Raw genomic sequence first — 115,343 nt, forward strand, 5'->3', positions numbered from 1 at the left:
TTGTAGGTTTTGAATTTGCATCTATGCAGGTCAACTTTAACACTATTTCAGTCGAAGATGCCACAACTTCTATGGAACTCTTTGCTAAAGAAGTGATGCCTCATTTTACTGAAAAGCAATTAGTCGGTAATAGTGTTGTTTGACTATTTTTTAGGGGGTTGGCGTTGCAAAGAAGTCATGCAGTAATAACTTAGTTAGTCTAGTAAAGTAGGATTTTATGAAATTATTTGCTGAAAAATTGTCTTGATAAAATTGATAATTTTCACTTCTTTTTCCTACCATTTCATATCGATAAAATTTTGACTATAAAAATTGCTAAATAAGTTTCAAAACTTATGATAACTGATAATTGAAATGACTCTTTACTACTTTTTAGAAAACTATCAAATAATTCGATATTAATTAAACTTATATTTAATTAATTAATATATTTAAAATTTAAACTAATTTTGACAAAAAAAGTTGAAATGAGCTATTGAGGGCCAAATTTTCGGGAAAAATCGCGATTTTGCCCCTGTATTCGCAATCTTTTCATAAACGCTGTAAGTCTTGATATGCAATAAATACAGGATTTTTGCTTCATAGCGAATTTTGATGTATATTGATAACAAGTCTGTCGCTCTGCGTAGGTGCTAATTAAAATGAAAAGACCATTGGTAAGTAGAAGTGCGATCGCGAAGCGGAATGGAATTCTATCGTGTCAGCGGAACGGAGTTCTATGGCAAAATAGCATTGATAAGATTGATGATTTTTCTTACCGAAAAATTCAGGTATAAAGCCTCTCCATTCATGGGGAAAAAAGAAAAAAATTCCTTTAGCTCCATCCTCTTCTTTATAAGAAGAGGTAATTATTAATTGTTAATTGTTGAACATTTCGTATTGACAAAAATTTCCACTACAAAAACGGCTGAATAAGTTTTGATACTTATTCAGCCTTCCTAATATGCAGTTTCATTTCAATTTTTTAAAAGATTTATTGTTATTCCAATAGGATACCTGCTAAAGCATCTAACTCACTTTGAAGGACTTGCATTTCCACAGCAGCTAGGTCAACCTTCAACTTCTTACTAATTAGTTCGAGGACTTTCTTTTCTTGTGGAGTAATAACCTCATCTAACTCAGCAATTTTTTGACACTGAGCTACAACTGAAATCGCAAACTCATCATTGACTTGAGCAAGTAATTTTTCTAGAGATGGAGGAGATTTGATATTCTTCTGAATTATTTCCAAAGAACCAGGACTAAGGTTAGCTTCCTCAAGTTCTGGAAGTATTTGCTCCCAAGTTTTTCCAGGATTTCCAGCTAAAATTACATGAACCAAAATTTGATCCATAATAGCTTGTTGAGCGATCGCCGCTTTTAAATATTTCTGGGTATCAACTTGAGCAGTTTCTAGTGCAGTTTCCATAGTTTCTGGGGCTAATTTTGCTTCATAGAACCGACAAGCTGCATATCCTAGGGAATATAACATGACTGCATTTGTACTACCACCAATTACTGCACCTGCTAAAGGCACATTTCGCATAAAACCTAATCCTGCTTTTAAAGCTTGACCACCTCCAACTGCTAAACCAAAAATTCCTAAAACTTCTCCTTTTCTTGCGGGTTCTCGTAAATCAAATCCATAAGCATAAGCAATCTGATATACCATTTCTGCTTGTATTGCACTTGTAACTGTTAAGTCAACTGCTATGAGTCCTAATCCCATTCCTGGTACAATACTTATAGCAACCCCTGTCCCCCCAACATAAATTGCTTTCTCTAAAATTACACGATGGCTAATTTCAGAGGGGCTTTCATTTGGATATTTTTGTTGTAGGCGTTGAATTTCAGTTTCAGCTTTGACAATATCTATCCGATCAACTATTTCTAACAGCTCTATTTTCAGAGCTTTTGTTAATGGTAACAATAATTGACTATTATTCACCATTTCAGTAACATATCCTAGGCTATGTGTTGTATTTACAGCTACACTACCAATAGCTTCACCAGCACCACAAGCTGCTTGAACTGTGGCGTTTCCGACTACTTGTGCTGCTCCTCTAACTGAACCAAATAATGACCCTAAAAAAGACGAATTTTGATTTGGAGTTTTTGATAAATCTGCGGAAGTTGTAGTCATCTTTAAACTGATCTTTTATGAATTTATATATCTAGAATAAGATGCACATTTGTCTGTTAACAATAGTGTATTTACTGAAGTTTTATAGCGTAATTTCCTATTATTTTCCGAAAAAATACTGACCTATTGATAATCTATAAAATTTTTTTTAAGTTCCCACAGTAGGATTATTTTTGAAAATTATTTATCTATGAAATTGTACTTAATAAAAAAAGACAATTATCCCTGATTTATTATGGCTAATAAAAAAACTTGTCTAATTAGTAAAGTAGGATTTGATGAAATTATTTGCTGAAAAATTGTATTGATAAAATTGAGATTATTATCTCTTTTTCCTGCCATTTCATGTCTATAAAATCTTGACTATAAAAATTGCTGAATAAGTTTCAAAACTTATGATAACTGATAATTGAAATGACTCTTTACTACTTTTTACAAGACTATAAAATAATTTTATATTAATTAAACTTATATTTAATTGATTAAACTATTTGAAATTTAAACTAATTTTCACAAAAAAAGTTGAAAGTAGCTCTTGAAGGCCAAAATTTAGGGAAAAATCGTGATTTTGCGCTTGTTTTAGCAATCTTTTCATAAACGCTACAAGTCTTGATATGCAATAAATACAGGATTTTTGCTTCCCAGGGAATTTTGATGTATATTGATAACAAGTCTGTAGCTCTGCGCAGGTGCTTATTAAAATGAAAAAGAGGATTAATGAGTGGGAGTGCGATCGCCTCAGCGAAACGTAGTTTTATCGCGTAGCAGAACGGAGTTCTATTGCATCAACGGATAAATTTGAGTTATAAAAATTGCTGAATAAGTGCCAAAACCTATTCAGCCATCCTGAAAAGTAATAGAAAAATTAAACCTATAGCTAAGAAAGAATTGATGAGAACATAGACTAATGAAAGACCTTAGACTAGGAAATATTTTTCCAACTATTCCCTATTCCCTATTCCCTGCTATTGTAATTGAGGTAAAGCCTTTCTCGCCCTTTCTGCGCGAGCATCAGCAGACTCCATCACTTCATCAATTTTTTCCAACATTTCCCCTGGATAATTTTCTAACACCTTAGTAGAAAGAGAAATGCGCTTTCGACCCTCATCCAAATCAACAATCATCGCCTTAACCAAATTACCCTGGGCAAAAATTGTTGATAAAGAATCAACCCGTTTTTGACTAACTTGGGTAATATGAAGCAAACCAGTTAAACCCTCTAAATCTACAAAAACACCAAAAGGTTTCACTCCCGCAACCTTTCCTTCCACCAACTGACCAACAATTAACTTACTAAAACCAGCAGACTGAGCAGCCAAACGCTGAGACATTACAATTTTCTTTTTTTCTTGGTCTAATTCCAAAAAATTGACCGTCAATACTTGGTCAATCAATGACTCCAAATTATCCTTTGCCAAAAGATGGGAGCGCGGAATAAAACCCCGCAAAGATTGTACGTCCACCGTCACCCCACCTTTATTAGTACCAATTACTCGAACTTGGAAAGACTGACCACCTTCTTGTAATTCAATCAAATTCTCCCAAATTTGATTAATTTCTAGTTGCTTAATAGAAAGAAGCACTTCTCCTTCTGCATTTTGCTCACGGATAATTAGGAAGTCCCGTTCTAGCTGTAATGGTAGTGCTTCCAATAAATCTTGTGTTACTCCCAAGAAAGCTTCTTGAATGGGTAAAAGAGCTAAAGACTTACCCCCTATATCAATGTATACACCTTCAGATTCATAACTATATACTTTTCCAGTAACTATTTGTCCTTTTTGAAATCCATAATTATATTGAGGTTGTTCGAGAGCTTTAGCAAAATCGTCCATGGAAAAGGACTGTTTACTTTCTTGAGAGCTAGTTGATTCGGGATTCATATACGGTAAAAAAAACACTAGGCTACTTCAATATAGCTAATCTTTGGGGCTTCAGTAGAGAAAAAAATAACTTATTGACCTATAGACAGGGAATAGGGAGTATGGAGTAGGGGGGAAGCAAAAATATTAAACTATTCGCCACAAAAAAATAATCCTGAAATATTGACTAAAATTTAGCTAGTTCTCAAAGAGTTAAGATTTTTGCTATTAGCCATGAGAAGATCAATTCATAGGGATGTTCGAGCTTCAATATTTTGTTGACCAACACTTTCTAAAACTACTTTTTTTTACAATTCTTGACCAAAAAGTTGCTTTGTCTTGACCCAAGCATCAGCAGTAGCTTCAGCATTATAACTACTACGATGGTCACAAAAGAAACCATGATCTGCTTGATAACGAAATACCTGGTGCTTAATTTGATGTTTCTGTAATTCTGCTTCTATTTGGTCTACCTGTTCTATGGGAATTAAAGGATCTTCTGTGCCAAAGAAGCAGTAAATAGTACCACTAATTTTCGGAGTTAGAGTAATAGTAGGTTCACCACCACCGGGAGTACCAGTGGCAATACCAGCTCCATAGAAAGAGGCAGTTGCTTGAATTTCTGGTAAAGTTGCTGCTAAATAGCTCACATGGCCTCCGAAACAGAAACCAATACAACCAAACTTGTCTGCTTTAACAGTAGGTAGGGTTTTGAGATAATTTATAGTAGCTTGAATATCACTTAGTAGTTCTGAGGCTTTGGTTTGTTCTTTATACTTGCGACCCAGTTTGACATTTTCCTCAGTATAGCCCACTTCAAAACCTGGAGCTTGACGTTGGTAGATTGAGGGAGCGATCGCTACATAACCTTCTTTGGCAAATTTTTCTGTTACTTCTCGGATATGGGCATTGACCCCAAATATTTCTTGAATTACTACTACTGCTGGAAATAGATTTTCTTCTACTGGTTGTGCTAGATAAGAAGCTATTTCTAGGTCTCCGTTGGGGACTTGAATATGGGCTGTACGGATTTTTAATTCTGTCATCTTTTCGGCGACGGGAGACCCGCCGTATAATTTACAATTTTTGATCAGGAGGAACCTCCTCCCTCTTTTTTGGGGTGCGATGACCCGTGTCATTATCGCACTGTGGTTAATTCTATCCAAACATTTCTCAATATCTAGTTCGATTACCCTTTTTTTGTGACCTTTTCCTTAGGTGTTGAGGTTGCTGAAGACCTACTTTTGCGCGTCTTGCGTACTCCTACCAGGTCTGAAGCTGTAACTTCGGGCTAGGAAACGAAGGGGTAAGCCTAGGTTGAAAAGTCAATCTAGACCTCGTTAATTGAACTTTCCTCATGGTAATGATTCTTGGTTAAAGTTTTGGTAAATTAATGGTAAATGGTGATATATTTTGATTCCTAAAATAGGTTTAATTAAGGCTATAACCCTTAGAACAATACCTGCTCGAACTCAAATCAAACAAGTTTCACTAACAAAAAAACTGATAGTTGGTGGATAAGTTTAAGTTGAGAATATCAGTCAATCTTGGGAAAAACTCATAGATTGAGATGCTTTTCTAGACAAGAATATTTATTGAGCCAGATCACCAGGAAATAAATTATCTTCTTTGAAACCGTTAAGAACAAATCAAGAGCAACTGACCAAAGTATCCCAAGGTAATAACATAAAAAAGGTAAACATGGCAGTAAAGCCAGAGGAAAGCTAGCAAAACGCGAAAGTAAAATTCATCAAAAAATAGCTAGAAGTCGTAAATATTTTCAGTATAAAACAGCTGACAAATTAAGTCGGACAGGTAAAAAAGTATTTTTTGATGAATTGTGAAATTTAGCAGGATTAACTTGCACAAATCAAGGCAAACAAAATGAAGATGGAAAGTATTTACCTAATGGTCAATCCTCAAAGTCTGGGTTAAATAAGTCTTGGCGCTGATGCTGCGTTTAATCAAATTTTTAACATACTAGCTCAGGTAGTCGCAAAAGCTTTTGATGTTGGCAAGTGAAACTCTAGAGTGATAGAATGGAAACCAAACTATACATCTCAATGACTTTATGATAGAGATGAAATTGTGTTTACAGATTGCAGTATCAGAGAATATTTTGATCGGAAACTACAGTGGAAAATTGATCGAGATACAAACGCAGCAATCAATTTGAAACGAGTCGGACTGGACTTGTTCGGTGACTATAAACCGCCGTAAGAACAAAGTGGTTATTATAAAGTCAAAAACTGCTTTTGTTTCTAAGGAAGTTCTGACCGTTTTTAATAAACATTAGAAGCCTACACAGAAAGCTAATACATCTGTGTAGGTAAGTTACAGCATAAAAATTTATTTCTGAGCAGCAGTTTTTTCTACTATGGTTAATTTTCAGATTAAAGCAGATAGTGATATTCCTGCATCAAACCAATTATTTAATCAAATTCGGTTTGCCATAGCTTCCCGAAAGTTTTCTCCTGGCCATCGACTACCTAGTACCCGACAACTTGCGATGCAAACTGGTTTACATCGCAACACTATAAGTAAGGTATATCGTCAACTTGAAGATATTGGTCTTGTGGAAGCTCAAGCAGGTTCAGGTATTTATGTCAGAGCACAGGGAAATGAGAGGGGGCGAAAATTAAATTCTCCCATATATGAAAAGTATCCCTATGCCAGTCATATAGTCAAGGGTAGCTTGGATGAATTACTGTCCCAAGGTTGTAGTCTGAATGAAGCTAGAGAAATGTTTCTCACTGAGATTGACTGGCGACTGCGTTGTAGTGCCAGGGTATTAGTGACAGCTCCCTCTAATGATATTGGTATTGGACAGTTAATGGCTAAAGAGTTGGAACAAGCTCTTAATATTTCTGTCCAAGTAGTTCCTCTGGAAGAACTAGGTAGAGTTATAGATGAAGTATCTTCTGGAACGGTTGTCACAAGTCGATATTTCATTGGACGAGCTGAAAAAATAGCTGCTCCTCAATCTGTACGAGTGATTCCAATTGATATATATGATTATGCTCAAGAATTTAAGTTGGTTAATAATTTATCTCAGGGAAGTTACTTTGGTATAGTTAGTCTCAGTTCTGGTCTACTAAAAGCTGCAGAAGTAATTATTTACAGCTTGCGTGGAAATGAGATAAATGTAATGACTGCTCAACAAGAAGAAACTCACAAAATTGATGCTATGGTGCGGGTAGCTAAAATAATTATTTGTGACAAATTTAGCGAAGGTAAAGTTAAAGCTGCCGTACAAAAAAACAGAGCAGATATTATTCGTCCACCACAAATTATCTGCTTTGAAAATTACATTGGTATAGAGTCAATTAATTTATTGAAACGAGAGTTGGGTTTGGTATAGTTTATGCTAAATATTATGCAATATGAAGAACAATTAGATAAAATTAATATTAATTTATTCCCTATTTCCGATGTTTATACTGCTATAACTTTATATGGTATTTTTATAGCAGTTTTCATTAACATAGAATACAGAGATTTTGGCTTAAAGGCAGAAGCCAGAGGGCAGAAGGCAGAAGCAATGCAAGTCTACCTTTGTGAAAACCGCTATAAAGATTGTGAGACCTAATAATTGCTGAATATAGGATTACTAAAAAATCTCTATAGCAATCCTTTCTAATTTGTAATATTTGAGTGACAGTCAAGAGCCATAATTTTAGAAGTTTTCAGTTGAAATTAACTACTATAAAAATTGTCACAACTAATTTAGGATTTCTATATCTATAATTTCTTCTTATTCCATTTTTATGTCAATCTTAGTTTCACACCTTAAAATAGAAAAACTATAGTTCAATAACAAAGAAATAAAAAAATTCAACTACAAATTATATTTTTATTTTATGGAACCAAGCATTAATTTAAAGCAAGCTATTGAGAAGCGTCGCTCTGCTCGTGCATTTAGTAAAAATTCAATTCCTAATGTAATCCTAGAAGAAATTTTACGTCTTGGTATGATGGCTCCCTCTGGTTTTAACTTACAACCTTGGCGTTTTATTGTGGTTAAAAAACAAGAGAATAAAGAACGACTTAAGGCTTGTGCTTTTAATCAACGCCAGGTAGGAGAAGCTCCAGTAGTTTTAATTTGTTGTGGCGATCGCCATGTATCTAAACCAGAATATATAGAATCTATAATTGAGTTGCGCAAAGAGCATGAAGCTATCAATGATACTTATGCAGATTATATGAAAAATTCAATCCCTAAAATGTTTGAAAGTCCTTCTTCTTTTGAGTCTATGGAAGCTTGGATAAATAGGCAAGTAATGTTAGCAGTAGCTCAAATTATGCTCGTTTCTAGTAGTTTTGGGGTTGATAGTTGTCCTCTCGAAGGATTTATTGCATCTCAAGTTAAAGAAGCATTTAATATTCCAGAGCAAGTAGATGTTTGCTGTCTATTAGCTATGGGTTATGCTGCTGAACCATTTAAAAAATATGGTGGACGTCTTTCTTTGAGCCAGGTTTGCTTTCAAGAAACCTATGGACAGAATTTTGTATGATCGACCAATTATACTAATTTGACTAAAAAATGTGACAAAACTGTTTTTATATGTAACAAGGATTTATAACAGATATTTATCCAAATGGTATTATTAGTAGTTTTATATTCAGGATTATTGATTTAATTACAAAATTAAAAAGCATAATTCCTAAAATAATTAATACAGCTAGCAAATTAAACAATCAAATTATTAACTAGAAAATGAAAACAGCAATCAGAAATATTAATACTCAGATATTAGAGGATAATTTACAAAAAAGCTGGCAATCTTTGAGAAATTTCAATGATGCTTGTAAAATTCAATGTGATTTAAAAGCTGGAACATTATTAGTGATTTGTGAACATCCAGCAAATTTAGTGATAGATCGAGAGAAAACAATTTCTGAGTTAAAAGGTATAGTTCAAAAACAACCACTAGAATCTATTGAGAAAGTAGGTATTTGTTTAAATGCGATTGGTCATATATATCCTTATGCTTATCATTCATTTTTTACAAAGAGTCGGCAAGAAGAGTCTACATTAACTTTTCTCCCAAGATGGGTAGATGGAGATATGGGCGATCAAGTAAAAATTACACCTGAATTTTTAGATTCTTTAGATAATCCATTTGATTTAAAAAATTTAGAACAGATATCTATTAGGTTAGAGTCTGAGCTAAATACTAATGTTGAGAAAGAGTATATTCCTGGAAAGAAAAGTCAAAACTCAGATATTAAAATTACTTCAAAATTACTGGATGATTTAGATAACCCTTTTGATGTGGAAGGATTAGATATATCTCTTAAAAAATCCAGAAGAACAGCAAAACATTCTCATAATGTAGGACAAACATCAACTGTTAACTTCAGTACTTTCTCTAAAGTAGAATTTCTCAGTGCCAGTTTAAGTTTGACAATTTTAATAGGCTGTTTTTATGCAATAACTCAACCCTGTGTGATTGGAAAATGTATGATTGTACCCACAGCAAAAGACTTAAATCAGCAATCATTAGAAACAATTAAAAATTCAAAAAACTCTTTGGCTCCAAAGCAAGCAAAAGAAAAGTTAGAAAAAGCAGTTCAAGATTTAGAAAAAATTCCATTTTGGTCAATACATTATCTAGAGTCACAACATTTAAAATCTACTTACAAAGCAGAAATTCAACATTTGGAAAATATTCAAAAAGCTTTAGCAAAAGGTCAACAAGCAGCTCAAAATAGTAAAACTTTGCCACTAAAAGTAGAAGATTGGATAGAAACTCAATCACTTTGGCAAAATGCAATTGTCTTACTAGAAAAAGTACCAGGAGATAGTAGTGCTTATCCTTTTGCCAAGAATAAACTACAGCAATATCGTAAATATTTAGTAGCGATTAAAGGTAGATTAACAACAGAAGAAGTGGCAGATCGAAAACTAATTGCTGCTAAAAAATCAGCTCAGTTAGCAAATACTAGAGAAGTAGTAGCTCAGTTTCCTGAAAGCTGGAAAAGTGTATATTCAAGTTGGGAAGATGCCTTGGATAAAATATCTTCTGTTCCACCACAAACAACTGCCTATTTAGAAGCTAAAAATTTACTCCCTCAGTATGAACAAAAACTTCAGTTAGCTGAGGAACGTAGAATTATAGAACAAATTGGTGAAGAGTATTATGATCAAGCTATTAGTTATGCGAAACAAGCTGAAGTTTTTGAGACAAAAGATAATTGGCAAGATGCTGTGAAATATTGGCAAAATGCTCTAAATTCTGCTGAAGAAGTACCTACTACTTCTAGTTATTTTGCTAAAGCAAAACCTCTCATTAAATCTTATGATACTATTCTGAAGATAGCACAAGCTAACCAGAGATTTTTGGATACTATAGCTAAAGCTGGTCAAGATTTAAGTAAAACTTGTAAAGGGACACCGAAAATTTGCGAATATAGTATTACGAAGGATTTAATTACTGTACGTTTAACTTCTGACTATGTGGATAAAATTAAGAAAACAGCTCAGGATTTAAAAAATAATAAAGATCAAAAGAGTTTGACTCAACTAGAAAAACATTTGAAAACTTTACAGATAGCTTTGAAGGCTATTAGTAATAATGCCAAGATTCCTTTAGAGGTTTATAACCCACAAGGTTTAAAAGTTGCTGCTCATATTCCTAATAGTTGAAGTGAGGGAGTGAGGGAGTAGGGGAGTAAGGGAGTAGAGGAGCAGGGGAGCAGGGGAGTGTTGGTAATTAACATCATACTTTTAGAGTGAGAATTTAGTGAAGATAAAAGTCTTAAATATCAGAAAACTGCTACTTTTTGAAAGTCGAAACATGGTGCTGTATTTTAGAAGCGATCGCTCAATTGGATAACTTTTCTAATTTTCTCTTTTCATTATGATAATTTCTCACAAATATAAATTTATTTTCCTGAAAACAATCAAGACTTCTGGTACATCAATTGAAATTTATTTATCTAGATTTTGTGGTGACGATGATGTAATTACTCCTATATCTTTGTAAGATGAAGCTATCAGAAAACTTCTTGGAAAAAGACAACAAAATTATTTAGATTTTGATGCTCAGGGAAATGAATACAAAAAGTATTTCAATCATATTACTGCTAAAGAGATTAAAAATGTAATAGAATCTTCGATTTGGGATAGCTACTACAAGTTTTGTTTTGAAAGAAACCCTTTTGAGAGAGCTATATCTTGGTACTATTTTAGCTGTCGAAACAAATCTATTAAATTTAACGACTGGCTAAAAAATAACTATTCTAATTCATCAAAAAACAATTGGAATATTTACACAATCAACGATAAATTAGCAGTCTATTTTATTGGTAAATATGAAAATATTCGCTCAGATTTAACTTTCGTCTGTCAGAAATTAAATATACCATTCGATGGATATTTACCAAAAGATAAAGGATTTTTCAGAGATGACAACCGCCCTTATTATGAATTTTTGAATGCCGAACAAATGCAAGTAATCGGTGAATGTAATTCAAATGTTATTGGTTTATTAGAAAATTATGGTAGTGAAAATCAAAATAATCACAATGTTTCAATTTCAGATAAAGAAAAAGAACAACCAGAACATTATACTCAAGAGTATGAAAATTAGAGGAAGCTTTGATTGCTTATGCTCAAGGAATTGGAATTAATTCCAAAAAATATTGGGCTTATTATCATACACTAGGTGGTATTTTTCGAGAAAATAATCTTTATGGAGAAGCAATAGAAGCTTACTATCAAGCTATTAAAATTAAACCAGATTTTCCCTGAAATCACTATCATTTAGGAGTAGTGTTCAAGAAACAAGGAAAATTAGATGAAGCTTTCACTTAATTATCAAAATGCTATATATCTTGGACTCACTATTATTGAAGATTAGTCTTAGAGAAATTAAGACCAAAACTCATAAAGTATCGATCTATAGACTCATATACTTTCCTTCTTTCTTCTTTCTTATTCTTTCTTATTCCTTCTTCCCTCTTCCTTCTTACTTCTTCCTTCTTTATAAATTTTGCAATTGCGCATCCTGATTAAAAAATTGTCTACATAAACTATAAGTAACTAATAAACTTGTCACCAAATTTGCAAAAGCCAAAAGAAACATAATTAACATTTGATATGCCACAGCATCCAAAGGATTAACACCACTTAATAACTGACCAGTAACAATTCCAGGAAGTGTAACTATTCCAATTACCATCATCTGGTTTAAATTCGGTATTAATGCAGCACGAATAGCATCTTTTCTATACTTAGCAACTGCTGTTTGTGGAGTTGCCCCTAAACTTAAATAAGTTTCAATTTCCACCGGACTAGAATTAATTATACTGACAAGTCTTTCTCCAGCGATCGCTGCTCCATTTATCGCATTTCCTAATACAATTCCCACCAGTGGAATTAAATATTGAGGTTCGTACCAAGTTTCAGGTTGAATAACTAATAAGTTGGTATAACTGATACTTAAAACGGTACTGGTTAAAATCGAACCCCAAACTAAAGGTAATAATCGAGGTATTTTTTTACTAATTCTATTTTTAGCAACAACAGAAGCAACTGTTAACATAACAGTAATTATAGCGAGCGCCAACCAAGGTTGTTTATAATCGAATACTATTTCTAATACATAGCCAACAAATATTAACTGTACAATAGTACGAATTGTCGCTATTAATAGTTGCCATTCTAATCCTAATTTTTGCCAAGCTGATAGACCAATAGCTATCGCAATAAGTCCTAAAGCCATAGCTATATCTGTAATTGTTAATTGAATCATATTCGTTACTTATACCAAATTTATAAGAAGTTTCATAGAATAATATTTTAATCAGAATTGACAGTAGATTAAGACATACAGGTTAATAAATTTCATAATTCTGTGCAACTTCATATAAAATTGGTATGTTGAATTTTATATTAGTTAGGGCTTGCTGATTAACTCTCAAAACATTGACAGATAAAGCCAAGTTCCTTTTAAGTCGAAAAAACTGTCAGTTTTTCAGTCTAAAAAGCTCAAAAAATCAGTACAAAAAATCAGTATTTTAGGCAGACAAGAGCAGAAAAATCACTTTGACAATTCTTCCTCCTACCTCCTATATAGTTCTCTGTTCCTCCTGAGTCCTACCCTCACCAAAAGACTTTTCAGCAAACCCTAGTTATTAAAAATCATAATGAACCTCACTAGAAGTATTATGCTTTCTAGTGAGGTATGACTAATTTATATTAATGTATATTCTGAAATTCTAATTTTTAGAAGACCTAGCTAGGAATAGTTAATTAGAATTGCAGATATGAGGATTCTTTAAATGTAAGCATTTCCTGCGGAATGCTGCGCAAACAGCTATTAGCGGTCAGCTATTACTAGGTCATGCTGCGCAAACAGCTTTTTAATAGACATCTCCACCAAATGAGGGAGTAGGGAGTAGGGAATAGGGAGAAAGAATTGATAATTGCTGTGCAATAATTGATTTGATTTTTTATTATTGGAGATGTCTAATGAATAAAGCAAGCATTCATTTAATTTCTACTACATTCCCCACCACATATTCGTACTCTGAAGCTTTGATAAAATTGCTTTTTTCTCCTTTAAAGGTAATAAAGCTGATAGCTGTTAAAGTTAGCGTTAGCTCCTCTGCAAGAGGCATTTCCTCCGATAGGAGCCTAGCTGACTGCTGAATGCTTACCTTTGAATTAACTTTAAGGATGCTTGGAATTAACTTTAATATTAGCTAATAGCCTCACTCAAGTCATCATAATCTATAGCTGGTTCAGGAGGATTTTCAAGACCTGACTTATAAGTATCAGGTATGACTTTCCAAACTAAACCACCAAAGCGATCGGCACATCTTTTTTGTATACTCTCTATTAACTTTTCACCATAGTAATATTTTTCTTCTTCCCAATACACATTCTCTTTTTTTCCAGTTTCTTTGTTATCAACTGTTATCACAGAATATTTTGACATTGTATTCTCCTATTATGAGTTAAGTAATAGAAAACTCTAATTACTCTTAGGCCAATTGAAATTTTACTTGTCTTGGCAATAAATTCAACCATTTATTCTAGATGCAAATATATCAAATATAAAAAGAATTATACTACTACCTAAAGTTATAGATTAGGTAAAGTTTTGATTGAGTTAATACTAGAAAATATCTATCCTGAGATTGTAGCTAAAATTGTATTTTAGCAATCTTATTTAAGTTATGAGATATTGTATATTTTAGGAAATAGGGAATAGGGAACAGGTATGGGAGAAACACCGAAGCAATAAAATTATCACAAATGATTTAGGATTGCTATTACAAGACTCACGTTAACAGTAGCTTGATTTTCTAAGTCAGTTATCATATCAAGAAATTTGACTAGCCTTTTATTCTTTAATTTCTAACTCTGAATATGACTAATATTCCTCCCCTAGATTTAACACAACAGTATAAATCAATTGCTGAAGAAATAAACAGCAGAGTCCAAGAAGTACTCAGCTCTGGTCGCTATATTGGTGGCTTTATTGTTGATGAATTTGAACAACAATTTGCTAACTATATAGATGTATTTCATTGTGTATCCTGTAACTCTGGTACTGATGCTCTATTTCTAGCTTTACGAGCTGTAAATATTGGGTCTGGTGATGAAGTAATTACCACTCCTTTCACTTTTTTCGCCACCGCTGAAGCAATAAGTGCTGTCGGAGCAACACCAGTTTTTATTGATATTAACCCCCAGACTTTTAACTTAGATATTGAACAACTCCAATCAGCAATAACTGAAAAAACAAAAGCTATTTTGCCAGTACATTTATTTGGTCAACCAGTAGATATGACTCGGTTAATGGCGATCGCTCGTTCCCATAATTTAATAGTTATAGAAGACTGTGCCCAAGCTACAGGGGCTGAATGGTCAGAAAAAAAAGTAGGAAGTTTTGGTGATATTGGTTGTTTTAGTTTTTTTCCTACTAAAAATTTGGGAGCTTTTGGAGATGGAGGTGCTTTAACTACTAATAACTCGGCGATCGCTAACCAAGTACGGATGCTCAAAAATCATGGACAGTCTGCCAAATATTTTTATGAACATATCGGTATTAATAGTCGCTTGGATACCATACAAGCTGCAATTCTACAAGTTAAGTTGCGTTATCTAGATAGTTGGAATGAGCAACGTCGGGATTTAGCAAATCGTTACTTTGAATTTATGAGTGGAATAACTCCTGTAGTTCCTCCTCAAGAGTTGACTGGTAGTAGATGTGTTTGGAATCAATACACGATTAGGGTCAAAAGTCAAGATTTAGAAGCTACAGTAAAGTCTCGTTTTTCTAATTCTCTACGGGATTTGATTCGCATTCAGTTACAAAAAAAGGGAATAGGTTCAACGGTCTATTATCCTACTCCTTTACATTTACAGCCAGTTTACAAATTTTTGCCATTCCGTCAGTTGCCAGTGGTAGAAAAAGTTTGTCATGAGGTTTTGTCCTTGCCTATATTTCCGGAACTTTCTACTCAACAACAAGAACAAGTTATATTTGCTTTGAAGGATTGTTTACAAGAACTTTTATAGTCAGAAATTACGCCAAGGTACTACATATAGCAGATAAAAACTATAGCACTATGGTATATATAGTGTTTTTGTTGGAAAAATGCTTCAAGAATTTAAAATTTAGAATTTAGAATTACCTCTTCTTGAAAGGAAAGGATTGGGTTACAGCGCTTTTCATTCGAGTAGACCACAAAGTCAGCCATCTATTGTGGAATTTGCAGTCCTTGTTTCGCTTACCACCGCTCCACCTACCACCTAACTTTTTAACTATGGTTTACCCATTTAAAAACTGCTGTACAAGGAATTTTTTTCTTCTCTTGGTCCATTGAATATGGTGAGGTCTCCTCGCCATCCCACCCTACGGGAAGCTACGAAGATCGACCGCTTTTTTCTCCATGAATGGAGAGGCTTTATACCTTAATTTTTCGGTAAGTTTTGATAGTGTTAACTTTAATATTTCTTTAAAATTTATTTTTGAAATTTGTAGTTTTGTATACTATACTTAATAAAAATAAAAAAAATTTAATTTAATACAGCAGGGATAAATTTTTTTATACCTTCTGAATCACTTAAAATTTGCCATTAGTTAAGAAGAAAAAAGGTGCAACAAACAACAAAAAGATGAAGGAAAATTTTCAGCTCTAAGCTCTAGAAATATAGCTAAATACAGAAAGATAACAATTGCCCGTTACTTAGAAACTGCTAATATCTTTGAGTTATTTTTGTTGTGAAATACCACCTTCTTTTTTCAGATGACTTACACAAAAACCCTATATATAGTAAACAAAAACTATAGTGCCACACTGTATATAGCGATTTGCCACAGAAAAGCCAAGGAGAAATACCATCTCCTATTTTTCAAATGACTTACACAAAAACTCTATATATAGTAAACAAAAACTATAGTGCCACACTATATATAGCGATTTGCCAGATAAAAGCCAAGGAGAAATACCATCTCCTATTTTTCAAATGACTTACGCAAAAACTCTATATATAGTAAACAAAAACTATAGTGCCACACTGTATATAGCGATTTGCCACAGAAAAGCCAAGGAGAAATACCACCTCCTATTTTTCAAATGACTTACACAAAAACTCTATATATAGTAAACAAAAACTATAGTGCCACACTATATATAGCGATTTGCCAGATAAAAGCCAAGGAGAAATACCATCTCCTATTTTTCAAATGACTTACGCAAAAACCCTATATATAGTAAACAAAAACTATAGTGCCACACTATATATAGCGATTTGCCAGATAAAAGCCAAACAGACTTAAGTCATGTGTAACTAGCTATCAACTTTTAGCAGCTTTGGTTAAAATTCCCGACAACCACAAGCAATAGTTTAGGAGAAGTAGCGTATCCCCTTCTCCCACGTTAAAAAAAATGAACAAAGCTGAGTGCTGAGTGCTGACCGCTTCTTTAACTCAACTTAATAAATAAAAAATATAAAATTTAAGAGGAAAATATTAAAAGTGGATGACAATCACTTTAATTCAACAAGACGGTACGACCCAGAAGCGATCGCTAAATATTACCGTTACCGTCCCTGGTTAGTAATTTGGAGATTTCTCATTATAGTTTTGTCTTTTGCTAGTTTTCTACTAGGAGTATTATGGGATAAATGGCAATATGACAAAGTTGAAGATACTCCCGAACGAGCTACCCAACTGCGAAAAATCCTAACTCGCTTAGGACCAACATTTATTAAGGTAGGCCAAGCATTATCCACAAGACCAGATTTAATTCGTCAAGACTTTTTAGAAGAACTAACAAAACTACAAGACCAGTTACCACCTTTTGATAATAAGAAAGCAATCTCGATTATAGAGACAGAGTTAGGCCAAAACATCAACAACATATACAGCGAAATTTCTCCCAGACCAGTTGCAGCAGCTAGTCTGGGTCAAGTTTATCAGGCGCGTCTTCGGAGCGGAGAAGTAGTAGCAGTAAAAGTTCAACGACCAAACTTACTGCCTATTATTACTCTCGATTTATTCTTAATGCGTTGGGGAGCAAGTTGGTTAGCTCCCTGGTTACCTCTCAATCTTGGCCACGATTTATCTCTGATTGTAGATGAATTTGGCACAAAGCTATTTGAAGAGATTGACTATATCAATGAAGGGCGAAATGCAGAAAGATTTGCTACTTATTTTGCCGATGACCCAAGTGTGAAGGTACCATCAATATTTTGGCGTTATACTACCATCCATGTTTTGACCTTGGAATGGATTGATGGTCTGAAATTATTAGATACTGAACAAATTAAAGCAGCAGGTCTTGATACTGATACTCTAATTACGGTAGGGGTTACTAGCGGTCTACGTCAATTACTAGAGTTTGGCTTTTTTCATGCAGATCCTCATCCCGGTAACTTATTTGCATTAAAAGATGGTCGGATGGCCTACATTGACTTTGGCATGATGGATCAATTGGAGCAGGATACTAAAGAAACTTTGGTTGATTCAGTCATTCATTTGATTAACAAAGATTATCAAGAGTTGGCTAAAGATTTTGTCAAGCTTGGGTTTTTGGCACCGGATGTAGATATTCAGCCAATTGTACCAGCTTTAGAAATAGTGCTGGGAAATATTATGGGTGAGAAAGTTAAGGATTTTAACTTTAAGACAATTACAGATAAGTTCTCGGAACTAATGTATGAATACCCATTCCGAGTTCCGGCTAAGTTTGCCTTAATTATTCGTTCTTTGGTCACCGAGGAAGGTTTAGCTCTTTCCCTAAATCCAAATTTCAGAATAGTTGATGTTGCTTATCCTTATGTGGCAAGAAGATTATTAAAAGGTGAGTCCCCAGCATTACGTCGTCGGTTAATTGAGGTATTGTTTAAAGATGGAAAGTTTCAGTGGCAAAGGTTAGAAAATTTGATTGGCATAGCTCAGACAGACCAAAATTTTGATATACTACCTACTGCTCAATTAGGTTTACAATATCTTTTGAGTGAAGAGGGTGAATTTCTCCGAAAAAAATTGATACTAGCAATGGTAGAAGATGACCGAATTCACACCGAAGAAGTTACTCGTTTGTGGGGTCTAATTCAAGATGACTTTCAACCAAGTCGTTTGTTTAATATTGCTTTAGGCGCTCTAGCTGAATTTTCTACACAGAGAGCTACTGCAATTTTACCTTCTGTAATGGCAATGACAAATAATCAAAAATTAAATTAATGACTTGATGTCTGAATATTGCTGAATTACAGATAAGAATTTATTTTTTAATTTTAGTAAAGTCAGATAATGAATTGAAAATAAAATGTTTTTTTGACAAATAATTCTGTAATTCAGTAGTATATATTCCTCAATGTATCTAAAGCATAAATCAAGGAAATATTAAGGAAATATTTGTGTATAGTCTTCCTCAACCTCCCTATTTTCTAATCGCAGTTGGTTTATTAATCAGTTTATCTTCAGGAATAGTATTTGCCAAATTAATTAAGCAACTGGTTAAAGATTGGTCAGTAAATCCTTCTACTTGTAATATAGTTAGTATGAGAGGATTAACATTACAGCTTCCCTATTTAGGTATTGCTAGTGGTGCATTAATATTTTTATCCTCAAGTTTACAATTATTTGGATTTACTAACTTAGTTGCCTATTCTATTTGTTTGCCTTTAACTGTAGCAACTGGATTAGTTGTCTGGATTCAGCTTACTAAAATTTTAGATAAGATGGAACGGAGCATAACAGAAGAGAGTTAATTTTTTTCAACATTAGGATAAATTGACTCCCGGTTTCAGCAAAAAATAGCCACTTGAATATAGGAAAAAATGACTAATATTATCGTAACAGGTGTTGGTGGATTTATCGGGTCTCATTTAGCAGAAACTCTTTTAAATCAAGGAGAAAAAGTAATAGGAATCGATCAGTTTAATGATTACTATGACCCTGCTTTGAAGCGTCAGAATATTTCTCAATTTAAAGACCATTCTGCTTTCCAACTAATAGAAAATGATATTCAATCTTTAAATTGGTCAGAGTTATTAGCAGATATAGATATAGTTTATCATCAAGCTGCCCAAGCAGGTGTTCGTGCTAGTTGGGGTGAAGGTTTTCGTTCTTATACAGAGCGTAATATAAATGCTACTCAAATAATTTTAGAAGCTGCTAAAGATGCTCCTAATTTGAAAAGATTGGTTTATGCTTCTACTTCTTCTGTATATGGTAATGCTGAAACTTTTCCCACTCCTGAGACTATTTGTCCTCAACCAGTATCCCCTTATGGAATTACTAAGTTAGCAGCAGAACGATTAGGTAAGTTGTATCATCAGAATTTTGGTGTACCCTGCGTATATTTACGCTACTTTACAGTATACGGCCCCCGGCAAAGACCTGATATGGCCTTTCATAAATTTTTTAAGTGGATTTTGCAAGATGAGCCAATTTCTATTTATGGAGATGGCCAGCAAACTAGGGACTTTACTTTTATTAGTGATGCAATAGCAGCTAACTTAGCAGCAGGTAAAGTACCTGAAGCAGTGGGTGAGGTATTTAATGTTGGTGGAGGTAGTCGGGTTGTATTGGCAGAAGTTATTAACACGATGGAGGAAATAGTGGGGCGTCCAATTAAGAAAAATTTTGTGGAAAAAGCGAGGGGAGATGCTCGTCATACCAGTGCAGATGTTTCTAAGGCACAGAAAATTTTAGGTTATCAACCTCAAGTTTCTTTGAAAGAGGGATTGCAAAGAGAATGGGAATGGGTTCAGTCTCTCTATAGTTTTTGAAGAAGGAAGAAGGAAGGAAGAAGGAATGTAGATGAGTCTATAGATTGTACCTTATTAGTTTTGGTCTTATCTGTTTGCGCAGCATTCCGTAGGAAACCGTATTGCTCTATAATCCACATTTTTCCTGACTCCTGTACAGGCGATTCGCGATCTGAGCAGCATTCCGCAGGAAATCGCCTCTACCAGGAAAATATTACAACATAAATAGGATTTATATAATAAAGTGAATAATTTATCCATTGTCTTAACGTTAACCTTTAAAGTAACTAATGAAAGCTGTTGTATTAACCTGCGACAAGTATATGCCATTTGCCGATCATACCATCCAAACTTATGAGAAGCTCTGGAGAAATAACTATTTCACATATCGGGTTCCTTACAGTGATAACTATCCCCAATCGATCAAGAAAAAATACGGAGATAAAATAGAATTCATTAAAACAGAATCTCCCATTAAAGCAACTGTCTTAACTTTGCTTCAAGACTTAGATGATAATGAATGGATATACTGGTGCATGGACGATCGCTATCTTGCCAGAATTAGAGATAGAGAGGCACAAGAAATATACAACCTGGTTAAGACAATTGAAGATCCTCAGATTTGCTCATTTTTAGTCATTGCAACCAAACCCTATTTTCATACTGATAAATTTCTTAAAAAAGATAGTAAGCTTTTGACAAACAGTGGTTTGGTATTATACGAAACTGTTTTTTCAAATGGTAGGGTGATGAAGTCTGCTTGGAGACCTCAATTTGTTAGGGTTAAAGTTATCAGAAGAATGTTTGAATCTTTTCCAGATTATAATTTTAAGGCAGCAGAAATGAATGATTTCCCAAAAGAAAAACTAGAAGGAGAAAAATTTTATGTCCCTGAAAAAAATTTAGTTATAGTTGGAGAAAGCACTCATCGAGGAGAGTTAACAGAAAATTGTGCTTCTAGCTTTAAAAAAATGGGTTTAGAAATTCCGGCTAACTTTACAGTTACTAAAAAGTATATGTTGCAAGGAGAGTTACCCTACAAAGTTGCTGGATTAGAATTTACTCTTCCGGTGAAAATGCAAAAGTTTATTACCAGTGTAAACCGTTGGTACTGGCGACAAAAATAAATCAAATCAGGAGCATAATTATTATGAAAAAAAAAGTCCTGTTTATTTTAGGAACAGCTTATTGTGGTTCTACTCTACTGTCATTAATTTTAGATAGCCATCCTCAGTGTTTTACAGTGGGAGAATTAAGTAATTTGCCAGACTTCAATAAGAAAGGTAAACTTGATGATTTTTGGAGTCATCAGTTTAGTGAAAAAGAATTACACAATCTTTCTCTAGGGTTATCAAATGCCAGAATATCTCCTGCTATTCCTTTAAAAGTAGAGAAATTTTTCAGGGAAATTGTTAATGATCATATATTTCGTCCTTACTCAATTATTGCTTCTAAAACCCCTGCTGATATTATTGTAGATTCTACTAAGACAATATACTGGATTTCAAGTATGTTGCGGCTAAAAGAGTTAAAGAAAGAATTTGATATTTATTTATTACATTTAGTCCGTGATGGTAGAGCAGTGCTAAATTCTTATCTCAAAAAAAGACGTAATATGACTGTTAAAGAAATTAGTTACCTTTGGCTAGAAAGAGTTACTAATAATGAAGTTTTTTTTGACAACTTTTATAAAAACAAAATCTTAGTTAGGTATGAGATGTTAGTAACTCAACTTCCAGCAACTGTTCAACAAGTTTGCGATTTTTTAGGTATAGAATTTAGGCCAGAAATGCTTGACTATTGGAAATATGAACACAATATAATTTCAGGAAATACAGGAACTCGTACCTCAATGAATAAGTATAAAAATTCTCTAGAAGAAAAACAAAACTCAACCAATTCATTGATTAAATTAGATACTAGCTGGCTAACAGAAATGACAGAAGATACTATCAGAGAATTTTATGCCATTGTTGGTAATAAAAACTCACCTTATGAGTGGGATTATGAATAATACAGTTCAGTTAAGGATTTTTTGCAGAAAGTAGAAGGAAGAAAGTAGATGAGTCTATAGATCGATACAGTCCCGTTAAAGATTTTTTTTAGCAGTTCTGTAATCCCAATATAGTATCCGCCCATTAGTTTTGACAATTTTTTTTATAATAGTTAATCTGAGCTGAAAACATGAGCAAATTATGACTCCTGGTTCCTGAGTCCTGAATACTAATCGCCACCAAAATATTACAACTTGAATAAGATTGCTATATAGCAATCCTTGCATAGGTTGTAACAATTCAAAAACTAGAAATAAACTCCGAAACTCTTGCCTATTGCCCATTGCCTATTCCCAATTCCCGAAAAGCAGTAAGATTTTTATACACAAATAAAATAGGATTGCTATAGCTACTAATCATGGTTTCATACCTTATCACTTTTAGTCTTATCTAAACCCTATTGGATTATGAATAATTATCTAGAATTATTATTCTAGAAAAATTATAGATAAATCATACAAATAAACATATTATTAAAGGTGGAGAAAAATTTTGAATAACCAACCCAAGATAAATTCATTGTTTAGCAAAATTAGTAAGGGGAAGCAAAAAATTATTCAAAAAATTCAACATTCTATTAATCATAATAAGATTCTGAGTCATCGACTAATTTTCTGTATTAATTCAGGGCGTTCTGGTTCTAATTATTTATCAGAACTTTTAGGAACTGCGGAGGAAGTTATTAGTTATCATGAACCTAGTCCGAGTATGACTGGTGATTACTTAACGATGGTTAATAAATCTGAGTACGCAACATCTTTTTCCAAAAGAAGGTTTAAAAGCTCTGCTATTAAAGACATACTTTTAAAAATTCCTGATGACAAGATATACTGTGAAACAAACCATATGTTTATTAAAACTTTTTTTGATGTTGTTGCTCAGGATTTTCCCAAAATAGAGGTGATTATTTTACGTCGCTACTTACCAAAAGTTTTAAAAAGTTTTATTGAATTAGGGTATTTTTCTGATAAAAATCAGGCTTGGAAGTTTTGGATGTCTAGTCCTAATGCTGTTACTGCTGCTATTCCCTGTATTGACGTGGATGTAAACTTAGACCAGTGGGATTTATCTATAGCTTATTTAATTGATATAGAAGCTAGGGCGAAGAGATTTCAGCAAGAATATCCAGGGATAAATACTTATGAAGTCTGCTTAGAAGAGTTAAATAATTTTGCTAAGGTTGAATCACTGTTTGAGCAACTAAAAATTAGTCTAACTGATTCCACTAAGAAAATGTATACTCAAAAAATTAATCAGAGAAAAGAGACTAAGAAAAAATATAGTGGCAAACAAGATATTAGTTTATCACATTGTCAAGAACGAATTGAGGAGTATATTCAAAGAGCCAATGATTTGAATATTTCTATACCTACTACTTTAGCATTAGAGAGTTATTAGTATAATTTTGAATATATTTAGTTAGTTAAATATTTAGTATTCAGTAAAAAAAACAAAACATAAAAATGATTTCTGTTGAAAAAAACTTTCTCTTTGTTCATGTTCCCAAAACTGGCGGAAATAGCATTCAAACTATTTTGAAAAATTATTCTGAAGATATAATTATTAATCTTGCCAAACACCATGATGGAGTAGAGAGATTTGAAGTTAGGAACAACAAATATAATATTAAAAAGCATTCTACTCTCAATGAGTATAAATCAGTTTTGTCTCCAAAGCAACTTAAAAAAATGTTTAAGTTTGCTACAACTAGAAATCCATGGGATAGGTGTATTTCTTTTTATTTTTCACCTAGTAGGGGAGTTAAGGAATGGAATAGGAATGATTTTATATTATTTGTTAACAAGGTAAAGCCGTTGCACCACTATATAAAAGTTGAACCCTTCATAAATAAAGTGGCTAGGAAACTAAAAATGCCAATTAATATAAATACAGGTAGGCTGGATCGAGATATTGATTTTTTGATCCGTTTTGAGAACTTAGAGGAAGATTTTCAGAGAGTTTGTAAGAATATAGATATACCTCATATAACTCTTCCCAAATATAATAAATCAGAACGTAAACATTATTCAAAATACTACGATCAAGAGTTGAAGGAGATTGTTGGAAAAAAGTTTAAAGAGGAAATTGAGCTAGTTGGCTATGAATTTGAATCTATATCAGTATTATTATAAACTAGCCTACTATTCTGCTAGTCTTTTATGACCTAGTTTTACCTTTATTTGGGATAAGATAATTAACTTCATAACTTTATTTTAAATAGTTTTAGGGTTTTTCTTCCTCTTCCTCATTCGTATACCCGTGTTTAAAATTATTATTGAACCTTTCTTCTTCAACTTTTTTTGATTTGCCTAGCTATATTTTTAACTTTATCAATAAATTTTCGCCCTAGACTTTTTTCTGTTTTTTGAGGATAGTGGGTTGGTTTAGATTCCCCCAAATGAGGTAGTCGGGTTGTATTAGCAGAAATTATTAATATAAATTATCTGAGCTTTGACTCCAGTGAGTTAAGTCACGTTCCAGTAAAATACTCAATTTTTCTATTTCTGGAGCGAACTTTTTTTGGAGACTTCGCCTGTACTCTGGATCTAATGGAGGACGCTTAACTTTTTGAGTGTTAAAACTCTTCAGACTACTCTTTACCCTTTCTAATATACTTTGTCTCATTGAACGGGGAAGAGGCAATAAGAACTTGCCAAATTCTAGTATTTTAGCTGGAGGATATTTCAGAAGTTGTTGTAAGGCAACATTCCGGACTTTTTTATTAGAATTGATACGATTAAACTCAGTCTGAAATGTGGAATCAACTTCAAGAAATTTCAGAGTTTTTTCGTAAACTTTAGGTAAATCAGCTATAAAATCATCATATATAATTATATGAACCCTTTCCCTACCAAATTTGTCAAAATATCTTTGAATATTTTCTGTAAACTTGACTACATCAGTATAAAAAAGTTGGTTGGCAGATTTACACTTTTTAGGTATTCTTTTTCCTAACCTACGCTCTGGCTCAGCTTCTAAAGCTTCTCTGAAATCTTGAATATCTTCACTAGAACCATTAAATAATTTTTGACTATGATAAGAATATAATAAAGAAACTGGTTCCCTTAACATGATAATAATTTTAGCATCTGGGTTGAAATTATAAATTTCTGTTGCTGCTTGCTTTGAATAAAAATAACTAGGACTTCCTTCTCCACAAATTTTTCCCAACCCATCATCAAAGAAAGCTAGATATTCTTCCAAATTTTTTGCCTTAATTTTCCATTTGAAGTCAGTGTCAAAATACTTAATTTCCTTAATGGGAGGAATATATATCTCTGGATGTCTATTAAGATATTTGCACATTGCTGTGGTTCCACATTTAGGAGCACCTACAATAAAAAAACTAGGTTTAGGCATTTTCAATACTCCACATAATATTACTAATTAATTAATTAATTGATTTTTTTTCCGTATACTTTGATTCAACTAATTTAAGCATATAGTTTTGTTCCTCAAAAAAAAAGTTTCTTTTTGAGGAAAATATAAATTTTAAGCGAAATTACAATCATAGAAAAAATTTATTCAATGCTGAGGACAATTATAATTATATTCAAACCAAAGTGAACTTAATAATTAACAATTCTCCTAATGCTTGGCTTAAACTATATATAGGATTTTCCAATTAGTAAACTTTCTGTACCAGGAATATAACCAAATATCTTCTCTGAATAGTCTATTAATTCTTGATTGTTCAACAAACTGCAATATAATGGGTCGTTAACAAATTTGCCACCTCCCTAAAACATTCATTTCAGAACCTTTACCTTGAAAACTAAGCTTATCAAAAGATCTTCCACCACCATACCCTTTTACTTCATTAATACCTGCATCAGAAAACTCGAAATTCAACTGTGAAGATAGTTGCTGACGATAATTTACATCTGCAAACCACTTATTGTAATCAATTACAACTTTATTGTTCTTCAAATACTGTGTTTCACCCAAGTATTCTTGAGCATAAGAAATCCATAAATCAACAACAGTTTTATTTTTATTCCTGACTGTCATATAGTCTTTCTTGAGCCTACTTGCAATCAAATTATAAGGCTCTCTGAGGATTAATACATGATACCTGACTGCACTTTTTCCTAGATAAATATTATGTTTATTCTCAAAAATTTGAGAAGCTATTTGTTCAAGTTCAAAATCCTCGTAACTATAAATCAAACAATCTTTTTTAAGAAAATCACCATTAGCTTCTCTTCTGAATTTTTCCTGAGGATAATGTTGGTATAAAAAACGGTAAGGGTTTATTTTAACCGGAACTTTATTAAGATCCTATACTTCTTCATGATGCTGTTTTCTGATCCAATTAATAATAGCATGATTACCTGTACGTCTCAAGCCAACAACTCTAATCTAATTTCTTTGTGATTAACTATCTCATTGTTTTGCCAGAATATCGTTCTAAATATGTCATCAATACTATAAACCTAACTGTCCCTTCCACACTGGTAATTTGTTAAGTACATCTGTATTTTTTTTGACTAAAATTTTTCATAATTCAATCCTACCATTTCGCACAACCACCATATAATACAATACGGTTCAGTTAAGGATTTTTTTGACAGTTTTGTCGTCTGAAAAGCCTATATAATGGTTCCATATCATAGAATTTTTCGTCTTAACTGAACCGTATTGCCATATAATAACTATTCAATGATTTGATATTATCCTCGATCTCTATAGCAACCCAATTTTATACTGATTATCGATAATAAAATTCAAAATCTCTTAAAGCCATTATCCTAGTTTTATTTAAACGATAATGATAACCCACTCTCTTCTGTAAATTATCCCAATAAGTTGCTTTTGGTCTACTATGAGAAGCATCCCAGTGCTGAGTCACTTTACTAATTTTTAGCCACGCTTCACTATTAATAACCCACCCCACTTTTGCTGCTGCTAACCCCATTAAATTACCTACCCCAGCGTACATTCCTCTTAATTCTGCATACTTAGAAATCTTTTCCCAAGCTTCCAAAAATTCTATTTCTTTACCATTATCTCTAACTATCATAAATAAAGATTCCCCTATCCAACTAGAATTATTAAATGAATCATCAGAAATATTTAGCTTATCTGCCAACTTTTTCAATATTGGTAAACTAAAAGGACGATATTTTGAAACGTGTTCTACTAAATTTTCATGCCGTCCAGTAATTCCTGGTTTCAATTCAATATCTTCTGGTAGTGATTCTAAAATCTTAGTATCGGCATCTATGAATATAGCTGCAGGGAATAATGATATTGCTTTCTGAAAAACAAAAATTTTATCATTATAACAATGTAGAATACCTTGTTGATGATGTTCAAAAGCCATAACATTTTTATAGCTACTAAAATCATCAGGTTTCTCTGTATAAATTACCAGAGAAATTCCTGGAGCATTTGTTTCTAAATCTTTAACTAACTCCTTTGTTATATCGCGGTACCTTTGTCCTAGTGCTAAAGTACAAAAACAAAATTTTTTTGGTTCCTGAGTCATATTTTTACCTAGAAATTTTCAAATAAGATTAGGGAGTAGGGAGTAGGGCAGTAGAAAAGAAGAAAAAAAACTGTACTGTAGTAACTTGAGATGAGAAAGGTTATATATACCAATTATGATCAGAAGTAAGGTACAAAATTATAGTAGTCGCCACCACTTATGCAGACATTTTCGCTCTTCTCAAATTATAGTCACAGCAAAAATTTAACTCCTGTACGGTGGAATGGCCATTCGCCCCTACGACTCCTGACTCCTGAATTAATAACTTTAACTTTTCTTGATTTGCCGAGCTATATTTTTAACTTTATCAATAAATCTTTGCCCTAAACTTTTTTTAGTCTCAATTTTCTGAGGATAGTAAGTAGGTTTAGCTTCCCCCAAATATCGATAATGCTCCCAAATATCCCAATAAGGGCATCCTGGTTCAATCCGAAAACCTGCCCAATGTAAATATTGTACAGGTTTACCTACTTTAGGGTCAATCAAGCGATCGCCTTCTCGTTGAAAATGGGGACTACCTGCCCAACTTCCTGGACCTTTGCCTTCGGGTCGGCGGACTAGATTTAATCGCCGAGAAATATGTTTTAATACTATATAGTTAAAAATAGGCTGGTCTGTGGTTTTTTCAGAAAAGTCAAAATATTCGGTATGGGCAGCACATTCGGCAAAGGTTTCATATAATTCATTTTCTGTAAACAGGTTTTTCTTTGATGCCCACCACCCACTATTAAACACATTTTTAAGTTGTTCTTCAGTAAAGATTTTTTTTTCTATAACTTTGGATGTGAAGACGTTTTTTATTCCACTTAAATATTGATAGTCGCAACACAAAAAGTCATAATCTTCTAAATATTTGAGATTATCGGCTATTTTTTCAAATACAACAATATCAACATCAATATAGAGAAATTCATCGAATGGTCCAAACCAACAAGCTTGTTTTTTTTGTTTGTTAGGAGTATTAAAAAAGCCTTGACCAAAAATGTTATACAAATTGTTGCAAAGATTATTTACAAATTCTAAATCTGGATAAATTTCTACTCCATATTTACTTGTGACTATTTCTGCTACCTGCTGATAATTTTCATCAAAAGGAATCATCATAATTGGAGTATCATAATCATATAATCTGATACTTTTCAGCAGAGCAATTGTGTTATCAAGTACCTTATCATTAGCAACAATATAAATTCCTTTCATTGTAATTTATCCTCAACTTGATAATCCTATTTTCTTGAATATTTTATCGATTAAACTTGGTGGAGGATTATAAGGTTTTGGTTTCCCTATAAACTTAGGTTTTTTCTCCGGTTCATGTAGATAGCGATAGTGTAAAAATATCTCTCTATAGGGAAAATCTAAATTTTCTCCTTCACAAACTCTAGTAAATGCTTTAGATGAAACTCCAATGTAGTGAAGATATGTTAACCGCTTACCACGATCGTAAACAATATGGTCTTGCTCTTCAAAATGTTTCGAGGTAACACTGTTACCTGTTTTTTCATTAGGAGACAGACTAATAGCCAAATTATCTACTTTCAAATTTAACCGCATTACCATGTAGTTGAGGATTGGTTGATCTGCTGCCCATATATAAAGTATTTCTGATTCTCCTTCTCGTAACTTCCCCAAAAACCAATCTATATTTTCCTGCTTAAATATACCTTTTTTAGAAGCATAGAAACCAGAACAAAAAATCCTAGACTTGAGATATTCTTGAGGAAACAATTCTTCTAACCTAGGAGATGAAATATCATATACATGACCAGGGTCTTTATACTGAAAATCATACACTACCCAGTCACTTTGATTAAGTCGATCAAAAACCCCATCTACAGGTCCCATGAGTAAAGCATCTGCATCTATATATAGAAAGCGATCAAAAGGACCATCAAAAGCACAGAACGGACGATGATGCCCAAATCTATAGTAGGGAGTAAATCCCTTCTCTAACCTCCGTTGGTGAGCGTTGGGGTGAGCATCCCAGACATCACGAAAAAATTTATCCCACTTCTCTATTGATTGCAAATCGTTGTAGATTTGGACGTTAGGTCGTGTAGAAATCTCAGCAGTAATTCTTTCTATGTTGTTGTTATAAGGATAAATACAAACTGGTATTTCATTGCTGTGATTAACTTCTATACTATTTAGTAGAGCTACAAGTTGATCAAAGACATTATCATTGGCAAGGGTGCATATTCCATCCATAAATAAATCTTAAATTTCTAGTTAGGAAAATTTCGTGACAAATTTCAGATAACCAATTGAGTAGATTAAGTTTGCAAAGGTCAAAGATATATCTAGTCCCAGAAATTGCATTTTTAGCCTCATGCCAACCATCAGGAGTAGAAGTAACTTTTATGTATGACATTCCTTTTTCATCCATAGTTGGTAGGCTCAAAAAACTAGCAGGGGGCAATATTATCTGTTGCTGGACTATCATAATAAATTGGCAAATACTAACATAGTAGAGTATCCTATAATTTATTACTGATATGCAGATTATTATCACCATAACTTTCTATTGAAAGGTTGTAATAATAAGGTCTTATATGCGTCACTTATTTTGAACTTATCATAAAGTTTTATGCCGAGTTAGTAAGTTACGGTGATACAAATCAAACTCAAACCCACTTTCCTGCACAGATTTCAGAAACAGCTATAAGTTGATAATATTTAATAGTTTAACATAACTTCTGCAAGAAGCAACAATACATTATGATGATTAGAAATGTCAAAAAGTGGCTCAAATCTAAAATCCCCTTCACCAAGGATTTAACTAAAAAACTAACTGCTAAAAAATGGCCAAAAAAGTCAATTGTATATTATCTAGAAAAGCGTTTTTTGGTACTAGAATCAGATATTAAAACTAAGGGTGCTAGTGGTTCAGATAGTGCAGTATTCTTTTTGACTAGAGAATGGGTAAAGCAAGGCTATGATGTTACTGTTTTCACTAATTGTGGAGGTCAAGAGGGTGTTTATGGAGGAGTTAAGTATGTTAACCATGAAAAAATTAACTGGTACGATACTTTTGATACTTTCATTATGTGGCGACATCCTAAAATGTTACCTTCCTATGTTAAAGCCAAAAGAATCTGGTTTGATTGGCACGATGTAATTACATTTGATCTTGTATATTTAGCTCCGTATAATAAAATTTTTGTCAAAAGTTATTATCAGCGTAACCTATTACCAGAACTACCCGATAATAAGTTTGCAATAATTAATAACGGTGCAGATTCTGCTGTTTTAGAGCTTACTAAGAACCAAAAACAACCCTATAAATTAGTATACGCTTCCAGGTACTATCGAGGTTTAGAATTTATGCTGACCTGGGGGTGGCATATTATTAAAAGAGAAATTCCAGAGGCGGAACTTAATATTTACTATGGATGGACTAAGCGTGATAATAGTGAAAAATTAATTCCTTGGAAGCAGAAAATGACGGAATTAATGCAACAGCAAGGAGTAATAGAACATGGCAGTATCGGACACAACCAATTAATGTATGAAAAGTCTACTTCAGTGATTCATTATTATGGGTGTTCCTATGGAGAAATAGATTGTATTTCATTGCGAGAGTCAGCAATGGTAGGGTGCGTTCCTGTGACTACTAATTATGCCGCGATTAAGGAAAAAGATTATTGTATAAAAGTAGATGGTGATCCCGAGACAAAAGAAACTCAAGAGGCTTTAGCTTATAGAATTGTAGAGCTTTTAAACAATCCTCAAGAGTTAGAAACTATCAGGGAAGAAATTCAAGAAAAAGTCAAAAATGAAACTTGGGAACAGGTAGCACCATTATGGTTAAAAAACATTGATTCAGTATGATTAGATATCTCCATAAATTATATAATGCTTTTGTCTAACCATTCTGTGAAACCTTATATGCAATATGCTGGGATTAGCTATGGTTATTAAAGTAACTATGACAATATTTTTAATCCTAAATCTGTTGAAAATCTCTTCTTTTTTGCCTCTTGTCTTTTGCCTGGTTCTGTAATAAATTTTATCCTTTTTCGGAGATATTTATTGAAATAAAATCAGATTATATAATGAAATGAAATGTGAGATAATTATTCTGTCTGGCAGTTTTAATAAGGAGGTATAATTAATGTTATCTAACACCTGTTCACTCTCAATTCTAGTAGCAAGAACAGACATACCTTTTATGATGCATACGATTCCTCATCTAGTTAGAATGAGTAATTTTAATTTTATTCAAAAAGTGTTGTGTATGGATACAGCACCTCTATCTGGAGATAAAGTTATGCGTCCTGGTGTTGGTACTCTAAGTGAACTCAGAGATTGCTGTAACAAACTGATAAGTGAAGGTATTGTAGATAAAGTTGTGGATATTAACTATGACAAAACTTATCAACAACAAATGTACCAAAAACATTTTGGTAGTCCGATTAAACCCACCCATAACTATAGAGGTTATCCGATCTTAGGGTCAATTTTTCACATAGAATCTGTACCAGGAGATTATATGTTGCATTATGACAGTGATATGCTTCTACATCAAGAACCAGATTATAGTTGGATAGATGAAGGTATCAAGTTAATGGAGCAACATCCGGAGATAATGGCAATTAGACCATTGACAGGGCCACCAACTGAGGATGGTATTATGTACCAAAAAAATCAGTCCCTAAAACCAGAAGCAGGGGGGTTCTATAAATTTCAATTTTTCAGCAGTAGGGTATATCTGATTAACCATAAACGCTTTGACAAGTTACTGCCATTGCCCATTTTGTGGCGTTCTTACAAAAACAAGTTTCTTAATCAAATGCCACTAAGTCTAAAAACCCTCTTAAACTACTATACTGGCAAAGGCAAGCTGGATTCTTGGGAGGTTATGGTATCTATGCAGTTAGAGAAAACTGACTATGTACGAGCAACTATGAGTTCCCCCAAGGCGTGGACAATTCATCCTAAAGATCGAAGTCCAGAATTTATCGGAGCTTTGCCAAATATTATCGAAAAAATAGAGCAAGGATGGTATCCACCTGAGCAAGCTGGACACTATGATTTTATTTCAAAATATTGGCTTTGAGCGAACAAAGTTAACGGAAAAATTGAGTTTTTGTCCTATCTTTCTCAGGGAGCTTTATGTTATGTAACTTAAACCATCATAGAAATTTAGCTCCCCTTCAAACTCTATAGTCAAAAATTTGCTATTTTAAAGATATTTTGGCAAAACTTCATAATAATTAGTTGAGTTGGTAATCAATTTGGGGTAAAACAAATATTAAATGTTGGAGCAACCATGAAATTGATAATTCCTATCGAGTTTTATCGTAAAGGTGGAGTTGAAAGAGTAATTTGTGGAACCATTGAAGAGCTAATTGAACAAGTAGAAGAAATAATATTAATTTTGCCAAAAAAGGAGATTGCTTATTTTCAAGAAAAGTTACCGAAGTCTCCAATAATCAAATATGAATCATTTACATTACCTCCTAAATCTTTACAGTCTCGAATACTTTCTGTAATTAATAAGTTTTCGTCTTTATCAGGTAATGTTAAAGCAAAAAAAATCCAAAGATTTTTTAAGAGTATCCGCCGTAAATATAAGAAGAAGTTGAGTATTAGATATTTAGCTAATCGTTATCAAGCTACTCATTGTTTGTACTTTTTAACTAATCAATTAACTCCACCCGGTCTTGATATTCCTTTAGCAATGGTAAGCCATGATGTATTCTGGAGATTTGCACCTCTAAGTTATCCAGAATCTTATGTTAGAAAATACGATTTAAGTTTATTGGAATGGCTGAGGAAGGTTGATATTGTTTTTACTGTTTCTGAAAAAACTCGCAAAGATATTATCTCGGTTTTTCCGGAGTTTACTAGCAAGATTACACCTATACCTAACTCTGGTTTTCCTACTAAGTCAAATACTTCACAGAAGTTGTTGACCATAGCAGAAAATTCCCATGAATCTAATGAAGGATTACCAATATTTTATTTGCCTTCTTCTTTTGGTATTTACAAAGACCACTTAACTCTGTTAAAAGCAGGTATTAAGCTTGCTCAAAAAAATCTGAAGTTTAAAATAGTTTTGATTGGTAAAGAAACTGATAACTTGATTTCTGGAAATATTAGTTTATCTCAGCAAGCTAATAGTCAAGAGTATATTGATTATTTGAATCAATGTCAGGAAATATCTCTGAATAATCAGAATATAATGCAGGAATATTTTGAGGGGTTAGGATATTGTTCCGATGAAGAGGTAGAAAAATGGTATCGGAAATCTTCCTGTGTAGTTTTTCCTTCTAAATATGAAGGTTTTGGTTTGGCTTTATCTGAGGCAGTTGTTCGAGGTTTGCCTGCTATTGTGTCAGATTTAGAAGTTTTTCAGGAGCAAGTAGAACTTTATAAATGTGAGGATATGGTAGATTTTTTCTCTGTGGGTGATGTGGATGCTTTAGCAGATTGTATGGAGAAATTTATTCTACATCCTAAGAGTAAGTTGTCTGCTGAAGAAGTAGATAAACGTTTTTCTCATTGGACTTGGAGAGAGACTGCTAAAGAGTATGTTCGTCTATTAGAAAATTTGTGAAAAGTTGGCAGTAAGTTGAATTTTAAACAGCAACAAGGTTGAGTGATGAATCTCAACTATAAATTTCAGTGGTATTTGACCACCTGAGTCAGAAGTTCTAGTCAAAATTTAACTCAGACGTTTGGGTTCAACCTATCCCACTAATAAGATTTTTGCTAAAAACCCTAAATGTTTTGAGAGTTAAAAACCAAAAATTCAGTTTTTTAAACACATTTTACTTAAAGAAATAAGTTTGTTAAAAATAGTGGGATAGGTTCTTTGGGTTGAAGCAATAGTCTGCTCAGGAGGCGATCGCTCAGAGTTTTATCTAAAATCTGATAACTAAGACGTTATAGTTAAGTCTAAATATATAGTCTGCTCAGGAGGCGATCGCTCAGAGTTTTATCTAAAATCTGATAACTAAGACGTTGCAGTTAAGTCAAAGTAAATCATCAGTCAAAGGATGTTCTATCCAGACCTGTATCTAAAATCTGATAACTAAGACGTTGCAGTTAAGTCAAAGTAAATCATCAGTCAAAGGATGTTCTATCCAGACCTGTATCTAAAATCTCATAACTAAGACGTTATAGTTAAGTCCAAATATATAGTTAGTGATAGAGGCCTACGCTCAGAGTTTTATCTAAAATCTGATAACTAAGACGTTGCAGTTAAGTCAAAGTAAATCATCAGTCAAAGGAAGTTCTATCCAGACCTATATCTAAAATCTCATAACTAAGACGTTGCAGTTAAGTCAAAGTAAATCATTAGTCAAAGGAAGTTCTATCCAGACCTATATCTAAAATCTCATAACTAAGACGTTATAGTTAAGTCCAAATATATAGTTAGTGATAGAGGCCTACGCTCAGAGTTTTATCTAAAATCTCATAACTAAGACGTTGGAGTTAAATCAAAATATATATTCAATAACTGAGACGTTTGAGTTGAATGAATAGTCAATTTAGGAGGCAATACCTAAAGCTCGATCTAAAATCTGATAACTCAATCGTGAAAACTATTTTCAGGTTTGCTTCTCTACCAGAATACACAGGATAAGCTAAAAGGCATTTAATTTTTATGTTCCCTATTATCTTTTTTCTGTCAGCTTTCCCAGAATTAGGGGTAAATCGTTTCAATGGGAAATAGTTTAACCACTACTTAAATCAATTCCTGTGATTAATTTTCTTAAAGTTCAGCCAATGCCTCATCTACCTTTTCCATCTTCCTTGTTACTTATTTCTGAGTTCAACAAATATCTGATACATCTGTTTTGCCAATTTTTTAGGATTCCACAAAGGCGCTAAATTATCTGGATTTTTTGACCTCTGCAAATGCTCCCGCACTGAATTTCTTAAACCTAAATCTTTACCTAATTTAATTCCCCATTCTGTATATTCTTCCCAACTGCAAGCTACTCCTATATCCAAATTTACATTTTGCAAAAATGAGTAACCCATTCTAGACAAATATTGTTCTCCAGCTCTAGTTATTATTGGTAAATTTGCCCATAAAGCTTCCAAATTATGAGTACCTCCATTGTAGGGATAAGAATCTAATAAAACATCTGCTATCTGATAAATTGCTCGATGTTCTTCTTCTGTTTGAGTTTGACCTAAAAAGATAATTCGATTAAAGTCTACCCCTAAATTTTCAGATTCTTGAAGATAGGTTTGATAAATTACATCTACATCTCCTTGACCTTTACGAATTAATATACTTTCTGGTGTATGTTGCAAAATTTTTAATTGAGCGCGTACCATTTCTGGATTAGTTTTTCGCCCCGGAGCTATACACAAATAAACCATTTTATCTGAATCAATTCCGAGAGTATTTCTAGTCGCATTTCTATCAACCGAACGACTATCAAACCCATCCACAGCTACAGATGTTTCTGGCAATCTAACTAATTTTTCTAGATAATGTTTTTCTCTTCCTTGAGGATGGGTATACCAGTCACATAAAAAGTAATTACTTTCAGAAATATAGGGCGCATCAAAACCTAACCAGGAAACACAAACTTGTGCTGGTTGTTCATGAATAATATGTACATTTACTGGCAATGTCATTGAATCTAAATCTACTATTACATCTAACTTGTCTTCTAATGTTTGTTCGACAATTTCTTCATAGGATGGGAACCCATTAGGATACTTTTTCGGCCAATAGGTTTTGACAGACATTTGTTCAAATTTTTGAGTAATATCATCTCGCTTCAACGAACCTGTAATATATAGATGAACGTGAGGTGTAATTTGAGATAGTTCTCGAATTAAGGCTTCGCTACACCAACCTACAGAATGACGACGAAAATGTTTGGAAAGGAATCCTATTTTCAGGGGTTGGGAATTAGAAATATGAGTTTTTGGAGTTGGATAGTTTTTGATTATATTTTGATAATATTGTTTGGCTATTAATTTGTAAAATTTAGCGTTTCCTTCTAAGTTATCCCGGAGGTGAGGTACGGCAAATAAGAAAATTTCATAGAGTAGTTTTATTTCTACTTCGCTGAAGGTTTCACAGTTTTGATAAGAAAATTTTTCTACTTGTGAAAGTTTGGAGTTTGCCATGTCACTTACTCCAGATTGAAAATAGGCGAATAAAAAGGCAGTACCTGAAAGAATAGGAGCTATTTCTCCACAAGAATTACAAAAATTATCGGCTGCTTTTCTAGCTTGGGCAAGTTTAGTTGTATGGCTGAGTAAATCGCATAATTGTTGATGTGCTTCAACAAATTGTGGTTTAAGTTCGATAGCTTTTTCAAACAAAGCGATCGCTTCTTCCATTTTTTCTTGTTTAATAATATGTCCGATGCGAGAATATACTTCTGCCCAGTTTGGTTTAAGTTCTAATGCTTGATGATATTTTTCTAGTGCTGATTTTAATAATCCTTTATTGGAAAGTGCTGTTCCTAAGTTGGCATAAGCATCATAGGAATTAGGATTATATTTAATGGCTATTTGATAATGATAAATTGCCCGATCGTAGTCTCCTTTTAACAAGAAATTATTAGCTAGTTTTTCATGTAAGTGTTTGAGTTCTGGATTAATATTTAATGCTTTCTGATAATATTTTGCTGCTGCTTCTCTATCTCCTTGTTTACCTAAAATATTAGCTAGATTACTATAAGCTTCGGTATAATCTGGTTTGAGATTAATAGCTCTTTGATAACTTCTAACTGCGTCGTTAATTCTACTCAGTTTAACTAGGGTATTGCCTAATTTAAAGTGAAAATCTGCCTCTACTATATCTGGTTGAATTTCTAATGCTTTTTCCCAAGATTCCAGAGCTTCATCAACTTTTCCTAAATATTGAAATAGTTTACCAATATTCCAATAAATACCAGGCAAATCTGGTTTTAAATAAACAGCCTTTTGATAATAAAACAGTGCTTGTTTATGTTGACCTAACTGCAAATAGACACTACCCAAATTTCCATAAACTTCTGCAACTTCCGGTTCAATTTCTAATGCCAGATTATAAGCAGACAAAGCTGCTGCTAAATTATTTTGTCTGTAAAAAGCATTTCCTAAAGTTACATAACATGGAGCATAATCTGGTTGAATTTTTAAAGCTTCTTTACAGTGAGCGATTGCTACTGTTAAATCTCCTTGTCCGAGAGCAATATCGGCTTGATTTCTATAAGTTTCTGCTGCGGGATATTTTAAGAGTTTTTTGACAAATTCTGTTTCTGATTCTTGGTCTTTAAAGGTTTGACTTTGACTGAGTTTTTCCTGATTTTTTTTGACTTGGTTTAAACCGGGCAAATTATCGTTATTATTCTCAAAAGCTTCAAATTTTTGCTCTGGAATTAGATTTAAAGTAGTAGCTTGAATTTCATGGTCTTCATCAGATTCAATAATTTCTCGATTTGGATATACTGTGAATTTTTCCTGTTCTAGATATTGACTTGATTGATGCTGAATTACTGAATCAAGATATTTTTCTGTTTCTAATTCTTGGTGTTTAAAGGTTTTACCTTGAATGAATTTATCCTGATTTTTCTTGACTTGGTTTAAACCGGGGAAATTATCGGTATTATTCTCAAAAGCTTCAAATTTTTGCTCTATTGATTTATCTTTTTCTTTTGGGTTTAATACCCCACCGTCTACAGGGTATTTACAATTGGTTGAGGTTTGAGTCCCCATCCACTTTTTCCTTCTTCCTTTTTCCTTCTTCCTCTCTTGGTGCCCATTCCCTCCCTTGGTCAGCATTCCCTTACGACTGTTGTCGTCGCCGGATATGACCCCTTGCATCTGTCGCCGATGCGGGGTCGCACCGCTTCTTCCTTCTTCAACCTCAATTACTGAATCAATATATCTCTCTATATTATGATTATTTGCCAATGCAAAATCTTGCCATTCTGTGAATAAAATACCCAATTCTTGCTCAGTAATCTCAGGCTTTAGCAATCTATATAATTCAGCAAAAGCCTCTTGATAATTTGGTTTAATAGATAAAGATTTTTGATAATAATCAAGAGCAGCTTCAAAATCATTCTGGAGAGTAAAAACACCACCCAATTTAAAATAAACTTGAGGGTTTTCCGGTTCTAGTTGCTGAAAAATTTGATAACAAAAAATCGCCCGCTCAAATTCCCTTCTTTCAATAAATATATTTCCCAATATCAATCGAACAGATGGAATATTTGGATTAATCTCCAGCGCCCTTTCATAATTAAAAATTGCTAAATCCAACTGTCCCCGTCGATTATAAATACTGCCAAGATAAACATAAACTTCTGCCAAATTAGGTTGTAACTTTAACGCCTGAAAATAAGCATTAATTGCCTGTTCAAATTGATTTTTCTCTTGAAAAATATTTCCCAAAATTAAATACACAGAAGTCAACTGAGGTTGAACTTTAAGTACTTCTTTGCAACAAGCGATCGCTGCATCAAAATTACCTTGTAGCAAATATACCTCAGCTAACTTCTTGTAAGCTTCAACATAGTCTGGTTTAATAGTTAAAACTTTTTGATAAGCAACCATTGCTGTATAAAGTTGTCCAGAATCTTTAAGTTTATTGGCTGTCTTGAAATAATTTTCAGGTAACATTTTCATGGTAAACCCTTACAGGGGTAATACTTGAGACTGCACTTAATTTTTTGTTAATTCTTGGCAATAACTAGAATAAGTTCATCTAGTGCAGGATGGCGGAAATAACTGACCAGTTACAAAATCCTAAAACAATACAAATCAAAAATGATTGACTGTCAGATGTGCGTCTTAAATTCTTGAGGCGATGTGTGCGGAACCATTTCCGCACTTTAAAAGCGCCATAGGAAACCTCGCCAATTAGCACTCGCTTTCAAATGCATGACTTTTAACCTCCCCATAGCGACACTAGGCATTCCCTACTGTAATTAGTGCTTTTTTAGGATGTTTTTGCCTAAGTTTTGTAATTCTACAAATATTAAAACTCTACACTGAAAACGAATGTGGGCCTTGTGGGTAAGTTGCGTCAACTTCATATTCTCTACAGTCTAACAAGGAGTAATTCTCCATCCCAAGTCCTTCCCTAAACTTAGATTCAGTTTCCTCTAATAAAACTTGTGAAATAGACTTCCATTGCTCTCGACTCTCCCAGTAAACTACGATAATAACTTCATTTCCTCTGTAGCTATCAAGCCAGACTTCTTTTTTTAAAAAACCCATTTGTAAAGCTAGGAAAGATGTCCAAATTTCTCGATCCTTTTGGAGAAATTCTTCTTTTAAACTATCTTCGATCTTGAATTGTAGCCATTCAATTATCATGGTATTTATAGCAATAGAGAAAAAAGCATACTTGACTTTAACCTGCCAATTAGTTTAGGTAAGTTAGACAGTGCTGATAATTTGATCTGGAGTATTAAGGTATGATAACAGAACAAGACCCCACAAAATTAATGAAACAGCAAGTCGGTAAAGCTGCTGCTGACCGCATTAAATCTGGAATGATAGTGGGGTTAGGCACAGGATCGACCGCTGCCTATATGATCCAGTTTTTGGGGGAACGCCTACAAAGTGGCCAACTAAAGGATATTAAAGGTATCCCTACCTCCTTTCAGTCAAATGTATTGGCTAAAAAGTATGGTGTACCATTAACCACCCTTGATGAAGTTGACCACATGGATATTGCAATTGATGGTGCTGATGAAGTTGACCCACAGAAAAATCTCATCAAGGGTGGTGGAGCAGCTCATACCCGTGAAAAAATTGTGGACTGTCTGGCAGAACAGTTTATTGTAGTGGTAGATAGTTCTAAATTAGTAGATAGGTTGGGTTCTACTTTTTTGCTCCCGGTAGAAGTTATACCGATGGCAATGACTCCTGTAATTCGGGGGATTGAAAAACTTGGTGGTCAACCAGAAGTTCGGATGGGTGTTAAGAAAGCTGGACCTGTAGTTACGGATGAGGGTAATCTGGTTATTGATGTTAAGTTTAATTCTATTGATAACCCTGCTGAATTAGAAAAGAGTTTAAATAATATTCCTGGTGTTTTGGAAAATGGTTTATTTGTAGGGGTTGCTGATGTAATTTTAGTAGGAGAAATTCAGAATGGGCAACCAATAGTTCGAGAAATTTCTTGAAGAAGATCGCCAATGAAATATACTTACCAATATCTTATATATCCAGCAAACGTGCCAGAAGTTAATACTAAACAACTGGCTCAGGATTTGTCTATATTGGTACAACAGAATCCTAGGAGAAGGCTTTGAATGATCGGAGCAAAACAGATGTCCAGTCAATGTCTGCCCTCTAATTTGTAATTTACTAAAGTTAAAAGATCAACCAAATTACTACAACCAGAAGAAGCAATTACCAAAGTTGAATATCTTGATTTTTCCCAAATTTATTCAACAGTTTTGCCATAGATCTGTCAAAGAGTAGAAACAACATTTTCTAGATTTTTAGCAGGAGGTGATAGTAATAGGAAACGAAGGGGTAAGCCTAGGTTGAAAAGTCAATCTAGACCTCGTTAATTGAACTTTCCTCATGGTAATGATTCTTGGTTAAAGTTTTGATAAATTAATGGTAAATGGTGATATATTTTAATTCCTAAAATAGGTTTAATTAAGGCTATAACCCTTAGAACAATACCTGCTCGAACTCAAATCAAACAAGTTTCACTAACAAAAAAACTGATAGTTGGTGGATAAATTTAAGTTGAGAATATCAGTCAATCTTGGGAAAAACCCATAGATTGAGATGCTTTTCTAGACAAAAATAGTTATTGAGCCAGATCACCAGGAAATAAATTATCTTCTTTGAAACCGTTAAGAAAAAATCAAGATCAACTGACCAAAGTATCCCAAGGTAATAACATAACAAAGGTAAACATGGCAGTAAAGCCAGAGGAAAGCTAGCAAAACGCGAAAGTAAAATGATCAAAAAATAGCTAGAAGTCGTAAATATTTTCAGTATAAAACAGCTGACAAATTAAGTCGGACAGGTAAAAAAGTATTTTTTGATGAATTGTGAAATTTAGCAGGATTAACTTGCACAAATCAAGGCAAACAAAATGAAGATGGAAAGTATTTACCTAATGGTCAATCCTCAAAGTCTGGGTTAAATAAGTCTTGGCGCTGATGCTGCATTTAATCAAATTTTTAACATACTAGGGCGTGTCATCAATTAAGGAGGTTGACAAAATGGGTATTGTATGTTCCAGGTAGATGGCGATCGCTATGCCAATAAAATGACTGAGGCTACCTGTAGGAATTCCTCCCAGAAAGTTTACGGAACCCTTGTCATACCTTGTGGCGATATAGCTGCCGCTAGGCTCCGCCAACGCTCGATACTGTTTGAGTTTGGCAAAGAAATTTTCGATTCATAGACGTGCTTTGTACAATATCTCATCGTAGTTACGGAGTTCTTTTCTGTTTTTTTTCGGGGGAATAACTACCTCTATTCCTCTATTGGTTAAAGGCATAATCACCCGCTCCTGAGCATCGTAAGCTTTATCCCCTAATACTGCTTGTGCTTCTACCATCGGTAATCAAACATCTGCTCCGTCCAAGTCAGATGCTTGACCTGGAGTTAAAAAAAATGGGTGGGATTACCCAGGGCATCTACTACTCCATGTATTTTGGTGGTTAATCCTCCCTTACTACGGCCAATATCTTCCTGTTCAGGGCTGCTATTTTTCGCTCCTGCACTACGAGTATGAGCACGAATAATAGTTGCGTCGATCATGGCATATTCATTATCTGCATCCTCAGCTAAAGTTTGAAATACTATGCACCCATATCCCTGAAATGGACCAACGACTAAAACGAGTATGGACAACACGAAAATCTCCAAATCGTTCTGGTAAGTCTCTCCAGGGAATTCCAGCTCAAGAGCGATATAAAACTGCTTCCACAAATAGGCGATTGTCTCTTGCTGTCCTTCCTACAGTTCCTTCACGTCCTGGTAGTAGGTTTTTGATTCTTTCCCATTGATAATCTCGTAAACCATAGCGTTTAGTCATGTTAGAGAAGCTCTGATTTTTTTTGATTCTGGACGCTTAACCATAAGCATACTATACTCTCAATGTCAAATTTTTATTGATGACACGCCCTAGCTCAGGTAGTCGCAAAAGCTTTTGATGTTGGCAAGTGAAACTCTAGAGTGATAGAATGGAAACCAAACTATACATCTCAATGACTTTATGATAGAGATGAAATTGTGTTTACAGATTGCAGTATCAGAGAATATTTTGATCGGGAACTACAGTGGAAAATTGATCGAGATATAAACGCAGCAATCAATTTGAAACGAGCCGGGATGGACTTGTTCGGTGACTATAAACCTCAAAGCACCCTAAAAACAAAGTGGTTATCACTAAATCTAAAACCGCTTCTGTTTCTAAGGAAGTTCTGACCGTCTTTAAAAGAGATAAGAAGCATACACAGAAAGCTAATACATCTGTGTAGGTAAGTCACTCCAGTAATTGTCTTTCAGATTCCAGAGCTTTAACTAAATCTTGATTTCCTTTAGCTCTTGCTGCTTCCAGGCGATGAGCTAATCTTTTTTCTATATTGACTTTATGAACCTCATTTAATTTAACTAGACTTTTTGGTGAGTTTTTGTTCATCATGGACATTTTTTTTCCAATTTTATTATATAATTTACATTTTTAATTTAGCACAGCTAGAAAAAATCAACCAGTCAGGTTACTGAAAACAGTCAGTTACTATTAGCTATAGACACAAAACAAAGTTTGTTTTAGTAAACTATATCTTGTAGAGTCATTCACAAATATTCTGAGTAAATCTTTTTAATAAAATGCCTGAAAGTCTTGATTAGTAATGAATGTATAAATATTCAGCAATAAATTATATAGTTAACTAAGGACTTTGAAAATCATCTTTTTTTATCCCTTAATGAGAGTTTCTCCTAGTTCATTAAATTTTATTAAGTAGACTTTGCAGTCTCATACTAAATATTAGTTAAGCCTTAGAAGTTAAATTTTATCTTTTTATTTTGGGTTTAATACCCCGCCGTCTACACCTATCCATTACCCACATCTTTCTTAACATAAAGCTTGACTGTTAAGACGAGTTATGAGTAAGTCTTGGCTCGGCTTTTTCGGGAGAAAAAATGTATTTTTCCATACTTTTTTTTTGACAACTTCAGTAGTTTTACTTAGCTAAATTGATTTTTTCTCCTTTCTCCCCTGCTCCCTGCTCCCCTGCTCCCCACAAGGGTTTCAAGACTTATGGGTAAGGTATACCGTCTACACCAGGGTCAATTTATTGTCACTAGTGCCGCTACGCGGAAGTTAAAAATCAAAAGTCAAAACTTTTTTTTTGACAACTTCAGTAGTTTTACTTAGCTAAATTGATTTTTTCTCCTTTCTCCCCTGCTCCCTGCTCCCCTGCTCCCCACAAGGGTTTCAAGACTTATGGGTAAGGTATACCGTCTACACCAGGGTCAATTTATTGTCACTAGTGCCGCTACGCGGAAGTTAAAAATCAAAAGTCAAAAGTCAATCATTTTTGATTTGTAATTGTTTTCGGATTTTGTAACTGGTCAGTTATTTCCGCCATCCTGCACTAGAGAAAAAGGGAGTGGGGAACCCACCCCTAACCCCTAGGGTCAATTTATTGTCACTAGAGAAAAATTGTATACTTTGAAATTTCGTACATCTTGCTAGGATTAGTTAACCAAAAATATAGAGTTAAGGACTTACGGAAAGACACTACATATAGTATATAAAAACTATAGCACTATGGTATATATAGTGTTTTTACCATGATAATGCGTAATTCCTGGAGTTGTAAATATTCTCTGACGACAAAGAATTAGCTCTGGCCGTCTACACCTTGTTTACAATTGGTTGGGGTTTGAGTCCCCATCCGTTTTTTCTTCCTTCCTCTCTTGGTGCGCATTCCCTTGCGTCTATCGCCGACGTGGGGTCGCACCGCTTCTTCCTTCTTCAATAATTTAGAAAACATTTGGTTTTTTCTTCCTCACCTAATAAAAAACCAAAAAATCTCTGGATACACGCTACAATCCTCTACTGTAAAGGATTATTAATCAGTCAAAATTCTTAGTTACTTACACAAAAAATTTCAAATTATCTAACATGATAGATTTCTCTAACATTGCGGCGCAACTTAACGCAGGCACTATCCTTCCAGAAGCAATAGTTATAATTACCCTACTTGTAGTTCTCGTTGGAGACCTCATAGTAGGACGTACTTCTGCTAAATGGACTCCCTACGCAGCCATAGTAGGTCTATTGATCGCTATTGTGGCCTTATATACTCAATGGGACAGTACAAATACCATCGGTTTTTTGGGAGGCTTTAATGCTGATGCCCTCAGTGTAGTATTTAGAGGTATCATTGCTCTGTGTGCAATTACCACCATATTGATGTCGGTGGCATACATAGAACAAACTGGGACTCCACTAGGAGAATTTATTTGTATTCTGCTCACTGCTACTTTGGGGGCAATGTTCCTTTCTGGAGCAGATGAGTTGGTGATGATTTTTGTTTCTCTGGAAACCCTGAGTATCTCCTCTTATTTATTAACTGGTTATACAAAACGTGACCCTCGCTCCAATGAAGCAGCATTAAAATATTTACTCATTGGCGCTGCAAGTTCGGCCGTTTTTCTCTATGGCATCTCCCTTCTCTATGGTTTGTCTGGTGGAGAAACTCGGTTAACAGCGATCGCCTCTAGTCTTGCTGATGGATCGAGTGGCGGTGTTTCACTAGCTTTAGTTATTGCCTTAGTATTCGCGATCGCTGGTATTTCTTTCAAAATTTCTGCTGTCCCTTTTCATCAATGGACTCCGGACGTATATGAAGGTTCTCCTACTCCAGTTGTGGCCTTTCTCTCAGTGGGTTCTAAAGCGGCTGGTTTTGCTCTAGCTATTCGTCTTTTGGTGACTGCTTTTCCTTTAGTTTTGGAACAGTGGCATTTTGTATTTACTGCCCTTGCTGTATTGAGTATGGTATTGGGTAATGTGGTTGCTCTGGCCCAAACCAGTATGAAACGTCTACTTGCTTACTCATCTATTGGACAAGCAGGTTTTATTATGATTGGCCTTTTGGCGAATACTGAAGCTGGTTACGCTAGTATGATATTTTATCTGCTAATTTACTTGTTTATGAATTTGGGTGGTTTTACCTGTGTGATTCTATTTTCTCTCCGTACAGGTACAGACCAAATTAGTGAATATGCAGGGTTATATCAAAAAGACCCGTTATTAACTTTAGGGTTAAGTCTTTGTTTGCTTTCTTTAGGTGGTATTCCTCCACTAGCGGGTTTCTTTGGCAAGATTTATTTATTTTGGGCAGGTTGGCAAGCTGGATTGTATTGGTTAGTTTTGTTAGGATTAATTACCAGTGTTGCTTCTATTTACTACTACATTCGTGTGGTGAAAATGATGGTGGTAAAAGAACCGCAAGAAATGTCGGATGTGATTAAAAATTATCCTCCTATTCGTTGGGATATTTCGGGTATGCGTCCTTTACAAGTAGGGTTGATTTTGTCTGTTTTAGCAACGTCTTTAGCTGGAATTTTATCTAATCCTTTGTTTACTTTGGCTAACGATACTATTGTTAAAACTCCTATGTTGAACTCGGTTTTAGTTCACACTGTTGAAACTAATTCGGTAGCTAGTCAACCAAGTTTTTCTTTGTCGCAAAATAATTAGTTCTGATTCTGTTGATTTACTAAAAGTAAGAAATGTTCGACTGGTTGTCGAGCATTTTTTCTGTTCAATAGATAGGTCGAATTGTTTTTATTTAAGTAGAATACCAAACTGGAGAGTACAAAGTTCTGCTAAAAAACAGTTGGCTCTCAAGATTGAAAGTGTTACTGGGAAAGGTTTACAGTACCTACTGTTGTGAATGGAGAATTTTTAACCTTGAGTCCGTGAAACCCTTGACTAGCAATAGTTATTCCCAGAACTTTGCACTGTCTAGTACCAAAGATTTTTATTTAAAGGCAGAAGTTATATCCCCATTCCAAATTCCAAAGTAGAAAAAATTATACATGGGAAAGATTAGTGATATCATGTCCGTTTAATTAGTGATAAAAAACTTTCTTCTTCTGTTCTTCTTTTTTCCTCCTATATGGGCGTTTGCTTGCCCATAACTATCGTTAACGCCACTACTCCTGACTCCTGATTCCTCGGTCGTTATTTATAAGTGTTCAAACGGACATTATATGAGAGGAAAGCAGCAAAAAAAACTATTTATTTCACTTAGCTTATAGCAGAAGAAAGAAGAAGTAAGAAGGAAAAATCTTGCGTTGTTTGGGTTTTAAGCTTTTGATATGTCCGCGATCTTTCCTTTGACTGCTATAACAACCTATTTCTTGGCCTTATAAGGGTTCTCATATTAATGGGGTAGAGTATTTTTTTCTCTTCACTTATTCTCTGTTCCCTTTCCAAAAATCGGCATACATAGCCTAAATTATTAACAGCTTACTAAATTTTTTGTATCTAAAATATTACCTAATTTTCAGGAAATTCAATAGGTAATATCAAGTTCAGTTATCTATTTATCAAGATATTTAGAGTAGAGGATAGTTATATTAGACATAAGTATTTTAGCGGGTTGAATTTATGCCTTTATTTCAACCTACCTCTACATAAAAGTATTCTAGAAATTTTTAACCATTTCAGAATTTTATTAAGAAAACTGAGTAACGGAAAACTATGCTAGAACTTTTAGAGCTTCTGGTTTCAGAATAACTTGAACTCCTGATTCAACTTTAACGTGCCACATACCGTTTGGTAATTGATTTAGCAACTCTACAGCTTTACCTCGGTCTTCTTCTAGTTCTGGACTTGGTGAATCAACTAAAATAACTGTTGTTTTGGTTGACTCTTTTGATGGTATTAAATTAGCAGATAAAGAGGAGTTTAGAGAGGGAGAGTCTTCTGAGAGAGTTGCTAACTGCATTCTCAGTTTGGTTAGTTTATTTTGCAGTTCTTGATTTTCTTTTTGATATTGTTGTGATTGTTCTGTTAGTTCTTGATTTTCCTCGGTTAATCTTTGAACTTCTAGTTTTAATCTCTGAACTTCTACACATTCATCGATACTAATATTACAAGCTTTAGCTATAACTTTTTTTATTAGGGGGCTGTACATAACTTTTCAGTAAATAAATTAGAGTAAATTGTTTTTATGGAGAGAGAAGTTATTCTTTTTCCTAGCTTCTCTTAACCTTCTATTATCATCTTCTATTTTTCCCATAGAGTATGTGACCCCTTATCTGGTTTTAATGTGATTAAAATCACTATAAAAATTATGAGTTAATTATGGGATAAATTTCCAGGATAATAAACTTGATAGTTGATAGTAATTAATACTTACATAAATTTGTTTTTTGAGTTAAATTGAAGTATAACTACTCAAATTTTTTATTGTTTTACTTAATTCAGGAGGGTGAGTTAAGTAGATACGCATAATGTATTAAAAAAGCCTATCTCATCAATAATTTATTGATCCCCTCTACTCTAGAAGTTGAAAAGATTCTCACATATACTATCTGCTTTGTCAATATAATTTTGGAAATAGGGTTTTTATTCTCAATGTCAAATCAACTATATTAAATATTACTACTTCCTCTTTTTATATATGGTCAGTTGATATATTTTATTTATAATTTTGTGAACGCTTACTTTTAGATGTATGATTGAGAAAATCTAGCATTTACGGTAAGAGTAAGATAGGTCAAATTTTTATATTTTCTCCCAAAAGCAATAAATTTTAATTTTTTTTGATAAAAGTTAATCAGGAAAGAAAGAAAACTTTTAATGTATATCTAATTGTAGGAATTATAAATATTTATCCAGAATTTATGTGAGGGGGGAATTGCTATAGTGAAACTATATTAAATATGACTACTTCCTCTATTTATATATGGTCAATTGATCTGTTTTATTTATAATTTTGTGAACGCTTACTTTTAGATGTATGATTGAGAAAATCTAGCATTTACGGTAAGAGTAAGATAGGTCAAATTTTTATATTTTCTCCCAAAAGCAATAAATTTTAATTTTTTTTGATAAAAGTTAATCAGGAAAGAAAGAAAACTTTTAATGTATATCTAATTGTAGGAATTATAAATATTTATCCAGAATTTATGTGAGGGGGGAATTGCTATAGTGAAACTATATTAAATATGACTACTTCCTCTATTTATATATGGTCAATTGATCTGTTTTATTTATAATTTTGTGAACGCTTACTTTTAGATGTATGATTGAGAAAATCTAGCATTTACGGTAAGAGTAAGATAGGTCAAATTTTTATATTTTCTCCCAAAAGCAATAAATTTTAATTTTTTTTGATAAAAGTTAATCAGGAAAGAAAGAAAACTTTTAATGTATATCTAATTGTAGGAATTATAAATATTTATCCAAAATTTATGTGAGAGGCGAATTGCTATAGTGAAACTATATTAAATATGACTACTTCCTATATTTATATCTGGATATCTGGTCAATTGATCTGTATTTATTTATAATTTTGTGAACGCTTACCTTAAGATATATGATTAAGAAAATCTAGCATTTACTTATAAGAGAAAGATAGGTCATTTCAGTTATCAGTTATCAGTTATCAGTAAAATTTTTATATTTTCTCGCAAAAGCAATAAATTTTAATTTTTTTTGATAAAAGTTAATCAGGGAAGAGGGAAAACTTTTAATCTACATCTAAATTGCAGGAATTATAAATATTTATCCAGAATTTATGTGAGGCGCTAATTATAGCAGTCTCAGGAAAGGTTAGGACAGATAAAAAGCTTAAAAATCAGACAATGTCAGATTTTTCCTTCTTTCTTCTTCCTTCTTTCTTCTTCCTTCTTCCTTCTGTGATACTATAGTGAAACTCTGTTTTGATGCTTTAAAATTTATCTGAAACTATCAGGAAACTCAGCCTTTAAAACAGGTAAAACTGGGCAAGGTTTTTGCTCCTGTAAATTGTCTGGTTTATTCCAAGTAAAAGGAGCTAACTTAGCAGCAGACATCCACAACAAACGTTTTGCTCTAGTCATAGCCACATATAGTAACCGAAATTCCTCTGCGGTCTTCAAATATTCTGCCTGTTTCCAAGCAGTAGAAATATCTGGTAAATCTTGTCCTTGTAAACTGGCGCGAATTTGTGCCCTTGCCACTTCAGCTAAGTCAAATTCTCCCAAAAAACTTACCTGGGGCAAAACTCGTAAATTACCAGGAATTATATTTTCATGTAAAAAAGGTAAAAAGACATAATCCCAATCTAAACCTTTAGCTTTATGCATAGTAATAATAGTAAGTTGCTGAGGGCGAGTATAATTTTTCTCTGCATCTTCATCCACTTCAACAGGTTCAAATCTCTCGGAACCTACAATTTCACTTAAAACTTCTAAAATAGAATTCATCGAACTATTATCAAAAGTTTGTTTAGCAACTCTTTCTGCTAACTTATCCGCAGTTGCTAAATCTGATTGTTGATAATTTAAAGCTAAAGCAAGAAAAGAAATTAATTGATACAAAGGTAATTCTGATTTTGCCCTGAGTAAAGTACGACAAAAATCACGACATTTACGCACCTTTTCTGATTGATAAGGATCGAGAGGTCCTGGGTAAAGAAACTGTTCTGGTTGAGAGGCAAAAACATTATAATCTTGCTTAGGAATTAAACGTCGATCGCCCAAAACTTTCAAAGCAGATTTTAAATAATCTGGAGAATGAGGGCGGTCAATAAATTGCATTAATGCCAATATTTCTGCTGGAATTTGAGAGTGACGCGCTCCTTGAGAAACATCATGTATTGAAATATTTTGTTTGCCTAAATCAATATCTATTCCATATTTTCCCGGATTAGAAAAAGTATCTGTAATAAATTTACCTTGTTTATTTTCTCGTACTAATACAGCAAAATTACCTTTTGGATTTTCTTGAAATAAATTAATTATCCGTTTACCCATCAACTCAAGTGTTTGGTAAATATCTCGGGGTTCATATATTTCTAAACCACCACCAGTAGCTGAAGGATTATCATTTGCCAGATGAATATTTTGGTCTCGAAAAGGTTTTTCTATTCCTGTTAATTCTGAATTATTTACCCATTTCAATACAAAATTAGCTGCATCTATAATTTTTTGACAACTACGACCTGCTTGTTCCATAGTCGCCAACTTATTTAATTGTTCGCAGTCTTCACAAAATTGCCGAAAATCTATTGGGTCTGCTGGAGTAAATGTGGAATTAATTGCTTGATTTGGGTCTCCAACACGCATGAGGTTGAGATTATTTAATTTTGATAATTTATGTTCTTGATAAATCCCATTATTTTCTGAATTACTATCATCATTTTCACTTGAATGAGCCAGTTTTTTTAAAAGTTTAGTTTGCAAGGGGGTAGAATCTTGAGCTTCATCTTCAAACACTGCAAAAACTTGATTTTGCCACATTTTTCTAGCACCTTCATTTTCTAATACCCGCAACGCTGCTAAAATCATTTCATCATAGTCAATTAATTGATTTTCCCTTAATGTTTCCTGATAGATTTGATATAAATTAGCAGCAATAGTCACAACTTGATAATGGTCATTAATTTTGTCTCGTAATTGCCATAAATCTTCTGGTTTAAGACCAGAACTTTTTGCTTGTTGAATTGCTTTCCAAGCTAATTGAGGTAAAACTTCAGTGCGTAAAACTGATTGCCTTCTTAAACGTTCAGTTTCTTCTCCATCAAATTGAACTCCTTCAATTAAAAGTTGATAATGTCTAGGATTTTTGGCAATCCAATTTTCTACACAAGTACGAGTTATTCTGTTGCTTGGAGTGGGAAGAATTAAAGTACTATTTTCTAAATCTAACTCAGATAATTCAGGATGACGTAGGGCAATACTCAAAGCCAAACCATGTAAAGTATGAACAATAAAACTGCCTTGAGGTAAAGATAATTCCTTTAAATGTTTGCGGATTTTAGTTTTAATATTACTAGCTGCAGAACGGGTAAAAGTAACAACAATTAACTGATGATTACTATGTAACTGATAACGAGCGATCGCTAAAGCTGCTGCTGCTGCCATACCATAAGATTTTCCTGCCCCAGGAACTGCTGAAACTGCTAAAGGTCCTCCTTGCCAGTCAGCCATTTGTTGTTGCCCAGGTCGTAAATTGTCACGAATTTGTTGAATTGTTTTTTCTCTTAAACTTGCTAATGATAAGTCAATTTCTGTATTTTCAGTATTCGTTTTAATATCAGTATATGGAGGCAAATTATTATTGAAATCGTCAGTCACCTTGTTTTAAATCAAAAGTTAAAAATTAAAATATAGGGTTTCTCAAGTTACTGAGGAACAGTTGTTTTTCTTATTTTCTATTCCCTACCCCCTACTCCGTTTTAAATCAAAAGTTAAAAATTAAAATATAGGGTTTCTCAGGTTACTGAGGAACAGTTGTTTTTCTTATTTTCTATTCCCTACTCCCTACTCCCTACTCCGTTTTAAATCAAAAGTTAAAAATTAAAATATTACCGAAAAATTGTGGGTATGTGCCTCCCCTTTTAAGGGGATAAAAAAAGAGCATATTCGCCAAGGTCAAGCTTCCTTATTGCAGAGGTACTGATAACTGATAACTGATAACTGAAATGACCAGTAAATATTTAAGTTTATTTTTGCCGAATTCAATCTATTTTAGCTAGGGGAAAATGAAGATAAAAAGTTGTACCAGTAGAAGGACTTGATTCAAAGAAAATCTTCCCATTATGGGCATCAATAATTGTCTTAACAATAGCAGTTCCCAATCCAATACCACCCTGTTTTCCATAACTTACAAAAGCTTCAAATAATTTATCCTGAATTTCTTGAGGAATACCAGGACCATTATCTGAAAAAGTAATTTCAACTAATCGATCTTTTCTTCTAGCTCTGATTTCTATTTTGCCTTCAGATTTATCCAGAGCTTCTACAGCATTAGATAATAAATTTTGTAAGACACGGTTAATCTTATTTTCATCAGCATTTATGATTAAACCCTCTTCCACAGAAACTATCAATTCTACAGAAGAAAAATCAATATAGACCTGGTTTAACTTAGCAAAATTTTGTAAGAGTTTAGCAATATCAATTAACTGACAATATAATTTTGTATTCCCCTGAGAAAAAGCAAGCACTTCTTCTGCCATATTTAACATTCTCTGAACTTGCATTGAAATTAGATCGCACCATTCTTGACTCTCTTGATCGGGATGGAGTTCTTTTAACATTGAACTTGATAATTGAATACCAGTAAAAGGACTTCTAAAATCATGAATAATAGTATTTACCATCTCTCCAATCAAAGTCATTTTCTCTTTATAAGCTAATTGATTGACATAATCAGTCGTCACGGTTCGCAATCTTTGAGATAAAAAACTTAAGATTTGTAAGACTATATCTCCTTTTGTATTAGCTAATATCTCTGTTATGGATTCATAGTAAATTTTCGCCAAAACTGTTTCCTTAGATGTAACTACCCTAGCACTTCTTGGCTTTCTATCTATAATCCCTAACTCTCCCAAATAACCATTAGATTTAACAGATGTAATCACAACATAATTATTCCCTTCACCACTCCTTTTACTAACTTCTACTTCACCTTCTAGAACTAAAAATAAAGAATCTGAATCATCACCTTCTTCAAAAATAATCTCTCGGGGATTAAATTTTTTAATAATAGCAATCTGGGAAATTTGTGCAGCTTGCTCAGGTTCAAAATAGCGAATAAACTGATGTGATTCTAGTTTCATTTTGTAGGGGGATATAGTATGTCTTTCGGTTAGGTAGTCTTGGTGATAATGGATGAATTTATCATAAAAAATATTCAGTATCAAAAGTTGTCAATCCTATGACACAACAAAATTTTGAGGCAAAAGAGATAGATAAATCAACATTCATAACTTTATTGATATTGAGCTACAGCACAAAAGCTATACCCTATATTTTTACTGATATCTTTTTATTACTAATCAACTAGATAGGAAAAAAAGCTATCGCTTTAGCTATAGCTAAAAACTCCTAAATTTTATAATAGTAAATATTTTGATTCAGCTAGTTTGCCATCGCTTTTATTAGTTGTCGCTTCATCAAATTTATTTGACTTGACAATCAATATAGGATATGTACTAAATTGATTACTAAGTTTATTTTCAAATAGTACTATTTTTTATGTGAAGTCCGGAATAATAATTGTCCCCAGATGAGGTAAAATAGAGTTTAATATCAAATCTATTAAACAAGCCTAAACTTACCTCCTAATTTTTCCCTCTATCCAAGACTCTATTATAAATTACATATTGATTAGTCCTGTTAGAGATGAAGAGTTAACAACTGTTGACTAAAATCTGTAAAAAGTTATGGACATCATCTTGAGAATTGCCCTGGAGAAACGACTTGAGCTCCAACGGCCTCAATTACACTAAAATGAATAATGCCACTAATCTTAATATAGTGGCATTACAGACCTAATTATAGAGTTTTTTATGGGCTAAAATTACCACAGTCCTCTTACAGGAGGAGGTTGTGGGACAGGTCTTGTAATAGGAGGGGGTGGCTGAAGTGGTGGAAACTCTAAGGAAGGAGGACCCTGGAAATTGTATGTTGGTAACTGAACTTCTACCCGTTCATAGTTATAATCTGGGATGACTTTAAAAAAGTCTATACAACCACAAGGGTCTTCAGGATCGTCATTCTTTTTGCCCACAATTGCATAAACCCGCATTCCAGGTACTAGACCTGCTATTTCCATCGTATGTCTAGGAGAAAAAAATAGAGTTCGTAGTTGACCACGTTCCTCTTCAGGAATTGTGACATAAGTGGGTTCACCATCATTAGGTGCAATGCCAGGAATGCCTAATTCTGCTTCTTCATCTACTAGAATTGTGACTACATTACCGATAATACCTTTAACATAACCGACAATCTCCATTTGATTTGCTCCCCCTGCTCTAGTTCTTTCCCTTTGGGCAACTTTCTCATTTTCAGGAGCAGCGATCGCCGGATAAATTGTTCCAAATGTAATTAATATTGACAAGCAACCACTTGCCAAATTTGTATATTTTGGAAGACGCATGACTACCTCACCAAATTTTGTCTAAGTGTCTAAGTTAAAATCTGTTTTCACGGGTTTAACTGGACAGTGATTAATTGATTGCTTATTTTTATAACAACCTCGTCAAGAGGATACCACCAACGCTTATTTTTGGCAAGTAAGCTTACTTTATATGTAGTGTAGAATTTTTTCTGTTATTGCAATTGAGATTAACAGGCAAACTATTTGTATTACTTTCATTGAAAATATCTAGATATAGCCTCTGTTTCATTTACCAGAAAATAGGTTTATTAATTTGCAAATTAATCTTAATCTTGCCTTGAAGCAATATAACAACCCTAGATTTTGGTTCTAATATTTTAGTATGGGTAATATAGTCATCAAGTTCTTAATTATAAAAGACTTAGAGATAAATTTTTTATTGATCAGGATTTCAGATTTCCTTTTTCTATAAACTATGAATCTATATATTATATCTTTATATCTAGAATATCTATAAAAAAATTACTAACAATATAGCAACCATATTGTGATTTTCATATTTTAGTTCGACTCAGCCAATATATTTTTGGGGAACTACTATCGATAGTACTTCTATTCATAATTAATTTGCAGTATTTTTGTGATTAATTGTCATACAACTTTACTCCAAAATATTAGTAATTACTGATTAGCATTTTCTCCTGATTTAATTTTTTTTTCTTCAGGCATATATTCTTCAATATTAATAGATGCTATTCCCTTAGATTCGACCAACTCAAACATTGACCCTAATTGTACCCAGATCAACAAGGCAGTTGGAAACACGACTATTGCACCTATGACAATAGATAACCATTCAACAATATTAAAGATAGAAAGACTAGCTGATACAGATAAAAAGATAAATAAAGTCATGCTCAAATAAGCAGTAATAAGATTAGGTGTTTGATAACCTATTTGCTTTTGAGAGACTTTGTTTTTCAGCCATAGTGTTAATTTATACTCCAACATATCTTTAAAAATAATTCCCAAGACAATAGAGAAAAATAATGTTAACTGAATGACTGTGTAGACAGGAAAATCAAAAAAAGTATTACTGTACATTTTGTTTAACCACAAATATTAACATTTGTAAATCATATCATATTTGTAGTGAGAAAGAAGACACAAAAAAATTTTTAGCAAAGAATTAAAGATATAGCAGAAGCAAGAAGCAAGAAGCAAGAAGGAAAAATATTGCTTTGTCTGAGTTTTAAGATGTCTATCTGTCCTAACCTTTCTTTCTACTGGGATAATCAGAGTAAAAAAAATTATGATGAATTTTGTACCTCACGCTTCTTGGAAATTATAGCAATTCCTTAAAATAATGCTTTTTTTATTTAAAAATTCAGCTATTAAGTAATAAATCAGATTCAGTGATTTTTTTAGCAATTATTTATATGAAGTAAACATATATTATTCATTTATTATTCGTTATTCACCTAATCCGTACTCCCTGCTCTCAATAAAATTAGTAAAAATGCGTGTGATTTCGTATTATAAATAAATTAATTTCTCATTTGGCAATCCTGCAACTGTAATGGTATTAATTGAACTTAGGACAAATCACCTAATGATGTCAGTTCTAATTACCTCAGCTCCAATTAAAAGAAGGAAAATGTATTTCGGTTTCTTTCCTACTCAAAGTTTTTTCCACTTCCCCACTCCCCCACTCCCTTACTGCACTACTTATAATTTCAGTCAAATAATACTTTCTCCAAATTTTGCAAAGCAATTTCCAAATTATCATTCATTAGTTGTACATCAAACTCTCCTGCAGCTTCCATCTCTTTAATTGCCCTTTCTAGACGCTTGACGATCGCTTCTTCCGAATCATGTCCTCTATCCCGCAATCTTTTTTCCAATTCAGTCATAGAAGGAGGTAAAATAAAAATAAGCAATGCTTCTGAAAAAGTCTGTTTAATTTGTCTTGCCCCTTGTACCTCAATCTCCAATAATACTAATTTACCCTGTTTAATATTTTCAATAACTGGCAGACGTGGCGTACCATAAAAATTACCTGCAAACTCAGCCCATTCTAATAAATCTTGAGTTTCAATCATTTGTTGAAATTTATTGCGGTCTACAAAGTAATAACTTTCTCCTTCTACTTCTCCAGGTCGAGGACAACGGGTAGTCATAGAAATAGATAAAACTAATTCTGGATGACGTTCTAAGAGAGATTTTACCAAAGTCCCCTTACCTACACCACTAGGTCCTGTTAAAACAATTAATTTACCAGTTTGCATAAATTTTTATCGCAGTACAAGCGAGCATAACTAAACTTTTAGTTATTAATAACAAATTTTGGAAAATCAAACATCAATTACTACAATTAACTATCTTTATTGTTAAATATAAATCGATGTGCCACTGTCTCAGGTTGAATTGCCGAAAGAATAATATGATTAGAATCTGTAATAATCACTGCTCTGGTACGCCGACCATAAGTAGCATCAATTAATTTGCCTCTTTCCTTGCCATCGCTAATCATTCGCTTGATCGGGGCTGATTCTGGACTAACAATTGCAACGACTCTATTCGCAGAAACTATATTACCAAAACCAATATTAATTAACTGGATATCCATGACAGATTATGCAACTTATATATACAAAGTTTTTCAGTTATAGCAGCAGGAAAAAGGAAGAAGGAAGAAGGAAGAAGGAAGGTAAGCATTCAGGTCTTGGGGTTGCATTATTCTTGATTTTTTGCATACTCAGTGTTTCAAAGCTGAAAACTGTATCTAAGAATACTAAATAGTCTATAAATGAGGCTAAAAGGTTTCTGGAAAGTGATAAACACATAGATATGATTATTTGTCAACCCCAGCACCTGAATAGTTACGAAGGAAGAAGGACAAATTTTCGTTGTCTGAGTTTAAGCTTTTGATATGTCAGTGCTCTTTCCTTAGACTACTATGTACAGAAGATTTCACCAAGGGTGAGATATACCCCGAAGCGGGAAAAATGCCAGCACTGGGAACATTTAATTATTCATATCTGTACTTCTTATGGGAGGAATCTGCTATAAGAAGAAAACACCTAAAAATCTTTATTCATTAAATCAGGCTTTTACATCAAGTCTAAATCTGTCATTATATAAGTAATAAATATTTATAGTTCTGAATAATTTTCAAACCTGCTCAATCAAATAATTGGGTTTATACTAAAGACTTTTATTGATAGCAGAGAAGAAGGAAAAATGGCATTGGTGAATGCGTAATGCTTTTGTCTCAAATATCTATGAACAAACTATAATTGTACCGTTCATAAATATTTAATGCCATTACCTAATCACCAACCCCGGAAAAATAATTAATCTTTATTTGTCAACTAAACTTGATATTATAATTCTCTAAATTTACATGAAAAAAGCAAAAAAAATTATTTAAAGATTGTCGCCTGAAAAATAAAAAATACTATTTTTAGACACTAAATTTATATCATAGTTTTTTCACTTTTAATTTTTAACTTAAAGCTAACTGTGCAACCTGTTGACTATACAACTCTCATAGCTTCATGTTCTGAACTCCGTGTTAAATGGCTACCAGCACGTTTAGAGCAGGTATATCAGCGCGATCGCTTTACCATTACCATTGCTCTGCGAACTCTCAAAAAACGTGGTTGGCTGGACATTTCCTGGCATCCCCAAGGGGCCCGTATTTGTATCAGTGACCCTCCACCTCGCGCCCCTGATACTTTTACTTTTAGTCAACAATTACGACATCAGCTAGGTGGACTAGCTTTAATAGCTATTGTTGAAGTTTCTCCTTGGGAGAGGGTGCTGGACTTCCAATTTGCGAAACGTCCTGGGGAAGCACCCCTATGGCATCTTTATGTGGAAGTTATGACCAAGTACAGCAATGTTATTCTGACTACTGCGGATAATTTTGTTGTTACCTGTGCCCATCAAGTGAATAGTCAACAGTCTAGTCTTCGTCAAATTCAAACTGGTCAACCTTATGAACTTCCCCCTTCTCTGACTAACCCTATTCCTAATTTGCAAGAAACGCAACAGCAATGGCAAGAAAGGATTAGTTTAATACCTGGTGTATTGTGGCGAAATTTAATTAAAAATTACCGTGGCCTCAGTAAGGCTTTAGTACAGCCAATGATTGAAGCTTCAGGACTAGACTCTCAAGAGTCTACTAATGACCTTAGTGCTTCGGACTGGCAAAAATTATTTAAAAGTTGGCAAGAATGGTTAAAAAATCTGGAGCATTCCAAATTTTATCCTGGTTGGACAGAAAATGGATACACTGTAACAGGTTGGCTAAGTGTAGAATCTGTTGATACTGTTCAGGAATTACTGAATGATTATTATACTGGACAGCTGAATCAGCAAGAGTTTAGTCAACTATATCATCAAATTAGCCAAAAACTTAAAAATATTACGGCTAAGTTACAGCTCAAGGCTGATACTTTTACCGAACGTTTACACCAGTCGGATGGGGCAGAATTGTTGCGATCGCAAGCCGATTTACTTATGGCCAATCTCCACGAATGGCGACCGGGGATGAAAGCTATTACTCTATGTGACTTTGAAACGGGGGAACCGATGGTCATCAAGTTAGACCCAGAGAAAAATGCGGTGCAAAATGCCCAAAGTCTTTATAAAAAGCACCAAAAGTTGAAACGGGCCCGTGTAGCAGTTGAACCCCTTTTAGCGACAGTCCAAGCAGAAATTGATTATTTGGAGCAAGTGGAAGCTTTTTTGTCTCAGTTAGATACTTACCAAACTCCAGAAGATTTACGCACTCTTGAAGAAATTCGGGATGAGTTAATTCAGCAAGCTTACCTTAAAGCTCCAGAACATCATCACCAAGATAATAAAAAGGATACAGAATTTTACCGTTACGAAACTCCTGGTGGATTTGAATTATTGGTTGGCCGTAATAATCGTCAAAATGATTTGTTAACTTTTCGAGTGGCGGGAGATTATGATTTGTGGTTTCATACTCAAGAAATTCCTGGTAGTCATGTTTTGTTGCGACTAGATGCTGGTGCCACACCTGATGAAGTTGATTTACAGTTTGTTGCAGATATAAGTGCTTTTTATAGTCGTGCCCGTCAGAGTGAAATAGTCCCAGTTATTTATACTAAACCTAAGTTTGTTTATAAGCCCAAGGGTGCTAAACCTGGTATGGTTGTATATAAGCAAGAACAGGTTTTTTGGGGGAAACCACAAAGGGCTGAAACCCATATTGCACAACTAATTGGGATACAAAATTAAAAATTTTTCCAAAAATTGCTCAATAGTTTGTTACAATCAGCAATATAGACATTGTGAGATATATAACCCGCAAATCGCTGCGAACTTGGGAATGCGTAGCTACTTGCTTGTTAATCTCGCAGAAATAACAACGGAAAATAATTTTTACTTAGACCTGCTTGACAAAGTTGGTCTTTTTCTTTGTCGTCGATCAAAAAAGTTATACCAAATTGATAAATGTTTGCTACAAATAGATAGGATATTCCTTAGGAATCAGGAGTCAGGAGTCAGGAGTCAGAATGAATGGCTTCAATACCATTTTTGAGGGCGTTGGTAAATAGAAAGATGAATTGAACGTGCCAAATTCTCAGCAAATGCTACAGAACTGGATCGATACACATTACTCGTTTCTTCTTAACTTTGAGCCAGAGATGTATCTGGGTAGGAATAGTCAAAACTCTCCTGGATACTAACTTATATTGATATCTATGTCATAAATAAGTTTTAGCGTTACGCTAAGTTAAGAAGATATATTATAACATCAAAAAAGCTTTTTGTAACACGAGGTAATCTGGATATATAAAACAGTATAAACAATCTCTCATTGAGGATTGCTGACAACGTATGATAAACCTTTAAAGTCTTAGTACTAATTTAGATTGGTAATAACTATGTCACAACAGAGTCTAATCACAGTCAACCAAAATGGACAATACGGTCGGCAAAATTTTACATATCCATCAAAATTGGATCTTGAGGTTGTCAATCAGGAACTTGCCCAAGCAGATGCTCATACTCTAGTTAAGTGGGGATATGCAACCTTTGGAGAAGGTTTAGTTATGAGTACCAGTTTTGGTATCCAGGCTGCTGTTATGTTACATCTAGTTACAACCGTTGTACCTGATATTCCTGTTATTTGGGTTGATACAGGATATTTACCCGCCGAAACTTATAGATTTGCTGAAGAGTTGACCGAGCGACTGAGACTGAATCTTAAAGTATATCAATCTTCAATTAGTCCAGCTAGAATGGAAGCTCTACATGGCCGACTTTGGGCTGAGAAGAATGCTGATGCTCTGAACCGCTATGACCAAATTCGGAAAGTAGAACCTATGCAAAGAGCGTTAAAAGAGTTAGGTGCTAAAGCTTGGCTAGCTGGCCTGCGGAAGGACCAAACTGACCACCGCAAGGGTCTTAACCGCATTAGTCAGCAATCGGGAATATATAAGATTTTACCTATATTAACTTGGAATGCCAGGGATATATACCAATATTTGACTGCTTACAATTTGCCTTATCATCCATTTTTCGATTTAGGTTATACCAGTGTGGGAGATTGGCATTCTAGTCGCCCCTTGACTATGGAAGATGAGAATGAACGGGATACTCGTTTTCATGGTCTTAAGCAGGAGTGCGGACTACATTTGCCTCAGACAGATGGACAAGCTCAAAGTTTAGATTCTAGTTCTTTATAATTAGGGTTTGCGTATGGAAAGTCTTTTTTCTGGGGTAGGAGACAGGAGACAGGAGACAGGAGACAGGAGGAACGGGTATGGGAGCGAGGAGGTAGGAATAAGAATTGTGAGAGTGATTTTTCTACCATAGTCAGCCGAAAATACTAGCTTTTTGAGCTTTTTGCACCTCGGAGGAACTGCGTTAACAGCTATTGCTTTTAGTTTAGGATAAAAGCTTTATTAATTGTCTTACTACAAAAGTTGCTTCCCTTGCCTTTTGGTTGGGGTTTGAGTCCCCATCCACTTCTTCCTTCTTCAATTCAAAGCTTCAGCATGATATCTTATATGGTCTTCTATAAAAGATGCAATAAAATAATAGCTATGATCGTAATCTTTTTGCATTCTTAAAGTTAGATTTACTCCTTTTTTTTGACAAGCTTTTTCCAATACTTCTGGTAATAATTGTTTTTGGGATAAAAAGGGATCAGCAGTTCCTATATCAATTAAAATCGGATGACTATAACCATAATTTAAAATTAATTCACTAGCATCATAATCACGCCAGTTTTCTTGATTTGAACCTAAATAATTGCTAAAAGCTTTTTCACCCCAAGGACAACACATTGGTGCTGCAATTGGCGCAAAAGCGGAAATAGATTGATATTTTGCCGGATTTTTTATAGCACAAATTAATGCTCCGTGACCTCCCATGGAATGACCGAAAATACTTTGTTTATCTGGCTGAATTGGAAAATTTTTAGCTATGAGTTCTGGTAATTCTTTAACAACGTAACTATACATTTGATAATGCTTTTTCCAAGGTTCTAATGTGGCATCAAGATAAAATCCTGCACCTGTACCAAAATCCCAACTATCGTTCTCATTTTTAATGCCAGTATTGCGCGGACTTGTATCTGGTACGACTAAAATTAATCCATATTTGGCAGCAAATTGTTGTGCCCCTGCTTTAGCCATAAAGTTTTCTTCAGTACAGGTTAAACCAGAAAGAAAATACAATACTGGTAATGGTTTTGATTTAGCTTCGGGAGGTAAATAAATTGAAAAACGCATCTGAATATTACAGATGTAAGATGAGTGGAAATAGTAGATAACTTTGCCGCCGAAGCATTGATGTTCTTTAACCAGTTTGAGTTCTGTAGACATAATTTAATAAGTAAGAAGAATAGATTAATTTTAATTTGTAACAGGTAGTAAATGTGGTTGACTCATAGAATTTTTTGTGAGTATTGACTATTAAGTAAATCAGTCAAGTTAATGATAAAATGTAGGTGAGAAAGGAATAGATAAAAGTACATTTTCAAAACTTAAGTTTTTCTCACTAATATTGTTAATTTATTAACAAAAAAATCAGGTATTCAGCCTACTCTTAGCAAGTCAGAAGTTAGTATCAGTTATCAGTTATCAGTTATCAGTAACTTTTTATTCTTTCTCAATTTCAAAGGTTGCTTTTACCTTCTCTAAAATTAATAGCTGAAGTCCGTAGTTCCGACCCTGGAGGATAGCTAATAACTGACAGCTATTTGCGTAGTATTCCGCAGGAAATGCTTACTTCAAAAGTTAAATAGTTACCCAGGTTTTTTGTCTGTTTTTGACAATTATTAATCGGTCAGTATTGATTAGTCCTACTTTTACTTCTTCCTTCTTCCTTATTACTTATTTAAAAAGTTACAACATACGAATAGACTTACCTTCATGCATCAAATTAAAAGCATCATTAATTTTTTCCACTGGCATAAAATGAGTAATCAAATCATCAATATTAATCTTTCCTTCCATATACCAATCAACAATTTTCGGTACATCCGTACGACCCCTCGCACCTCCAAAAGCTGTACCTTTCCATACCCTTCCTGTTACTAACTGAAACGGACGAGTACTAATTTCTTGTCCCGCACCAGCTACACCAATAATTACACTCATACCCCAACCTTTATGACAACATTCTAAAGCTTGACGCATCACATTAACATTACCAATACATTCAAAAGTATAGTCAGCACCACCTTTTGTTAAATCAACTAAATAAGGAACTAAATCACCTTCTACTTCTCTAGAATTAACAAAATGTGTCATGCCAAATTTTTCCGCTAATTCACGTTTACTAGGATTAATATCAACCCCAACAATCATATCAGCACCCACCATTTTTGCCCCTTGAATTACATTTAAACCAATGCCACCTAAACCAAATACAATTACTTTTCACCAGCTTCAACTTTTGCCGTATTAATAACAGCTCCAATGCCAGTTGTTACTCCACAACCGATATAGCAAACCTTATCAAAAGGAGCATCTTTACGAATTTTTGCTACGGAAATTTCTGGTAATACTGTATAGTTTGCAAAGGTTGAAGTACCCATATAATGATGAATCATTTCACCATTTAATGAAAATCTACTGGTACCATTTGGCATTACACCACGACCTTGAGTAGTGCGAATTGCTTGACATAAATTAGTTTTCATGCTGAGACAATACTCACACTGACGACATTCTGGGGTGTAGAGAGGGATAACATGGTCTCCTGGTTTGACGCTAGTGACATTTTGTCCAACTTCAACAACGACCCCAGCTCCTTCATGTCCTAAAATGCTAGGAAATAAACCTTCAGGGTCTGCACCAGAAAGAGTATAAGCATCGGTATGACAAATTCCGGTTGCTTTAATTTCTATCATTACTTCGCCAGCTTTTGGATTTTCTAAATTAACGGTTTCTATACTTAATGGTTTACGAGCTTCAAAAGCTACTGCTGCTTTTACTTCCATGTTGATATCCTGATAAAAATGACAGGATTAATCATAGTTTATGTAAGGAGAAATAAGCAAGAATCAGGAGGATAAAAATAATGCAATAAATAGACAAATTTAAAATTTTGCCAGACAAAGATATGTGGCAATTCAAAAAGTTAGTAATGTCTATCATTGCTTCTGTTAGTTTCTTCTATAAACAGAAAAACTTGAAATTTTCGCTGAGAAGGATCTGTGGCAATTCGAGAAGTCAGTAACGCCTATAATTGGTGCTGTTAATTTCTTCTTTTTTCTTGCTGATTATCTCTTCCTTTATAAACAGAAAAGCTTGGGATTTTGAGGTGTTCAAGAGTTGCTTTTATTCTCAAAGCCAGGGTATATCTATCATGGCTGTGATAGATTGATTATTCTTTCTTTCTGATTTTCTTTTCCTGGTTCCTTTCTAGTTAGTATGAGATAAATTCTAGAAAATAATAGAGCAAATAGAAAAATTTAAAATTTTGGCTGAGAAGGAGTTGTGGCAATTAGAAAAATTAGTAATGTTTATGATTACTTCTGTTAGTTTATTCTAGAAACAGAAAAGCTGGAAATTTTGAGATAGTCAAGAGTTGCTTTTATTCTCAAAGCCAGGAAATATCTATCATGGCTGTGATAGATTGATTATTCTTTCTTGCTGATTTTCTTTTCCTGGTTATTTTCTAGTTAGTATGAGATAAATTCTAGAAAATAATGCAGCAAATAGAAAAATTTAAAATTTTACCTGAGAAAGAGCTGTGGCAATTTGAGAAGCCATAAGAAGTTCTATAGAGTAAAATTATCATCAGAGTTGACTGTAGGTAAAAACAGAAATACTTACTTATTTACTCCTATTGACCATCATGATTTTCTCCTCTACGTCGTCCTACCGATGGCTCCCCTACCTGACTCCTTATTCTGTACAGCCTCACATAAAATTGGTATTACCTCTTCCTTGCTTCCTTTATAATTAGTATGAGATAAATTCTAGAAAATAATGCAACAAACAGAAAAATTTAAAATTTTACATGAGAAAAAGCTGTGGCAATTCGAGAAGTTAGTAATTTTTATGATTGCTGATGTTAATTTATTCTTCCTTCTTCCTTTCTAATTAGAATTAGACAAGTTATTCAAAATAATACAACAATTAGAAAAATCTGTTCAAATTGGAGAAGTTAGCAATGTCTATCATTCCTTCTTTCTTCTTCCTTCTTCCTTCTTCCTTCTTCCTTTTTCCTTTTTTAATTATAATGAAAATCGCGATCGCACAACTCAATCCCACTATTGGTGATATTACAGGCAATGCAAAATTAATTTTAGAAGCTGCAAAAAAAGCTGAAAATTTAGATGCCAAATTGATGATTACTTCAGAATTATCTCTCATAGGCTATCCACCACGAGATTTATTAATTTATCCTAGTTTAATTGAAGCTGCTGCGACAGAGTTAGAAAAGTTAGCTAAAAATTTACCATCAGAAATAGCAGTTTTAGTAGGAACTGTAACTTTTAATTCTCAAGCTAATGAAATAGGAGAAAAATCATTATTTAATAGTGCGGTTTTATTAGGCAATGGAAAAGTCAAACAAATATTTCATAAAAGACTCTTACCTACTTATGATGTATTTGATGAACAACGATATTTTGAGCCTGGTAAAACTAGCGATTTTTTCACGTTAGAAATTCCTGGAAAAACCTCAGAATCTTTAGCTAAAATTGGCGTGACTATTTGCGAAGATTTATGGAATGATGCCGAATTTTGGGGAAGGCGAAATTATACTTGTGACCCAATGAAAGAATTAGCAGAAAATCAAGTTGATTTTGTCGTAAATATGTCTGCTTCTCCATATCGAGTAGGAAAGCAAAAATTGCGAGAGGCAATTTTAGAACATGGCACGAATCGTTATCAAATACCAATTATTTATGTTAATCAGATAGGCGGTAATGACGATTTAATTTTTGATGGTTGTAGTGTGGTTTTTAATAAGACTGGTAATGCGGTCTATCGAGCTAGTGCTTTTGCAGAAAATTTGGCAGTTGTTGAATTTAATCCAGCAAAAAAAGATTTGATTGTGACTAATTTTGAAAGTCTATATTTAGCAGAAAGTGAGGATGAAGAAATTTGGTCTGCTTTGGTCTTAGGGGTAAAAGATTATCTGCGTAAGTGTGGTTTTTCTAAAGTTGTTCTTGGTTTAAGTGGGGGAATAGATTCGGCTTTAGTTGCAGCGATCGCTACTGCTGCTTTAGGTAAAGAAAATGTTTTTACTATTTTGATGCCTTCTCCTTACAGTTCCGATCATTCTGTTAAAGATGCTTTGGAATTAGCGGAAAATTTGGGTATTACTAAACAAGTTATTCCTATTGGGAATTTAATGAAAAGTTATGACAATAGTTTGCAAGATTTATTTACAGGTACAAATTTTGGCATTGCTGAGGAGAATATTCAATCTCGGATTCGTGGGAATTTATTAATGGCAATTTCTAATAAGTTTGGTCATTTGCTTTTATCCACGGGTAATAAGTCAGAAATGGCGGTCGGTTATTGCACTCTTTATGGTGATATGAATGGTGGATTAGCAGTAATTTCTGATGTTCCGAAAACTCGTGTTTATTCTCTGTGTCGGTGGTTGAATCAACAGGCATTTAATAATAATCAAAATTTCTATGGAGCTGAAAATTTACTAATTACTGAACAGCAAAATATTATTCCAGAAAATATTCTGACTAAAGCTCCTAGTGCTGAGTTGAAAGAAGGTCAAAAAGATGAGGACTCTTTACCATCTTATGAAGTTTTGGATGATATTTTATACCGCTTAGTAGAAAAGTGTGAGTCTTTGGCAGAAATTATTGCAGCAGGACATGATTCAGAAGTAGTAAATAAGGTTATAAAGTTAGTGATGCGGGCAGAATTTAAACGTAGACAAGCACCCCCTGGATTGAAAATTAGTGATCGAGCTTTTGGTACTGGTTGGCGGATGCCTATTGCTAAGAAAAGTCATTTGTAGATTTGAGGTTGTCAGTTTTCAGTTTTGGCTAAAAGTTAATCTCTACTCTGATAAATAGCTGGTAAAATGCAATTAAAAAGTTATAGTCATTTTGATTGAGGTAAAAATTCATTCTGAACGCCACCAGAAAATCAAGACTCAACAGATGGCTATCCATCTCAACCTTCAAATATTGGAAAATTCATGTGGCTAATAGTTCATCTCTACTCTGAGTAAATAGCTGGTAAAATGCAATTAAAAAGTTATAGTCATCTTGATTGAGGTAAAAATTCATTCTGAACGTTACCAGAAAATCAAGACTCAACAGATGGCTATCCATCTCAACCTTCAAATATTGGAAAATTCATGTGGCTAATAGTTCATCTCTACTCTGAGTAAATAGCTGGTAAAATGCAATTAAAAAGTTATAGTCATCTTGATTGAGGTAAAAATTCATTCTGAACGTTACCAGAAAATCAAGACTCAACAGATGGCTATCCATCTCAACCTTCAAATATTGGAAAATTCATGTGGCTAATAGTTCATCTCTACTCTGATAAATAGCTGGTAAAATGCAATTAAAAAGTTATAGTCATCTTGATTGAGGTAAAAATTCATTCTGAACGCCACCAGAAAATCAAGACTCAACAGATGGCTATCCATCTCAACCTTCAAATATTGGAAAATTCATGTGGCTAAAAGTTCATCTCTAGTCTGATAAATAGCTGGTAAAATGCAATTAAAAAGTTACAGTCATCTTGATTGCAATAAAGATTCATTGTGAAAGCCACCAGAAAACAAGACTCAGGGAATGGCAATCAATCTTAACCCTCAAATATTAGGAAAGCTCATTTGGCTAAAAGTTAATTTCTAGTCTCATAGATAGCTGGTAAAATGCAATTAAAAAGTTATAGTCATTTTTATTGACCAATCAACTCATTCTGAACGCCACTAGAAAACAAGACTCCGGGGATGGCTATCAATTTCAACCCTCAAATATAAGGTTAGTTTGTTACCTTTTTCTTTCGGTGCGGAATGTCGCATAAACATAATTTTGAATTCTCCTTCTAAGATAATAAGTCAATAGCTGACTGCTGACTGCTGACTGCTGAAAGCTTACTAACTAAGACCAAACTCGTGGAGAACAACTAGGTCTTTTTAAATAAAAAATACGGAGATAATGCCAAACCGAATTAAACCAATCTTTCACATTAATTATTGACTGCCCACAATAGCGACAAATCATCCCTTTAGGAATACGAGTAACACCTACTTCACCAGACATATCAATACCTAAACTTTGCCACAAATCACGAACTTTTTTAACTACCTCTGCTGTAACAGGTTGCCCAACAAAAATGAAAGTTCCAACTACAGAATTATCAGCTAAACCCAAGAGACTATTAACCATTTCCGACCCTCCTTTTAAACATTGTCTGTCTACCCAGATAGGATAATTTTCTTGCCAAACCTCAGTATACGAACGCCAATTTCCTGCTAAAAATTTTTCCCCTCTAGCACTTCTGCCAAATCTAATAATTTCCCAACTCATCCAACTCGCTTCTACTCCTAAATGTACTTTTAAATCTTGCCGATACTCAGCACCATTAAAAAGTATTGTTGGTTGAGGGAACCATTCTAAACAAGACTGACTATGAAGGTTAATACTAATATTTTGTTGAGCAAGTTGACCATTACTACGATAAATTTTACTAGCAGCAGCAGTAGTAATTAAAGCATGGGTAGTCGGTTGTAATTCTATATTAATAGAAAGGCGATCGCCTCCTACAACACCACCAGCAGTATGTAAAATTACACTATGACAAACTTCATTTCCTTCTGGATAAAAAGGTCTTTGTATTTTTAATGGTGCTTGATTTTTGCTTGCCAGAATTTGAGTAGTATTGTGTTGCTTGCCATAAATTAAATCGAGACTACCGTGCCATTGTTTAGTCATAATTAGGATTTTTTTAGAGACTTTTTATATAGGAGAAGAAAGAAGGAAGAAGAAAGAACCGAAGTTAGAAAAATCTTACATTGTCTGAGTTTTAAGCTGTCGAGTTGCCCTAATCTTTCCTTCGACCTCTATATCCATAAATATAGAGAAAATCTTCTCATCACTTACTGTGGGATAGTCAATTTTAGTTATCACGGAAAAATGTGGCTTAGTTTGATACCCGGGTCGAAATAATTCCAGCAAAATTTTGACTTGAAAAACTTACTTCAGTCAAAGGTCTTTGTATTTTTAATGGTGCTTGATTTTTACTTGCCATAATTTGAGTATGATTGTTTTGCTTGCCATAAATTAAATTGAGACTACCGTGCCACTCTTTAGTCATGATCGAGATTTTTTTAGAGACTTTTTATATAGGAGAAGAAAGAACCGAAGTTGGAAAAATCTTACATTGTCTAAGTTTTAAGCTGTCGAGTTGCCCTAATCTTTCCTTCGACGACTATATCCATAAATATAGAGAAAATCTTCTCATCACTTACTGTGGGATAGTCAATTTTAGTTATCACGGAAAAATGTGGCTTAGTTTGATACCCGGGTCGAAATAATTCCAGCAAAATTTTGACTTGAAAAACTTACTTCAGTCAAAGGTCTTTGTATTTTTAATGGTGCTTGATTTTTACTTGCCATAATTTGAGTATGATTGTTTTACTTGCCATAAATTAAATTGAGACTACCGTGCCACTCTTTAGTCATGATCGAGATTTTTTTAGAGACTGTTCATATCTATAATATAGAGAGAATATTCTCATCACTTACTGTGGGATAGTCAGTTTTAGTTATCGTGGAAAAAAGCGGCTTAGTCTCATACCCAGGTCGAAATAATTCAAGCAAAATTTTGACTTGAAAACTTACCCCAATAAATTGATATTGTAATTTTAAATAAGAATGAAACACTTTTTCGGCTGAAAGTATTCCAAGGCAATAAATGCTTGTCTAAATCTAAACTGAAATGACTGTAACTCCAAAATTACTGTTAAGTTTTCTAGTTAGCTTTTCTTACCCTATTACCAATTATTTAGGGTTTGCTGAAAAAGTATTTTTGTAGGAGTCAGGAGGTAAGCATTTCCTGCGGAATGCTGCGCAAACAGCTATGAGCTATGAGCTATCAGCTATGAGCTATCAGCTATTAATTCATTGCCTTTATAGCAGGAGTTAGTATTGAGAGATTTAAAGAGAATTCAAAGTATTGGAAAAAACTAACCTTGACCTGAGCAGTGTATATTCATTATTTATGAAACAGCTAAAAGCTGACTGCGTTCTAGCTGTTTGCGCAGCATTCCGTAGGAAATGCTTACGTCAGGAGTTAGGGGGAATGTGGATTTAAACGAAGAAGTAGAAAAAATAATTTTCAGATATTTTTTAGCCCTTATTTACTCAAAGTCCTCACATTTTACAGAACTTTTTAAGATAGTGAAGTACAGTTAACATTTATCTCTCTTTCCTACTGCCTACTGCCTACTCCCTTCTCCCTTCTCCCTTCTCCACTAACTTGTACTAATATATTTCGTTTTCTAGGTCCGTCTAATTCAAAAAATAATACTGACTGCCAAGTTCCTAAAGCTAATTTTCCATCCACAATAGGAATAACTTCATTATTATTTAAAGTCATTGCCATCAGATGAGAATGAGCATTAATAGGTTCATCGGGAGGAACATCTCGCAGGTGCAAATCATTATGGAGATATTTGTCAGACTCCGGCGCTAACTTTCTCAAATATACTTTTAGGTCTGTGATTAATCTTTCCTCATTTTCGTTAATAGCTAAAGCTGTAGTCGTGTGTCGAGAAAAGACAATTACTTGCCCATTTTTTATACCAGTCGCATTTAAGATATCAATAATTTGAGGAGTAAGATTGTATATTTCTATTCCGGGGGCAGTTTCTATTTCTAGAAATTCATTTTTTATCGACATAGCAATTTCTTACCTAATAATTAAGGTTTAAAGCCTCTCCTTTAAAGGAGAAAAGCGGTCGTTAGCGCAGCTTCCCGAAGGGTGGGATGGCGAGAAAACCTCGCTATATCCAACCTATCAAGAGAAGAAAAATTTTCCTTTTAGTCAATCCTATTCTTGAAAATAAGAGGTAATAATTAATAATTAATTATTAATTATTAATTATTAATTGTTGAACTTATCTATAGTAATTTTAGAAAAAAATTAGTCAACTAAACTCGTTTCTTCAGTTGTAATAGCAATTTTTCCTACAGCATGACCCATTTCACTATAAGCATGAGCTTCTGCTATTTCTTCTAGTTTATATGTACGACCAATAATTGATTTAACTAATCCATCTTCGATTAATTCTCGCAGAGCATTTAAGTCCCGGGGGTTTGATTGGGCAAGAATTAATTTAGATTTTTTACCAGGCACAAATAAGCTGAAGAAAGTAGGAGGTAAATTATCTACAGTTGGCAGAGTAGATATATAAATCCCCTGTGGTTTCAAGATATTTTCACAACTAGAAAAAGTTTCTTTACCCACAGCGTCAAAAATAATATCATACTGCTCTAATTCTTGAGTAAAATCAATTTGATTATAGTCAATAACCCGATTTGCTCCTAAACTTTCTACTAGGGTAATATTGTTACTACTACAAACACCTATTACTTCAGCTTTCATTGCTTTGGCAATTTGTACTGCAAAGATACCAACTCCACCAGAAGCACCATTAATTAATACTTTTTGTCCTGGTCTAATTTGACCTAAATCAAGTAATCCTTGAAAAGCAGTTAAACCTGCAACTGGAACTGTTGCTGCTTGAGAATGAGTCATATTTTTTGGTTTTAATGCCGCAGTATTTGCAGGTATAGCAATATATTCAGCATAAGCACCTCCTGTTAATGGATTAATAAATGTATAAATTTCATCTCCTGGTTCAAAACTTTCTACTTCTTCCCCTACTTCTAATACAACTCCAGATAAGTCAGAACCTAAAATAATAGGAAAGTTAAAACCTGATAATAATTGTAGTTGTCCTTGTCGAATTTTCCAATCGACAGGGTTAACACTTGTAGCGTGAATTTTTACTAATAATTGATTGGGTGTAATTTGAGGTTTGTCAATATCTGAATATTCCAAGACATCAATAGAACCATACTGATTAATAGTGACTGCTTTCATAGAATTTTTGTGTAAAATTAGGACTTGAATTAGAATACCAAGAATTTCCTTGTTTATCAAGGTATAAAATTGGAAATGAGGATGTACTGAAATTTCAGATGGAAGAATGAATCAAAGGAAATAATGGTAGAGATAGGTAGAAAATAGGATTTGATAGCAGCTAATTATATCCATCAGTTGATAATTCGTTTTTTGCAGCAAGAAGAAATCAAAAAAAGGGAAAAATAAATCAAGAGGAATAATTTAGATATGCAGATAGAAAATTTGCTGTTTGTAGAATTATAGTCATTTCAGTTGAGATTGACACCAGGTCTTCTTACCTTGAATTCCTTCCAGGCGAAACAGTATTTCATTGTTATCTAAAATTACTATATTTGTGAAAATTGCCATGATTTACTTCAGATAAAAAATCTGATATTTTTGATTTCTCTTTTTTTTCTTATAGCAGGGAACAGTGGGAAAAACATTTACCCTTATTCAGATCATCATCTACATAAGTCCTCAACAAATATGGTTTCCTACGGAATGCTGTGCAAATAGATAAGACCAAAACTCATAAATTATCGAACCATTAGAGTACCTCTTCAGATGACAGAACTGCCAAAAAAATTCTTAACTGAACAGAATTGCGTCCTAACCTACCTGTCTATTGCTATATTTCATAAATTGACATCTCCGATCATAAAAAATCCAATTAATTATCCTACAGAAATTATTAATTCTTTCCACCTACTCCCTACTACCTACTTCCTCTTTTATGGAGATGTCTAATATAAGATTGGAAATAAAATTTTAATTGATATTATTGCTTGTTTAATCATCAAAACATCATTCGACTAGAGTAGCTCTTTAGATGATATAACTGCCAAAAAAAATCCTTAACTGAACCGAATTGAGTCGTAACCTAGCTGTGTATTACTATATTTCATAAATAGACTATCTTCGATTATAAAAAATCCAATTAATTATCGTACAGAAATTATTAATTATTTTCACCTACTCCCTACTACCTACTTCCTCTTTTATGGAGATGTCTAATATAAGATTAGAAATAAAATTTCAATTGAAATTATCATTTTATTTTGGGTTTAATAACCCGCCGTCTACACGGTGTTGACAATTGGTTAGGGTTTGAGTCCCCATCCATTTTTTCTTCCTTCTTCCTTCTTCAATGCTTGTTTAATCATCAAAACATCATCCGACAAACGACAAGAGAAGCTAAAATTCCTGCGACATCAGCACATAAAGCAGTAGGTAAAGCATATCTAGTTTTTTTAATTCCAACACTACCAAAATAAACAGCCAATACATAAAAAGTAGTCTCAGTAGAACCCTGCATAGTTGATACTAAATAAGAAAGAAAACTATGGGGTTCATTTGTCACTATTTCCGACATAATACCAAAAGCACCACTGCCAGATAAAGGTCTAATCAACGCCATAGGTAGTGCTTCAGTCGGCATTCCAATTAAATTAGTGATAGGCGATAAAATTACAGCAAAAATATCTAGAGCGCCACTTACTCTAAACATTCCAATAGCCACAAAAATTGCTACCATAAAAGGAATTATTCTGACGGCAACTTCAAATCCTGCTTTTGCTCCTTCCGTCATTTTTTCATAAACTTTAACTCCTCGAAAATAGCCAAAAAGTAGAAATGAACAAATTAATATTGGTAATAACCAATTAGACACACTCTCCAGAAAAGCAAAACTAAAAATATAGGTGATGCCTTTGAGATTTAAGCGATAAATTACTGCACCTAAAAAAGCACCGATTAAACTAGCAAAAATTAATTTTCCAATTTTGTTAGGTGGAGTTAATTCAGATATCTTTGTCTCGCCTTCTAATAAATCATTGCAATCTAAATCTGCTGACGAAATAGATTGATTTAAACTATAAATAGATTGCCGACGTGCGAAAAACTTTGCTGCGAAAATAGCCGTAATTGTAGAACAAAAAGTAGCAAAAATTGCAGGTAAAATAATATCTCCAGGGTTAGTAACACCAGCACTAGCTCGAACAGTTATTACACTAATAGGAATAATCGTAACTGAAGAAGTATTAATAGCTAAAAATAAACACATAGCATCTGTAGCAGTTCCCTTTTCCGGATTTAATTTATCCATTTCTACCATTGCTTTTAAACCCATTGGTGTCGCAGCATTTCCTAACCCTAAAGCATTAGCAGCTATATTCAAAATAATGGCAGACATTGCAGAGTGAGATGCAGGTATATCAGGAAAAAGTTTCACCATTACAGGACGAATTAAACGAGCAATTACAATCATTCCTCCTGCTGTTTCAACTACTTGAATTATGCCTAGCCATAATGCCATACTACCAATTAATCCAATGGCTAAAGTAACAGCATTTTTTACAGATTCAAACGATGCTTCAGTTATTTCTGTCATCCTACCGTTATATGCTGCTATAACTGTAGCTGAAACTATCATAAATAGCCAAAGACTATTAATTGGTGATACTTGTGATTTATTCATTTAACTTTTAGGGAGTAGGAAGTAGGGAGTAGGGAGTAGAATAGAAATAAAGATAGGTGTATTTCATTAGTCTGAGAAACGCTATAACTTCTAACTTTACCTAATAATTAAGGTTTAAAGCTTCTCCTTTAAAGGAGGAAAAATAAAAAAATTTTCTTAAGCGTCAATCCTCTTTTTTTCAAGGAGAGGTAATTGTTAATTATTAATTATTGAATACTAGCTTTTATCCCCAATAATTAAAGAGAAGAAGGAAGAAGTAAGAAGCAAGAAGGTTTTGGTTATCTAGGAGATAAGGAAAAATCTTCGTTGTCTGAGTTTTAAACTTATATGTCCACGCCCTTTGCTTCAACTACTATAAAAGATATTAGCTAAATCGAAGTATTACTTAGTAAATAATTATTTTTATAGCAGAAGAAAGAAGTCCTTTAGTTATCTAGGAGAAAAGAAAAAATCTTCGTTGTCTGAGTTTTAAGCTTATATATCCACGCCCTTTGCTTCGACTGCTATAAGATAAATTATCAATCTAATTAAATCAAAAATGAATCGAAAAAATATGTAGAAAATTAGGTAGTATTTGTCAGCATATTTTTTATCAAAATCATTTTCGTATGACCAAAAAATTAGGCTTATACCCTCACATTTTAAGGATATCAAAAATAAAATCCTGCATTCTCAAAGCTTATCTATTGCAGGAAGTATTGATAATTAATAGCTGAATTGACCGACAAATCACTACTTAGGATAAATGCACTTTTTTTCTTAGCTAATAAATAATTATAGTAGTTGAAGGAAAAGACGCAGATAGAGTAAAACCTGAGAACTCAGACAACATAAAATTTTTCCTTCTCTACTAGATAACTAAACATCTTTTATCCTAGATAACTAAACACCTTCTTCCTTCTTACTTCTTCCTTCTTCCTTCTTCAATGCTTCCGTCAAAATAAATTCTGCTACTCTTAAATCCACAGGAGTTGTCACCTTAAGATTAGTCTCCTCCCCCGCAACAACCTTTACAGGCAAACCACACTTTTCAAACAAAGCAGCATCATCAGTAACTTCCCAACCCAACTGACGCCCCTTTTCGTGACATTCTTTCAACAACTTCACCTCAAAACCTTGAGGTGTCTGAGCAGCCCATAAATTGCGACGATCTGGTGTATCCTGAATTAGACCCGACGAATCAACAACCTTAATCGTGTCCTTAACTGGCACAGCAGCAATTAAACCAGGACACTTAACAACCTCCTCCGCACACCGATCCAATAGTTCCGGAGTAGCCAAACACCTGGCCCCATCGTGAATTAACACCTGTTCCGCCTCCGGGGGCAAAGCCTGTAAACCCTTATAAACAGACTCCTGACGAGTCGATCCTCCCTCAATCAACTCTATAGACTTATTAGTAGACAAACCAGAAATCATCTTTTGAAAATCTGGAAAATCAACAGGCTGGCCAATAATACCAATCCAATTAATATAATGAGACTTGAAAGCAGCCTCAAGAGTCCAACTTAGCAAAGATTTACCCAATAGAGTCAGCAAAAGCTTGTTCCGTTGGCTTCCCATGCGTCGCCCCATACCAGCAGCAGGAATCAATAAATACATTTCATTTTGTGTTTTAGGTTTCTATTGAATAATTCAATATAGTGGATAGTGGTAAAAATTGAATGTCTACTAAAGAAATAATTCCCAATCAGAATCGTAAGATATGGTTGGTATTGTGTTCAACTAATAATTAAGCTAAATTCCTTAAATATGAGAATACTAGCCCTTGTCCCTGGTGGAATTGGCGACCAAATCTTATTCTTTCCTACTCTGGATGACCTAAAAAAATCTTATCCAGAATCTCAAATTGATGTAATTGTAGAACCTCGCTCAAAGGGTGCATACCGAGTCTGTAAGTCTGTACAGGATGTCTTGGCCTATGACTTCAAAGATGCCAATAGTCTCGCTGACTGGGGAAATTTGTTAGGTATTATGCGCGATCGCGAATACGAAGCAGTAATTTCTCTCGGACAACGTTGGACAGTTGGCCTATTGCTGTGGTTAACAGGAATTCCTAAACGGGTAGGTTATGCAGGTAATGGGGCAATCTTTCTCACGAACCCTATACCCCTGAAAACTGAACAATATGCAGCTCAGATGTACCATGATTTATTGCCAGGAATGGATGTTGTAACACCTTTCCCTGGACTATCTATTAATGTACCTAAAGCAGATATTGATTGGGCAGAAGCTGAACAAAAACTTTTAGGAGTGTCGGAAAGTGGGTATGTTCTGATTCATGGCGGTTCTAGTGAACTAGCTCAGATTAAAGGTATTGATAAAATTTACCCTACCAATTATTGGCAGGAGATTATTACAGAACTACAGCAGAAGCAACCTAATTTACCAGTGGTGGTAGTCAAAGGTCCTGAAGATGGAACTTGGGTCAATGAAATTACTCAATTGTGTCCAGATGTCAAAGTAGTGATGCCTGGGGATATAGGTAAATTGGCAGCTATGATTGCTGCTGCTAATTTAATGCTATGTACTGATAGTGCTCCAATGCATTTAGCAGTTGCAGTTGGGACATATACTATTGCTCTGTTTGGTCCAACTAAACCAGAAAAATTGTTGCCCAAGAGCGATCGGGTAATTGCGGTCAAATCTCCTACTGGTAAAATGAGCGATATTTCACCCCAAGATGTTTTAAATAAAATTTGGGGTGGAGAAGGGTGAAGTACCCGAGGCTAACCCTGAACGGGTATAGCACAAGCTTCTGACCTCACAGGGGAGTGCCTTAACCTCCGACTTGCGTCCTCGCATTGGTCTTACCTCCTTTCCATGAGTAGCAGTCCCAGTCCCTGAGACCAATAGCATTCTCATACCTTCTGCTCTGATATTGATTGCAGCATTGCCATCTCGATCGTGACGAGTTCCGCAGCTAGAACAAGTCCATTCACGGACATCTAGCGGCATCTCGTCAACTTGATCGTGACAATTACAACAGAGTTTAGAAGTGGGAAAGCATCTGTCAATCTCGACAAGCACTTTGCCTTCTTTTTCTAGGTTGTATGCCACAAAATTAACAAACATTCCCAACCCTACATCAGATATTGCTTTAGCTAGTTTGTGGTTCTTAACCATGTCCAGAAGGTGTAAACTTTCGACTACCATGACTTGGTTATTGTCAACCAGCTTTCTTGAAAGCTTATGTAAGTAGTCTTGACGGACATTACTAACTCACTCGTGAACTCTAGCTACCAGTTTCCTGGCTTTATTCCTGGAGTTACTCCCCTTCTGTTTCCTGGCTAATTTGCCTTGCTTTCTTGCCAAATTTAGTTCATGTCTTGCTAAATGCTTGGGGTTGTGGTGCTTGGATGTTTTGAACCCATCATGGACAATAGCAAAATTCTTGAGACCCAAGTCAATACCTGCTACTTTCCCCTCAGTACTTGGTGATGGCTTGTCAGCTTGTTGCTTACTCAACACTGAAGCAAAATACCTTCCTGATGGAGTCATGGTGATGGTCACTGTTTTGATTGTCCTGACGATCGGGCGATGTAATTTGGCTTTGACAATACCTACAGGTCCCGGAAATCTTAGGCCATCATCAATAATTTCCACCTTCTGAGGATATTGAATTGATCAGATCAGGGAAAAAGGTGGAAATTTGTCCCCATCTCCCCATCTCCCCATCTCCCCACACTCCTAGATCCCATAAGATATTAATCTTCTTCTGGAATTGAGCTAAAAAATTCTTCTGCTAAGTCGTAACCCAACATTTGAGACATGGACATTAATCTAGATTTGCTAGAAATACCTTGTTGGTGTAGCCATTTTCTTAAGACAAAAATTTTTTGCATCAGAAATATTTCTAATGCTTCTGGGTTATATTGCACACCTTCAGTGCGATGAAATTGGTGAGGTACAAGCATAGCAGTATAACGAGCTAATTCACCCTCTTTCCAGTTAAGCAAAAATGGCAACCAAGGATAAATACTGTCCAAACGAATAAACCATAAACGTACTTCTGGAATTTCTGAAAGTTCTCGTGGGTCTTGGGGGTCGCGATTATAGTTAATAGTAAAATTTAGCTGCTGTTCAGAAGAGGCGATCGCTCCTTCAGTCAGCAGTTGAGATATGACACTTTTAACTGGAGATACATCCAAGTTATGGAAGTGTTCGGTATTAAGGGCGATCGTAATTGCCATCTTTTAAGGTATAAATAATTGTCAATGTATTTTTATATAGCAGAAGGAAGAGGGAAGAAGGAAGAGGGAAGAAGGAAGAAGGCGTTTAGTTATCTAGGAGAGAAGGAAAAATTTTGCGTTGTCTAAGTTTTCAGCTTTTTATCTGTCAAATACAGTAATAGCGACTGCTATAGCAATAGACAGGTAGGGCGTGAACTTAGCACGGGATCAAGATGCTCCCACTGTTCCTGTCACAAACATTGCCGGACAATGTACGACCACCACCAAAACGGGACAGTTAGGACTTACGCTGATGATGAACCGAAGTTTTTCCCACTACTCCCTACTCCCTACTGGCTATTCTCTGATATAATAACTACCCTATAATTTAGCCCGATAGCAAAACTGATGGTTGATACGTTTCAGTGCGAATTGCTATAGAATAATTTGCAATTGATTTGGAGAAAGGTTGGCGCTGTGAAACAAATTTACTCATTAGAAGATGCTCTAAATTATTGTAAAGCTAAGGGAATGCGCCTGAGTCGTCAGCGTCGATATATACTAGAAATTTTGTGGCAAGAGAAAAAACATCTATCAGCTAGAGAAATTTACCATCGATTAAATCTCCAAGGTAAGGAAATTGGTCACACTTCTGTATATCAAAATCTTGAATTTCTATCAAAAGAGGGAATTATTGAATGTATTGAACGTGCTGATGCTTGCTTATATGGCCATAAAAGCGAATCTCACTCTCATATTAACTGCTTGGATACGGGACAAATTATGGATATTTATGTAGAATTGCCTCAAGAGTTGCTTGAGCAAATTGAAACACAGATAGGAGTTAAAATTACTGACTATCGTATAGACTTTTATGGTCACTACAGTCATAATTTTGGCAGTAGAACGATAAAAGATTAGAAAATAAAAGGCTATTTGACTCAGAAGTATCAGTAAATTAATTAGAATAGACCTAATTCTCATCAGCCATAAAGTTAAGCATCATTTATAATAAACATCTACTGCCTCTGAACCAGTCCAAAAAATTAAAAATTCAGTTTAAAGCTACTCACCTAAATTATTTTCAGGTTATCCAATAGTTAAGAAAATGCCCAGATAAAAGATTAAATAAATTTACTAAAATCAAGACTTTTGGCTGAGGTTAGGTTAAATGAAAAATTTAGTCAATGTGCTGAAATATATAAGATATATATACAATAAAATTTTCGATACTATATGTTAGCTTGAGCTAAGAAACCTTTAATATTTAATATTTCTAGGTCAAGCTCAAGCCTAAAGTTAAAATTTTCCTTCGGAGGGATGAAAAACATTCTAGGTAATGAAAAAACCTAAATATAATATTAGTTGAAAAAATAATCTTAACCTACTTAACAGTTAGTACAATTAGCACAGTAAACTTTACTATGTCATCAGAAAATATTTCCCAACAAAAAAAATTGGCGGTTTCCCATAACTATTCTAAAAATGGAGAAAATGGCTATAGTAGTAGTTCCCTAATCAAAAAAGAATTAGCAGATCCTATTACTTATACCTCACAAACTTTAGATCGAGAGCTAAACAATACCTCAGAAGTTAAACCAGAAAAAAATTCCCAAATATCAACAGCTCCAAAACCAAATAGAAAACCAAAAACTTATTGGGGATGGCAGCTAATATGGTGGAGTGTTGCAGCAGGCTTTGGAATAACAGGTGGTGCAGCACTTCTATGGTTACTGGTTAACCCACCCCAACCAAACTGCCAACAAATTTCTCCATTATCAGCAGATGGAGAACGACTATATTGTGCCCACAAAGCTGCTGAGTCACGGAACCTAGAACAGTTGGAAACAGCTCTGGCGTTAGTAGAAAATTGGCCAGAAGAACATCCTCTCTATCAACTAGGTCAGCAAATGACAGGAGAATGGACAAAATTAATTATTTCTGTTGCTAATCAAAAAATTAGAGAGGGTAACTTACAAGCAGCTCTAGATACAGTAGCGAAAATTCCTAAAAGCAGTCCAGCTTATTCTAGGGTAGAAGAGGCAGTAGCAGGTTGGAAAAAACAATGGGCAGAAGGTCAATCTCTTTATGAGGAGGCTGAAAAAGCCATCAAAGCTATAGACTGGAAAAAAGCCTCCGCTTACTCCCTAGCAATGTCAAAACTAGATAATGTTCACTGGCAAAGTATTAAATTTAGAGAAATATTAGAGCGCATAGCCTTGGAAAAAAAAGGTTGGCAAATCTTAAAAGATGCTCGCTATCTAATTTATGAGGAAACAGCAAATGAGTATGGAGAAGCGATCGCTCTGGCCAGAAAAATAGACCAAAACCTCTACATTCGAGACAGAGCGGAAGAAGATATTCAAAAGTGGAGTCGTAGTTTAATCGAAATAGCAACTAAACGTATAGAAGAAAAAGATCTCAAAGGAGCAATTGCGGCCATTGAATACATTCCTTCAGACTATAAACTGAAAAAAGAGGGCAAAGAGTTAATTTTACTCGGCCATGCTAAAGCAGCAACATGGAATCAATCTATAGAAGGCTCTCAAGTGGGTAATATAGTAGTCCTAGTAGAAGGAAAAGCCGCAGCAGCTCAAATTACTTCCAATAGTCCCTATTATCAACAAGCCCAAACTCAAATTCAACGGCTGCAAAAACAGTTAGATGACCTAGCTCATATTCAGCTAGCTAAAGCGATCGCCAGTGTGGGTCAACCTGCAACATTAAAGTTAGCTATAGACCAAGCTAAAATGGTGGGCCTAGAACAACCAAAGCGAATTCAGGCCCAAACTTTAATTGCTAAATGGCGCAAAGACCTTCTGAAGATAGAAGACCAACCTTATGTCCTCTTAGCGAAACAGTTAGCGAAACAAGAAACTGTCGATAGTTATAATTCAGCGATTAAACAAGCTAGTTATGTTGCTTTGGAGCGTCCCTTGAGAATACAAGCTCAGACTCTAATAGCTGAGTGGAATAAACGAGTACAAATTATTGAAGATTCACCATTATTAGCAGAAGCTAGAGTCTTAGCAAAAGAAGGAAAGCTTGGACAAGCTATTGATGTGGCGTATGAAATAGAAAGTGGTCGTGCTTTGTACGAAGAAGCTCAGGATGAAATTTATAAGTGGAGTACAGAGCTACAAATTGCCCAAGACAGGCCAATTCTCAATCAAGCTTATGGTCTAGCCGAGCAAGGCCGTCTTACTGCTGCGATTAATACAGCTTATCAAATTGGCTATGGTCGCGCTCTCTATTATGAAGCTCAAGGTGCTATCTCTAAATGGGCATCTGAACGAGATGCTATATGGGCAGAACAACAGGCGGAAGAAGCTCGCAGACGGCGACAGTACCAACCAGCTCCAGCGCCTAGTCCGCAATATTATTCACCAGCACCTAGTCCGCAATATTATTCACCAGCACCTAGTCCGCAATATTATTCACCAGCACCTAGTCCGCAATATTATTCACCAGCACCTAGTCCACAATATTATTCACCAGCTCCACAGAGGGCTTATTCACCAGCACCAGCTCCAGCACCAGCTCCAGCACCAGCTTCAAGTTCAGATGCATATTTACTGCAAGAATAATCAGCCAATCAATATTTATCAGTTAGACATTTAAACTCAAAAAAAGAGTTTCCGCTAGAGGGGAAGCAGAAGCAGAGAAAATTTTATCTAGCCTAAATGTGTAAGTTCTGGTATGTGTAGAAATATCTTTTTAAGTCGGCTTTGCTGAACAAAGTATGAACTCTGGAGTAGAAAGTTAATCAAGATTCATTTAAATCAACAAAAATAGAGATAATTTTATCTCTAAAGATTATATCTAGTATCAGGCAAGGGGGCTTTTAGTAGAGTTGTCGCTAAATAAAGGGAAAAAATCACTCTAACCTAGACAGAGCAATAATTCCCAGCATTTTTGCCATCCAATAACTACAATCCTTACAGAACAAGGTTTTTGGGGAATTTTTAAGTTATAAAGCGACAAGTCTAGTATTTATATTTATACTGACTACTAAAAGTCATAATTTTACTTAGTAGTGCAGGATGGCGGAAATAACTGACCAGTTACAAAATCCTCAAACAATTCCAAATCAAAAATGATTGACTTTTAAATGCATGACTTTTAACTTCCGCATAGCGGCAGTAGTGCCCTTAAATATCTCAATTCCAAATCAATTTATGAATGGAGAATCAGCATTACAATTGCTGCTCATTGATAACGATCCTATCTTTCGGATGGGGTTAAAATTTTCCTGCGAGCAGTTTTCAGACATAGAAATATTAGGTGAAGCAGAGGTAGGAGCAGAAGCGATAAAAGTTATTGAAAATTTGATAACACAAGAAAAGAAATTTGTAATAATTTTAGACATAGATACCCAGAATTTGTCTGCTAAAACTACACAAGATTTAAACATCTCTGGAATTGAATTTTGTCAACAGCTAAAAACTTCATATCCTCAATTACCAATCTTATTATTAACATCCTTACAAGAAAGTGCATTATTAATTTTAATGCAAGAATTAGGTGTTAATGGATACTGCCCTAAAGGAATCAGTATTTCTGAGTTAGTAACTATTATTCAAAAAGTTGCAAATGGTGAGTATTATTGGGAAAATAGTTCTCTAGATGTGCCAGAAAATTATGGCAAAGTGACAACTTCAAATCTAAAAGTTCAAGCAGCAAACTTTTTCAAAACTCTTCGTTACAATGTTTGCAAGTCGGGACTAAAACAGATAGATTTGTCTCTTGCAAAAATTAATTCTCAACTAGATGAAAGTGTAAAAAAATTAGACCGAAAGAATTTAACTTCTGTACTTTTTAATGTAGCAATTAACTCTGGGCAACGTCGAGAATTGCTAACAGCTAGGTGGATTATTAATCAACTATTACCTAGTTCTTTTAATCCTCTTGTACCAATAAAAAATTCAGAAGTTATTTCTCCGACTCCTACTGAAGAAATAAATATAAAAACAGCATTATTTGAAGTAACAATCGCTAAATTAAATTCTAATTTAATTAATCTTAGTAGATTACCAATGGAAACTGATATCTTGCGAACTACTAAGAAGCAAGAACTAATATGTATAGCTTTATGTAAATTTGAAGATATTCTTGATGAACTGCGTATTACTCCTATTTTGCGGGAAGAAATACCACAAAAAAGAAATGAGATTGTCAGCAAATTGTGGGAAGTTACAACCCAAGTTTTTTTTAGTAAATACTATCAAGTAGAAATAAGTAGTAGAACAATGACACTCAATTCTTTTGCAGAAAAAATTAGAGTAGAAGTGATACCAGTCTTATTAAATGATGTAGAGAATGTGCATAATTTTATTCTGAATAAGATTCCTTTAGTTGAAGAATTAATAGCGTATTTATTATTTGAAGTTCCTTTAGTAGTCGATAATAAATCTTGTGCTGTAGGTACTCCTGAAGCTATGCAATTTTCTGAAGCTCTATTGCAAAATTTATTAATTTCAATTGCTAATGCTGTGATGTACCCTTTACTAAATAATTTTGCCGATGTTGAAGAAATTAAAGAAGATTTTTATAGTCGGCAGTTATTATCAACACGAGATATTGAAAAATTCCGTAATAGTTTATCTTGGAGATATCGTATAGAAGAATATGTAGGGGAACCAAAAGCGATTTTTGAGAGTAATTTTTCTTTGTTTGTTTTGAATGAAACTGGCATTAAAAAAATGGCTATTTATTCACCCCGCAGACATGAATTAGCAAAACTTTCAGGTATTCCACTTACCGTAACATTACTTCTAGAAACTCGTGATGCAATAGCTCCTGGTGTTCGTGCAACTGTTTCTTTTATTGGTAGTGGAATTGTGTATTTACTCACTCAAGTAGTTGGACGTGGTATTGGTTTAATTGGGAGAGGTATTTTTCAGGGTCTTGGTAATTCTTTTCAAGATGCTAAACTCGGCAGAAACAATAATAGAGAAGAAACAGGAAGAAATAACTAAGAAATGTAGAAAGGTAAGGAAGAGGGAAGAGGGAAGAGGGAAGAGGGAAGAAGGCTTAAGAGCAAGAAAAAAACTTAAATTTCCTGTAGATATTCACCCTTGAGTTGACAAAAATTATACTAAGGGATTACAAGGTAAGGAAGAAGGAAGAGGGAAGAGGGAAGAAGGCTTAAGAGCAAGAAAAAACTTAAATTTCCTGTAGATATTCACCCTTGAGTTGACAAAAATTATACTAAGGGATTACTTCGTGCTTTCTGAGTCCTGATATCAAATACGGTAGCATCAGGGTTATTCAATATTATTAAGATAAGAGTCTATATTGTAGGGGCGTTTTGCTCCGCAACATATAAAGCAGAGAGCTTGTACGTTAGCAAGTGGCCATTCGCCCCTACGCATTGTATGATGATCGACAGAATTATATTAGGGTTTGCTGAAAAAGTCTTTTGGTAGGGGTAGTAGTCAGGAGGACCGAGTCAGAAGTCAGGAGGAATGGGAAATTTAGAGGAGGTAGTCGGATATATTTATCCCTTGATTTTTTTGCAATTATTCTGCCTTTTATCCTAACTTTTTGGTTGCTCAAGCTGAAAAAGTTGCACTTTTTTTCCTTCTAAAAAGGCTAAAACCTTTATTTGTCAATGCTTTGATATTTGATCGGTAAGACCTATATTACTCCGAAGCCAACGGATTTAATATGAGTTGTGAGTCGCGCGTAGAGCTATAGTAATTGGGAGAAAGGAGAAAGGAAGGATGAGAGTAGGAAAAAATCTTGGAATATTCCAGCATTTTATCTCTGCATTAAATCGAAGTAGATCGACAAAACAGAAATCATATTGCAATCAAATCATTTTATTTAGCTTCTAGGCAGAGCCAAATTCTTAATTCCAAAATACACTAAATTTTACTTTTGAGCAATCAAGGCTGTATTGTTTATCTATCAAGATTTTCAGCTTTTTCTAGAGGGGTAGGAAATAGAGGTGCGATAACTACGTTTAGCTGCGCTATCGCTTCTTTTTTTGCCCTAAATTACACCCTAAAAAGGGATGTTGAACTAATTTTTCTAATTTGATTTTAAATAACTAATGTTTAATTTAATTTTTGATAAATTTTAATTATTTGAGTATTTGTAGCTACTTATCCAAGACATAGACAAGTTTAAATAAGTCAAAATAATAGTAATTATAAATAATGCTCATACTTGTATCTGGATTTTTTTCCTGATTGACAAAGAAGTTAGTGGGACTTATTCCATTTCTCAAAAACTTTTCAACCCATATCTTGAGCAGGGGAGTGGGGGAGTGGGGTAGAAGTAAACATAATAATAATTAAAAAAGCGATCAGCACTCAGCACTCAGCAAGATCATTTTTGTAAAGTTTATCAGGGGATTTCAACCCCTCCTAAACAATCCTGGGCAACAGTTGCAGGGGACTTTGACCCAGAGTTCTAAAAGCTGATAGCTAGTGCCACTACGCGGAAGTTAAAAGTCTAGTATTTAAAAGTCAATCATTTTTGATTTGTAATTGTTTTAGGATTTTGTAACTGGTCAGTTATTTCCGCTATCCTGCACTAGTTGATATAGCAATTACCAAGAAGCGTGAGGTACAAAATTCGTTTGTTTTAGACATCTCCAGAAAATAGGGAATAGGGAGTAGGGAGTAGGGGGAAATAATTGATGATTTATGTATGATAATTGATTTGATTTTTGATTATTGGAGATGTCTTTTAGGCAACAGCTCATCTGGCAATAGGCAACAGGCAATAGTTAAGTAAAGATAAGAGTGTACCTCACTCTTACTGAGAAACCCTATATCATTTCCAGATAATTAATAGATATAGTCATTCCAGTTAAGATTGAGACAAGGGTTTCTTACCTTGAAAGAGTTTCAGCTAAAAAAGTGTTCCAGTCTTATTCAGAATGACTATATCTCCAGAAAATAAACTTGCCCTTTTTTTAACATCAGCTAGAGTTGTAAAATTCACTTCCCTAAATCATTTTTCGTACCTTTTTCCTAAAAATCTCTTCCCTGTTGCCTTTCGGAGCTGTTGCCTACTATGCGCAAAAAGTCTATATCTTTTTCACCAGATGTCTAATGACAAAAAAACTTTCTCCTCTTTATACCTGAAAACTTTCTATTCTTTCTTCCTAATTCCTAATTTCTAACTCCTGACTTCTGACTCCTTCCTATAACTATTCAACCGGACATAATATTACTAATGGCAAAATATAGACTCTCTCAACAACACCTGAATCTACTTACAACTTGCCCCCGTAAATTTCAACATCTCTATCTTGATAATCTGAGCGTACCAACAACACCAGCACAACAAGAAAGACTAAATTGGGGTAGTCAGTTTCACTTATTAATGCAGCAAAGAGAACTAGGATTACCAATAGAATCTTTAATGTTAGAAAATCAAGAAATGCAGTACTGTTTTGAAATTTTTTTTCAAGCAGCACCAGAAATATTAAATCCTGAAACTCAAGATAATATAATTTTACGTCAAGCTGAACATAGTCTTAGTATTAATTTTAATGATTATATATTGACGGTTATTTATGATTTATTGATTGCCGATATTCAACAAGCACAAATTTTTGATTGGAAAACTTATAGCTTTCCTCAAAATCAAACAAAGTTAGCTCAAAATTGGCAAACACGCTTATATCTTTACACTCTAGTTGAAACTAGCAAATATTTGCCAGATGCAGTTTCGATGACCTATTGGTTTATCGAACCAAAAAGTCAAAAGTTACCTGCTAAACTAAAATTTTCTTATAATCAACAGGCACACAAAAAAACTGAGCGAGATTTAAAGCAAATATTATATCGATTAAATGATTGGTTAAAAAATTATCAGGAAAAGGGTGAAGAATTTCCTCAAGTTCAGAAGATTGAACATTGTCATTCTTGTCAATTTACTACTCGCTGTCAGAATTTTTTAGAAGTTCAGGACAAAGAAGTAGATGTTCAGTCTACATTTGCTTCTGCTGACTTAATATTAAGTATAGATAGTATTCCAGAAATATCAATTTAGCTGAAAATTATTGAATTAAATTCTAGGTACAATTCCATAGAAATAATACCAAATCCGGTTATTAAAAACATTTTATAGGATGTAAGATTCAAACCTCTCCTCATCTCCCCTACAACTTGTCTCTCCATCTACATCAAAGGATGCTTTATAAACAGGATTTAGTATGAGCTTAAAAATTGCTCCAGTCACTATAGAAATTATTTTTTGGTAAAATATAATAGTTATTACTATATTTAGTCAGACACTCCCTGTATAGCTCTAATTTTGAATTTGGTATAAAATAAGTAAAAAAGAAAGCAATGCTTCTGGAGAAGTTTAACATTTAATAGAAAAAAAAGACTTTATTATTATCTCAAAATCAAAAAGTTTGTGTGTAAGTGATACCTAAGTCATACTCATTGTAACTTATTGCAGCTTTTGTCAATTGAATGAGAGATTGGGTGAAAATTTGGGACTTTAGGAAAAAGGGCTTGAACAGAGAGTAATAGTTAAAGTTTACTCCTTTGTAGTTCACCTTAAGTCAACACAAAAAGTATCATTCGATGTATAAGATACTTCACTCCACCTGCATAAGAAGCTTGATAATATTTATGATTATTTATTATCAGTAATTTATAAATTTAAAAGTAATCGGCTTATTAGTTAAAATATTATGTCATCAAAAATACTTGTTGTAGATGATGAGCCTGATTTTGAATCGCTGATCGTCCGTAACTTTAGAAAAAAAATCAAACAAAAAGAACTAGAGTTTATTTTTGCTAGAAATGGTGTAGAAGCATTAGAAATATTGTCAGAAGAATTGAAGATAGATATCGTATTAACTGATATTAATATGCCTTTAATGGATGGATTAACTTTATTAGATAATATTCAAGATAAATATCCTGATATTAAAGCAGTAATTATTTCTGCTTATGACGATATGGAAAAAATTAGGTCGGCAATGAATAGAGGTGCTTTTGATTTCTTGACTAAACCTATAGATTTTGAAGATTTAGAAATTACGATAAAAAAAACATTAGAAAATGTTAGACAACTCAAAGAAAATAAACGTTTAAAACAAGAAAAAGATGAAGCACAAGCAGCAAACCGAGCAAAAAGTGTGTTTCTAGCAAATATGAGTCATGAATTACGAACACCATTAAACGCGATTATTGGCTATAGTGAAATTTTATTAGAAGATGCTCGGGATTTAGGTTATGAAGACTTTGTTCACGACCTTGATAATATTCATACTGCGGGAAGACATTTATTAACAATAATAAATGATATTCTCGACCTTTCAAAAATTGAAGCAGGTAAAATGGATGTCCACTTGGAAAGTTTCAAGATAATGGCATTAATTGAAAATGTCGTAGCTACTATTCAACCATTAATTGAGCAAAATAGTAATACATTAGAAATTATCTGCGAAGATCATCAGGAATTAATAGTAGCTGACCCTAATAAAATGCGCCAAGTGATTTTAAATCTTCTGAGCAATGCAGCGAAGTTTACAGAAAATGGCAACATTAGTTTGAAGGTTAAAATTATTAGCAATGATGAATATTGTACTGTTCAAAGTGAGGAATTGACCCCTAAGAAAATGTTGATTTTAAGTGTTGCTGATACTGGTATAGGTATATCAGAAAATCAAATGAATGTTTTATTTAAACCATTTACTCAAGCTGATAATTCAACTACACGGAAATATGGAGGTACTGGTTTGGGTTTAGTTATTAGTCGTCACTTTTGTAAAATGATGGGTGGGGATATTGGTGTAGTGAGTGAAGTTAATAAAGGTTCAATATTTACTGTAAAAGTTCCTTTTATCAAAGAACAATTTATCGACGAAGAATTATTTTATTGAAGAAGGTATTCAACAATTAATAATTAATAATTAATAATTAATAATTATTAATTATTATCTCTCCTTGAAAAGAAGAGGATTGACCCGAAGTATTTTTTTTATTCTCTTTCTCGATTGGAGATGGCGACGATAATCCGTCATCCCACCCTTCGGGAAGCTGCGCTAACGACCGCTTTTTATCTCCTTAAAATAGAGGCTTTAGACCACAATTTTCATGTAAAAATAGTGTTTTTTTACCCAGATTTTTCAGTACTAAGATGAAATACGAAAAATAAAATAACGCTAAAGTTACTTCACAAAAAATTAAAGTTGAGCAAGATAATAAAAGAGCAATTTTATATTAAATACAAGTAATTATGCCATCTTCCCATCAACCAATATCTGTAACAAATATCAGGGCTATTTCTAGAGTTGTTTCATTCTAAACTGTGCCATTTTATGTATTGACTAAACAACATTATTTCAATATTTAGGGAATTTATCTTTCCCTGTCTGAAAAGCAATAAATTAATTGCCAAAATCTAGAATGAAATGACCCTGGATCTATTTCATACAAGTATTTATATCATGTCTATTTAAATAACCCCAATAAAAAATTTAGGGAGTAGGGAGTAGAGAGTAGGGAAGAAGGAGAAATTTGTTTACCCAGCATTCGGACTGAAAAAATATTCCCTCTTAAGAGAAGAACATTTTTATTATGGCTAATTAATGAGACTTGATATTAGATGAATTTTTTTCATCTACTACCTAAAACCTACCACCTAATATTAAATCTGGTTGAATACTTATTATATAGTTGGCAGAGGTGGGGAGATGGGGAGATGGTCTGATTTAATATTGAATATTGAAGTGTGGATAGAATTATAAACATATACTTTATAACCAGATTCTATATAAAATCTAACACCTAAAACCTACCACCTAATACCTGACAAAGAACGGCAGTATAGTGACGATAAATTAAATTTATTAAAGATGTCTGAAACCAGAAATTATTGGCAAATTTATGCCTCCGATAATCCGCCAAATTCATTTGTTGAGATTATCAAAAATTATGCACCAAAATTATCAATAAAATATCTACCACAATTATTATGGCACCGTGGAATTAAAGATACTCAAAAATTAGCAGGTTTTTTAGACCCAAAACAATATCAACCCACTAATCCCTTTGAATTTGGCATCGAAATTAACAAAGCTATAGAAAGAATTATTGATGCTAAAAACAATCAAGAAAAAATTGCTATCTGGGGAGACTTTGATGCTGATGGTATTACCTCAACATCTGTACTTTGGGATGGATTAGGAGATTTTTTTCAGAAAAATCATCAATTAACTTATTACATTCCTAACAGATTTACAGAATCTCATGGTTTAAATATTCCTGGAATTGAACAGTTAGCAAAAAAAAATTATAGCTTAATAATTACCTGCGATACAGGTAGTACAAATATTGCCGAAATAGAATATGCAAATAACCAGGGAATAGACATAATTGTCACCGACCATCACACTCTACCCCCTCAACGTCCGCCCTTATTAGCTATTATTAATCCTCGTTATTTATCCCCCTCTCATCCCCTATATAATCTCTCCGGAGTTGGAGTAGCTTATAAATTAATAGAAGCACTTTATTTAACTCATCCAGAAATACCTAAACTACCCTTAAAAGAATTATTAGATTTAGTAGCCATTGGTTTAATTGCCGATCTAGTTCAACTAACAGAAGAAAGTCGATATTTAGCACAAATAGGAATTGAAAAATTAAGTACACAACTCCACAAAACCACCAGACCAGGAGTCGCCAAACTATTAGAATTATGTAAAAAAACAGGCGATCGCCCCACAGATATTTCCTTTGGTATTGGACCTCGAATTAACGCTGTAAGTAGAATCATCGGAGATGCCAGCTTTTGTGTAGAATTACTCACCAGTCGTGACCCCCAAAATTGTCAAAAACTCGCCATAGAAACCGAACTGGCCAACTCTAGGCGCAAATCCCTACAAAAAGAAGTAGTTCGAGACGTTACCCAAAAATTGACCAAACTAGACCTTTCTACCACTAACGTCATAGTTCTCACAGACCCTCAATGGCCTGTAGGTGTGTTAGGATTAGTAGCAGGTCAAATAGCTCAAGAATACAACCGTCCCACTATTTTGTTGACCGAGGAAACTGAGGCGGTCAAAAACTCTGAGGAACCATTATTAGCTCGTGGTTCCGCTCGTTCCTTTGGTCAAATAGACCTATACCAGTTAGTTAAAAATCAAGAACATTTATTACATAGGTTTGGAGGCCATCCTTTTGCTGCTGGCCTAAGCTTGCCAGTAGAAAATATCCCCATATTTACAGATGCTATTAATCAATTATTAGGACAAACATTAGGAACGACCGTTAACCAGACTTCAACAATAGAAGTAGATTTAATTGTGACTGTCTCTGAGTTGGGTAGAGATTTATTTCAAGAACTTAAACTTTTAGAACCCTGTGGAATGGGCAACCCTGTTCCTAAACTTTTAGTCCAAAATTGTAGGTTTAGTAATGTTTGGCACAGAAATCAAAAAGATTTAAACGGAAAAAAAGTTCAATATATCAAAACAGATTTTGAAATTTGGGATGAGTCTGGGGAGGAAGGGTTCCCTGGTGTTTGGTGGGGTCATTATAAAGATGAAATTCCTGAAGAAAAATGTGATGCTTTGGTAGAGTTAGACTTCAATGCCTATAAAAAACGTTATGAAGTTAGACTTATTGCCGTACAACCATCGCTCCAAAATACCCAGTTAAAAACATCAAATCTTGTAGATTGGATTTGGGACTGGCGTAATAGTCAGAGAATCGGTAATCTAGAAGAAATAAGAATTAATAGCCAAAAAGATTTTATTCTTCTCAAAGAATGTCCCACTAGCTGGAACGATTTACGAGTCTGGTTTCGGCGAGCAATAAATCAACAAAAGAAATTAGCGATCGCCTACTCACAACCTCCTATTGTCCCTCCGACAGATATCTGGCAACAACTTTTGGGTATTTCTAAATATCTCAGTCGTACAGCTAAACCTGTCACCCGTTATCAACTCCTAAAAAAATTAGGTATTGGTGATACTACTCTCAAATTAGGTTTTCAAGTATTACAATATTTATGTTTTAATGTCAAGTATAAAGACCAAGCATTTTACATAACTCAAAATCAAATCAAAAACCAAAAATCAGAAACTCAATCCCAAATAATCGGAAAATTCCTAGCAGCAATATCAGAAGAACAATTTCGGCAAAAATACTTCTGTGAAGTACCATTAAAAACAATAGAAGCGATCGCAGCTCAGACAATCTTAGAAGATACTACGATCTCTATTCCCTTTTAGTGCCGCTACGCGGAAGTCAAAAGTCAGCGGAAGTCAAAACTCAAAAGTCAAAAGCGAGTGTGTAATTCTGAGGGGACCTCAGAATGTAAGACACACTCAAGACAGTCAAAAGTATTGATTGGTAAAGCTCTTAGGATTTTGTAACTGGTTAGTTATTTCTGCCATCCTGCAATAGTGGACTGACACACATTAGATGTGGAGATGGGGAGATGGGGAGATGGGGAGATGGGGAGATGGGGAGATGGGGGGAGTGTGGGGGCAAAAAATTTATCTACAGTTCTCAAAAAAATGTATTTTTCAATACACTTTTCTCCTAAAAAAGTCGCCCCAATACCAATACATAACTCGTATATTTTGTCAATTTTTATGTTAAGAAAGATGTTTATAAAGCATAGCCTCTTAAGGGGATAATAAAGAAAATTTTCATTATTAGTCAATCCTCTTTTTTTCAAGGAGAGGTAATTATTAATTATTAATTAGGGCTTGCTGATTAAATCTAAAAGCATTGACATATAAAGATTTTAGCCTTTTTGGGTTTGAAAAAAGTGCCTGGTTTTCAGCTCTTGATGCTCATGCATGGAGCGTATTTTAGGCACATAGTTGGGCAGAACAATCTTGGGACAATTTTCCGACTACCTCCTCGCTCATTCCCATTTCTCCCCTCCTGGGAGGGGGAGGGGCGAGGGGTGGGTTGTCTCCTGTCTCCTGTCTCCTCCCCCTACTAAAAGACTTTTTCAGCAAACCCTAATTATTCATTATTCATTATTAATTGTTGAATTAACCCCCTATTATGCTCATCTGTCCCGAATGTGAGTTTGAAAACCCGAACCAGAATAAATTCTGTGAAAAATGTGGTACATCCCTAACCCACAAAAATTGTCATCAATGTGGAACACAAGTGTACTTGAGCGTTCGACAATGTCACAACTGTGGTGCTGATATAGCTCAAGTCTGGAAGGCAATTATAATTACTCAAGCAGAAGCTCTCCTCCCCAACTCACCTGAAATTAATCTCAAGGAAATGGGACAAGAAGAAGTAATCAGCGGAGCAAGTCCCCTGGCCAAAGATTCGGCGGAGTCAGCAGCAGATGTCATTACAGAAGAACCCGAAGAGATTTTAGAATCCTCCGAACCTTTGGAGCCAAAAATAGAAATCGATCTACAACCTGCTGCCGAAGTAGAATCAGAAGATACTTTACCAGAAACAATAACTGAAGTTGACGATCGATGCCAAAAATTAGAGGAGTTAGATAATTCTGAATCAATTACCGCAGACATTCTCAGTCCAATGTCTGAAGCAGCAAACACAGAGAATAAATTATCCTCAAATCCAAATGACGATCTAGAAAATTCCTCCACTGCATCAGAAAAATATTTAGATCCCCAACAGCGCTACCAACTATTGGAAACTATAACACCAACAAACCAAGGTGAAACAGTAGTAGTGCAAGTACTAGACTGTAACCCACTAGAACAAACCCCCCTCAAAGCTTGGTTGCGAAATAACTCCGGTAATTTTAGACCGCCCACTTCTAGCTCTCAAGAGAATGAATTATCGGGTTACCAAAATCAAGAAAGTCAATTCCCTACCTCAAACCAACAGGGAGAAGCAACGGAGATAGAAGCTTTGATTTTTCCCGCAATTGCTCAACCATATTTAACATTATATACCCAACTACCTCAACACTTTCCTACTGTTCAAGATAGTTGGCAGTCGCAAAACGAAGAAATATTACTTGTGGCAGACTACAGTAGTTTGCCATTATTAGTAAACCTTTGGGGAAGCGAAAACCTTTCCCAACTACAAATTCTATCCTGGTTGCAACAAATGACCGAACTTTGGGTAGCTCTAGCACCATGGCATTGTTGCCAAAGTATACTGGAATATGAAAATTTGCGGGTAAGTCAAACAGACAATAATTATATCAAATTGCAACGTCTGTACTCAAAACCTGGCGAGAGTGAAAATCTCCAAGATTTAATGAAATTCTGGCAATCGTTATTTGAGCAATCTCAACGGACACAGTTTGGTTGGGTAACAGCTTTAATGCAAGATTGGCGGGATGGTAAAATACAAACTATTGAAAAATTGCGATCATATCTAATGACTACTGAAGATAATTTACAACCCCAACCACCTCCTACATCAGGAACTACAATTTTGCAAACTGATGATGCTTCCCCGCAGAAAGTAGAAGATATAGAAACTCAAAACACTGAACTTTTGCCGATACAGTTGGTAAATTTGGAAAGTTCCGGAAAAAGTGATGTAGGTAGTCAAAGAGACCATAATGAAGACTCTTTTGGAATTCAAACTCAGATAGAAAACCAAGAAACACCTACAGAAAGAATTATTCAAGCTAAAGGACTTTATGTGCTCTGCGATGGTATGGGAGGGCACGCTAGCGGAGAAATAGCGAGTCAAGTAGCAGTAGACACTATTAAACAATACTTTAAAGTGGAAAGTAGTTGGTCTGTAGGTTTGCCCTCTGAAGAAATAATTCGCGAAGCAATTATACAGGCAAATAAGGTAATCTACGATATTAATCAACAAGAAGTCCGCTCTGGCAGTAGTCGGATGGGTACTACTTTAGTAATGGCAATGGTTTACGATACAAAAGTAGCTGTAGCTCATGTGGGTGATAGTCGTTTGTATCGCCTCTCTCGTCAGGGAGGGTTAGAGCAGATCACTCTAGACCATGAAGTAGGGCAAAGAGAAATTAATCGTGGAGTTGAACCAGAAATAGCTTATGGTCGCCCAGATGCTTATCAACTAACTCAAGCTTTAGGACCGCGAGATGAAAATTTTGTCAGACCTGATGTGCAATTTTTCGAGCTTGATGAGGATAGTCTAATAATCCTGGCATCTGATGGTTTAACAGATAATGATTTTCTGGAAAATAATTGGAAAAATCTCCTGGAACCTCTTTTAAACAAACAAGCTAATTTAGAGTTGGGTGTAAACCAGTTAATTGATTTGGCAAATCAGTATAATGGTCATGATAATATTACAGCAATTGTGATTCGTGCTTTAGTGAAGCCACAAAAAAATTAGCAATACCGTTTCACGCTTAGTCAAAAGTCAGAAGTCAAAAGTGATATTTTAATTAATTAAAACCTTTATTATACAGTAATTTCAGCTTATTAGTTTACTTCATCAGTTACCGAAAAATTCGGTCTAAAGCCTCCCCTTATTAAAGGGATAAAAAAAGATAATATTCCTTATGTCAAGCCTTGTGCTTTCCTACGGAATGCTGCGCAAACAGCTAGAGGTACTGATAACTGATAACTGAAATAACCAACTATTTGTGACATTTTTTAAGTGAATTGGTATAGCAGTCGAAACAAAGGGGGCGGACATTTATAAAGGCTCAAACTAAGTTAGGGATTACTTTTAACTTTTAACTTTTAACTTTTAACTTTTAACTTTTGATTTTTGACTTTCGACTTTTATCTTGCGCGGATCGCTATATAAGTTATGCTTTTATAGTGCTACGCATTAAGGTTAAGACATTTCTAAACCCTGTTTCCTGACGGATTCCGCACCGAAAACCCTTTAACAGTTTACTATTCCCTATTCCCTATTTCCTATTCCCTAGCACGTAGCGCTATACAAAAAACTTGAAGTTCAAACATAGATTGTGATTAGGTTAACCCTCCTAGACCCTCAAAAAAATACTCCTTTAAAAAATTGGGACTTTCAGAGTGAATCAATAATTAAGATTGGTCGCTCTCCTGATAATCAGGTTGTTTTATCTGATAGTTTAGTTTCACGATATCATCTGGAGCTACACAAAATACCAAAGTCCCAATCTGGAAATATTTGGCGATTAGTCAGTCAAGGTACAAATGGAACTTTTGTGAATGGAGTGTTGATGTCTCAGGGAATTATTTCTGATGGTTTCCTGATTCAGTTAGCCAGAGGTGGCCCTATTTTAAAGTTTCAGATTCAAGTTCCATCTGTTGCTAATGCTCCTCAACAATGTTGTTCTCGATCTAGTGATAACCCACCAGGAAACTTATTTTGTATTTATTGTGGAAAACCTATTACAGTTGAACGCAGCATCCGTCAGTATCAGGTGTTACGAATATTGGGTCAAGGTGGCATGGGTACTACCTATTTAGCTTGGGATCGTGATCGCAATAACTTACAGGTAGGCGCTTCTCCTGCTGCTGCTTTGGTGGTCTTAAAAGAAATGAATGCTGATATGGCTCAGATCCGCAAAGCTCAAGAATTATTTGAACGAGAAGCTAGAGCTTTGAAATCATTAAATCATTCAGGAATTCCTAAGTTTTTTGACTTTTTTGTTGAAGAAGACAAAAAATATTTGGCTATGGAGATGATTCACGGTCAGGATTTGGAAAAACGTATTTCTTTACAAGGACCGGTGTTACCAAAACAGGCAACTGAGTGGATGATTCAGACTTGCGAGGTTCTAGAATATATTCACTCACAAGATCCTCCACTGATTCACCGGGATATTAAACCTGCTAATCTTCTAGTGCGTCGTCGCGATAATCAGATAATAGTTCTAGATTTTGGGGCAGTCAAAGAGATTGGCACGCCTTTGGGTACGCGGATCGGCGCAGAAGGTTACAGTGCCCCCGAACAAGACCGCGGGCAACCTTTGACTCAATCCGATCTATATGCAGTGGGTGCAACTTCGATCTTTTTGTTGACTGCTCAAAGTCCGATGCACTTCTATGATAATCGTGGTAATGGTTATCGGTTTTATGTGGAAAATGTTCCCACTATTACACCACAACTAAGAAAGGTAATTGAAAAAGTTACCCAACCATTGCCTGGCGATCGCTATCAAACTGCTCTAGAGCTAGCAGATGCTTTAAAAGATTGCCTTTGAAGCACATCATCAATATTGGAATATCTCAATCTCACTATGTATAAGGGTTTTTGAGTTATTGGTAGAGATATAGCGCTACGTACAAGTCAGAAGCAATCCCTGACGCTCGTTTGAGTATTTATAATTGCCCTAATCTATTTGTGTAGTGCTATATTACAAAAAAACTTCTGAAAAAAAACAAATGTATTTAGATGTTTACTCAATGAACCGACTCAGAGTTAAGCTCAAAGAATTGACTGAGTTTGTTTGGTAAGTTGACAAGCTAAAGTTGTACTCAACCACATGGTACGCGCTTAAAAGTGAGCAATTATGTTCATGGGATTGAAACTCCGCGGGATCTATCCGCGTGGATTTTTAAGAGTCACAAACTTGCCATACTAAAGTCACTTCAAATGTAACCCTTAATGACATAAGTAAGGATTCCTCTAGTTTGTCCGGGGTAAACCCATTCAGGTTGCTTTTTATTCCTCACATTATAGCAAAAATATTCAAAATTTGCAATGTGCATGATTAATGGTTAAAATCATTACCCTAGTTTCCATCCAGCCGTTGATAGCGTAGCTCAGACCTAGGAAGCAACTTACTAGTTTCCCACTTACCGAAAGTTTATGATGAACTTAACTTGAGATGAGTCGTTCTGACATTAAACAACTAGCAGATTTTTTTTCTAATAAATCCTAATAAACCTGTATTCAGTTATTTAGTTATTAGTTTTAAAATTGCTTTGGTATCAATTTAGTTTCCTGATTACAGCCTTAGAAACCAAAAAGTTTTGTTTTATTTTTGTTTGATTTTGTAGTGCGATCGCCTAATTATTCTATACTTTCAGTCTTATTGCCTAGATGTTGGGGCTAATCGACTACATTCTACCAATTTCTATCGCTTAAACTCCAGAATTATTCACCCTCATCAGTCTTATTTGATTAGGAAATTAGACTAATCTTCTTCCCACACCTCTACAACCAAAATTTCACCTATTGGATCTTGCATAGAAAAATCAAAGTCTTGAAGTTGCTTTTTCCAATAAGGCCACTTATCCCCAAAAAGTAGGGCTATTTTCCAGATACTATCTGTTGGCTTGATTATATTAGATTCTACGAGGGAATTCACCTGACGCTGAAATTTTTCCATCTGGTGTATAACCTTTTGGCTCATAATACCTCTTAATTTTTTTAAATTCTTCTAGAAATTAACTCCCCGATTCTCACTTTTACCGATTCGTGGATTTTTTGTGCTTTTGGGTAAGTTACTTTCTAGATTTATAGTTTAACATACCTACTTTTGACAAGGTATTATAAGTAAAACTAAATAATTAAAAATCAATAGTGAGATTTTTTTATTAGAGTCAGTTATTACAAGTTTTTATACTTGAAAAAAAGTAAGTAATATGATATTAACTATAACTTTTATTATTAGATTTTTTTATAAAATGTAACATAAAATTATATATATATTCAGATAAATTTAGCCATATATGCTATCTCCTTATCTCCCTATCAATCACCAAACATTAAAGAAGCAGTCAGCGGTCAGTAATCAGCAATCAAGCAGATTTTTTTTGAGACACCCTCGTTTGCGGATGATTGCGGAACGGAAAGGAGATTTCAATTCCTCTGAAGGCCATTAGACTTATCGGAAGCCGGGGATTTTTACCCAGAGCTACTAAAAGCTGAAGCGTTTCAGCGCTAAAAGCTGATAGTTAGTTCAGTATTTTCAAGCATCAGGCTTCAACGATCGGCACTGAAGTCCGCAATTCCTCTGATAAGAGGCTAGCGTAGTTCTGACCTTAGAAGGCTAACTGTTAGCGTAGCTCCAAGCACAGGAGGCTAACTGAAATGACGTCATTGCATCTGTATACAATGAGACAAATTAGCTTACTTATAGCGGTTTTCACAAAGGTAGACTACAGAAAAATATAAGTATGTTTGAAGTTTGATAAGTTACAAACTTGATAGCTGTATTCTCTGTTAATGAAAACCGCTATAAATTAGACATCTCCAATAATAAAAACAGGACTTATATCATGTCCGGTAGCATCGGTCTTGTATAGCAAAGGTAAGGAAGAAGGAAGAAGGAAGAAGGAAGAAGGAAGAGGGAAGAAGGCTACCCTCGCAAGAAAAAACCATCATTTCCTGTAGATATTCACCCTTGGGTTTACACAAACGATATAAACGGACATGATATTACGCACGCATACAAAAATATACACCATTTGTAGGGGTCAACGGCCGTTAACCCCTACTATCTGTAGTGGTTATGGGTAAGTCCGGAAAAAATAAAATCAATCATTCCACTGTTATTCATCAATTCTTTCTGCCTGCTCCCTGCTCCCTGCTACCTACTCCCTACTCCCTCTTTTGCTGGAGATGTCTATTGTCCATTCAATGCCATCATGCGATCGTAAACATGACGAGACAGTTTGGGGAATATTTCCTCATCTCTGGCATAAGCAATATCTTCTGCAAAGATCGCCAGAATATAAATAGCCTTATCATCCAAAGTTCTCACAAATGCTACATCCATACGATGTTTGCTAGTGAAACCAACTTTAGAACCGAAATAAATTTTGCTAGGTAAAGATTCTCCGAGAAAACCTTTGATTCCATTGTAGGGGTCATTTTGCCATGCTTCGGGTCTTAAATCTCTGGTTAACAAATAAGCCATTCTTGTACTATATTGCCGTGAAACTGCCTGCCTGGTATATATTTCATAGATTAGTCTTGCTGCATGATCGGTTGAAATCAAATTTCTGAGAAACTTACCATCTTTCTTCCTGAGTTGGCGATCGCGACCGACTGGACCTTCTTGACTAGGAGAATATCGAGGATAATTTTTTGTACTAACTATTAAATTTTTATAACCTGCTTTATGAAAAAAATTGTTAACGGATTTTCTTTTGTCTAACCACTTTTCTAAATCTTTCCCTTCTAATTTACTCCCCGATTTAGTATCAGTAATTGCATCTAAAATTTTACTAGCAGAATCGTTATGAGATTTCTGCATCATTGCTCTCAAGTCTTCATGAAACTTAGATTCATCTTCAATTAAACCTTTTTTTACTGCCCCATAAAATGCAGCCATCCAAAATAATTTAGATACACTAGCAGGATACCTCACTTCTTGGCTTTGATATCCAGCAAATGTATGAACATCTTGGCTTCTAACATCTATTAAACTAATAGATAAAGGTTCTGTTGGTAGCCCTTTTTCTTCAGAAATTTTAACCAATTCATCAACTATTTCCTGTAGTTGAGGATTATAACGTAGAGGGGGTTGTCTACGAACATTGTAGGCAAATCCTAAGTCTTCTGGAGTTTGTTGAGGAACTGGGCGTACATAGGGTGGTACGAGAGTAGGTGATACTGAAGTTTGAGGAGTAGGTTGAGGGGTCTGTGAAGCTGTGCGACCTCTGAAAGGTAGGGTAATAACCCAGCTCGCGGTCATTAATATGGCGACTAATATGAGGATATTTTTATATTTTAACTGGGGTAATATTAGTTTTGTATTTTTAGTTTTAACTAGCCGACGTATTTTTACTGGACGTCGCTTGGCTACCCGATATGGTGGACGGACTCGATGAAATGTTTGGGGTGGTAACTTTTCTGCGTGCATTTGAATAATAAGAAATATAAGTAGTGGACTGAGACAGCTAAAATGGTGCCTGGCGACGGATTGTTAAATACTTTTCACAGCTTAATATTTTAGCCGTAATGGCGGACTCTATAATAATGAACTATTTTAGCTGTGTCATGGCAGTAGTAATAATTTTATTGGTTTTCAGGACTTTACTATAAATAGTGCTAAATTTTCAACTATGGCTGGGAAATTAATTTCAAGGCCATTAGTTATGATGGGAAAACAAGACAGTAAATTAGATTAATTTAATACCTGTTTTCGCAGGATTATTGACCAATCTGGCATTAATTTGATACTTGAAATTCAGGATGATTAAGGATACTGAAAAATTTTAAAATTTAGATTTTTTAGCATTAGCAAATGCCGCTGTTGCTGAAGATAATTTTATGAACCGCCAATGTCAAGGTTTGTAACTTATCCCTTGGGAATTATTTACAGAAAATGACATTTCAAATCCATCTACCCATTCTTGTCCTAGATAAAATTTTCCGTTTTCTGTAAAGTATGCGTATAATCGAGTAATCTGATGATTTTTTTCCCTAGTTATTCTAAAATTGCTGCTTCTCTTTGAAATCTGTCTTGTACGATTTGATAAATTTGAGGATTATTTACTATGGGTTTAAGTTGTTTAATCACGCATAGACGACCGGAGGGTATTTGAGTATCTTGGGCAATAAATGTTTCGCCAAATCCTCCACTTGCTAATGTTTTGATGATGCGATAACGGTTATTTAAAATCGTTTTGTCCATATACCCGTAATATTTTGGTCGTGAATAAAATCTTTTGGAATTAGGGAGCAGGAATAATAATTTCAGAGTTTTTATGTATTTTTAAATATCTCAAATTCATAACTTACAGATGAGGTACGAAAAACTAGAATTTCAGATAGCTTTCCGTTCCGGAATACTCCGCAAATCCTGTCAGTCGCAATGACGAAAATAGGTTGTACTGCGTAATCCCTAAAATTAAAAAAATCTGAAACTATGGCCATTCATTGATTGATACCTTCTTTGCCTAAAAAATCTTTCCTGTCTAAATTTGAGGCTATTCAATCGCACTATTTTGTATAGTAAAATTTATCAAAAATCATGCTACCCTGGGAAGGTCATCATTTCAATTATCAGTTATCAGTTATACAAATTCCCATGCATTAATGCTTAACTGAGGTAACACTTCAGTTATTAAGTAATTAAAAAGGGCGCATGGAACCTTTTTGGTAATTAGCAGCCAAGTTAATATTAATTATTATTATACTTACTTCTCCCTCACTCCTCTACTCCCCTACTCAATAAAATGGGGTGCATCTCATATTTGCAAAATACTTTTTTCCTATATATTCCCTATTCCCTATTGCCTGTTGCCTAAAAGCAATAAAATTTTGGCTTTATTCAAAATTGAGATTTACCCATAAAATGTAGAGTAGAAAGGTTTTTGAGAAATGGTATTATCAGTACCGACCGCTGAAACCAGAGCCTTGAAATGAGGTTTAAGACCTTATTTTTTGTCAAAATAACAGAGATTAGTAAACAATCAAATTAAGTAAATAAATAGTATTTATAAATATGAAATTTAAGTATAGCAAAATTTTTAATAATTGACATAAGTCCTACTACCAAAACTATTCAGAAAATGGAAAGATTTTGCCAGGTTTTTATGAGTAGTTGACAATTATATATTAAATTTGTTTTAATAAAAAAAGTATACATTTAATTATTAAGAATTCTTTATATGCCTCAAGCAAATTACTCCATAAATCTAAGATAACCTGGTTGGTCTAGATGCTGGTGTCAAATACCAAGAGACAAACTCTAGACCAACCTTTGGAGGTTATAATGGATTCCATCATGTCGAAATCTGGGTCTGTAACGCTTATCAAGCAGCATTTTATTACTAAACACACATGGGTTTCCAACCAATTGCCTATAAGGGTTTGGAAACTGGCGATCGTGAATACACTTCCCACGTTTTGCATGCAGGTCAAGTCACCCTTGTTCTTACATCTCCGTTAAACCCAGGAGAGACAAAAATCAATCAGTTTTTAACCCAATATGGCGATGCAGTTTATGATGTAGCTTTTAGTGTAGAAAATGCTCAAGCAACTTATGAATATGCAATTTCACAAGGAGCAAAGAGTGTTTCTCTGCCTAGAGCTTTCAAAGATGAGGAAGCTATCGGTTTCTGTAGATGTTATGCAGGAGTTAGATATAGTCATTGATTTCGATGAAAAAGGTTACATTCTGCAAATTTCTACTCGCCCGTTGCAAGCTCGTCCTACTTTATTTTTTGAGTTTATGCAACGCAACAATTATAATGGCTTTGGTGCAGGTAACTTTAAGTCTTTGTTTGGGGCAATTGAAGCACAACACAAATTACGTGGAACACTATTTATGATTTGATTTAGTATTAGTTAAAGGCAACAGCTCATCTGGCAATAGGGAAGGCATATGATGGAGACGGACAGTCTGAAAACACTTAAGGTGTTTTTAGTAGTCAGGAGCAATCAAATCTATTCTTTTAGTCAAATAGATCTTATAGATATTAAAATAATTTAATAGCATAGCTTTGCTGTATTTATAACATTCTTTTTTCAAGCTGGTATTAGTTAAAGAAATATTATGTGTAAAATTTTTCAATCACTCTTAATTATTAATAAAATTCTTAATTTCACCCTTGGTATCAGAACTAATTCTAATCAGAAGAGGAAAGTTATGGCCAACAAGTAAACTCAGGTTTTTTCTCAATGCGTCAAGTTGTAGAAGCTAGCTGAGAAAATTTCTAATTTATCATTTTCTTTGTGGGTTTAATACCCCACCGTCTACACGGTGTTCAAAATTACTTGGGGTGAGAATCCCCATGTAATTTTCCTCCTGTCTCCTGTCTCCTGTCTCCTGTCTCCTTCTTCAATGAATTGATTAATACTAATATGGCCACTTTTAACCAAGGACAACAAAAATAATAGTTTTTTTTCTTAAGCACCCCAAGCATAATTAATGCTTCATCCAACCAGCAATCAGAACTCATATTCAACGTCTCTTCTCTTCTGACCCAATTTCATGTTTAATAATGTATAGCATATTGGTAGCTAATTTAGTACAGCTTAATCTTAATCCTAGTTAAGCAATTCGCTGAACATCTAAGAACTATGTACTTCATTAAGTCCAAACTGCTATGAATTTTAGATCATTTGAAAATAAAATATAGTAGCTAGCCAGGGAAATAGAAATGAATTTATGTATTGACCAAAGAAGAGGCGACTTTAACCTGAGGTTTTCTCATCTATTTTGGGCAATTGTAAAATATGCTCATGTTAAGTCAATTTAGTCAGTTGATTTAAACTGGCGTAAGTCTTTGATTATTGGCAAAATTCATTCTTATACTACCTTAATTTATGGATATTTATCCTTAATTTTTTGTGATTTAAAAATGAATTTTCTGCAAAAAAATAACAATTAATTAGTTAATTTTCATGTTAGAAGCTTGTATATTTTCAACCATATTATGTGGATTTTTCGGCATCATTTTTAAGAAAAATCTGGTGATGAAAATCATATCAATGGATATTATGAGTACGGGAGTTATTGCCTATTATGTGCTAATAGCATCCCTAGATGGTTTGTTTACACCAATTGCCGACGAAACCAAAAATGTTGCTTATTCCGACCCCGTTCCCCAGGCAGTTATCTTAACAGCAATTGTAATTGGTTTTTCAATTCAAGCTTTGATGTTGGTGGGTGTGATGAAGTTGGCAAAAGATAATCCCACTTTGGAAACTAGCGCAATCGAAGAAAATAACACACCATCATGACCAAAAAATTAGGTCTCAAGTCTCCCCTTTTCAAGGATGAAAAGCGGTCGATCTTCGGAGCTTCCCGGAGGGTGGGATGGCGAGGAGACCTCGCCATATCCATAAGACTAAGAGCAAAGTAAACTTCAGTATTTTGGTGCCTCATACTTTATACCAATTCACTCAAAAAATGTCACAAATAGTTGCTAACTGATGAAGTCAAATAATAAACTGAAATTACTGTAGAGTAGAGTTTTTAAGTTCCATTAATATCACTTCTGACTTCTGATTTTTAACTTCTGACTTTAGTGAAACGGTATTAGCGGTCGGTACTGATAACTGATAACTGATAACTGAAATGACCAATATTACGATCGCCTGGATGGCATTACCATTTTTTCTTGGGTTTGTGATTTATTTACTACCCAAACTAGACCGCTTTCTCGCACTGGGAGTAGCATTACTTTCGCTTAACTATGCCTTAGCGATATTTTCAACCCAATCACTTTTAAATATACAGTTACTAGATAATTTTGGTGTAACTTTAACCATCGACCAACTAAGTGCCTTTTTTATCGTCACTAATGCGATAGTTACAACCGCAGTTATTATTTACACTTGGAGTAGCGAAAAAACTGCTTTTTTCTATATGCAAGTAGTGATTCTGCATGGTAGTGTCAACTCTGCCTTTATATGTGCAGATTTTATTAGTTTGTATGTAGCATTAGAGGTAATTAGTATTGCTGCCTTTCTTCTCATTACCTATCCGCGTACAGATAGATCGATTTGGGTAGGATTGCGCTATCTGTTTATCAGTAATACGGCAATGCTGTTTTATCTGGTAGGAGCAGTACTGGTATATAAGGCACATAATTCCTTTAGTTTTGCTGGTTTGCGCGGTTCGCCTCCTGAAGCAGTTGCTCTAATATTTCTAGGATTATTAGTTAAGGGGGGTATCTTTGTCTCAGGATTTTGGTTGCCTTTAACCCACTCCGAATCACAGAGTCAAGTATCAGCAATGTTATCAGGAGTTGTGGTCAAATCTGGTGTGTTTCCCTTAGTGCGTTGTGCCCTACTGTTAGAGGAGATCGATCCAATAGTGAGAATTTTTGGTGTGACGACAGCTTTGTTAGGAGTAGGTTATGCCATTGTGGAAAAAGATACCAAGCGTACCCTAGCATTTAGTACCATTTCTCAATTGGGTTTTATCATGGCGGCACCAGAAGTAGGAGGATTTTATGCCTTGACTCACGGATTGGTGAAATCAGCACTTTTTCTCATCTCAGGTATTTTACCCAGTCGTAATTTTCAGGAGTTGCGAGACAAACCGCTCAATAACTCAATGTGGATAGCTTTAGCGATCGCCAGTTTTTCAATTTCTGGTTTTCCCCTATTGTCTGGTTTTGGAGCTAAGATATTGACCTCCAAAAATTTATTACCTTGGCAGGTTGTGGCAATGAATGTTGCTACAGTAGGAACGACAATTGTATTTGCCAAATTTATCTTTCTCCCCCATCAAAAGAGCGAAGAAAAAGGAAAAGCAACATCTGGGTTTTGGTGGGCGATGGTAATTTTACTCGGCGGATTGATTGTAGCAAATGCTGTTTATTACCAAGCTTATAGCTTAAATAATATACTGAAACCCCTAATAACTATTAGTATTGGCTGGTTGGCATATCTTTTGATTTTTAGGAAATTAATTCTGAAATTCCCTCGTGGAGTTGAGAAATTCGATCATTTGATTGGGGTAATGAGTCTAATGTTGATTATAATTTTCTGGATGGTACAGATATGACCAATATTACTATCCTCTGGATGGCATTACCCTTTTTTACTGGTTTCGTTATCTATCTATTACCCAAACTAGACCGCTTTCTCGCTCTAGGGATAGCATTGGTTTCGACTAACTATGCCTTGGCGATATTTGTAAATTCGTCTCCTTTGAAGATACAGTTACTAGATAGTTTCGGTGTAACTTTAATCATCGATCAACTGAGTGGCTTTTTTATCGTTACTAATGCTCTAGTAACACTCGCAGTTATTTTTTACTGTTGGAGTAGCGAAAGAACTGCTTTTTTCTATATGCAAATAGTGATTCTGCATGGTAGCGTTAATGCTACTTTTATCTGTGCAGACTTCATGAGCGTATATGTAGCACTAGAGGTAATCGGTATTGCTGCGTTCCTCCTGGTAGCTTATCCGCGTACGGATAGAGCGATTTGGGTAGGATTGCGCTATCTGTTTGTCAGTAATACGGCAATGCTGTTTTATCTGGTGGGAGCAGTAATCGTGTATAAGGCACATCATTCCTTTTATTTTGCTGGTTTGCGTGGTTCGCCTCCCGAAGCGATCGCCCTCATATTTTTGGGATTATTGTCCAAGGGTGGTATCTTTGTCTCAGGGTTATGGTTGCCTTTAACCCACTCCGAATCACAGAGTCCTGTATCAGCAATGTTGTCAGGAGTTGTGGTCAAAGCTGGAGTCTTTCCTCTAGTACGTTGTGCGCTAATGTTAGAGGAAATCGATCCGATCGTGAGATTTTTTGGTGTTAGTACAGCACTTTTAGGTGTGGGTTATGCTGTATTTGAAAAAGATACTAAACGGATGCTGGCATTTCATACCATTTCTCAGTTAGGTTTTGTACTTGCTGCGCCAGTAGTAGCTGGTTTCTATGCTTTGACCCATGGTTTAGTTAAATCTGCTCTGTTTTTAATTGCAGGGATTTTACCAAGCCGTAATTTTAAAGAATTGCATTATAAACCCATTGATAATCAGATTTGGGTGGCTTTAGTTATCGCTAGTTTTTCGATCTCTGGTTTCCCACTATTGTCTGGTTTTGGGGCAAAAGTGTTAACCTCTAAAAATCTATTACCCTGGCAGGTTGTTGGGATGAACATTGCCGCAGTGGGAACAGCCATTTCTTTTGCGAAATTCATTTTTCTTCCTCACCAGAAAAACGAGGAAAAAATCAAAGTAAAATTTGGTTTTTGGTGGGCAATGATAGTCTTACTCGGCGGATTAATTGTGGCAAATGCTGTTTATTATGAAGCTTACACCCTCAAGAATATAATCAAACCACTGGTAAGTATAGCTATTGGTTGGCTAGCATATCTATTGATTTTTAAGAAGTTGGCGATTAAATTCCCCCGTGTGGTCGAAGAATTCGACCATCTGATTGGATTTATGAGCTTCATGTTAATTTTACTTTTCTGGATAGTATGGACGCAATCGGGTTTTTCAATATAGTATTACGACTGACAATATGGTTTTTACTAACCGCCGACTTAAGTCCGGCAAATATTATTATTGGTGTCAGTATCGCCTTTTTATTACCTCGTAGTCGTAAATCATTAGGCGCTCTAAAAGATTGGTTAGACGTGTTATGGGAAATTGTGGTCGCAATTCCCCAGGCCTATATAGAAGCAATACAAATTATGCTTCGCCCCCATAATGATGAAGTATTGGTTTGCGAAAAAGTTAAACCAAAACGAACACCAGGATTGATATTTCTGGATATATTTTTGATTACTTTTACCCCTAAAAGCATTGTTTTGAAATACCATGAACAAGGGTGGTATGAAGTACACGTAGTGCGACGGATGAAAAACAAATGAACTATATTTTGATTGCTATGATTTTAGCTTTGCTCATACCCATTTATGAAGCTTGGCAGGATAATAATATTTGGCAGAAAATACTAGCCTTTGCTAGTATTGCCACCAAAACTTCGATTATGATGTTGGTGGTATCCGTTTTGCGAGATGATTGGTCAATTGGAGTAGTTGCAGTTATTATTCTGAGTGTGGGTAATGCGGGATTAATGCTACTGGCAAATTTAATCAAAAGGTTAAACGAAATATGATTGACATTTTAATTGACATTTTAAGCTATAGCTTGATAGTTATTGGAATTATTTTGTGGTTTTGGGGAACACTCCCCCTACTCGGACATAGATCGGTTTTATTTAAACTCCATAGTCTTTCGGTAGCTGATACCCTTGGATCGATGAGTATTGTTGTCGGTTTACTACTGAAAATTCCTTTTGAATGGCCGTTATTGCTCCTAGCACTGATTACTTTGGCAATTTGGAATACGGTTTTGGGGTATGTTTTAGCATATTGCTCTAGTAGTGGAGAAAAAAATGATTGATAGTTATATTTATGTGATCATTGCCCTGCTACCCTTAGCAGCTTTTATACTGTTATTTCAAGTTAATCCTTATGATGCTTTGATTATCCGAGCTATTTTAGGAGCAGTAGCAGCTTTGGTATATGCAGTTTTAGGAGCTGCGGATGTAGCTTTAACTGAAGCTTTAGTAGGTACAATGTTAGCTATTACTCTTTATGTTGTAGCAGTTCGTTCCTCTTTAGTCATGCGTCTGGGAATAGTTAAAGGGGTAGAGGTAGAAGCAGACAGTGATTTTACCAAATTAATATCTAAGATCAGACAAACCATTAATAAATATCATTTGCGTCTTGAATTAGTTGAATATCCTAACAAACAAGCTTTAGAATGGGCATTGATAGGTAAAGAGGTTCACGCTATCTGTAGTAAATCAGAAACATCAAAACCAGGCAGCGAACCCACTTATCAAACTAGCATTAGAGTGCATCGTCTTTTTGAGATTATGGAAACCGAACTAACTTCAGCAAAAACAATTGTGACATACATTACTGTACCAAACTTGGAGGGCAAACATTAATGAAATGGATTTATATTATAGCTGGAATAGCATTGTTAGTCAAAGTGCTAATTATGCCCAACCCACAAGCAGAATGGGAGGAAATTTCTATTGTGAGAGCGATCGTAGATGATAGTGGAGTACCAAATGCAGTTTCTGGCATCATTTTTAGAAATCGACTCTACGACACAATTTTTGAAGTGGTGGTATTTACGATCGCTATTTTGGGCGTGAATTTTCTCCTCGCAAATGAAAAACCCACCGAAAAAGTTTATCAATTTAGCGATCAACCTTCAATTGTGCTAGCGCGTTTGGGAGCTACTATTACGGCGTTGGTGAGTATTGAGCTAGCAATTAGGGGACATCTAAGTCCAGGTGGTGGGTTTGCGGCAGGGGTTGCTGGAGGAACTGCTATTGGTTTGATTGCCATTACTTCATCATCTGAGAAGATGGAGAAAATCTATAAAACATGGAATGCTGCTACTTGGGAAAAGGTTTCGGTTTTAATATTCATTGTATTGGCAGCTATAACTCTGATGGGATTGGAATTACCTAAAGGAGAGTTAGGTACTCTTGTTAGTGGGGGAATTTTGCCGATACTTAATATTTTAGTGGCAATAAAAGTGGCATTGGGTTCCTGGGCAGTTATTTTACTGTTTATTCGTTATCGAGGGTTGTTGTGAGAGTAGGGAGATGGGGAGATGGGGAGATGGGGAGATGGCGGGATTGGATATTGTTGTTGTAGTGGGAAAAATATATGACTGAAAGTCGCGAAAATTTAATTAATAATCATGAAGATTTAGAGGTGTATCAAATTGCTTTTAATACTGCTATGAAAATTTTTGAAATTTCTAAAACTTTTCCCCAAGAAGAAACATATTCTTTAACTGACCAAATTAGGCGTTCCTCCCGTTCTGTATGTGCTAATTTAGCAGAAGCATGGAGGAGAAGACGTTATAGAGGTTTATTTTTATCTATTGGGATGAGAGCTTGAAAACCACGTCGCTTTAGTGCGTGGACGTTTAGCTCACGCGCGACTTTAGTCGCCTGTAAAAATATCTAATTTCCCCTTGACATTTTCTCCGCTAATTAGGGTTTTTATGATAGCATAAAAATCAAAAGGTAGGTCGAGCAAAAATGATAATTTACGAGTTCAAAGTCAAAGCTAAACCAGAGCAATACAAAGCAATAGATGAAGCCATTAAAACATCTCAATTCATCCAAAATAAGTGTTTAAGATATTAGATGTATAACAAAGGTGTCAGCAAATATGACCTAAATAAATATTGCAAAGTATTAGCTCAAGAATTTAGTTTTGCCTCGGAACTAAATTCAATATTAGCAGGGAGTGTCAATAAGATTAAATGATGCTGAAGCGGAAGCAGCAGAAAGTCAAGTTTGGCTAAAATTTGCAGTTAAATGTCAATATTTGGATATAGAAACAGCAAGACAACTTTATAGTCAATATAACCAAATTTTGGGGATGATTGTGAAAATGACCAAAAACGTTGATAAATGGTTGTTGAAAAAAACTTAAGTTGATGTGTTATATAGAATCCAGTTATATATATAATATTATGTTTATTATGTTTATAACTCTATATATACTTCAACATTAAATCCCCCCACCTCCCCATCCCCCCATCTCCCCATCTCCCCATCTTATTCCACAGCATATTCTGTAAACTTTCTCATAAAAGGCGTATGAAATCCTAGAACAATATCTTTTTTTGCGACTCCATTTGTCACTAATTCTTCTGCAATATCCAACTCAGTTCCATTCCACTGAATCCAAATTTTTTCGCCTTTAATATCAATATGAATCGGACAACTATGAATCAAATGTTCTTTTTCCCAACCAAGATAAACAATCTGCTAATAGTCTCGTACAGTATCAAAAATTGGCTGTACTTCGATTTCTCCATAAGCAGGTTTATTTTGACTATACTCTAACAAAAATTCCTGGACTAAATGACGATATTTTTCTAGTTTTTCCATTCTATAATTACCTCTTTATCTGGGTTATAAATAATTAATTTTACTTGATTTTCATTAAGTATTAACTGAGGAAATTAAAGTTTAAAAAAGTTGTTATAAGTAATCAGAGGTACGGCTAAATAAAGTGTTCGGTCAAGTTCCTTCTGTTTTAGTGCTGCCCGATAATTAATAAACTGTCGCAAGGCAATATGAAATTCATAAATAGCTGATGATTTTGGTAAGAAACTTTTAATTTCAACTGCTATCTTTTAATTATCTTTTTCTGCTCCAATAAGTTGTTCTGCACCAAGGTCAATAGACATATCTACATGACCGAAACTAATAGATAATGGGTCATGAGTGATTGACCATCCATCTTTATATTAGAGCATTTTTAACTTCCTGATGGAAAAAATCCCTGGCTGACATTGGTTTTTCTTTTTATAATAACCCTTAATAGTCGATCCAGTCAGTCCATTAGTCGGTAGTAGGGTGCGTTATATCATGTTCGGTTGAATACTTATAATATCTGTGGACCAAAGGCAGAAGGCAACCCACCCCTAACCCCTCCCAGGAGGGGAAGGCAGAAGGGAAAGAGCAAGGTTAGAAGGCAGAAGGTTTATTATAACTGATTATCCGAACATGATATTAGACAGCCTAAATTCAGATGATGAAAGGGATTGAGCAATCCGTCGTAGGGCACCATTTTAGGGGATAAGCCCACTACTGGACTACAAACTACTACTCAACGGTGCGTTACGGCACAATGGAATGCTTGACAGTTCAATGGCAGTTTGTGATGAGCGCCTAACGCACCCTACTAGACTCGGGCAACTCGCTGGGAGCGAAGACTATCACGTCATCGTTATCGCTACCGCCATCTTCCATGTAGGTAATTTCGACAAAATCCCAGTTCACTTCCATAGGATGCTGCACACCTTTGTCGCGATACTCGCGCACCTTCGGGAGATGTTCGTTTGGCTAAGATTTAAGAGTTGAAAATTGCCACCATATCTCACAAGTTAACAAGTATAGTTTCATAAAAAAACTAATGGGTGTTTGCCAGGTAACAATTTTCAATAAGTGAAATAAATTGAAACACTTTTACTCCTGTTACACTGGTGCATATGATCGCATACGTTCAAATCTCTTTGGTCTGTGTCACTAAGCGTTTGCCATTTGGCTGTTCAGGTTTCTCTCCAGCACTCTGTAAGGCTACCGCTCTTGATTTTTCCGCTTTGTGCCCCTCCCAACGCTTCAGAATTCCTAAATCAATGTCAAAGAGTTCAAGGACTCGGCCGACACTATGGTTGATAATCTCATCAATTGTCTCAGGTCGGTTGTAAAATGCTGGCATTGGCGGTGCGATGATTGCACCAAGCTGGGCTGCCTCATACATAAGTTTGCAGTGACCTAGATGAAGTGGTGCTTCTCGCGGCATTAAAACTAATCTCCTACGGTCTTTGAGTACCACGTCAGCAGCTCGAGTCAAAAGATTATCCGACATAGAGTGCGTGATTGCCGAGAGTGTTCGCATTGAGCATGGAGCAACAATCATACCTTCAGTTTTAAATGACCCGCTTGAAATTGTCGCAGCTTGATTCTTGTCACTGTGTACTTCGTCAGCTAGGCTCTCAACATATTTGGGTGAGAGGTCAGTTTCGATTTCAATGTTTATGCGTGCAAAGCGAGTCATAACAAGATGAAGCTCGAACTCCCTCGTTTCGCGCAGCAGCTCAAGGATCCGGATACCATAGATGACACCACTAGCACCAGAAATACCAACTATTAGCCTTTTCATAAGTTTTGTCTCCACAAACTATCTATGCTTGATCTCATATAACCAGGGATTATTCTTCTGGGCTGCTGATCCACTCTAGAAAGGTCACAGGCACCCCGTCAGGGTCCCGAAGCTGGAAGAGCCGCGCACCCCAAGAGGTAGACTGTGGGTCGGGGGTATCAATGGCGAGTTGACGCTGAGTAGCCTCAATGTCATCGACCTCGATCACGATATGGAAGCGATCGCCTGGTTGGCCTAGAGATAGTGGTGATCGTTCCCGTTGATTATCAAGAATTTCGAGCCGCATACCACCCAAGTCAAAACGTATTCCACGGCCATTTGGACGGTCCCACTGTTCCACAACTGGGAAACCAAGCTGATCGCCATAGAAGGCCACAACAGTATCGAACTGCTCAGTAGCGATCGCAACATAACTCATTGTCCAGCCATAGAGGCAGCAACAGCCTCTACTCCTAAATTTGTTCGGACAAGAGGTCCTACCTCTTCAATCAAAAGGCGAAGGCTACGCTCCCATGGGTCAATCTCATTGGTAGCATTGTAAGAGATGATCACGAGATATCCGAAACCACCTGTTTTTTCCTGAAGCCTTTTGATTCGCTCTGCTACAGTGTCTGGCGAGCCCACTAGCCAAAGATTGTCGGCAAGATAATTAACATCAATTGCCGTATCTGGCATATCTGGATCGGTTTTAAGGATTGGTCCGAGGCCAAGGCCAAGGTAAATTGGCAGCAAAAATTCGCGCCAGCACCGACCCATTGCACCATTGATAGCGAGTTCACGGGCTTCTGCATCACTCGGTGCCACATACACATCGCGGATAATGCGCCAATCACTGCGGTCGGGTTGCCGATTGACGTGCTTTGCCCCCTCCATAACCGCGTCCCAATGTTGAGCAGTTATCGATGCATCGGGATCGACACTCAGACTGACTGGTAAATATCCTTTCTCACCAGCCAGCTTGTGATTGGCAGAACCGGCAGTGAGGCCAGCAATGGCAATTGGCGGATGCGGGGTTTGATAGGGGGCGAGGTGATACCCAAGTTCTGGCAACGTACTTTCGGCCTTGCCCATCGACCAGAACTCCCCTGTGAAATCGCTAGGACCTTCAGTCCAGAGTTTGGTCATCATTTCCAGAGATTCAAAGGTCATGCGACGATTTTGCCCACCGCCAGACGGAACATTGAAAAGTGCCCGATCTGAAGGAAGAGCGCTAATGCCTACACCAAGCTGGTAGCGACCTGCAGCCATATGGTCAAGGTAGGAAACTCGGTGAGCAAGTTCAACTGGGTTGTGATAAGGCAGCAGATG

General features: G+C 34.8%; 85 protein-coding genes and 6 pseudogenes (1 of these 91 running past the window's edge). 45 read left to right on the forward strand and 46 right to left on the reverse strand.

The features are described from left to right. Positions 1-979 precede the first annotated feature (979 nt). From F6K06_RS12435 to F6K06_RS12445, 3 genes are all read right to left on the reverse strand, one after another. Positions 980-2,122, reverse strand: a complete 1,143-nt coding sequence (locus tag F6K06_RS12435; RefSeq protein WP_124143482.1) for an EcsC family protein — start codon at positions 2,120-2,122, stop codon at positions 980-982. A gap of 965 nt (positions 2,123-3,087) precedes the next feature. Further along, complete coding sequence (locus tag F6K06_RS12440) at positions 3,088-4,002, reverse strand: S1 RNA-binding domain-containing protein (protein ID WP_124143483.1); 915 nt, start codon at positions 4,000-4,002, stop codon at positions 3,088-3,090. A gap of 287 nt (positions 4,003-4,289) precedes the next feature. After that, entirely contained in the window at positions 4,290-5,027 is a 738-nt protein-coding gene (locus F6K06_RS12445; RefSeq protein WP_124143484.1) for a dienelactone hydrolase family protein, read from the reverse strand. Positions 5,028-6,358: 1,331 nt separating this feature from the next. On the opposite strand from F6K06_RS12445, the gene F6K06_RS12455 reads away from it, so the two are divergent. The 7 genes and pseudogenes from F6K06_RS12455 to F6K06_RS12480 all read left to right on the forward strand — a co-directional run bounded on the left by F6K06_RS12455 (position 6,359) and on the right by F6K06_RS12480 (position 11,737). Further along, a complete protein-coding gene (locus F6K06_RS12455; protein WP_124143485.1) occupies positions 6,359-7,342 on the forward strand; it encodes a GntR family transcriptional regulator in 984 nt (327 codons plus the stop codon). Positions 7,343-7,357: 15 nt separating this feature from the next. Then, positions 7,358-7,570 (forward strand): hypothetical protein, encoded by a 213-nt coding sequence (locus tag F6K06_RS12460; RefSeq protein WP_287243690.1) that lies wholly within the window; start codon positions 7,358-7,360, stop codon positions 7,568-7,570. A gap of 271 nt (positions 7,571-7,841) precedes the next feature. After that, positions 7,842-8,495 (forward strand): nitroreductase family protein, encoded by a 654-nt coding sequence (locus F6K06_RS12465; protein ID WP_124143487.1) that lies wholly within the window; start codon positions 7,842-7,844, stop codon positions 8,493-8,495. 203 nt (positions 8,496-8,698) lie between these two features. Continuing rightward, positions 8,699-10,630 (forward strand): hypothetical protein, encoded by a 1,932-nt coding sequence (locus F6K06_RS12470; RefSeq protein WP_124154887.1) that lies wholly within the window; start codon positions 8,699-8,701, stop codon positions 10,628-10,630. Positions 10,631-10,979: 349 nt separating this feature from the next. Then, positions 10,980-11,345 (forward strand): annotated as a pseudogene (locus F6K06_RS33920) (sulfotransferase family 2 domain-containing protein); the annotation flags it as partial. An 87-nt stretch (positions 11,346-11,432) separates the two neighbouring features. Further along, a complete protein-coding gene (locus F6K06_RS12475) occupies positions 11,433-11,576 on the forward strand; it encodes a hypothetical protein (protein WP_240038788.1) in 144 nt (47 codons plus the stop codon). Between the two features lie 8 nt (positions 11,577-11,584). After that, complete coding sequence (locus F6K06_RS12480) at positions 11,585-11,737, forward strand: hypothetical protein (protein ID WP_124143489.1); 153 nt, start codon at positions 11,585-11,587, stop codon at positions 11,735-11,737. A 232-nt stretch (positions 11,738-11,969) separates the two neighbouring features. Here the strand turns inward: F6K06_RS12480 and fetB are convergent, their stop codons facing one another. From fetB to F6K06_RS12495, 3 genes are all read right to left on the reverse strand, one after another. Continuing rightward, positions 11,970-12,740, reverse strand: a complete 771-nt coding sequence (fetB, locus tag F6K06_RS12485; protein ID WP_124154888.1) for an ABC transporter permease — start codon at positions 12,738-12,740, stop codon at positions 11,970-11,972. Between the two features lie 736 nt (positions 12,741-13,476). Next, positions 13,477-13,608, reverse strand: coding sequence for a hypothetical protein (locus F6K06_RS12490; RefSeq protein ID WP_282433634.1), 132 nt, complete (start codon positions 13,606-13,608; stop codon positions 13,477-13,479). Positions 13,609-13,688: 80 nt separating this feature from the next. Further along, complete coding sequence (locus F6K06_RS12495) at positions 13,689-13,928, reverse strand: hypothetical protein (RefSeq protein ID WP_124154889.1); 240 nt, start codon at positions 13,926-13,928, stop codon at positions 13,689-13,691. A 434-nt stretch (positions 13,929-14,362) separates the two neighbouring features. Between F6K06_RS12495 and F6K06_RS12500 the strand changes: the two genes are divergently transcribed. From F6K06_RS12500 to F6K06_RS12535, 8 genes are all read left to right on the forward strand, one after another. Then, positions 14,363-15,517: a DegT/DnrJ/EryC1/StrS aminotransferase family protein gene (locus F6K06_RS12500; RefSeq protein WP_287243694.1), complete on the forward strand. Its 1,155-nt coding sequence runs from the start codon at positions 14,363-14,365 to the stop codon at positions 15,515-15,517. 1,462 nt (positions 15,518-16,979) lie between these two features. After that, a complete protein-coding gene (locus tag F6K06_RS12505; RefSeq protein ID WP_287243696.1) occupies positions 16,980-18,689 on the forward strand; it encodes an AarF/ABC1/UbiB kinase family protein in 1,710 nt (569 codons plus the stop codon). Positions 18,690-18,865: 176 nt separating this feature from the next. Beyond that, positions 18,866-19,219 carry a hypothetical protein gene (locus F6K06_RS12510; protein WP_287243697.1) on the forward strand — a complete coding sequence of 118 codons (354 nt, stop codon included), beginning with the start codon at positions 18,866-18,868 and terminating at the stop codon, positions 19,217-19,219. A gap of 69 nt (positions 19,220-19,288) precedes the next feature. Further along, positions 19,289-20,242, forward strand: a complete 954-nt coding sequence (locus F6K06_RS12515; RefSeq protein WP_287243698.1) for an NAD-dependent epimerase/dehydratase family protein — start codon at positions 19,289-19,291, stop codon at positions 20,240-20,242. A 269-nt stretch (positions 20,243-20,511) separates the two neighbouring features. Beyond that, positions 20,512-21,348, forward strand: coding sequence for a hypothetical protein (locus F6K06_RS12520; RefSeq protein WP_287243700.1), 837 nt, complete (start codon positions 20,512-20,514; stop codon positions 21,346-21,348). Positions 21,349-21,371: 23 nt separating this feature from the next. Beyond that, on the forward strand, positions 21,372-22,235 hold the full coding sequence (locus tag F6K06_RS12525) for a sulfotransferase (protein WP_287243702.1): 864 nt from the start codon (positions 21,372-21,374) through the stop codon (positions 22,233-22,235). A gap of 532 nt (positions 22,236-22,767) precedes the next feature. Then, positions 22,768-23,673 carry a hypothetical protein gene (locus F6K06_RS12530; protein WP_287243704.1) on the forward strand — a complete coding sequence of 302 codons (906 nt, stop codon included), beginning with the start codon at positions 22,768-22,770 and terminating at the stop codon, positions 23,671-23,673. A 65-nt stretch (positions 23,674-23,738) separates the two neighbouring features. Next, on the forward strand, positions 23,739-24,407 hold the full coding sequence (locus F6K06_RS12535) for a sulfotransferase family 2 domain-containing protein (protein ID WP_287243706.1): 669 nt from the start codon (positions 23,739-23,741) through the stop codon (positions 24,405-24,407). Between the two features lie 298 nt (positions 24,408-24,705). Here F6K06_RS12535 and F6K06_RS12540 read toward each other — a convergent pair whose 3' ends face one another. From F6K06_RS12540 to F6K06_RS12565, 6 genes are all read right to left on the reverse strand, one after another. Beyond that, positions 24,706-25,635, reverse strand: coding sequence for a sulfotransferase (locus F6K06_RS12540; protein ID WP_287243709.1), 930 nt, complete (start codon positions 25,633-25,635; stop codon positions 24,706-24,708). A gap of 360 nt (positions 25,636-25,995) precedes the next feature. After that, positions 25,996-26,445 (reverse strand): hypothetical protein, encoded by a 450-nt coding sequence (locus F6K06_RS12545; RefSeq protein ID WP_287243711.1) that lies wholly within the window; start codon positions 26,443-26,445, stop codon positions 25,996-25,998. A 541-nt stretch (positions 26,446-26,986) separates the two neighbouring features. Beyond that, positions 26,987-27,766: a hypothetical protein gene (locus F6K06_RS12550; RefSeq protein ID WP_287243712.1), complete on the reverse strand. Its 780-nt coding sequence runs from the start codon at positions 27,764-27,766 to the stop codon at positions 26,987-26,989. 267 nt (positions 27,767-28,033) lie between these two features. Next, positions 28,034-28,966 (reverse strand): Npun_R2821/Npun_R2822 family protein, encoded by a 933-nt coding sequence (locus tag F6K06_RS12555; protein WP_287243714.1) that lies wholly within the window; start codon positions 28,964-28,966, stop codon positions 28,034-28,036. Positions 28,967-28,978: 12 nt separating this feature from the next. Beyond that, positions 28,979-29,974 (reverse strand): Npun_R2821/Npun_R2822 family protein, encoded by a 996-nt coding sequence (locus tag F6K06_RS12560; RefSeq protein WP_124144474.1) that lies wholly within the window; start codon positions 29,972-29,974, stop codon positions 28,979-28,981. Continuing rightward, complete coding sequence (locus F6K06_RS12565; RefSeq protein WP_124144475.1) at positions 29,946-30,209, reverse strand: hypothetical protein; 264 nt, start codon at positions 30,207-30,209, stop codon at positions 29,946-29,948. Before F6K06_RS12565 ends, F6K06_RS12560 begins: the two co-directional genes overlap by 29 nt. A gap of 275 nt (positions 30,210-30,484) precedes the next feature. On the opposite strand from F6K06_RS12565, the gene F6K06_RS12570 reads away from it, so the two are divergent. The 3 genes from F6K06_RS12570 (at position 30,485) to F6K06_RS12580 (ending at position 34,328) form a co-directional block, all read left to right on the forward strand. After that, on the forward strand, positions 30,485-31,597 hold the full coding sequence (locus F6K06_RS12570) for a glycosyltransferase family 1 protein (RefSeq protein WP_205127332.1): 1,113 nt from the start codon (positions 30,485-30,487) through the stop codon (positions 31,595-31,597). A 283-nt stretch (positions 31,598-31,880) separates the two neighbouring features. Then, positions 31,881-32,825: a hypothetical protein gene (locus F6K06_RS12575; RefSeq protein WP_124144476.1), complete on the forward strand. Its 945-nt coding sequence runs from the start codon at positions 31,881-31,883 to the stop codon at positions 32,823-32,825. Positions 32,826-33,038: 213 nt separating this feature from the next. Further along, the gene (locus F6K06_RS12580; protein ID WP_124144477.1) at positions 33,039-34,328 is read left to right on the forward strand and encodes a glycosyltransferase; all 1,290 of its coding nucleotides are present in this window, start codon (positions 33,039-33,041) and stop codon (positions 34,326-34,328) included. A gap of 1,205 nt (positions 34,329-35,533) precedes the next feature. Here the strand turns inward: F6K06_RS12580 and F6K06_RS12585 are convergent. Both F6K06_RS12585 and F6K06_RS12590 read right to left on the reverse strand, forming a co-directional pair. Continuing rightward, a complete protein-coding gene (locus tag F6K06_RS12585; RefSeq protein ID WP_287241671.1) occupies positions 35,534-39,364 on the reverse strand; it encodes a tetratricopeptide repeat protein in 3,831 nt (1,276 codons plus the stop codon). Between the two features lie 360 nt (positions 39,365-39,724). Continuing rightward, positions 39,725-40,057, reverse strand: a complete 333-nt coding sequence (locus tag F6K06_RS12590) for a TIGR03792 family protein (RefSeq protein WP_124144478.1) — start codon at positions 40,055-40,057, stop codon at positions 39,725-39,727. A 101-nt stretch (positions 40,058-40,158) separates the two neighbouring features. Between F6K06_RS12590 and rpiA the strand changes: the two genes are divergently transcribed. After that, positions 40,159-40,872: a ribose-5-phosphate isomerase RpiA gene (rpiA, locus tag F6K06_RS12595; RefSeq protein WP_124144479.1), complete on the forward strand. Its 714-nt coding sequence runs from the start codon at positions 40,159-40,161 to the stop codon at positions 40,870-40,872. Between the two features lie 1,130 nt (positions 40,873-42,002). Here the strand turns inward: rpiA and F6K06_RS12600 are convergent. The 3 genes and pseudogenes from F6K06_RS12600 to F6K06_RS12610 form a co-directional block, all read right to left on the reverse strand. Continuing rightward, positions 42,003-42,755: pseudogene (locus tag F6K06_RS12600) on the reverse strand (IS5 family transposase); the annotation flags it as partial. Positions 42,756-43,205: 450 nt separating this feature from the next. Then, a complete protein-coding gene (locus F6K06_RS12605; RefSeq protein WP_161564460.1) occupies positions 43,206-43,364 on the reverse strand; it encodes a hypothetical protein in 159 nt (52 codons plus the stop codon). A 1,207-nt stretch (positions 43,365-44,571) separates the two neighbouring features. Further along, positions 44,572-44,724 carry a hypothetical protein gene (locus tag F6K06_RS12610; protein ID WP_287288050.1) on the reverse strand — a complete coding sequence of 51 codons (153 nt, stop codon included), beginning with the start codon at positions 44,722-44,724 and terminating at the stop codon, positions 44,572-44,574. A gap of 131 nt (positions 44,725-44,855) precedes the next feature. On the opposite strand from F6K06_RS12610, the gene F6K06_RS12615 reads away from it, so the two are divergent. Then, positions 44,856-46,436 (forward strand): NAD(P)H-quinone oxidoreductase subunit N, encoded by a 1,581-nt coding sequence (locus F6K06_RS12615; protein ID WP_375339359.1) that lies wholly within the window; start codon positions 44,856-44,858, stop codon positions 46,434-46,436. Between the two features lie 1,006 nt (positions 46,437-47,442). Here F6K06_RS12615 and F6K06_RS12620 read toward each other — a convergent pair. The 7 genes from F6K06_RS12620 to remA all read right to left on the reverse strand — a co-directional run bounded on the left by F6K06_RS12620 (position 47,443) and on the right by remA (position 57,429). Continuing rightward, complete coding sequence (locus F6K06_RS12620) at positions 47,443-47,880, reverse strand: hypothetical protein (RefSeq protein WP_124144480.1); 438 nt, start codon at positions 47,878-47,880, stop codon at positions 47,443-47,445. A 1,768-nt stretch (positions 47,881-49,648) separates the two neighbouring features. Next, the gene (locus F6K06_RS12625) at positions 49,649-52,030 is read right to left on the reverse strand and encodes an ATP-dependent helicase (RefSeq protein ID WP_375340273.1); all 2,382 of its coding nucleotides are present in this window, start codon (positions 52,028-52,030) and stop codon (positions 49,649-49,651) included. 383 nt (positions 52,031-52,413) lie between these two features. Continuing rightward, positions 52,414-53,517 carry an ATP-binding protein gene (locus F6K06_RS12630; protein WP_124144482.1) on the reverse strand — a complete coding sequence of 368 codons (1,104 nt, stop codon included), beginning with the start codon at positions 53,515-53,517 and terminating at the stop codon, positions 52,414-52,416. A gap of 743 nt (positions 53,518-54,260) precedes the next feature. After that, the gene (locus F6K06_RS12635; protein ID WP_124144483.1) at positions 54,261-54,839 is read right to left on the reverse strand and encodes a hypothetical protein; all 579 of its coding nucleotides are present in this window, start codon (positions 54,837-54,839) and stop codon (positions 54,261-54,263) included. A gap of 642 nt (positions 54,840-55,481) precedes the next feature. Next, on the reverse strand, positions 55,482-55,904 hold the full coding sequence (locus F6K06_RS12640; RefSeq protein ID WP_124144484.1) for a hypothetical protein: 423 nt from the start codon (positions 55,902-55,904) through the stop codon (positions 55,482-55,484). A 632-nt stretch (positions 55,905-56,536) separates the two neighbouring features. Continuing rightward, a complete protein-coding gene (gene gmk / locus F6K06_RS12645) occupies positions 56,537-57,088 on the reverse strand; it encodes a guanylate kinase (protein WP_124144485.1) in 552 nt (183 codons plus the stop codon). A gap of 86 nt (positions 57,089-57,174) precedes the next feature. Beyond that, complete coding sequence (gene remA / locus F6K06_RS12650; RefSeq protein ID WP_124144486.1) at positions 57,175-57,429, reverse strand: extracellular matrix/biofilm regulator RemA; 255 nt, start codon at positions 57,427-57,429, stop codon at positions 57,175-57,177. Positions 57,430-58,325: 896 nt separating this feature from the next. On the opposite strand from remA, the gene F6K06_RS12655 reads away from it, so the two are divergent. Both F6K06_RS12655 and F6K06_RS12660 read left to right on the forward strand, forming a co-directional pair. Further along, the gene (locus F6K06_RS12655; protein WP_124144487.1) at positions 58,326-60,074 is read left to right on the forward strand and encodes an NFACT family protein; all 1,749 of its coding nucleotides are present in this window, start codon (positions 58,326-58,328) and stop codon (positions 60,072-60,074) included. Positions 60,075-60,724: 650 nt separating this feature from the next. Continuing rightward, positions 60,725-61,528 (forward strand): phosphoadenylyl-sulfate reductase, encoded by an 804-nt coding sequence (locus F6K06_RS12660; RefSeq protein WP_124144488.1) that lies wholly within the window; start codon positions 60,725-60,727, stop codon positions 61,526-61,528. Between the two features lie 294 nt (positions 61,529-61,822). Here F6K06_RS12660 and fghA read toward each other — a convergent pair whose 3' ends face one another. Then, entirely contained in the window at positions 61,823-62,671 is an 849-nt protein-coding gene (gene fghA / locus F6K06_RS12665; RefSeq protein WP_287241678.1) for an S-formylglutathione hydrolase, read from the reverse strand. A gap of 522 nt (positions 62,672-63,193) precedes the next feature. Further along, positions 63,194-64,293, reverse strand: a pseudogene (locus F6K06_RS12670) (S-(hydroxymethyl)glutathione dehydrogenase/class III alcohol dehydrogenase). A gap of 1,247 nt (positions 64,294-65,540) precedes the next feature. Between F6K06_RS12670 and F6K06_RS12675 the strand changes: the two are divergent. After that, positions 65,541-67,292, forward strand: coding sequence for an NAD+ synthase (locus F6K06_RS12675; RefSeq protein WP_287241753.1), 1,752 nt, complete (start codon positions 65,541-65,543; stop codon positions 67,290-67,292). 1,102 nt (positions 67,293-68,394) lie between these two features. Here F6K06_RS12675 and F6K06_RS12680 read toward each other — a convergent pair. From F6K06_RS12680 to ispD, 6 genes are all read right to left on the reverse strand, one after another. Further along, a complete protein-coding gene (locus F6K06_RS12680; protein WP_124144491.1) occupies positions 68,395-69,228 on the reverse strand; it encodes an urease accessory protein UreD in 834 nt (277 codons plus the stop codon). 208 nt (positions 69,229-69,436) lie between these two features. Then, complete coding sequence (locus F6K06_RS12685; protein ID WP_161564907.1) at positions 69,437-69,610, reverse strand: hypothetical protein; 174 nt, start codon at positions 69,608-69,610, stop codon at positions 69,437-69,439. Between the two features lie 1,116 nt (positions 69,611-70,726). Continuing rightward, positions 70,727-71,197 carry a secondary thiamine-phosphate synthase enzyme YjbQ gene (locus F6K06_RS12690; protein ID WP_287241683.1) on the reverse strand — a complete coding sequence of 157 codons (471 nt, stop codon included), beginning with the start codon at positions 71,195-71,197 and terminating at the stop codon, positions 70,727-70,729. A gap of 243 nt (positions 71,198-71,440) precedes the next feature. After that, the gene (locus F6K06_RS12695) at positions 71,441-72,403 is read right to left on the reverse strand and encodes an NAD(P)-dependent alcohol dehydrogenase (protein ID WP_124144493.1); all 963 of its coding nucleotides are present in this window, start codon (positions 72,401-72,403) and stop codon (positions 71,441-71,443) included. 1,186 nt (positions 72,404-73,589) lie between these two features. Continuing rightward, complete coding sequence (locus F6K06_RS12700) at positions 73,590-74,903, reverse strand: nucleoside recognition domain-containing protein (protein WP_124144494.1); 1,314 nt, start codon at positions 74,901-74,903, stop codon at positions 73,590-73,592. 882 nt (positions 74,904-75,785) lie between these two features. Further along, the gene (gene ispD / locus F6K06_RS12705; RefSeq protein ID WP_124144495.1) at positions 75,786-76,505 is read right to left on the reverse strand and encodes a 2-C-methyl-D-erythritol 4-phosphate cytidylyltransferase; all 720 of its coding nucleotides are present in this window, start codon (positions 76,503-76,505) and stop codon (positions 75,786-75,788) included. Positions 76,506-76,655: 150 nt separating this feature from the next. Between ispD and F6K06_RS12710 the strand changes: the two genes are divergently transcribed. Further along, positions 76,656-77,621, forward strand: coding sequence for a glycosyltransferase family 9 protein (locus tag F6K06_RS12710; protein ID WP_287241687.1), 966 nt, complete (start codon positions 76,656-76,658; stop codon positions 77,619-77,621). Here F6K06_RS12710 and F6K06_RS33925 read toward each other — a convergent pair. The 3 genes from F6K06_RS33925 to F6K06_RS12720 form a co-directional block, all read right to left on the reverse strand. Continuing rightward, complete coding sequence (locus F6K06_RS33925) at positions 77,592-78,080, reverse strand: RNA-guided endonuclease TnpB family protein (protein ID WP_338043165.1); 489 nt, start codon at positions 78,078-78,080, stop codon at positions 77,592-77,594. The genes F6K06_RS12710 and F6K06_RS33925 overlap by 30 nt on opposite strands. Positions 78,081-78,125: 45 nt before the next feature. Beyond that, complete coding sequence (locus F6K06_RS33930; protein ID WP_338043163.1) at positions 78,126-78,509, reverse strand: transposase; 384 nt, start codon at positions 78,507-78,509, stop codon at positions 78,126-78,128. Between the two features lie 101 nt (positions 78,510-78,610). Then, positions 78,611-79,096, reverse strand: a complete 486-nt coding sequence (locus F6K06_RS12720; protein WP_124144497.1) for a CRR6 family NdhI maturation factor — start codon at positions 79,094-79,096, stop codon at positions 78,611-78,613. Positions 79,097-79,286: 190 nt separating this feature from the next. On the opposite strand from F6K06_RS12720, the gene F6K06_RS12725 reads away from it, so the two are divergent. The 7 genes from F6K06_RS12725 (at position 79,287) to recJ (ending at position 93,293) form a co-directional block, all read left to right on the forward strand. After that, the gene (locus F6K06_RS12725) at positions 79,287-79,448 is read left to right on the forward strand and encodes a hypothetical protein (RefSeq protein WP_161564461.1); all 162 of its coding nucleotides are present in this window, start codon (positions 79,287-79,289) and stop codon (positions 79,446-79,448) included. A gap of 104 nt (positions 79,449-79,552) precedes the next feature. After that, positions 79,553-79,996, forward strand: a complete 444-nt coding sequence (locus tag F6K06_RS12730; protein ID WP_124144498.1) for a Fur family transcriptional regulator — start codon at positions 79,553-79,555, stop codon at positions 79,994-79,996. Between the two features lie 503 nt (positions 79,997-80,499). Continuing rightward, positions 80,500-82,662 carry a hypothetical protein gene (locus F6K06_RS12735; protein ID WP_287241693.1) on the forward strand — a complete coding sequence of 721 codons (2,163 nt, stop codon included), beginning with the start codon at positions 80,500-80,502 and terminating at the stop codon, positions 82,660-82,662. Between the two features lie 591 nt (positions 82,663-83,253). Next, a complete protein-coding gene (locus F6K06_RS12740; protein ID WP_161564906.1) occupies positions 83,254-85,053 on the forward strand; it encodes a DUF3685 domain-containing protein in 1,800 nt (599 codons plus the stop codon). Positions 85,054-87,265: 2,212 nt separating this feature from the next. Beyond that, entirely contained in the window at positions 87,266-88,087 is an 822-nt protein-coding gene (locus tag F6K06_RS12745; protein ID WP_124154163.1) for a PD-(D/E)XK nuclease family protein, read from the forward strand. Positions 88,088-88,739: 652 nt separating this feature from the next. Beyond that, on the forward strand, positions 88,740-89,936 hold the full coding sequence (locus tag F6K06_RS12750) for a response regulator (protein ID WP_240041528.1): 1,197 nt from the start codon (positions 88,740-88,742) through the stop codon (positions 89,934-89,936). A 975-nt stretch (positions 89,937-90,911) separates the two neighbouring features. After that, positions 90,912-93,293 (forward strand): single-stranded-DNA-specific exonuclease RecJ, encoded by a 2,382-nt coding sequence (recJ, locus tag F6K06_RS12755; protein ID WP_124144503.1) that lies wholly within the window; start codon positions 90,912-90,914, stop codon positions 93,291-93,293. Between the two features lie 588 nt (positions 93,294-93,881). Here the strand turns inward: recJ and F6K06_RS12760 are convergent. After that, entirely contained in the window at positions 93,882-94,034 is a 153-nt protein-coding gene (locus tag F6K06_RS12760) for a hypothetical protein (protein WP_161564905.1), read from the reverse strand. 49 nt (positions 94,035-94,083) lie between these two features. Here F6K06_RS12760 and F6K06_RS12765 point away from each other — a divergent pair, with 49 nt between their 5' ends. Together F6K06_RS12765 and F6K06_RS12770 are read left to right on the forward strand one after the other, a co-directional pair. After that, entirely contained in the window at positions 94,084-96,348 is a 2,265-nt protein-coding gene (locus F6K06_RS12765; protein ID WP_124144504.1) for a serine/threonine phosphatase, read from the forward strand. 586 nt (positions 96,349-96,934) lie between these two features. Continuing rightward, the gene (locus tag F6K06_RS12770) at positions 96,935-98,155 is read left to right on the forward strand and encodes an FHA domain-containing serine/threonine-protein kinase (RefSeq protein WP_124144505.1); all 1,221 of its coding nucleotides are present in this window, start codon (positions 96,935-96,937) and stop codon (positions 98,153-98,155) included. 936 nt (positions 98,156-99,091) lie between these two features. On the opposite strand, the gene F6K06_RS12775 is transcribed toward F6K06_RS12770, so the two are convergent. From F6K06_RS12775 to F6K06_RS33935, 3 genes are all read right to left on the reverse strand, one after another. Further along, the gene (locus F6K06_RS12775) at positions 99,092-99,310 is read right to left on the reverse strand and encodes a DUF4327 family protein (protein WP_124144506.1); all 219 of its coding nucleotides are present in this window, start codon (positions 99,308-99,310) and stop codon (positions 99,092-99,094) included. Between the two features lie 1,215 nt (positions 99,311-100,525). Then, a complete protein-coding gene (locus tag F6K06_RS12780; RefSeq protein ID WP_124143296.1) occupies positions 100,526-101,767 on the reverse strand; it encodes a serine hydrolase in 1,242 nt (413 codons plus the stop codon). A gap of 567 nt (positions 101,768-102,334) precedes the next feature. Further along, positions 102,335-102,541 carry a hypothetical protein gene (locus tag F6K06_RS33935; protein ID WP_353734875.1) on the reverse strand — a complete coding sequence of 69 codons (207 nt, stop codon included), beginning with the start codon at positions 102,539-102,541 and terminating at the stop codon, positions 102,335-102,337. 1,151 nt (positions 102,542-103,692) lie between these two features. Here F6K06_RS33935 and F6K06_RS12790 point away from each other — a divergent pair. Together F6K06_RS12790 and F6K06_RS12795 are read left to right on the forward strand one after the other, a co-directional pair. Then, positions 103,693-104,007 (forward strand): VOC family protein, encoded by a 315-nt coding sequence (locus F6K06_RS12790; RefSeq protein ID WP_124143295.1) that lies wholly within the window; start codon positions 103,693-103,695, stop codon positions 104,005-104,007. Further along, a complete protein-coding gene (locus tag F6K06_RS12795) occupies positions 103,982-104,188 on the forward strand; it encodes a hypothetical protein (RefSeq protein WP_161564332.1) in 207 nt (68 codons plus the stop codon). Before F6K06_RS12790 ends, F6K06_RS12795 begins: the two co-directional genes overlap by 26 nt. Before the next feature lie 436 nt (positions 104,189-104,624). On the opposite strand, the gene F6K06_RS12800 is transcribed toward F6K06_RS12795, so the two are convergent. Continuing rightward, positions 104,625-104,813, reverse strand: coding sequence for a hypothetical protein (locus F6K06_RS12800; protein ID WP_287241704.1), 189 nt, complete (start codon positions 104,811-104,813; stop codon positions 104,625-104,627). Between the two features lie 445 nt (positions 104,814-105,258). Between F6K06_RS12800 and F6K06_RS12805 the strand changes: the two genes are divergently transcribed. The 10 genes from F6K06_RS12805 (at position 105,259) to F6K06_RS12850 (ending at position 111,794) form a co-directional block, all read left to right on the forward strand. Then, the gene (locus F6K06_RS12805) at positions 105,259-105,597 is read left to right on the forward strand and encodes a cation:proton antiporter subunit C (protein ID WP_124143293.1); all 339 of its coding nucleotides are present in this window, start codon (positions 105,259-105,261) and stop codon (positions 105,595-105,597) included. Between the two features lie 337 nt (positions 105,598-105,934). Then, entirely contained in the window at positions 105,935-107,371 is a 1,437-nt protein-coding gene (locus tag F6K06_RS12810; protein ID WP_287241706.1) for a cation:proton antiporter, read from the forward strand. Continuing rightward, on the forward strand, positions 107,368-108,822 hold the full coding sequence (locus F6K06_RS12815) for a cation:proton antiporter (protein ID WP_124143291.1): 1,455 nt from the start codon (positions 107,368-107,370) through the stop codon (positions 108,820-108,822). Before F6K06_RS12810 ends, F6K06_RS12815 begins: the two co-directional genes overlap by 4 nt. Then, on the forward strand, positions 108,795-109,190 hold the full coding sequence (locus tag F6K06_RS12820; protein ID WP_124143290.1) for a Na+/H+ antiporter subunit E: 396 nt from the start codon (positions 108,795-108,797) through the stop codon (positions 109,188-109,190). Before F6K06_RS12815 ends, F6K06_RS12820 begins: the two co-directional genes overlap by 28 nt. Beyond that, positions 109,187-109,438 carry a hypothetical protein gene (locus F6K06_RS12825; RefSeq protein WP_124143289.1) on the forward strand — a complete coding sequence of 84 codons (252 nt, stop codon included), beginning with the start codon at positions 109,187-109,189 and terminating at the stop codon, positions 109,436-109,438. Before F6K06_RS12820 ends, F6K06_RS12825 begins: the two co-directional genes overlap by 4 nt. After that, complete coding sequence (locus tag F6K06_RS12830) at positions 109,435-109,725, forward strand: monovalent cation/H(+) antiporter subunit G (RefSeq protein WP_124143288.1); 291 nt, start codon at positions 109,435-109,437, stop codon at positions 109,723-109,725. Before F6K06_RS12825 ends, F6K06_RS12830 begins: the two co-directional genes overlap by 4 nt. Beyond that, positions 109,718-110,278 (forward strand): DUF4040 domain-containing protein, encoded by a 561-nt coding sequence (locus F6K06_RS12835; RefSeq protein ID WP_124143287.1) that lies wholly within the window; start codon positions 109,718-109,720, stop codon positions 110,276-110,278. Before F6K06_RS12830 ends, F6K06_RS12835 begins: the two co-directional genes overlap by 8 nt. Then, positions 110,278-110,940, forward strand: a complete 663-nt coding sequence (locus tag F6K06_RS12840; RefSeq protein WP_124143286.1) for a Na(+)/H(+) antiporter subunit B — start codon at positions 110,278-110,280, stop codon at positions 110,938-110,940. Before F6K06_RS12835 ends, F6K06_RS12840 begins: the two co-directional genes overlap by 1 nt. Before the next feature lie 74 nt (positions 110,941-111,014). Then, a complete protein-coding gene (locus F6K06_RS12845) occupies positions 111,015-111,251 on the forward strand; it encodes a four helix bundle protein (protein WP_124143285.1) in 237 nt (78 codons plus the stop codon). A 354-nt stretch (positions 111,252-111,605) separates the two neighbouring features. Next, a complete protein-coding gene (locus tag F6K06_RS12850) occupies positions 111,606-111,794 on the forward strand; it encodes a four helix bundle protein (RefSeq protein ID WP_124143284.1) in 189 nt (62 codons plus the stop codon). A gap of 125 nt (positions 111,795-111,919) precedes the next feature. Here the strand turns inward: F6K06_RS12850 and F6K06_RS12855 are convergent. The 6 genes and pseudogenes from F6K06_RS12855 to F6K06_RS12875 form a co-directional block, all read right to left on the reverse strand. Continuing rightward, a pseudogene (locus tag F6K06_RS12855) lies at positions 111,920-112,255 on the reverse strand (XisI protein). Beyond that, positions 112,243-112,663 (reverse strand): annotated as a pseudogene (locus F6K06_RS12860) (XisH family protein). Before F6K06_RS12860 ends, F6K06_RS12855 begins: the two co-directional pseudogenes overlap by 13 nt. Before the next feature lie 378 nt (positions 112,664-113,041). Next, positions 113,042-113,200, reverse strand: a pseudogene (locus F6K06_RS33940) (phenolic acid decarboxylase); the annotation flags it as partial. Positions 113,201-113,375: 175 nt separating this feature from the next. Beyond that, positions 113,376-114,035 (reverse strand): UbiX family flavin prenyltransferase, encoded by a 660-nt coding sequence (locus F6K06_RS12865; RefSeq protein WP_287241714.1) that lies wholly within the window; start codon positions 114,033-114,035, stop codon positions 113,376-113,378. A 49-nt stretch (positions 114,036-114,084) separates the two neighbouring features. Beyond that, complete coding sequence (locus F6K06_RS12870) at positions 114,085-114,453, reverse strand: VOC family protein (RefSeq protein ID WP_287241717.1); 369 nt, start codon at positions 114,451-114,453, stop codon at positions 114,085-114,087. Then, a protein-coding gene (locus tag F6K06_RS12875; RefSeq protein ID WP_287241720.1) for an LLM class flavin-dependent oxidoreductase crosses the window boundary here: on the reverse strand, positions 114,450-115,343 show its 3' portion. Its footprint extends 225 nt past the window's final position; 894 of the gene's 1,119 nt are visible here — the last part of the coding sequence; its start codon lies beyond the right edge, outside the window; it ends in the stop codon at positions 114,450-114,452. The genes F6K06_RS12870 and F6K06_RS12875 overlap by 4 nt, the downstream gene beginning before the upstream one ends.

The organism is Okeania sp. SIO1H4 (genome assembly GCF_010672695.1).
Lineage (GTDB): Bacteria > Cyanobacteriota > Cyanobacteriia > Cyanobacteriales > Microcoleaceae > Okeania > Okeania hirsuta.

Coding starts and splice junctions, on each gene's coding strand:
- F6K06_RS12825 (WP_124143289.1), top strand. CDS start 109,187: ATGAACTATATTTTGATTGCTATGATTTTAGCTTTGCTCATACCCATT.
- F6K06_RS12585 (WP_287241671.1), bottom strand. CDS start 39,364: ATGAAAATGTTACCTGAAAATTATTTCAAGACAGCCAATAAACTTAAA.
- F6K06_RS12475 (WP_240038788.1), top strand. CDS start 11,433: ATGCAAGTAATCGGTGAATGTAATTCAAATGTTATTGGTTTATTAGAA.
- F6K06_RS12690 (WP_287241683.1), bottom strand. CDS start 71,197: ATGTCGATAAAAAATGAATTTCTAGAAATAGAAACTGCCCCCGGAATA.
- F6K06_RS12750 (WP_240041528.1), top strand. CDS start 88,740: ATGTCATCAAAAATACTTGTTGTAGATGATGAGCCTGATTTTGAATCG.
- F6K06_RS12810 (WP_287241706.1), top strand. CDS start 105,935: ATGACCAATATTACGATCGCCTGGATGGCATTACCATTTTTTCTTGGG.
- F6K06_RS12775 (WP_124144506.1), bottom strand. CDS start 99,310: ATGAGCCAAAAGGTTATACACCAGATGGAAAAATTTCAGCGTCAGGTG.
- F6K06_RS12620 (WP_124144480.1), bottom strand. CDS start 47,880: ATGTACAGCCCCCTAATAAAAAAAGTTATAGCTAAAGCTTGTAATATT.
- F6K06_RS12470 (WP_124154887.1), top strand. CDS start 8,699: ATGAAAACAGCAATCAGAAATATTAATACTCAGATATTAGAGGATAAT.
- F6K06_RS12460 (WP_287243690.1), top strand. CDS start 7,358: ATGCAATATGAAGAACAATTAGATAAAATTAATATTAATTTATTCCCT.
- fetB (WP_124154888.1), bottom strand. CDS start 12,740: ATGATTCAATTAACAATTACAGATATAGCTATGGCTTTAGGACTTATT.
- F6K06_RS12660 (WP_124144488.1), top strand. CDS start 60,725: ATGTCACAACAGAGTCTAATCACAGTCAACCAAAATGGACAATACGGT.
- F6K06_RS12820 (WP_124143290.1), top strand. CDS start 108,795: ATGGACGCAATCGGGTTTTTCAATATAGTATTACGACTGACAATATGG.
- F6K06_RS12590 (WP_124144478.1), bottom strand. CDS start 40,057: ATGATAATTGAATGGCTACAATTCAAGATCGAAGATAGTTTAAAAGAA.
- F6K06_RS12535 (WP_287243706.1), top strand. CDS start 23,739: ATGATTTCTGTTGAAAAAAACTTTCTCTTTGTTCATGTTCCCAAAACT.
- F6K06_RS12630 (WP_124144482.1), bottom strand. CDS start 53,517: ATGAAACTAGAATCACATCAGTTTATTCGCTATTTTGAACCTGAGCAA.
- F6K06_RS12540 (WP_287243709.1), bottom strand. CDS start 25,635: ATGCCTAAACCTAGTTTTTTTATTGTAGGTGCTCCTAAATGTGGAACC.
- F6K06_RS12680 (WP_124144491.1), bottom strand. CDS start 69,228: ATGACTAAACAATGGCACGGTAGTCTCGATTTAATTTATGGCAAGCAA.
- F6K06_RS12790 (WP_124143295.1), top strand. CDS start 103,693: ATGGGTTTCCAACCAATTGCCTATAAGGGTTTGGAAACTGGCGATCGT.
- ispD (WP_124144495.1), bottom strand. CDS start 76,505: ATGTATTTATTGATTCCTGCTGCTGGTATGGGGCGACGCATGGGAAGC.
- recJ (WP_124144503.1), top strand. CDS start 90,912: ATGTCTGAAACCAGAAATTATTGGCAAATTTATGCCTCCGATAATCCG.
- F6K06_RS12815 (WP_124143291.1), top strand. CDS start 107,368: ATGACCAATATTACTATCCTCTGGATGGCATTACCCTTTTTTACTGGT.
- F6K06_RS12445 (WP_124143484.1), bottom strand. CDS start 5,027: ATGACAGAATTAAAAATCCGTACAGCCCATATTCAAGTCCCCAACGGA.
- F6K06_RS12740 (WP_161564906.1), top strand. CDS start 83,254: ATGAATGGAGAATCAGCATTACAATTGCTGCTCATTGATAACGATCCT.
- F6K06_RS12500 (WP_287243694.1), top strand. CDS start 14,363: ATGACTAATATTCCTCCCCTAGATTTAACACAACAGTATAAATCAATT.
- remA (WP_124144486.1), bottom strand. CDS start 57,429: ATGGATATCCAGTTAATTAATATTGGTTTTGGTAATATAGTTTCTGCG.
- F6K06_RS12565 (WP_124144475.1), bottom strand. CDS start 30,209: ATGATAGTCCAGCAACAGATAATATTGCCCCCTGCTAGTTTTTTGAGC.
- F6K06_RS12830 (WP_124143288.1), top strand. CDS start 109,435: ATGATTGACATTTTAATTGACATTTTAAGCTATAGCTTGATAGTTATT.
- F6K06_RS12615 (WP_375339359.1), top strand. CDS start 44,856: ATGATAGATTTCTCTAACATTGCGGCGCAACTTAACGCAGGCACTATC.
- F6K06_RS33935 (WP_353734875.1), bottom strand. CDS start 102,541: ATGGACAAAACGATTTTAAATAACCGTTATCGCATCATCAAAACATTA.
- F6K06_RS12555 (WP_287243714.1), bottom strand. CDS start 28,966: ATGAAAGGAATTTATATTGTTGCTAATGATAAGGTACTTGATAACACA.
- F6K06_RS12435 (WP_124143482.1), bottom strand. CDS start 2,122: ATGACTACAACTTCCGCAGATTTATCAAAAACTCCAAATCAAAATTCG.
- F6K06_RS12870 (WP_287241717.1), bottom strand. CDS start 114,453: ATGAGTTATGTTGCGATCGCTACTGAGCAGTTCGATACTGTTGTGGCC.
- F6K06_RS12570 (WP_205127332.1), top strand. CDS start 30,485: ATGATGATTAGAAATGTCAAAAAGTGGCTCAAATCTAAAATCCCCTTC.
- F6K06_RS12440 (WP_124143483.1), bottom strand. CDS start 4,002: ATGAATCCCGAATCAACTAGCTCTCAAGAAAGTAAACAGTCCTTTTCC.
- F6K06_RS12800 (WP_287241704.1), bottom strand. CDS start 104,813: ATGAGTTCTGATTGCTGGTTGGATGAAGCATTAATTATGCTTGGGGTG.
- F6K06_RS12840 (WP_124143286.1), top strand. CDS start 110,278: ATGAAATGGATTTATATTATAGCTGGAATAGCATTGTTAGTCAAAGTG.
- F6K06_RS12745 (WP_124154163.1), top strand. CDS start 87,266: ATGGCAAAATATAGACTCTCTCAACAACACCTGAATCTACTTACAACT.
- F6K06_RS12525 (WP_287243702.1), top strand. CDS start 21,372: ATGAAAAAAAAAGTCCTGTTTATTTTAGGAACAGCTTATTGTGGTTCT.
- F6K06_RS12580 (WP_124144477.1), top strand. CDS start 33,039: ATGAAATTGATAATTCCTATCGAGTTTTATCGTAAAGGTGGAGTTGAA.
- F6K06_RS12865 (WP_287241714.1), bottom strand. CDS start 114,035: ATGAAAAGGCTAATAGTTGGTATTTCTGGTGCTAGTGGTGTCATCTAT.
- F6K06_RS12720 (WP_124144497.1), bottom strand. CDS start 79,096: ATGGCAATTACGATCGCCCTTAATACCGAACACTTCCATAACTTGGAT.
- F6K06_RS12495 (WP_124154889.1), bottom strand. CDS start 13,928: ATGTCAAAATATTCTGTGATAACAGTTGATAACAAAGAAACTGGAAAA.
- F6K06_RS12685 (WP_161564907.1), bottom strand. CDS start 69,610: ATGACTAAAGAGTGGCACGGTAGTCTCAATTTAATTTATGGCAAGCAA.
- F6K06_RS12465 (WP_124143487.1), top strand. CDS start 7,842: ATGGAACCAAGCATTAATTTAAAGCAAGCTATTGAGAAGCGTCGCTCT.
- F6K06_RS12780 (WP_124143296.1), bottom strand. CDS start 101,767: ATGCACGCAGAAAAGTTACCACCCCAAACATTTCATCGAGTCCGTCCA.
- fghA (WP_287241678.1), bottom strand. CDS start 62,671: ATGTCTACAGAACTCAAACTGGTTAAAGAACATCAATGCTTCGGCGGC.
- F6K06_RS12835 (WP_124143287.1), top strand. CDS start 109,718: ATGATTGATAGTTATATTTATGTGATCATTGCCCTGCTACCCTTAGCA.
- F6K06_RS12520 (WP_287243700.1), top strand. CDS start 20,512: ATGAAAGCTGTTGTATTAACCTGCGACAAGTATATGCCATTTGCCGAT.
- F6K06_RS12710 (WP_287241687.1), top strand. CDS start 76,656: ATGAGAATACTAGCCCTTGTCCCTGGTGGAATTGGCGACCAAATCTTA.
- F6K06_RS12455 (WP_124143485.1), top strand. CDS start 6,359: ATGGTTAATTTTCAGATTAAAGCAGATAGTGATATTCCTGCATCAAAC.
- gmk (WP_124144485.1), bottom strand. CDS start 57,088: ATGCAAACTGGTAAATTAATTGTTTTAACAGGACCTAGTGGTGTAGGT.
- F6K06_RS12640 (WP_124144484.1), bottom strand. CDS start 55,904: ATGTACAGTAATACTTTTTTTGATTTTCCTGTCTACACAGTCATTCAG.
- F6K06_RS12845 (WP_124143285.1), top strand. CDS start 111,015: ATGACTGAAAGTCGCGAAAATTTAATTAATAATCATGAAGATTTAGAG.
- rpiA (WP_124144479.1), top strand. CDS start 40,159: ATGATAACAGAACAAGACCCCACAAAATTAATGAAACAGCAAGTCGGT.
- F6K06_RS12490 (WP_282433634.1), bottom strand. CDS start 13,608: ATGCCTCTTGCAGAGGAGCTAACGCTAACTTTAACAGCTATCAGCTTT.
- F6K06_RS12610 (WP_287288050.1), bottom strand. CDS start 44,724: ATGTTTTCTAAATTATTGAAGAAGGAAGAAGCGGTGCGACCCCACGTC.
- F6K06_RS12635 (WP_124144483.1), bottom strand. CDS start 54,839: ATGCGTCTTCCAAAATATACAAATTTGGCAAGTGGTTGCTTGTCAATA.
- F6K06_RS12795 (WP_161564332.1), top strand. CDS start 103,982: ATGCAGGAGTTAGATATAGTCATTGATTTCGATGAAAAAGGTTACATT.
- F6K06_RS12700 (WP_124144494.1), bottom strand. CDS start 74,903: ATGAATAAATCACAAGTATCACCAATTAATAGTCTTTGGCTATTTATG.
- F6K06_RS12805 (WP_124143293.1), top strand. CDS start 105,259: ATGTTAGAAGCTTGTATATTTTCAACCATATTATGTGGATTTTTCGGC.
- F6K06_RS12765 (WP_124144504.1), top strand. CDS start 94,084: ATGCTCATCTGTCCCGAATGTGAGTTTGAAAACCCGAACCAGAATAAA.
- F6K06_RS12515 (WP_287243698.1), top strand. CDS start 19,289: ATGACTAATATTATCGTAACAGGTGTTGGTGGATTTATCGGGTCTCAT.
- F6K06_RS12575 (WP_124144476.1), top strand. CDS start 31,881: ATGTTATCTAACACCTGTTCACTCTCAATTCTAGTAGCAAGAACAGAC.
- F6K06_RS12550 (WP_287243712.1), bottom strand. CDS start 27,766: ATGACTCAGGAACCAAAAAAATTTTGTTTTTGTACTTTAGCACTAGGA.
- F6K06_RS12735 (WP_287241693.1), top strand. CDS start 80,500: ATGTCATCAGAAAATATTTCCCAACAAAAAAAATTGGCGGTTTCCCAT.
- F6K06_RS12675 (WP_287241753.1), top strand. CDS start 65,541: ATGAAAATCGCGATCGCACAACTCAATCCCACTATTGGTGATATTACA.
- F6K06_RS12695 (WP_124144493.1), bottom strand. CDS start 72,403: ATGAAAGCAGTCACTATTAATCAGTATGGTTCTATTGATGTCTTGGAA.
- F6K06_RS12605 (WP_161564460.1), bottom strand. CDS start 43,364: ATGATGAACAAAAACTCACCAAAAAGTCTAGTTAAATTAAATGAGGTT.
- F6K06_RS12560 (WP_124144474.1), bottom strand. CDS start 29,974: ATGGATGGAATATGCACCCTTGCCAATGATAATGTCTTTGATCAACTT.